At 59.5% G+C, this 92,613-nt stretch carries 87 protein-coding genes and 5 tRNA genes; 43 read left to right on the top strand and 49 right to left on the bottom strand.

All coding sequences use genetic code 11. The features are described from left to right. Positions 1 to 56: 56 nt before the first annotated feature. Entirely contained in the window at positions 57 to 1,160 is a 1,104-nt protein-coding gene (locus GM79_RS20180; RefSeq protein WP_035559885.1) for an ISAs1 family transposase, read from the top strand. A gap of 345 nt (positions 1,161 to 1,505) precedes the next feature. Here the strand turns inward: GM79_RS20180 and GM79_RS20175 are convergent, their stop codons facing one another. From GM79_RS20175 to GM79_RS20105, 16 genes are all read right to left on the bottom strand, one after another. Continuing rightward, positions 1,506 to 1,829 (bottom strand): DUF3467 domain-containing protein, encoded by a 324-nt coding sequence (locus GM79_RS20175; protein WP_035567389.1) that lies wholly within the window; start codon positions 1,827 to 1,829, stop codon positions 1,506 to 1,508. 14 nt (positions 1,830 to 1,843) lie between these two features. Further along, positions 1,844 to 2,419, bottom strand: a complete 576-nt coding sequence (locus GM79_RS25130; RefSeq protein WP_152560110.1) for a hypothetical protein — start codon at positions 2,417 to 2,419, stop codon at positions 1,844 to 1,846. 93 nt (positions 2,420 to 2,512) lie between these two features. Further along, on the bottom strand, positions 2,513 to 6,865 hold the full coding sequence (gene rpoC / locus GM79_RS20170; RefSeq protein WP_035567388.1) for a DNA-directed RNA polymerase subunit beta': 4,353 nt from the start codon (positions 6,863 to 6,865) through the stop codon (positions 2,513 to 2,515). Positions 6,866 to 7,279: 414 nt separating this feature from the next. Continuing rightward, a complete protein-coding gene (rpoB, locus tag GM79_RS20165) occupies positions 7,280 to 11,125 on the bottom strand; it encodes a DNA-directed RNA polymerase subunit beta (protein ID WP_035567414.1) in 3,846 nt (1,281 codons plus the stop codon). Between the two features lie 290 nt (positions 11,126 to 11,415). Further along, positions 11,416 to 11,796 carry a 50S ribosomal protein L7/L12 gene (rplL, locus tag GM79_RS20160; protein WP_035567387.1) on the bottom strand — a complete coding sequence of 127 codons (381 nt, stop codon included), beginning with the start codon at positions 11,794 to 11,796 and terminating at the stop codon, positions 11,416 to 11,418. Between the two features lie 66 nt (positions 11,797 to 11,862). Then, entirely contained in the window at positions 11,863 to 12,411 is a 549-nt protein-coding gene (rplJ, locus tag GM79_RS20155) for a 50S ribosomal protein L10 (RefSeq protein ID WP_035567386.1), read from the bottom strand. A gap of 15 nt (positions 12,412 to 12,426) precedes the next feature. Beyond that, complete coding sequence (gene rplA, locus GM79_RS20150; RefSeq protein ID WP_035567385.1) at positions 12,427 to 13,125, bottom strand: 50S ribosomal protein L1; 699 nt, start codon at positions 13,123 to 13,125, stop codon at positions 12,427 to 12,429. Positions 13,126 to 13,144: 19 nt separating this feature from the next. Next, positions 13,145 to 13,588, bottom strand: coding sequence for a 50S ribosomal protein L11 (gene rplK, locus GM79_RS20145; RefSeq protein WP_035567383.1), 444 nt, complete (start codon positions 13,586 to 13,588; stop codon positions 13,145 to 13,147). 121 nt (positions 13,589 to 13,709) lie between these two features. Further along, positions 13,710 to 14,276, bottom strand: a complete 567-nt coding sequence (gene nusG, locus GM79_RS20140; protein ID WP_035567382.1) for a transcription termination/antitermination protein NusG — start codon at positions 14,274 to 14,276, stop codon at positions 13,710 to 13,712. Between the two features lie 12 nt (positions 14,277 to 14,288). Next, the gene (gene secE, locus GM79_RS20135) at positions 14,289 to 14,483 is read right to left on the bottom strand and encodes a preprotein translocase subunit SecE (RefSeq protein WP_035567380.1); all 195 of its coding nucleotides are present in this window, start codon (positions 14,481 to 14,483) and stop codon (positions 14,289 to 14,291) included. A gap of 61 nt (positions 14,484 to 14,544) precedes the next feature. Further along, positions 14,545 to 14,618 (bottom strand) — tRNA-Trp (locus GM79_RS20130). A gap of 149 nt (positions 14,619 to 14,767) precedes the next feature. Continuing rightward, complete coding sequence (gene tuf, locus GM79_RS20125; protein ID WP_035567379.1) at positions 14,768 to 15,958, bottom strand: elongation factor Tu; 1,191 nt, start codon at positions 15,956 to 15,958, stop codon at positions 14,768 to 14,770. A 169-nt stretch (positions 15,959 to 16,127) separates the two neighbouring features. Then, a tRNA-Thr gene (locus GM79_RS20120) sits at positions 16,128 to 16,199 on the bottom strand. Between the two features lie 15 nt (positions 16,200 to 16,214). Continuing rightward, positions 16,215 to 16,287: transfer RNA gene (locus GM79_RS20115), tRNA-Gly, on the bottom strand. A 17-nt stretch (positions 16,288 to 16,304) separates the two neighbouring features. Then, a tRNA-Tyr gene (locus GM79_RS20110) sits at positions 16,305 to 16,387 on the bottom strand. A gap of 170 nt (positions 16,388 to 16,557) precedes the next feature. Beyond that, entirely contained in the window at positions 16,558 to 19,146 is a 2,589-nt protein-coding gene (locus GM79_RS20105; protein WP_035567378.1) for a M1 family aminopeptidase, read from the bottom strand. 97 nt (positions 19,147 to 19,243) lie between these two features. On the opposite strand from GM79_RS20105, the gene GM79_RS20100 reads away from it, so the two are divergent. The 3 genes from GM79_RS20100 to frr all read left to right on the top strand — a co-directional run bounded on the left by GM79_RS20100 (position 19,244) and on the right by frr (position 21,253). Then, complete coding sequence (locus GM79_RS20100; protein WP_035567377.1) at positions 19,244 to 19,747, top strand: biotin/lipoyl-containing protein; 504 nt, start codon at positions 19,244 to 19,246, stop codon at positions 19,745 to 19,747. Positions 19,748 to 19,789: 42 nt separating this feature from the next. Next, a complete protein-coding gene (pyrH, locus tag GM79_RS20095; protein WP_081867901.1) occupies positions 19,790 to 20,590 on the top strand; it encodes a UMP kinase in 801 nt (266 codons plus the stop codon). A 99-nt stretch (positions 20,591 to 20,689) separates the two neighbouring features. Further along, a complete protein-coding gene (frr, locus tag GM79_RS20090) occupies positions 20,690 to 21,253 on the top strand; it encodes a ribosome recycling factor (protein ID WP_035567376.1) in 564 nt (187 codons plus the stop codon). Between the two features lie 93 nt (positions 21,254 to 21,346). Here frr and nadD read toward each other — a convergent pair whose 3' ends face one another. From nadD to GM79_RS20060, 6 genes are all read right to left on the bottom strand, one after another. Then, positions 21,347 to 21,931: a nicotinate (nicotinamide) nucleotide adenylyltransferase gene (gene nadD / locus GM79_RS20085; RefSeq protein WP_035567375.1), complete on the bottom strand. Its 585-nt coding sequence runs from the start codon at positions 21,929 to 21,931 to the stop codon at positions 21,347 to 21,349. Continuing rightward, a complete protein-coding gene (gene gmk / locus GM79_RS20080) occupies positions 21,928 to 22,512 on the bottom strand; it encodes a guanylate kinase (RefSeq protein WP_035567373.1) in 585 nt (194 codons plus the stop codon). Before gmk ends, nadD begins: the two co-directional genes overlap by 4 nt. A gap of 29 nt (positions 22,513 to 22,541) precedes the next feature. After that, positions 22,542 to 22,841, bottom strand: coding sequence for a hypothetical protein (locus tag GM79_RS20075; RefSeq protein WP_035567371.1), 300 nt, complete (start codon positions 22,839 to 22,841; stop codon positions 22,542 to 22,544). 86 nt (positions 22,842 to 22,927) lie between these two features. Continuing rightward, a complete protein-coding gene (locus GM79_RS20070; RefSeq protein WP_035567370.1) occupies positions 22,928 to 23,572 on the bottom strand; it encodes a sigma-70 family RNA polymerase sigma factor in 645 nt (214 codons plus the stop codon). Between the two features lie 289 nt (positions 23,573 to 23,861). Continuing rightward, the gene (locus GM79_RS20065; protein ID WP_035567369.1) at positions 23,862 to 24,917 is read right to left on the bottom strand and encodes a glycosyltransferase family 9 protein; all 1,056 of its coding nucleotides are present in this window, start codon (positions 24,915 to 24,917) and stop codon (positions 23,862 to 23,864) included. After that, a complete protein-coding gene (locus GM79_RS20060) occupies positions 24,914 to 25,678 on the bottom strand; it encodes a glycosyltransferase family 2 protein (RefSeq protein ID WP_035567368.1) in 765 nt (254 codons plus the stop codon). Before GM79_RS20060 ends, GM79_RS20065 begins: the two co-directional genes overlap by 4 nt. 274 nt (positions 25,679 to 25,952) lie before the next feature. Between GM79_RS20060 and GM79_RS20050 the strand changes: the two genes are divergently transcribed. Continuing rightward, positions 25,953 to 26,183, top strand: a complete 231-nt coding sequence (locus tag GM79_RS20050; RefSeq protein ID WP_035567365.1) for a hypothetical protein — start codon at positions 25,953 to 25,955, stop codon at positions 26,181 to 26,183. A 107-nt stretch (positions 26,184 to 26,290) separates the two neighbouring features. After that, a complete protein-coding gene (locus GM79_RS20045; protein ID WP_051719117.1) occupies positions 26,291 to 26,821 on the top strand; it encodes a GNAT family N-acetyltransferase in 531 nt (176 codons plus the stop codon). Positions 26,822 to 26,936: 115 nt separating this feature from the next. On the opposite strand, the gene GM79_RS20040 is transcribed toward GM79_RS20045, so the two are convergent. From GM79_RS20040 to GM79_RS20030, 3 genes are all read right to left on the bottom strand, one after another. After that, the gene (locus GM79_RS20040; protein WP_161787227.1) at positions 26,937 to 29,054 is read right to left on the bottom strand and encodes an IPT/TIG domain-containing protein; all 2,118 of its coding nucleotides are present in this window, start codon (positions 29,052 to 29,054) and stop codon (positions 26,937 to 26,939) included. A 157-nt stretch (positions 29,055 to 29,211) separates the two neighbouring features. Next, the gene (locus GM79_RS20035; protein ID WP_035567362.1) at positions 29,212 to 30,216 is read right to left on the bottom strand and encodes a glycoside hydrolase family 43 protein; all 1,005 of its coding nucleotides are present in this window, start codon (positions 30,214 to 30,216) and stop codon (positions 29,212 to 29,214) included. Between the two features lie 48 nt (positions 30,217 to 30,264). Beyond that, a complete protein-coding gene (locus GM79_RS20030) occupies positions 30,265 to 30,687 on the bottom strand; it encodes a hypothetical protein (protein WP_035567361.1) in 423 nt (140 codons plus the stop codon). Between the two features lie 226 nt (positions 30,688 to 30,913). Here GM79_RS20030 and GM79_RS20025 point away from each other — a divergent pair, with 226 nt between their 5' ends. From GM79_RS20025 to GM79_RS23405, 3 genes are all read left to right on the top strand, one after another. Beyond that, the gene (locus GM79_RS20025) at positions 30,914 to 31,711 is read left to right on the top strand and encodes a S1/P1 nuclease (protein ID WP_035567360.1); all 798 of its coding nucleotides are present in this window, start codon (positions 30,914 to 30,916) and stop codon (positions 31,709 to 31,711) included. A gap of 1,579 nt (positions 31,712 to 33,290) precedes the next feature. Further along, a complete protein-coding gene (locus tag GM79_RS25635; RefSeq protein ID WP_161787226.1) occupies positions 33,291 to 35,006 on the top strand; it encodes a T9SS-dependent choice-of-anchor J family protein in 1,716 nt (571 codons plus the stop codon). 208 nt (positions 35,007 to 35,214) lie between these two features. Next, positions 35,215 to 38,010, top strand: a complete 2,796-nt coding sequence (locus GM79_RS23405) for a M36 family metallopeptidase (protein ID WP_051719116.1) — start codon at positions 35,215 to 35,217, stop codon at positions 38,008 to 38,010. 519 nt (positions 38,011 to 38,529) lie between these two features. Here the strand turns inward: GM79_RS23405 and GM79_RS20010 are convergent. The 5 genes from GM79_RS20010 to GM79_RS23400 form a co-directional block, all read right to left on the bottom strand. Then, the gene (locus tag GM79_RS20010) at positions 38,530 to 41,712 is read right to left on the bottom strand and encodes a DUF3427 domain-containing protein (protein WP_035567356.1); all 3,183 of its coding nucleotides are present in this window, start codon (positions 41,710 to 41,712) and stop codon (positions 38,530 to 38,532) included. Positions 41,713 to 42,355: 643 nt separating this feature from the next. After that, entirely contained in the window at positions 42,356 to 43,303 is a 948-nt protein-coding gene (locus GM79_RS20005; protein ID WP_035567355.1) for a HipA domain-containing protein, read from the bottom strand. Continuing rightward, on the bottom strand, positions 43,300 to 43,632 hold the full coding sequence (locus GM79_RS20000; RefSeq protein WP_035567354.1) for a HipA N-terminal domain-containing protein: 333 nt from the start codon (positions 43,630 to 43,632) through the stop codon (positions 43,300 to 43,302). The genes GM79_RS20005 and GM79_RS20000 overlap by 4 nt, the downstream gene beginning before the upstream one ends. Positions 43,633 to 43,635: 3 nt before the next feature. Then, on the bottom strand, positions 43,636 to 43,854 hold the full coding sequence (locus GM79_RS19995) for a helix-turn-helix transcriptional regulator (RefSeq protein WP_035567353.1): 219 nt from the start codon (positions 43,852 to 43,854) through the stop codon (positions 43,636 to 43,638). 135 nt (positions 43,855 to 43,989) lie between these two features. Further along, positions 43,990 to 44,739: an XRE family transcriptional regulator gene (locus GM79_RS23400; RefSeq protein ID WP_051719115.1), complete on the bottom strand. Its 750-nt coding sequence runs from the start codon at positions 44,737 to 44,739 to the stop codon at positions 43,990 to 43,992. A gap of 73 nt (positions 44,740 to 44,812) precedes the next feature. Between GM79_RS23400 and GM79_RS19985 the strand changes: the two genes are divergently transcribed. From GM79_RS19985 to GM79_RS19940, 10 genes are all read left to right on the top strand, one after another. Next, a complete protein-coding gene (locus GM79_RS19985) occupies positions 44,813 to 45,037 on the top strand; it encodes a hypothetical protein (RefSeq protein WP_152560108.1) in 225 nt (74 codons plus the stop codon). 27 nt (positions 45,038 to 45,064) lie between these two features. Continuing rightward, on the top strand, positions 45,065 to 45,457 hold the full coding sequence (locus GM79_RS19980) for a hypothetical protein (RefSeq protein WP_035567351.1): 393 nt from the start codon (positions 45,065 to 45,067) through the stop codon (positions 45,455 to 45,457). Next, positions 45,454 to 45,849, top strand: coding sequence for a hypothetical protein (locus tag GM79_RS19975; protein WP_035567350.1), 396 nt, complete (start codon positions 45,454 to 45,456; stop codon positions 45,847 to 45,849). Before GM79_RS19980 ends, GM79_RS19975 begins: the two co-directional genes overlap by 4 nt. Before the next feature lie 65 nt (positions 45,850 to 45,914). Continuing rightward, positions 45,915 to 46,505 carry a hypothetical protein gene (locus tag GM79_RS19970; protein WP_035567348.1) on the top strand — a complete coding sequence of 197 codons (591 nt, stop codon included), beginning with the start codon at positions 45,915 to 45,917 and terminating at the stop codon, positions 46,503 to 46,505. Further along, positions 46,502 to 47,365, top strand: a complete 864-nt coding sequence (locus tag GM79_RS23395; RefSeq protein ID WP_051719114.1) for a hypothetical protein — start codon at positions 46,502 to 46,504, stop codon at positions 47,363 to 47,365. Before GM79_RS19970 ends, GM79_RS23395 begins: the two co-directional genes overlap by 4 nt. Positions 47,366 to 47,371: 6 nt before the next feature. Further along, on the top strand, positions 47,372 to 48,805 hold the full coding sequence (dnaB, locus tag GM79_RS19960; protein WP_051719113.1) for a replicative DNA helicase: 1,434 nt from the start codon (positions 47,372 to 47,374) through the stop codon (positions 48,803 to 48,805). A 9-nt stretch (positions 48,806 to 48,814) separates the two neighbouring features. Beyond that, positions 48,815 to 49,477 carry a hypothetical protein gene (locus GM79_RS19955; RefSeq protein ID WP_051719112.1) on the top strand — a complete coding sequence of 221 codons (663 nt, stop codon included), beginning with the start codon at positions 48,815 to 48,817 and terminating at the stop codon, positions 49,475 to 49,477. A 74-nt stretch (positions 49,478 to 49,551) separates the two neighbouring features. Beyond that, a complete protein-coding gene (locus GM79_RS19950) occupies positions 49,552 to 50,325 on the top strand; it encodes an XRE family transcriptional regulator (protein WP_035567346.1) in 774 nt (257 codons plus the stop codon). After that, positions 50,322 to 53,411: a class I SAM-dependent DNA methyltransferase gene (locus GM79_RS19945; RefSeq protein WP_051719111.1), complete on the top strand. Its 3,090-nt coding sequence runs from the start codon at positions 50,322 to 50,324 to the stop codon at positions 53,409 to 53,411. The genes GM79_RS19950 and GM79_RS19945 overlap by 4 nt, the downstream gene beginning before the upstream one ends. An 89-nt stretch (positions 53,412 to 53,500) precedes the next feature. Then, positions 53,501 to 54,067, top strand: a complete 567-nt coding sequence (locus GM79_RS19940; protein WP_152560107.1) for a hypothetical protein — start codon at positions 53,501 to 53,503, stop codon at positions 54,065 to 54,067. A gap of 183 nt (positions 54,068 to 54,250) precedes the next feature. On the opposite strand, the gene GM79_RS19935 is transcribed toward GM79_RS19940, so the two are convergent. From GM79_RS19935 to GM79_RS19920, 4 genes are read right to left on the bottom strand one after another with little or no spacing between them, the layout of a single operon-like run. Continuing rightward, positions 54,251 to 55,186, bottom strand: coding sequence for an HNH endonuclease (locus tag GM79_RS19935; protein WP_035567341.1), 936 nt, complete (start codon positions 55,184 to 55,186; stop codon positions 54,251 to 54,253). A 14-nt stretch (positions 55,187 to 55,200) separates the two neighbouring features. Beyond that, positions 55,201 to 56,196, bottom strand: coding sequence for an HNH endonuclease (locus GM79_RS19930; protein WP_035567339.1), 996 nt, complete (start codon positions 56,194 to 56,196; stop codon positions 55,201 to 55,203). A gap of 50 nt (positions 56,197 to 56,246) precedes the next feature. Then, positions 56,247 to 56,708, bottom strand: a complete 462-nt coding sequence (locus GM79_RS19925) for a M15 family metallopeptidase (RefSeq protein WP_081867902.1) — start codon at positions 56,706 to 56,708, stop codon at positions 56,247 to 56,249. Then, positions 56,698 to 57,036: a hypothetical protein gene (locus GM79_RS19920; RefSeq protein ID WP_035567337.1), complete on the bottom strand. Its 339-nt coding sequence runs from the start codon at positions 57,034 to 57,036 to the stop codon at positions 56,698 to 56,700. The genes GM79_RS19925 and GM79_RS19920 overlap by 11 nt, the downstream gene beginning before the upstream one ends. Before the next feature lie 986 nt (positions 57,037 to 58,022). Here GM79_RS19920 and GM79_RS19915 point away from each other — a divergent pair. The 8 genes from GM79_RS19915 (at position 58,023) to GM79_RS19880 (ending at position 61,556) form a co-directional block, all read left to right on the top strand. After that, the gene (locus GM79_RS19915; protein ID WP_152560106.1) at positions 58,023 to 58,346 is read left to right on the top strand and encodes a hypothetical protein; all 324 of its coding nucleotides are present in this window, start codon (positions 58,023 to 58,025) and stop codon (positions 58,344 to 58,346) included. After that, positions 58,339 to 58,734 carry a hypothetical protein gene (locus tag GM79_RS19910; RefSeq protein WP_035567334.1) on the top strand — a complete coding sequence of 132 codons (396 nt, stop codon included), beginning with the start codon at positions 58,339 to 58,341 and terminating at the stop codon, positions 58,732 to 58,734. Before GM79_RS19915 ends, GM79_RS19910 begins: the two co-directional genes overlap by 8 nt. Before the next feature lie 48 nt (positions 58,735 to 58,782). After that, positions 58,783 to 58,989, top strand: a complete 207-nt coding sequence (locus tag GM79_RS19905; protein ID WP_035567333.1) for a hypothetical protein — start codon at positions 58,783 to 58,785, stop codon at positions 58,987 to 58,989. Between the two features lie 70 nt (positions 58,990 to 59,059). Further along, entirely contained in the window at positions 59,060 to 59,374 is a 315-nt protein-coding gene (locus GM79_RS19900) for a hypothetical protein (RefSeq protein WP_035567332.1), read from the top strand. A gap of 70 nt (positions 59,375 to 59,444) precedes the next feature. After that, positions 59,445 to 60,173, top strand: coding sequence for a hypothetical protein (locus tag GM79_RS19895; protein ID WP_235184126.1), 729 nt, complete (start codon positions 59,445 to 59,447; stop codon positions 60,171 to 60,173). Between the two features lie 67 nt (positions 60,174 to 60,240). Next, the gene (locus tag GM79_RS19890) at positions 60,241 to 60,486 is read left to right on the top strand and encodes a hypothetical protein (RefSeq protein WP_035567330.1); all 246 of its coding nucleotides are present in this window, start codon (positions 60,241 to 60,243) and stop codon (positions 60,484 to 60,486) included. Between the two features lie 18 nt (positions 60,487 to 60,504). Then, positions 60,505 to 61,194, top strand: coding sequence for a PD-(D/E)XK nuclease-like domain-containing protein (locus tag GM79_RS19885; RefSeq protein WP_035567329.1), 690 nt, complete (start codon positions 60,505 to 60,507; stop codon positions 61,192 to 61,194). Positions 61,195 to 61,235: 41 nt separating this feature from the next. After that, positions 61,236 to 61,556, top strand: a complete 321-nt coding sequence (locus tag GM79_RS19880) for a YegP family protein (protein WP_035567328.1) — start codon at positions 61,236 to 61,238, stop codon at positions 61,554 to 61,556. 378 nt (positions 61,557 to 61,934) lie between these two features. Here the strand turns inward: GM79_RS19880 and GM79_RS19875 are convergent, their stop codons facing one another. The 4 genes from GM79_RS19875 to GM79_RS23390 all read right to left on the bottom strand — a co-directional run bounded on the left by GM79_RS19875 (position 61,935) and on the right by GM79_RS23390 (position 67,317). Further along, on the bottom strand, positions 61,935 to 65,117 hold the full coding sequence (locus tag GM79_RS19875) for a DUF3427 domain-containing protein (protein ID WP_035567327.1): 3,183 nt from the start codon (positions 65,115 to 65,117) through the stop codon (positions 61,935 to 61,937). A gap of 347 nt (positions 65,118 to 65,464) precedes the next feature. Continuing rightward, positions 65,465 to 65,917 (bottom strand): hypothetical protein, encoded by a 453-nt coding sequence (locus tag GM79_RS19870; protein WP_035567325.1) that lies wholly within the window; start codon positions 65,915 to 65,917, stop codon positions 65,465 to 65,467. 78 nt (positions 65,918 to 65,995) lie between these two features. Continuing rightward, a complete protein-coding gene (locus tag GM79_RS19865) occupies positions 65,996 to 66,742 on the bottom strand; it encodes a hypothetical protein (protein ID WP_035567324.1) in 747 nt (248 codons plus the stop codon). 65 nt (positions 66,743 to 66,807) lie between these two features. Next, complete coding sequence (locus GM79_RS23390; protein WP_235184125.1) at positions 66,808 to 67,317, bottom strand: thermonuclease family protein; 510 nt, start codon at positions 67,315 to 67,317, stop codon at positions 66,808 to 66,810. Positions 67,318 to 67,462: 145 nt separating this feature from the next. Between GM79_RS23390 and GM79_RS19855 the strand changes: the two genes are divergently transcribed. The 4 genes from GM79_RS19855 (at position 67,463) to GM79_RS19840 (ending at position 72,577) form a co-directional block, all read left to right on the top strand. Beyond that, positions 67,463 to 67,678, top strand: coding sequence for a hypothetical protein (locus GM79_RS19855; RefSeq protein WP_035567323.1), 216 nt, complete (start codon positions 67,463 to 67,465; stop codon positions 67,676 to 67,678). Between the two features lie 106 nt (positions 67,679 to 67,784). Further along, positions 67,785 to 69,488, top strand: a complete 1,704-nt coding sequence (locus GM79_RS19850; RefSeq protein WP_152560105.1) for a helix-turn-helix domain-containing protein — start codon at positions 67,785 to 67,787, stop codon at positions 69,486 to 69,488. Positions 69,489 to 69,733: 245 nt separating this feature from the next. Further along, positions 69,734 to 71,629, top strand: a complete 1,896-nt coding sequence (locus GM79_RS19845) for a glycoside hydrolase family 13 protein (RefSeq protein WP_035567322.1) — start codon at positions 69,734 to 69,736, stop codon at positions 71,627 to 71,629. 51 nt (positions 71,630 to 71,680) lie between these two features. Further along, positions 71,681 to 72,577, top strand: a complete 897-nt coding sequence (locus GM79_RS19840; RefSeq protein ID WP_035567321.1) for a carbohydrate kinase family protein — start codon at positions 71,681 to 71,683, stop codon at positions 72,575 to 72,577. 333 nt (positions 72,578 to 72,910) lie between these two features. Here the strand turns inward: GM79_RS19840 and GM79_RS19835 are convergent, their stop codons facing one another. From GM79_RS19835 to GM79_RS19795, 10 genes are all read right to left on the bottom strand, one after another. Beyond that, the gene (locus tag GM79_RS19835) at positions 72,911 to 74,281 is read right to left on the bottom strand and encodes a hypothetical protein (protein WP_152560104.1); all 1,371 of its coding nucleotides are present in this window, start codon (positions 74,279 to 74,281) and stop codon (positions 72,911 to 72,913) included. 186 nt (positions 74,282 to 74,467) lie between these two features. Continuing rightward, a tRNA-Asn gene (locus GM79_RS19830) sits at positions 74,468 to 74,541 on the bottom strand. A gap of 110 nt (positions 74,542 to 74,651) precedes the next feature. Next, entirely contained in the window at positions 74,652 to 75,125 is a 474-nt protein-coding gene (locus tag GM79_RS19825; RefSeq protein ID WP_051719107.1) for a hypothetical protein, read from the bottom strand. A gap of 13 nt (positions 75,126 to 75,138) precedes the next feature. Further along, positions 75,139 to 75,987, bottom strand: coding sequence for a 3-hydroxyacyl-CoA dehydrogenase NAD-binding domain-containing protein (locus GM79_RS19820; protein WP_035567319.1), 849 nt, complete (start codon positions 75,985 to 75,987; stop codon positions 75,139 to 75,141). An 80-nt stretch (positions 75,988 to 76,067) separates the two neighbouring features. Continuing rightward, a complete protein-coding gene (gene ftsY, locus GM79_RS19815; protein ID WP_035567318.1) occupies positions 76,068 to 77,042 on the bottom strand; it encodes a signal recognition particle-docking protein FtsY in 975 nt (324 codons plus the stop codon). 223 nt (positions 77,043 to 77,265) lie between these two features. Next, the gene (locus GM79_RS23960; RefSeq protein WP_072008680.1) at positions 77,266 to 77,430 is read right to left on the bottom strand and encodes a DUF4295 domain-containing protein; all 165 of its coding nucleotides are present in this window, start codon (positions 77,428 to 77,430) and stop codon (positions 77,266 to 77,268) included. Between the two features lie 8 nt (positions 77,431 to 77,438). After that, positions 77,439 to 77,621, bottom strand: coding sequence for a 50S ribosomal protein L33 (gene rpmG / locus GM79_RS19810; protein ID WP_035567317.1), 183 nt, complete (start codon positions 77,619 to 77,621; stop codon positions 77,439 to 77,441). Between the two features lie 197 nt (positions 77,622 to 77,818). Beyond that, positions 77,819 to 79,522, bottom strand: a complete 1,704-nt coding sequence (locus GM79_RS19805) for an aminopeptidase P N-terminal domain-containing protein (protein ID WP_081867896.1) — start codon at positions 79,520 to 79,522, stop codon at positions 77,819 to 77,821. A gap of 191 nt (positions 79,523 to 79,713) precedes the next feature. Then, positions 79,714 to 79,953, bottom strand: a complete 240-nt coding sequence (gene rpmB, locus GM79_RS19800; RefSeq protein WP_035567315.1) for a 50S ribosomal protein L28 — start codon at positions 79,951 to 79,953, stop codon at positions 79,714 to 79,716. Between the two features lie 85 nt (positions 79,954 to 80,038). After that, positions 80,039 to 80,221 (bottom strand): DUF5522 domain-containing protein, encoded by a 183-nt coding sequence (locus GM79_RS19795; RefSeq protein ID WP_035567314.1) that lies wholly within the window; start codon positions 80,219 to 80,221, stop codon positions 80,039 to 80,041. A gap of 78 nt (positions 80,222 to 80,299) precedes the next feature. Here GM79_RS19795 and GM79_RS19790 point away from each other — a divergent pair, with 78 nt between their 5' ends. The 12 genes from GM79_RS19790 (at position 80,300) to GM79_RS19735 (ending at position 91,055) form a co-directional block, all read left to right on the top strand. After that, positions 80,300 to 80,809, top strand: coding sequence for a hypothetical protein (locus GM79_RS19790; protein WP_152560103.1), 510 nt, complete (start codon positions 80,300 to 80,302; stop codon positions 80,807 to 80,809). 66 nt (positions 80,810 to 80,875) lie between these two features. After that, positions 80,876 to 82,120 (top strand): ornithine--oxo-acid transaminase, encoded by a 1,245-nt coding sequence (gene rocD / locus GM79_RS19785; RefSeq protein WP_035567311.1) that lies wholly within the window; start codon positions 80,876 to 80,878, stop codon positions 82,118 to 82,120. Between the two features lie 106 nt (positions 82,121 to 82,226). Beyond that, on the top strand, positions 82,227 to 83,378 hold the full coding sequence (locus GM79_RS19780; RefSeq protein ID WP_035567310.1) for an NAD(P)/FAD-dependent oxidoreductase: 1,152 nt from the start codon (positions 82,227 to 82,229) through the stop codon (positions 83,376 to 83,378). 116 nt (positions 83,379 to 83,494) lie between these two features. Then, on the top strand, positions 83,495 to 83,953 hold the full coding sequence (locus GM79_RS23385; RefSeq protein ID WP_051719106.1) for a hypothetical protein: 459 nt from the start codon (positions 83,495 to 83,497) through the stop codon (positions 83,951 to 83,953). A gap of 101 nt (positions 83,954 to 84,054) precedes the next feature. Continuing rightward, positions 84,055 to 85,041, top strand: a complete 987-nt coding sequence (gene hemB / locus GM79_RS19770) for a porphobilinogen synthase (protein WP_035567308.1) — start codon at positions 84,055 to 84,057, stop codon at positions 85,039 to 85,041. A 434-nt stretch (positions 85,042 to 85,475) separates the two neighbouring features. Beyond that, complete coding sequence (locus tag GM79_RS19765) at positions 85,476 to 85,790, top strand: hypothetical protein (protein ID WP_035567307.1); 315 nt, start codon at positions 85,476 to 85,478, stop codon at positions 85,788 to 85,790. A gap of 135 nt (positions 85,791 to 85,925) precedes the next feature. Then, positions 85,926 to 86,876, top strand: a complete 951-nt coding sequence (locus tag GM79_RS23380) for a DUF6745 domain-containing protein (protein ID WP_051719105.1) — start codon at positions 85,926 to 85,928, stop codon at positions 86,874 to 86,876. Positions 86,877 to 86,968: 92 nt separating this feature from the next. Further along, complete coding sequence (locus tag GM79_RS19755) at positions 86,969 to 88,816, top strand: vWA domain-containing protein (protein ID WP_152560102.1); 1,848 nt, start codon at positions 86,969 to 86,971, stop codon at positions 88,814 to 88,816. A gap of 431 nt (positions 88,817 to 89,247) precedes the next feature. Then, positions 89,248 to 89,754 (top strand): GNAT family N-acetyltransferase, encoded by a 507-nt coding sequence (locus GM79_RS19750; RefSeq protein ID WP_035567306.1) that lies wholly within the window; start codon positions 89,248 to 89,250, stop codon positions 89,752 to 89,754. Next, the gene (locus GM79_RS19745) at positions 89,754 to 90,473 is read left to right on the top strand and encodes a DUF92 domain-containing protein (protein WP_035567305.1); all 720 of its coding nucleotides are present in this window, start codon (positions 89,754 to 89,756) and stop codon (positions 90,471 to 90,473) included. Before GM79_RS19750 ends, GM79_RS19745 begins: the two co-directional genes overlap by 1 nt. A gap of 49 nt (positions 90,474 to 90,522) precedes the next feature. After that, on the top strand, positions 90,523 to 90,732 hold the full coding sequence (locus tag GM79_RS19740) for a hypothetical protein (RefSeq protein ID WP_035567304.1): 210 nt from the start codon (positions 90,523 to 90,525) through the stop codon (positions 90,730 to 90,732). Then, a complete protein-coding gene (locus tag GM79_RS19735; protein WP_035567303.1) occupies positions 90,732 to 91,055 on the top strand; it encodes a type II toxin-antitoxin system RelE/ParE family toxin in 324 nt (107 codons plus the stop codon). The genes GM79_RS19740 and GM79_RS19735 overlap by 1 nt, the downstream gene beginning before the upstream one ends. A gap of 9 nt (positions 91,056 to 91,064) precedes the next feature. Here GM79_RS19735 and GM79_RS19730 read toward each other — a convergent pair whose 3' ends face one another. Continuing rightward, a complete protein-coding gene (locus tag GM79_RS19730) occupies positions 91,065 to 92,474 on the bottom strand; it encodes an APC family permease (protein WP_035567302.1) in 1,410 nt (469 codons plus the stop codon). Positions 92,475 to 92,613 lie beyond the last annotated feature (139 nt).

Below are 92,613 nucleotides of genomic sequence, written 5' to 3'. Positions count from 1 at the left end.
CAGACTAACCGCACTATGTGCGCAAGGGTAAATTTGCGGCTTACCCCCTTGGTTCGATGTCGTTACTCACCCACTTAGCCGACGTGCCGGACTTCCGGCGGCAGAATAAAAACTTTCGCCACAAACTATTAGACATTCTCGTTATCAGCGTGCTAGCTGTGCTGAGCGGGGCCGACGATTTTGAGGAAATCGCCTGGTTTGGCCAGCAGAAAGAACCCGTCTTTCGGCGCTACCTCTCGCTGGACAACGGTATTCCGTCCGACGATACCTTCCGGCGGGTCTTTCAGCACCTGGACGCGGCGGCGTTCAACGCGGCCTTTCTGGCCTGGATGCGGCAGGTGCTGCCCGCCGACCAACTCGGCCAGGTTTGTATCGACGGTAAGACCCTGCGCGGCTCCGGCCCGCAGGCGCTGCACGTGGTGTCGGCCGTGGCCAGCGCCCAGGGCCTGAGCCTGGCCCAGGTGGCCACGGCGGGCAAAGGCCACGAACTGGCGGCCATCCCCGACGTACTGGCCCTACTCGACGTACGCGGCTGCCTCGTCAGCCTCGATGCGCTCAGCTGCCAACCTGCCATCGCGGCCCAGATTTGCCAGCAAGGCGGTGATTACCTGCTGGCCCTCAAGGAGAACCAGGCCACGCTCTTGGCCGAGGCCGAACGCGCCCTGGCTCAGGTGCCCGCTCGGCAGACGCTCGAATCCTGGAGCCTGGCCTCCCACAACACCCCGCTCTGCACCCAGGTCAGCGTCCAAACCGACCTGCGCTGGGTCGATGAAGAAGGCCGTTGGCCGGGGCTGGCCGCCCTGGTCCGGGTCGCGACCACCCGCCACCCGGTCGACGGACCGGCCCAGTCGCAGGCCGTGCGCTACTACCTCAGCAGCCGCGCGAGCCTGACCCCGGCCCAGGCCACGGCCGCCGTGCGCGACCACTGGGCCATTGAAAACAAGCTCCACTGGCACCTGGACGTGACGCTGGGCGAAGACGCCCACCGCTTGCGCCAGGCCCAAGCCGTGGAAAACCTGGCCCTCGTGCGCAAAATGGCGCTTAACCTGCTGCAACAGGACCCCACACGGGTCAGCATCAAGAAAAAACGAAAGCGGCTCGGATGGAACGATGCCTATTTAGAAGAGCTGCTGACCCAGATTTGCCACCAACTTGCATAGTGCGGTTAGTCTGTGTGTATCGAGCAAGCATTTGCTTATACCACTCTTTGTAGTCGGCGACCAATCGGCTTACCCACAGTTTTCTGATAGCAACCGGCGGTTTGTCATTCACCGCCCAAGGGCTCAGTCCTAAATGTGCATAATCATAATGCCACTTACGAATGCGTTCCTCGTTGAATGGCTCCTGAATCGTTGCCCATTGCTGGTGATTGCGCAGGTGCCGCTTTAGGCCTCGAATTCGCTTCTTATCCATGTTATAGGGGGTATTATTACCATGTTGTTTAAAGCAGAAAGCGCCTCCATTGCAACAGGAAGGCGCTTTCGCAACTATAGCTTCTATTCCCCTTACGCTTCCCCTACTGCGCCGCCGAAGTTCATCGGGTAGCTCGGGGCTTCGTTCTGCATCTTGATGGGGCCGAAGGCGGCTTCAAACCGCTCGATGTTCTCGGTGAGGGCTTGCAGCAGGCGCTTGGCGTGCTCGGGCGTCACGACGATGCGCGCCTTCACCTTGGCCTTGGGCAGACCGGGCATCATGCGGATGAAGTCAATCACGAACTCGCTGTTGCTGTGCGCAATCATGGCGAGGTTGGCGTATTCGCCCTCGGCCATGGCTTCGGAAAGCTCGATGTTGATGGCGTTCGGGTCCGGGTTTTGGTCGGTTGGTTGCATGTTCAGTAAATATTTTAAAGAGTCAGATTCGTGTAACGGCTTCCTCTACATTGGAAGCAGACGCCATTTTCCACGCTTTTATACTGCGGAAAATAACCTGCGCCACTACAACGGCTACATGTTACTCCAGTAATTCTCTCCCGTTGTCCATTTTCAACTTTGTAAACAGGAATTATCTCCGTTCTGTGGACTTCTGAATGACAGTCACTACACAATGTCACTAGTGCATCATTTTCGTATTCCCAGGGATTTTTCGACGTGATGTAGTATAAGTGATGTACATGCAGAACAACTGCCGCGTTTAACTGATGGATTTCGTACCCCAATTCCTTGCCCGTGTACGTAAATCCATTTATCTCTACTACCTCATTTGGGTCATACGGCACATATAAGAGATAATGCATCTTACCACCAAGCCAAACGTTATCTGTCGGTCGGCAACCGCATTTCGTACACTCCTCTTCATCACGCTCAACCATCGCATCCCTTTTAATTTTCCATTCTTGAGTTCCAAGTCGGGTCTGGTAAGGAATATACTGGTCAGCATACTGTGCTTTGACTTGAGCGAAAGTGGGTAAAGTTTGTTTCATAATGTCTCATTCTTAAATCTTAAGGAGCAAATAAAACAGAAAAAGCCGACCGGGTTACCCCAGTCGGCTTTTCCATTACAAACCTACGGCAGATTACTCCGCCGACACTTCGCGCTTGCCAGCACGGCTGGGGCGCTTGGCGGGAACGGCGGCCTCGGCTGCTTGCGCGGCTTGGGCTGCTTCCATCTCCTCTTTCGAGCCGACAATCTGGCGGGTGTACTCGCGCAGACCAGTACCGGCCGGGATGAGGTGACCGACGATTACGTTCTCCTTCAGGCCCAGCAGCTGGTCGGCCTTGCCACGGATGGCGGCTTCGCTCAGCACCTTGGTCGTCTCCTGGAAGGAAGCGGCCGAGATGAACGAGGCCGTGCCCAGCGAGGCCTGCGTGATGCCTTGCAGCGTAGGGCGCGAAACCGAAGGCTGCGCGTCGCGCACTTGCACGAGGGCAAGGTCGCGGCGTTTCAGGCTGCTATTCTCGTCGCGCAGGCGACGGGCATTCACAATCTGACCGGGCTTCATGTTGCTCGAATCACCGGCTTCGGTCACCACTTTCATGTCGATAATCATATCGTTTTCGGCCATGAAGATGATTTTATCAATCACCTGATTTTCGAGGAACGACGTGTCACCGGCATCCAGAATCACCACTTTTTGCATCATCTGGCGAACTACCACCTCAATGTGCTTATCGTTGATTTTCACACCCTGCAAGCGGTACACTTCCTGAATCTCGTTCACGAGGTATTCCTGCACGGCGCCGGGGCCCTGAATGCTCAGGATGTCGGAAGGCGTGATGGCACCATCCGAGAGCGGCATGCCGGCGCGGATAAAGTCGTTATCCTGCACCAGAATGTGCTTCGACAGCGGCACCATGTACTTCTTCTTGACACCGTCTTTCGACTCGACGTAGATTTCCCGGTTACCGCGTTTCACGGTGCCGTAGGTTACCACGCCGTCGATTTCCGATACCACGGCGGGGTTCGACGGGTTCCGGGCTTCGAAAAGCTCCGTTACACGTGGCAGACCACCGGTAATATCGCGGGTTTTGCCCACCGAACGCGGAATCTTGGCGAGGATGTGACCAGCCTTGATTTTGTCGTTGTTCTCAACGGCCAAGTGGGAGCCCACGGGGATGCTGTAACCCTTCTGACCTTCAGCATCGCCCTTTTTGCCGGGACGGATGATGATGGACGGGTTCTGGTCCTTAGCCTTCGACTCGATAATCACCTTCTCGCGGTGACCGGTCTGTTCGTCCGATTCCTCACGGAAAGTAACGCCTTCGGTGATGGCGTCAAACTGCACCGTACCATCAAACTCGGCCAGAATAACGGCGTTGTACGGGTCCCAGTTGTTCAGTTCCGTGCCTTTTTCCACTTCCTGGCCCTCCGTTACGAGCATGAAAGAGCCGTAAGGAACGTGGTTGGAAGTGAAGACACGGCCGGTGCCTTTCTCCACGATGCGAACTTCGCCCGAGCGGCCCATTACTACGGCACCCTTCACGCCTTCGGCGGTCGTGGTAGCCACAGTACGAACGTCCTCGAACTCCACCACACCAGCGAATTTGGCTTTGATGTTGGACTCCACCGCAATGTTGGAAGCCGTACCACCTACGTGGAAGGTACGCAGGGTCAGCTGCGTGCCGGGCTCACCAATCGACTGCGCGGCGATAACACCCACTGCCTCGCCACGCTGCACCATGCGGCCCGAAGCCAGGTTGCGGCCGTAGCACTTGGCGCAGATGCCGCGCTTGCTTTCGCAAGTCAGCACCGAGCGGATTTCCACCGACTCAATGCTCGTGGCATCGATGCGGCGGGTGGTGTCTTCCTTGATTTCGGAACCCGAAGTCAGTAGGACCTCACCGGTGATTGGGTCGATGATATCGTGCACCGTTACGCGGCCCAGGATACGCTCGGCCAGCGGCTCCACGATGTCCTCGTTGTCTTTCAAGGCGAAGGTTTCGATACCGCGCAGCGTGCCGCAGTCCGGCTCGTTCACGATTACGTCCTGCGAAACGTCTACCAGACGGCGGGTCAGGTAGCCGGCGTCAGCCGTCTTCAGCGCCGTGTCGGCCAGACCTTTCCGGGCACCGTGCGTCGAGATGAAGTACTCGATTACGTCGAGGCCTTCTTTGAAGTTCGACAGAATCGGGTTTTCAATAATCTCACCAATCGAGCCTTGCAGCGACTTCTGCGGCTTGGCCATCAGACCACGCATACCACCCAGCTGACGAATCTGCTCGCGCGAGCCACGGGCTCCCGAGTGCATCATCATGTAGATGGAGTTGAAGCCTTGGTTTTCGCGCTCCAAACGACCCATCAGCGTTTCCGTGATTTGGTTGTTGATACGCGTCCAGATGTCAATAACCTGGTTGTAACGCTCGTTGTCCGTAATCAGACCCATCTGGTAGTTCTGGGTTACGGCCTTCACGTCGTTCTGGGCTTGCAGCACCAGCTCGTCCTTCTCTTTCGGAATCTGGATATCACCCAGACCCATGCTCAAGCCGCCTTTGTAGGCCGACTGGAAACCAAGAGTCTTGATGTCGTCCAGGAATTGAGCGGTACGAGCCATGCCCGTGCGCTTAAATACCGTGGAGATGATTTGCTGAAGCTTCTTCTTCGTCAGGAGCTCGTCGATAAAGCCTACCTCCTCGGGAATCATCTGGTTGAACAGCACGCGGCCGGCCACCGTATCCACGATTTTAGTCACCAAATCGTCGTTCTCATCACGAATCTGCGTCCGCACCTTGATGTAGGCGTGCTTCGAAAGCTGGCCTTCATTGAGGGCAATGACAACCTCTTCGTCCGAGTAGAATACACGGCCTTCGCCCTGAATCTTCTCATCGTCGGTGCTGCGCTTGCCTTTGGTAACGTAGTACAGACCCAGAACCATGTCCTGCGACGGTACCGCGATGGGCGCGCCGTTGGCGGGGTTCAGGATGTTGTGCGAGGCCAGCATGAGCATCGAAGCTTCCAGGATAGCGGCCGGGCCGAGGGGCACGTGCACAGCCATCTGGTCACCGTCAAAGTCAGCGTTGAAGGCCGTACAAACGAGGGGGTGCAGCTGGATAGCCTTGCCCTCGATGAGGCGCGGCTGGAACGCCTGGATGCCCAGACGGTGAAGCGTAGGAGCCCGGTTGAGCAACACGGGATGGCCTTTCAGCACATTCTCCAGGATGTCCCAGACAACGGCGTCCTTGCGGTCCACAATTTTCTTAGCCGACTTCACCGTCTTCACAATGCCGCGCTCGATGAGCTTGCGGATGATGAACGGCTTGAACAGCTCGGCTGCCATGTTCTTGGGCAGGCCGCACTCGTGCAGCTTCAGCTCCGGACCAACGACGATTACCGAACGACCCGAGTAGTCCACCCGCTTACCGAGCAGGTTCTGACGGAAGCGGCCCTGCTTGCCTTTCAGCATATCGGACAGCGACTTCAGGGCGCGGTTGCCTTCGGCGCGCACGGCGTTCACCTTACGCGAGTTGTCGAACAGCGAGTCAACGGCTTCCTGTAGCATGCGCTTCTCGTTCCGCAGAATCACCTCGGGCGCTTTGATTTCAATCAGGCGCTTGAGGCGGTTGTTACGGATGATAACGCGACGGTACAGGTCGTTCAAGTCGGAAGTGGCGAAACGGCCACCGTCGAGCGGAACGAGCGGGCGCAGTTCCGGGGGAATAACGGGCACCATGCGGATAACCATCCACTCGGGGCGGTTCTCCACGCGGGTAGCGGCGTCACGGAAAGCTTCCACTACGCGCAGACGCTTCAACGCCTCAGCCTTACGCTGCTGCGAAGTTTCGTGGGCCGCGGAGTCCCGCAGTGAGTAGCTCAACTCGTCCAGATTGATGCGCTCCAACAGCATATGCAGAGCATCAGCACCCATGCGGGCGATGAATTTGTTGGGGTCCTCGTTGGGCAGCATCTGGTTCTCCCGGGGGAGCTTGTCGATGATGTCCAGGTACTCATCTTCGGTGAGGAAGTCGAGAATCTGCACCCCTTCTTCGGCCAGAGCGCCGGGCTGAACCACGACGTACCGCTCGTAATAGATAATCTGGTCGAGCTTCTTGGTGGGCAGGCCCAGCAGGTAGCCGATTTTGTTTGGCAGCGACTTGAAGTACCAGATGTGAGCAACGGGCACCACCAGCTCGATGTGGCCCATGCGCTCACGGCGCACTTTCTTCTCGGTCACTTCCACGCCGCAACGGTCGCAGATAATGCCTTTGTAGCGAATACGCTTGTATTTGCCGCAATGGCATTCCCAGTCCTTCACAGGACCGAAAATCCGCTCACAGAACAGGCCACCCATTTCGGGCTTGTACGTGCGGTAGTTGATGGTTTCAGGCTTCACCACTTCGCCGGTGCTGCGCTCCAGAATTGCTTCGGGCGAGGCCAGCGAAATAGTGACTTTGGAGAAGTCCTGAACTATTTTCTTGTTTTTTGCGAAAGCCATTTGATTGGGGTTAAGCTAGTAGCTGTTGGCTTTGAGCTGCCTGATTCTTCGTCCTTCGCCAGAAGCACGCAAGAGGTTCAAACAGTTTGACACTTCAAAAAGTGCCTTTGCGTAACAGATAGGTATGTCGGGCAAAGGCACTTCAAAAAGGTCTATTTATTAAATCTGACGGCAGAACTGACCGATAAGAAGGCCTTCGGTTAGGATTCACTGGGGGTTGATGCTGCACTGACCATATCTCGGAACAGCCCCCGCTCCTCTTTCACCGAAGCGTTTTCTCATCTTTCGTTACCAGAGTCGCTCAATCAGCGCCTCCTGTTGCCTGCCAGTCAATTAATGGTTAGTTGTTAACGGTTAGTGATTAATGTCATTTTGAGATTGACCACTAACCCTTAACAACTAATCATTAAAAACCTATTCCATCGTAATCTCCAACGCCAAGCCACGCAGTTCGTGGAGCAGCACGTTGAACGACTCGGGGATATTCGGCTTGGGCAGAATGTCACCTTTTACAATGGCTTCGTACGCCTTAGCGCGGCCCACCACGTCATCCGATTTGATGGTCAGGATTTCCTGCAGCACGTTGGAAGCACCGAAGGCCTCCAGTGCCCACACTTCCATCTCGCCGAAGCGCTGGCCACCGAACTGCGCCTTACCACCCAGCGGCTGCTGCGTGATGAGCGAGTACGGCCCGATGGAACGAGCGTGCATCTTGTCGTCAACCAAGTGACCGAGTTTAAGCATGTAAATCACGCCCACGGTTACCGGCTGGTCGAAACGGTCGCCTGTCAGGCCATCGTGCAGGTATGCACGGCCCCAGTCGGGCAGGTTGGCCGCGGTCAACTCGTGCGCCACTTCATCTTCGGTAGCACCGTCGAAAATCGGGGTAGCGTAGGTGCGACCCAATTTCAGACCGGCCCAGCCGAGTACGGTTTCGTAAATCTGACCGATGTTCATCCGGCTTGGTACACCAAGCGGGTTCAGCACGATGTCCATTGGCGTACCGTCGGGCAGGAAGGGCATGTCTTCATCGCGCACGATGCGGGCTACTACACCCTTGTTACCGTGGCGGCCGGCCATTTTATCACCCACCTTCAGCTTGCGCTTCTTGGCGATGTATACTTTGGCCAGCTGCACGATGCCAGCGGGCAGCTCATCCCCTACTTCCAGGGTAAAGCGCTGACGCTTAAACTTCGCGGTGATGGTGTTGCGGCGCTTGGCGTAGTTACGCACCAGCGTCAGCACCAGGCCATTCACACGGGCGTCAGCCGTCCAGCCTTCCAGAATCAGGTCCTTAAACAGGTTCACCTCTTCCGGAACGGCGTAGTTGCTTTCGTCCTTGTAAGGATTCTTCTCGGGGAACATCCCCTCGTTGATGTTCTTACGGTTGAACTTGACGCCTTTGGAAATCATCTCCTCGCCGAAGCGGTGCTTGATGCCCTGGCTCGTCTTGCCTTCCAGCAATTGCACCAGCTTATCAACCATGATGGCCTTTACGCCACGCAATTCCTGCGCGTAGGTCGCCTTCAGGTCTTCCACTTCCTTCTTCGACTTGGCCCGGAGGTTCTTGTCTTTCTTAGGACGCGAGAAGAGCTTGGTGCCGATAACCACACCCTGCAGGGAGGGCGGCGCTTTAAGCGAGGCATCCTTCACATCGCCGGCCTTGTCGCCGAAGATGGCGCGGAGCAGCTTCTCTTCCGGCGTGGGGTCCGTCTCACCTTTCGGCGTGATTTTACCAATCAGAATGTCGCCTTCCTTCACCTCCGCGCCGAGGCGGATGATGCCGTTGTCATCAAGGTTGCGCACGGCTTCTTCGCTCACGTTCGGAATCTCCGAAGTCAGCTCTTCTTCGCCGCGCTTAGTCTCGCGCACTTCCAGCTCAAACTCCTCAATGTGAATTGAGGTAAAGATGTCGTCGCGCACCACGCGCTCCGAGATGACGATGGCATCCTCGAAGTTGTACCCCTGCCAGGGCATAAACGCCACCTGCATATTGCGACCCAGGGCGAGCTCGCCTTGGTTGGTGCCGTAGCCTTCGCAGAGCGCCTGGCCTTTGGTCACCCGCTCGCCGCGCTTCACAAGCGGCGTCAGGTTGAGGCAGGTGTCCTGGTTGGTACGACGGAACTTGATGAGGTCGTACGTAATACGCTCTGCATCGAAGCTCACCATGATGTCGTCCTCCGTGAGGTCGTACTTCACCACGATTTTGTTGGCATCAACGTAGTCGATTACGCCCTCGCCTTCCGACATAATCAGGGTCCGCGAGTCGCTGGCAATCCGTGCTTCCAGACCCGTGCCCACAATCGGAGCCTCAGGACGGAGCAGCGGCACGGCCTGGCGCTGCATGTTCGAGCCCATCAGGGCCCGGTTGGCGTCATCGTGTTCCAGGAACGGAATCAGCGAAGCAGCAACCGATACAATCTGGTTCGGGGCCACGTCCATGTAGGAGTATTCCGACGGATTCACCACCGGGAAGTCACCTTCAAAACGGCCTTTCACTAGCTCCTGGGTCAGGTTACCCTTCTCATCGAGCAGGGAGTTGGCCTGCGCAATGTGGTGGGTGTCCTCTTCCTCAGCAGTCAGGAATTTTACGTTCGGGCTCATGTCCACCTTGCCGCCTTTCACGTCGCGGTAAGGGGTTTCGATGAATCCCATAGCATTCACGCGAGCGTGCACGCACAACGACGAAATCAGACCAATGTTTGGTCCTTCCGGCGTTTCAATCGTGCAAAGACGGCCGTAGTGCGTATAGTGAACGTCACGTACTTCAAAGCCAGCACGCTCGCGCGATAGACCTCCCGGCCCGAGTGCCGATACGCGACGCTTGTGCGTCACCTCGGCCAGCGGGTTGGTCTGGTCCATGAACTGCGACAGCTGGTTCGTACCGAAAAACGAGTTGATAACGCTGGACAGCGTCCGGGCGTTAATCAGGTCTACCGGCTTGAAGTCCTCGTTGTCACGCACGTTCATGCGCTCCTTAATGGTACGTGCCATCCGGGCCAGGCCCACGCCGAACTGGGCGTAAAGCTGCTCGCCCACGGTGCGCACGCGACGGTTGCTCAAGTGGTCAATGTCATCGACAATGGCCTTCGAGTTGCTCAAGCCAATCAGGTACTTCACGATGAGAACGATGTCCTCATTGGTCAGCACGCGCGACTCCTGGTCCATGCCAATCTGGAGCTTCTTGTTAATCCGGTAGCGGCCCACCTCGCCGAGGTCGTAGCGCTTATCCGAGAAAAACAGCTTCTGGATGATGTCACGAGCGGTTTCTTCGTCGGGAGCTTCCGTGTTCCGGAGCTGACGGTAAATCTGCTCCACAGCTTCCTTCTCCGAGTTGGAGTTGTCTTTCTGCAGCGTGTTATAGATAATCGCGAAGTCCGCGATGTTCACATTCTCGCGGTGCAGAATAACCGACTTCGCGCCGGCCTCCAAAATCACGTCGATGTCGGCTTCCTCAATCGTAGCATCGCGCTCCAGCAATACTTCGTTGCGGTCAATCGACACTACCTCGCCGGTGTCCTCGTCCACGAAGTCTTCCGTCCAGGTGCGGAGCACCCGGGCAGCCAGCTTGCGACCAACGGCTTTTTTGAGGTTTTTCTTATCGGACTTCACTTCCTCCGACAGCCCGAACAGGTCGAGAATGTCTTTGTCGGTGCCGTAGCCGATGGCGCGCAACAGCGTCGTCACCGGGAATTTCTTCTTCCGGTCGATGTACGCATACATCACGTTGTTCACGTCCGTGGCGAATTCAATCCACGAGCCTTTGAACGGGATAATCCGGGCCGAATACAGCTTGGTGCCGTTCGTGTGCTTGCTTTGGGCGAAGAATACGCCCGGCGAGCGGTGCAGCTGCGATACGATAACGCGCTCGGCACCGTTAATAACGAACGAACCCTTCACGGTCATGTAAGGAATGTTCCCGAGGAACACCTCCTGCTCAATCGTTTCGAAGTCCTCGTTGTCCTTATCATTGCACACCAGACGCAGCTTGGCTTTCAGCGGAACTGAATAAGTCAAACCACGGTCGATGCATTCGTCAACCGAATATTTCGGTGGGTCAACGTGATAGTCGATAAAGGTCAGTACGAAGTTTTCGCGCGAATCCGAAATGGGGAAGTTCTCGGCGAACACTTTGAACAATCCTTCGTTAGAACGACGCTCAGCAGCGGTTTCCAACTGAAAGAATTCCTGGAACGAGCGAACCTGCACGTCCAGGAAGTCCGGGTACTCGATAACCTTCTTAATCTTGGCGAAATTGATTCGCGCGTCGGCGGTCTTTTTGAGCGCGGCCGTCTTTGCTTTCGGTGTAGCCAATGCGATGGGGATTATAAGATGGACACAGAAGCGTAAAAAAGGGAAGCCGTAAAGCGGCTCGTCAGCGGTGCGTTGCACCCCTTAACTACCTATGCAACAAGATAGTTAGCTGACATAGCAAAAGCGCGAACTGGTTGGCTCGCGCAGTTGACACGCTACAAACAGGAAAAGACCTGGCTAAGTTGCCAGGTCTATCCTTATTCGAAGCGGGTCCGGAGATGCTTCAGGAGCAGAAATTACTTAACCTCTACTTCAGCACCGGCTTCCTCGAGCTGCTTTTTCAGCGACTCAGCCTCGTCCTTGGTTACGCCTTCTTTCACGGCCTTAGGAGCACCGTCAACCAGCTCTTTGGCTTCCTTCAGGCCGAGGCCGGTCAGGTCCTTCACCAGCTTAACTACGGCCAGCTTAGCGCCGCCGGCAGCCTTCAGGATAACGTCGAACGACGTCTTCTCCTCAGGAGCCTCGTCAGCAGCAGCGCCACCGCCACCAGCCATCATTACGGGAGCAGCAGCAGCGGGCTCGATGCCATACTCGTCCTTCAGGATGGTTGCCAATTCGTTTACTTCTTTCACCGTCAGGTTTACAAGCTGCTCAGCGAATGCTTTCAAATCTGCCATTTCTGTAGATTGTTAAAAAAATGTGTTGTTGAAAATTTATTGTTGAAGTCGAAAAAGAGTGGGCGCTTAGGCGGCCTCTTTTTCGGAAAGCGTTTTGAGGATACCGGCCAGTTTGTTGCCACCGCTCTGAAGAGCCGAGATAACATTTTTGGCGGGCGACTGGAGCAGACCGATGAGTTCACCGAGCAGTTCCTGCTTGCCTTTGAGGGTCGTGAGACCTTCGAGCTGGTCGGAGCCGATGTAGATGCTGGCATCTACGTAAGCGCCTTTCAGCACGGGCTTGGGCGTAACGCCACGGCCGTAAGCCTGGGCCTTGTAGAAGTCGCGCAGCAGTTTGGCAGGAGCCGAGCCGCTCTCCGTAGAGAACAACACGCCCGACTGGCCTTTCAGCGCGGCATCCATCTCCGACGTATCGTGGCCGAGGGTATCAAGCGCTTTCCGGATGAAGGTGTTTTTGTACACCTTGTATTCCAGACCGCGATTGAACGCCAGACGACGGAAGTCGTTGATTTTCGCCACCGACATCACCGAAGCATCGACAATGTAGAACGAGTTGTGCGATTGCATTTTTCCGCTCAACTCATCCACGAGGGTTTGTTTTTCTTCCCGAGTCATGTTTGGTTGGTTTAATTAGCTAGCGGAGTTTACCTGAGTGTCCACCGGAACGGCGGGCGACATCGTGCTGCTGAGCGTGATGCTCTTGATGTAAGTACCTTTCGAAGACGACGGCTTCAGGCGACCCAACGTCTGGATTACCTCCAGAGCGTTTTCGGCCAGCATGCTCGGGTCGAACGATACTTTACCCACGGAGCAGTGAATGATACCGGTTTTGTCGACTTTGAAGTCGATTTTACCAGCCTTCACTTCCTGCACCGCCTTAGCGACGTCGGTCGTTACGGTGCCCGACTTCGGGTTCGGCATCAGACCACGGGGACCGAGCACACGGCCCAGGCGACCTACCTTAGCCATTACGGCGGGCATGGTGATGATGACGTCGATGTCGGTCCAGCCTTTCTCGATTTTCGAGATATAGTCGTCCAGACCCACGAAGTCGGCGCCGGCGGCCAGGGCTTCAGCCTCCTTGTCGGGAGTAACCAGAGCCAGAACGCGAACGGTTTTGCCGGTGCCGTGGGGCAGGGTGGCCACGCCGCGCACCATCTGGTCCGCTTTGCGAGGGTCCACGCCGAGGCGAACGTCAATATCTACTGAAGCATCGAACTTGGTGTAGGTAATGTCCTTCACCACGATTGCGGCTTCCACGAGGCTGCGCATTTGCGTCAGGTCGTGTTTGGCAAGGGCTTCCTTGCGCTTTTTGCTTACTTGTGCCATCTGTCTTTTCTCCGTTTAATTATTCAGCAAAAGGAGAATCGCCCTTGATGGTAATGCCCATGCTACGCGCCGTACCAGCTATCGACTTCATCGCCGACTCCACCTTAAAGGCGTTCAAGTCAACCATTTTCGTTTCGGCAATGGTACGCACCTGGTCCCACGTCACGGAGCCCACTTTGTTCCGGTTGGGCTCTTTCGAACCGCTCGTCAACTTAGCAGCTTCCATGAGCAGCACCGGAGCCGGTGCCGTCTTCACCACGAAGTCGAACGACTTGTCGGTGTACATGGTAATAAGTACAGGACACACTTGACCGGCTTTATCCTGGGTGCGAGCATTGAACTGCTTGCAAAACTCCATGATATTCAAGCCTTTGCTACCAAGTGCAGGTCCTACCGGCGGCGATGGGTTCGCTGAGCCTCCCTTTATCTGCAGACGCAGATAACCTCTGATTTCTTTGGCCATTTGATTGTATAGTCTGGGGCTCCTGCGTCGTAACTCGCGCTTGCCTCAGTTTAGTAAACTCCTGTTTTGGAAGCCCCGCCGACCCGGAGCATTTAGCCGGCGTGGTATAATTGATGGGTTATTAAACCTCTTTTTCTACTTGGGTGTAGCTGAGCTCTACCGGCTGCGAACGGCCAAAGATTTTCACGACTACGTTCAGCTTCTTACGCTCTTCAAATACCTCATCCACATTACCGGAGAAGCCATTGAAGGGGCCGTCTACCACTTTCACAAGCTCACCCACTACGTAGGGCTTGTCGAGGGCGGCATCAACCTGCTGTTCGGCTTCATCCACGATACCGAGAATCCGGTTCACTTCAGAAATGTGCAGTGGAACAGGCTTGTTGTTTGAAGCGTCCTTCTTATCCTTGTCGCCAAGGAAACCAATCACACCGGGTGTGCTGGTGATAATGTGGTCCACTTCGCCGTGGCCGAGGTCGGCGTGGATGATGATATAACCGGGGTAGAGGTTCCGCTCGCGGACGCGCTTCTTACCGTTGCGCATCTCAAACACCTTCTCTACCGGAATCAGTACCTGCGGCACCAACTCGGTCAGGTTATGACGGCCGAGTTCGGTTTCGAGATAGTTTTTGGCTTTTTTCTCCTGGCCGCTCACGGAGCGGACCACGTACCATTTCAATTCGCCCATCTTGATTGCTGATTAGCGAAACGAGTTATAGAAAGCTTTGAGGACAGTTTCAAAGCTAATATCCATGATGCCTACCACGATGGCAAACACGAGCGAACCAATCAGCACGAGACCAGCGCTTTTTTGCAGCTCCGTCATCGAGGGCCACGTTACATTGTAACGCATCTCCTCAACGGTAGTGCGGAAATAATTGCTCAGTTTGTCCATCGATTGAGGAAATAGCAGCGTTGCCGCTGATGACAACATGGAACGGGCCAACTGACCCAAATGGCACGAGTGGAGAGATTCGAACTCCCGTCAAAGGTTTTGGAGACCCGTATGCTACCGCTGCACCACACTCGTTTATTCACATTCCCCTTACACGCATTTCGCTAAAGGGAGTGCAAAGGTAAGAGAAACAGAAGAGAAAACAAATACTGGCTTCTGTTTCAGCGTAAAAAAGCCGCCCCCGATGTTTCGAGAGCGGCCTTTTTTACTAATTAAGCCGCAGCTTAGTCGAGAACTTCGGTTACCTGACCGGCACCTACCGTACGGCCACCCTCACGGATAGCGAAACGGAGGCCTTTCTCCATTGCCACTTTGCTGATGAGCTCCACGGTGATGGTGATGTTGTCGCCGGGCATTACCATTTCAACACCTTCTGGGAGGGTGATGATGCCGGTAACGTCGGTGGTACGCAGGTAGAACTGCGGACGGTAGTTGTTGAAGAACGGCGTGTGACGGCCACCTTCCTCTTTCGAGAGAACGTACACCTCAGCCTTGAACTTCGCGTGAGGAGTTACCGAACCGGGCTTGCAGATAACCATGCCGCGACGGATGGCTTCTTTCTCAATGCCACGGAGCAACAGACCTACGTTGTCACCAGCTTCGCCACGGTCAAGGATTTTGCGGAACATTTCCACACCCGTAACCGTCGACTTCAGGCCGGCAGCAGCACCCATACCCAGGATGTCAACTTGCTCACCCGAGTTGATGATGCCGCGCTCGATACGACCGGTAGCAACAGTGCCACGGCCGGTAATCGAGAACACGTCCTCAACAGGCATCAGGAAGGGCAGGTCGGTGAGACGAGCAGGAATCGGAATGAACGAGTCAACTGCGTCCATCAGCTCTTCGATTTTGGTTACCCAAGCAGCATCGCCGTTCAAGCCACCGAGGGCTGAACCCTGGATAACTGGAATGTTGTCGCCGTCGAAGTCGTAGAACGAGAGCAGCTCACGGATTTCCATTTCCACCAGCTCGAGGAGCTCGGGGTCATCCACCATGTCTACTTTGTTCATGAACACCACCAGCTGAGGGACACCTACCTGACGAGCGAGCAGGATGTGCTCACGGGTCTGGGGCATCGGGCCGTCGGTGGCAGCCACCACGAGGATAGCACCGTCCATCTGGGCAGCACCAGTTACCATGTTCTTCACATAGTCGGCGTGACCGGGGCAGTCAACGTGAGCGTAGTGACGGTTAACCGTCGAGTACTCTACGTGCGAAGTGTTGATAGTGATACCACGCTCTTTCTCTTCGGGGGCGTTGTCAATCGAACCGAAGTCGCGCTTTTCGGCCAAGCCTTTGCCGGCCAGCACCTGGGTGATAGCAGCAGTCAGGGTGGTCTTGCCGTGGTCGACGTGACCGATGGTACCGATGTTTACGTGCGGCTTGGACCGGTCAAAATTTTCTTTAGCCATTGTAAAGAGTAAAAAAGGGGTGGTGAAGTTGAATAAAAGTAAAATCGGAACCTACACGAAGAAAGCGAGACTCAGCCCCTACTGAAATAGAAAACTGTGCGTCGCTTGCCTGAGAGAACCGAGCCGGCGGCCTGACATTTCAGGACCGCTGGACTGGTGTTATAATCTGAGCCATTTATGGGATTTGAACCCATGACCTCTTCCTTACCAAGGAAGTGCTCTACCACTGAGCTAAAACGGCTTATGCTAAAAAATGAGCGGGAGACGAGGTTCGAACCCGCGACCTGCAGCTTGGAAGGCTGCCGCTCTACCAGCTGAGCTACTCCCGCAGTTGGCCTATAAAAAGTGGGGAGAGAAGGATTCGAACCTTCGAAAGTTTACACTAACAGAGTTACAGTCTGTCCCATTTGGCCGCTCTGGAACCTCCCCAATTTATTGCTTGCTGGTCGATTACCAGAAAGCCTTTCCCTTTTGTTTTACCTATTACCGAAGTAGTAGTGTTTCGTAAGGAGTCGCAAAATTAAGGGTTTTATGGCAAGGTGCAAGCGCTGAAGTAAAAAAAGGTGATACTTTTTTCTGAAAAATATCCTCAGGTCCTCTTACATAAGGTTATAAAATGCTTTGAGTCGGTCGTCGGTTTCCTTGTCGCGGATGTTTTGGAGTACCGCCTTCAGCGCGGGAGTGGTAGGAACGAGCAGTGCAAGGCCGCGGTAAGCCCCGAGGCGTACCTCGTAGCGCGGGGCAGTGCGGGCATACTCCTCCAGAATTTTCAGGCCCTTGTCGCGCTCCACGGGCGGGATGTGTGTCATGAGGGTGCCGAATGCCTGAAAGTAGGCGTAGAGGTCGGCTTCCACAACGTCGGGCAGGCGCCGCAGGAACCAGCTGTATTGGTCGAGCCCGCCATTGGAAGCATAATAATTGGCCACGGCCAGGATAAGCGGGCTACTAGTCGTGTTATCGAGCGCCCCGACTTGTTGACGGGAATTTTCGCTGGGTTTTTTGGCTAATACTTCCACTGCGGCGGCAGCCACGAGGGCCGAGCTGTCGTTGACGGCCGCACCGTAAAGAGGGCCGAAATCGCCTTCAGCCAAAGTAGCCAGGGTGGTAATGGCTTGGGCCCGCACTCGTGGGTTAGGGTCAGTGCTGGCAAGCCGCTGGATGTCTTTGCGCATGGCTTCCGGCTCGGGCCCGCGGTAACGGCGCAGGTGGTCGAGGGCAGAGCGGCGGACGGCCCAGAACTTATCGTTCATGGCGTTGCGCAGCATGCTGCTCACGGCCAAATCTGTGGTTTTATTCTGAAGCAGCTCCATGGCTTCGGCCTTTTGCTGGTAGCCCTTAGCGTGGTAGAACTGAAATATCAGCTCCTCCTGCGTCCGGTCTTCCTCGAACTGGGCTAGCAGCTGAATTTCGTTATCGAACTTGACCAGGCTGGGCTTCTGGCTGGCGGGCAGCACGAAGGTCTGGCTGGCTTTGGTGACGGTGAGGCGGTGCTCGGTAGGCTGGTTGTTATTGGTCCAGACGGCTACGGTAACCGGCAAACGGTAGACGGGTTGGAACAGGGTATCCTGTATTTGCTGTACCCGCACGGTCACCTGCCCGCTGGCGTAAGAGTGGCTGATGCGCAACTCCGGATGCCCCCGCTGCATAAACCACTGGTTGAAAAACCAGGTCAGGTCTTCGCCGGTGGTTTCTTCGAATGCCGTGCGCAGCTTGGATATTTCGACGGCCGAATGCTTGTTCTGCACCAGGTATCGGTTCAAAGAAGCGAAGAAGGCCTCGTCGCCCACGTACTTGCGGAGCATGTGCATTACGCGCCCGCCTTTGTCGTACGAATGCCGGTCGAACATGTCCTCCTGGCTATTATAGCGGTAGCGGATGAGCGGTTCGCGCTTAGACAGGGCTTCTTCGAGGTAGTTGTTGATTTTGATTTCCTGCACGAGGCCGGCCTCGTCAGCGCCCAGCTTAAACTCGGCCCAGAGAAACTCCGAGTAATCAGCCAACGATTCGTTCAGTGGCAGGTTGGACCAAGACTCACTCGTAACGTAGTCGCCGAACCAGTGATGGAACAGCTCGTGGGCAATGGTAGACTCGCCACTCTGGTAGTTGGCATCAAGCAGTTCCCGGCGCGTGGCCTGAATGGAGCTGCCGTGCGTGGTAGCCGTGGTGTTTTCCATGGCGCCGCTCACGTAGTCGCGCACCGCTATTTGCGCGTATTTCTCCCACGGATATTCCAGGCCCAGGCGTTTGGAGAAGAAATCCATCATTTCGGGCGTGCGGCCGAAGATGGCACGGGCAGTACCGGCGTACTGGGGCTCCACGTAGTAGTCTACAGGCTTGCCGTGCCAGGAGTCGTTCACCACGGCAAATTCGCCCACCACCATTGAGGCCAGGTAGGGCGCGTGGGGGGCACTCAGCTTCCAGATGTCGGTGCGGGTGCCGTCGGCGTTGGCCTTAGAGGAAATTAACGAGCCGTTGGAAAGCGTCTTGAACTGCTTTTCTACAGTCAGGCTGATTTCCTGGGTCATGCGCTGGTTGGGCTTGTCGATGGTGGGAAACCAGCAGGAGCTGGCTTCGGTCTCGCCCTGCGTCCAGATTTGGCGCGGCTTGTTCTTTTCCGTACCTAATGGATTAATAAAGTAGAGGCCCTTATCGGCCCGGATGGCCGCCGAACCGCCCTGCGGCAGCTCGTTGGGCTTGGCCACGTACACGATGCGTATCTGATAAGGCGTGGTGCGCGCGTATGGGCGGTCGAGGGCAATGACAAGAGTACGCTTGTTGTAGGTATAAGCCAGCGTCTTGTTTTTCTTTTCGCCAACAAGCTCGACCTTCTGAATATCAAAACCCTTGGCGTCAAGCGCAACCTCGGACTGCGGATAGAAATGCGAGCGCAGGGTGAGTACCGCCGTGCCCAGCAGGTGCTGCTTTTTGTAGTCGAACCGAACGTCGAGCTTGGTATCCTCCACATTTGTCAGAATGGTAGCGGACGGTTGTAGCGGAGCTTCAGCGGGTAGCCACGAGGGCACTACCAGCCCGGCTGACGCCGATGCGGGTGCGGCGGCCGGCACGGCTTTTTTGTTCACGGGCGCCTTGGTCCCGGGCTTCCGGGCTCCCGGCCCCGATGATTGGGCGGCAGCCAGCAAGTGAATGAATAACAGCAGACCGGTGAAGCCCGAAACCAAATACCTCATGCCAACGATAACAGGCGAAAAACGCCTCAATTTCTGAATTAATTTGAGATTTGACCTACCTTTAACCCCCGCTTCCCTCCCACCCTATTCGCTTCAGATGCTACAAATCAGCACCGGCCCCGAACAACTCTGGCAAGTTGACTACCGCGCCGCCGATACAATTACGCTCAATGGCGAGGCTTTTGCCTGGGACATAGTGGATTTGGGTGAAGGTCGGTTTCACGTATTGCACGAAGGTCGCTCCTATAATGCGGAAGTTGTATCAACGGACTACGCCGCCAAGAATATTGTCCTGAAAATAAACGGGCAGTGCGTCGAGCTCAACGCCAAAGACCGGTTCGACCTCTTGCTCGAACGCTTGGGCATGAGCAACGCCAGCGCGGCCAAAGTCAACGAGTTGAAGGCCCCGATGCCCGGTCTCATCGTCGACATTCGGGTGGTACCCGGCCAGGCCGTGCTCAAAGGCGAGCCCCTGCTGGTGCTGGAGGCCATGAAGATGGAAAACATTCTCAAAGCACCCGCCGATGGCGTTGTGGGCAGCCTCAAAGTGAACCTGCGCGACAACGTACAGAAAGGCCAGGTTCTGGTGCAGTTCTCGTAGCGGCCGCCATTAACTTATCCCGAATTACTCAATTACTTCGATTTGAAATACCACCGCATCCTTCTAAAGCTCAGCGGCGAAGCGCTAATGGGCCAGCAGCAGTACGGCATCGACGCCGAGCGGCTGATGCAATACGCATCCGAAATTAAATCGGTAGCCGCCACCGGCGTGCAAGTGGCCGTCGTTATTGGCGGGGGCAACATCTACCGTGGCGTGGAGGCTGAAGCTTTCGGGCTCGACCGCGTGCAGGGCGACTACATGGGCATGCTGGCCACAGTTATCAATTCGATGGCCTTGCAAAGCGCCCTGGAGAAGCTGGAAGTGAGCACGCGCCTGCTTTCGGGCCTCACCATTCAGCGCGTGTGCGAGCCCTACATCCGGCGGCGGGCCGTGCGGCACCTGGAAAAAGGCCGCGTGGTGATTTTTGGGGCCGGCATTGGCTCACCTTATTTCACCACCGACTCGGCGGCGTCGTTGCGGGCCATTGAAATTGAGGCCGACGTGGTATTGAAGGGCACACGGGTAGACGGCATCTACACCGCCGACCCCGAAAAGGACCCCACGGCCACGCGCTACCACGAAATCACCTTCGACGAGGTGCTCAACAAGAACCTGAACGTGATGGACATGACGGCCTTCACGCTCTGCAAAGAGAATAACCTGCCCATCATCGTATTCGATATGAACACGCCGGGCAACCTGCAGCGCCTGCTCGACGGCGAGGCCATGGGTACGCTGGTGAGCGACGGTCGCCCCGGCGGGCGCGACGGCCGTAAGCCTCTGCCGGACCCCAAGCCAAGCCTGTTGCAGCCGCTGGCAGACAATCAGCCGGAACAAGCGTAATTTTTAGTTGTCAGTTGCTGGTTGTCGGTTGTTAGTTTGCACCGAAAACTGGTCATCAGCCTGACAACTGACAACCACCAACTGACAACCAGAAACGAAATGGACGAAGAAATTCAGTTTTACCTCGACGAGCTTGCCGAATCGATGGGCAAGGCCCTGGCGCATGTAAACGTGGAAATGAGCCGCATTCGCGCTGGCAAGGCCTCCCCGGCCATGCTCGACGGCCTGCGCGTGGACTACTACGGTACGTCTACGCCCATTAGCCAGATTGCCACCATCACTGCCCCCGATGCCCGCTCGCTGCTCATCAAGCCGTGGGAGAAAAACATGGTTGTTGAGGTTTCCAAAGCCATCAAAAACAGCGACTTGGGCCTGAACCCCGTTTCGGATGCCGATGGCGTGCGCCTCAACATTCCGGCCATGACCGAAGAGCGCCGCCGGGATTTGGTGAAACAGGCCAAAAACGAGTCGGAAGCTGGCAAAGTGCGCGTGCGCGGCATCCGTAAGGACGTGAACGAGTCGCTGCGTAAGCTGCTCAAAGAAGGCGCTTCAGAAGATGCCGTCAAGAGCGCTGAGGAAAAGGTGCAGAAAACGACGGATACTTACATCGCAGAGGTTGAAAAGACGCTCAGCAAGAAGGAATCAGAGATTATGACCATCTGATTGGACTGGCCTGAGCCTAAAAAAAGGTCCCGGTTGCTAAACGCAACCGGGACCTTTTTATTTAACCTGTCTCTTACTGGAATTTGTGGCGGGCTACAGATAGCTTTTCTGCGCCATCAGCACTTCCGCTACCGCATCCGTCACCAGATAACGTATACTGTGGCCTGCGCGGAGATTTGCGCGAATGGATGTGGCGGAAATATCCAGCAACGGGGCCTTCATCACCTGCACGCGGGAGAAGAGCGTTAGTGCCGGCAGCGCCGTGCCGGGGCGCGGGTAGATATAGATATCCACTTCGGCCAGCAGGCGGGCCGATTCCTGCCAGCGTGGGAGGCCCGGCAGGTTATCGGCTCCCATCAGCAGCACAAAATCGTGCGCGGGGTGGCGCAGCCGCAAGGCATCGAGCGTCGCAATGGTGTAACTGGGGCGCGGCAGGCCGAACTCAATGTCTTCGGCGCGGAGACGCGGGTTGCCGGCTACCGCCAACTCGACCAAGCGCAGCCTTTCCCTTTCGGGCAGCAAATCTGCCACTTCCTTGAAGGGACTGTGCGGCGATACCACAAACCAAACCTCGGCCAGGTCGGTACGGGTGGCGAAGTGCTCGGCCAGAATTAAGTGGCCGATATGCACGGGATTGAACGAGCCGAAAAGGAGCCCTATCCGAGCCCGGCCGCTCATACGATGGCCGATTCGGCGCTGATGAACTGGCGCACCAGCTTTTCGGCGTGAGCCGAGGCCTCGTTGAGGTCGTCGTTAACCACCGTCACGTCGAACCGGTCTTCGAACGCCAGCTCGAAATTGGCTTTGTATACCCGCGAAGAAATGCTGGATTGCGAGTCGGTGGCCCGCGCCTGCAGGCGCTGCTCAAGGACTTCGATGGACGGGGGACGGACAAAAATTGCCAGCGCCCGGTCCTTGTAAAACTCTTTAATGCTGAGGCCGCCTTTCACGTCGACGTCCAGAATGGCGTGCTTGCCGCTGTCCCAGATGCGCTCAATCTCTGATTTCAGCGTACCGTAAAAAGCACCTTCGTACACTTCCTCCCACTCCACAAATTCGTCGTGCCGAATTTTGTCCTGGAAGTCCTGAACGGAAATAAAGTGATAGTCTTTTCCATTGGCTTCGGTACGGCCACGGCGGTCGCGGGTACAGGCCGAAATAGAAAAGCTTAGCTCCGGCACCTGCTGCATGAGCCGGTGCACAATAGTGGTTTTTCCGGCGCCGGAAGGCGCCGAAAACACGATGATTTTGCCTTGCATCGCGCAAAGCTAGCCAGTAGCGGCCGGAATTAGGCCATTTCGGCGCCAACGCGGGCCAAAATGGACTGCTGGAGACTGGCAGGGCTGGAGCGACGCACCAAGCCTTCTTTCAGGAATCCAATGAAGATGCGCTGTTTCGCGATGTCCTCGAAACAGGGCGAGCAGTCATCGGCGTGGTTGTAGAGGTAGTCCTCGTCTTCCGCCGTCACGGGCTGGCCTTCGATAAGTTGGTCAAGTACGGTGTTCACTCGGTCGCAGTCGGGGCCGTTGTCGGAGACAATTGCAACGGGAGCCGACGTGTTGGTTTTCGTAGTAGCGGGTTGGTTCATAATTGAAAATGCGTGCGACGCGAGAAAAAGGTGATAGACAACGACCTGCAAAGCAAAGCGACACTCACCTGTACTTGCTGGGGAGGTTAATTATTTTCGAGCTCGGTTAGTTCCGTCTCGTCGTCTATCGTATCATTGCCATATCCCATTGACTGCGCGTATTTCTCCAGCTTATCCTTCAGGAAATTACGGGCCCGGTGCAGACGCGAACGAACCGTACCTATCGGAATATCAAGTACTTTGGCCATTTCCTCGTAGGTAAACCCTTCCAGGTCGCAGAGGATGATGACCGTGCGAAAATCGACCGGCAAAGAATTTAGGGCGCTGGCCACTTCATCGCCAATCAGGTCGCGGGTCGACTGCTGGCGCATGTCGGAGGACGAAGCCCCGAGCTCCCCTTCCGCTTCCACGTCGTCCGGATTGTAATACCCCTCAATTTCGCTGTAATCGACCTTAGCGGGCTGCTTGCTTTTCTTGCGAAAATCGTTGATAAACGAATTCTTAAGAATGCGAAAGAGCCACGCTTTGGCGTTGGTGCCGGGCTCGAAATACTCAAAAAAGCGGTAGGCCTTAAGGTAGGTTTCCTGCACCAAATCGTTGGCATCGTCCTCGTCGAGGGTGAGGCGGTAGGCAAAGTTATAGAGCGGGTCGAGCACGGGCATCAACTCGGCCTGGAAGCGCCGGTCCTTTTCCTCTTTGCTCAGTTTAACCCGTTCGGGAGAATCGCTCATACAGGTGGGCGGGGGAAATTGTAAGCCGAAACCTACGAAATTATAGCTAAATAGGACAAATCTGACTGCAAAACTACTCGGCGCGGTTGAAGGCGAAATCGCCTCACACCAAAAGCCGCTACGCCGAAACGTTGGGCAAACGCCTGCAAACAGCACTTTCGAAGTGATAAAGGCCGCTTGGCAACATCTGGCACACAAAATACCAGCCATTATATGGCGATGTACGGATTACGGCGCCGCACAGGTTGCACGCGCCTACAACAGGCACAGGACAAACGGCCCCGAATAACTATTGTTTGGGATGAGGCAGCGCTTCCGGGAGCGGCAGCCAGGCCAGCACGCGGGCTGCTACCGCCACGGGCGCTACGGCCCGGATGCAGCGGCAGGCCGTTGGCTGCGTGCGGCAGTCCTCGCAATTGGGCTCATCAAAAACCAGGTATTCGGCGTGCTCGCCCAGCGGGGCCCAGCGGCCGGGGTGCATGGGCCGGATGGGCGGGTACAGGCCCAGCGCGTGGCGGCCGAGTGCGGCGGCCAGGTGCAACGGGCCGGTGCTGCCGGCCACGAGGCCATCGGCGGCGGCAATGAAGGCCAGGAACTGCGGCAGGCTGAGCTGACCGGTGAGGTCGGCCGCGAAACAGGCGGCGTGCTCCTGCCGCCAATCGGCCAGCTCCTCCCCTTCCGCAGCGGTGCCGGTGACGAAAACACGGTGCCCGGCCTGGTGCAGCAGCCGGGCCAGCTGACCAAAATTAGCCAGCCCCCACTCCCGGGCACTGCCCCGGCTGCGCGGGTGCAAAATAACGTTGAGCTGACCGGGCTTGCGGTTATTCAGCAGTGCCTGCCACGGTGTGGATAAGGGCTCAGCCGCCCGCAAACACACCAATTCGGCTACTTCCACCAATGTCGGTACGGCGGCGAATCCCAGGGGCTGGAGCAGCCGCAGGTTCAGCTGCGCCTCGTGCAGCGGCGAGTGGCGCCGGCTCAGGGCCACCAGGCGGTTGCAGGTGAGCCAGTGCTGCCAGCGGTTGCGGGTGCCAATGCGAACGGGAATTCTGGCCTTCTGAGCCAGGCGCGCTAGGGCTTGGTTGGGAAAAACGTGGATGATGGCGGCGGCGGCATACGCCTGCAAGGCGGCTACCTGAGCTGCTTCCGGTTGTTTTAGCAGCTCGTCCAGGTTCAGAAAAGCATCTACCCAGGGGCAGGCGGCCGCCACCGGCGCGGTGTAGGTGCGGCCGATAAGGACCACCCGGCAGCCGGGATATAGGCGTTTGAGCTGCCCGGCCACCGGCAGCGTGAGCACCACGTCGCCGATGGCATCGGTGCGGGACACGAGGAAGGTCTGGCTCATGCGGCGGCGCTTTGGGTGCGGGTTTTCAGCTTGGCAAATTTCAGAAATACGCCCCAGGCCGAGATGCTGGCGATGCACAGGCCGGCGAACCCATCGAGAAAGCCCAGCCGAAAAAAGTAGCCGTGCACGAATTTCCAGAGCGGTTTCAGCAGCAGATGGAAGATAGTGACCTTGGTTCGGCCGCGCAGCGCCAGCTCTTGGGCGTTGAGGCTGGTGAACTTATTGAGCTGGCTGACGTGCTGGGCCACGGAATGGTAGCTGTAGTGCAGGGCGTGGCCGGCGAGCGGACCGGTGGTTTGGCCGGGGCTCACTTCGTAGCGCTCATGCAGGAGCAGGCCCGTCCAGCGGCCCAGGCGGCGGTCGTAGAGGCGCAGCTTGCGGTCGGGATACCAGCCGCCGTGGCGCACCCAGTGGCCGCAGTAGTTGGTGAGGCGGGCGAGGCTGTAGGCGGCGTGCTGCCAGTTCTGCCGGGCCGCGCGGATGGCTTGCCGCAGCTCATCGGTCAGCACCTCATCGGCGTCGAGCTGCAGGACGTGGTCGAACCGGGCCTGGGCGGTGGCGTAGTTTTTCTGCTCCACGTAGCCAGCGAAAGCGTGTTGCACAACGCGCACGCCGTGCTCCCGGCAGATTTCAACAGTGTTGTCGGTCGAGAAGGAATCGACCACTACCACGTCGTTGGCCACGTCGCCCAGCGCCTGGAGGCAGCGGGCAATGTTGGCCGCTTCGTTGAAGGTGATGATGACGACGGAAAGAGGAACCACGTGGGAAAGACCAGAAAATAATTATGGGCAAAGGTAATGTCGAGGCAAAGCGGTGCGGCAAAATGCGGGCAGAAGCGCGGTTGCTTTTCCCAAAGCGTAAAGCCAAACCCCTGGCGCTTGCCACCGCCGCGCCTAAAACAGCCCGCTGCCAGAACGGTCCGCTTATTGGCACCCGAAAACATGAGCCCTGCTTCAGCGTAAGCAAAGAGTACCATTTTGCGTACCGCAACCCGGCCGCCGTGCGTAACTTGCGCCCCAATTCGTTTTCCAATACATGAAAAAAACGCTTTTCCCCGGCCTGCTGGCCGCCGCGCTGCTTGCCTTCACGCTGCCTTCGTGCGGTCCTTCGCCCGTTGACACCGACGAGGATATTGTTACCTCCAAACTGCCGCCCCTGCCCGCCGCCCCCGACACCACGGCCGGCGCCAAGCAGCCCGAGGCCTACCGGGAGCTGAACGCAGTGAATGCCACCGAGGACATCAAAAAGATGCAGCCCCAGATGTAATTCCCGGGTTTTTGCTCCTGCTTACCGACGTATAATTCGGGCCGTTGCTGCTGAGGCGGCGGCGGCCCGGTTTCTTTTGACGCTGCCTGGCCGTCGCATTCTAAATTATGGAAAACAACATTGTCCTGCGCCGCGGAGTGGAAGCCGATTTACCCCAGGTACTGGCCCTTATCCAGGAGCTGGCGGCGTATGAGCGTGCGCCGGACGCCGTGACCAACACCCTGGCCGATATGCAGCGCGACGGCTTCGGGGCCGCGCCAATTTTCAGCTTTTTTGTTCTGGAAAGCCAGGCTACAGGAATTGTGGGCCTCGCGTTGTTTTACACAGCGTATTCCACCTGGAAAGGCCGCATGTTATACCTCGAAGACCTGGTGGTGACCGAGGCCGCCCGGCGCGGCGGCTTCGGCCGGCTCCTCTTCGATGCCGTGGTGGCCGAGGCCCGCGCCACGGGCGCCAAGCGCATGAAATGGCAGGTGCTCGACTGGAACGAGCCGGCCATTGCCTTCTATAAAAAGCTGGGCGCCAACATTGAGGACGAATGGCTGAATGGCAACCTCGACGATGCCCAACTGGCCAGCTACATCGTGGCCCCGACGGCGGCAGCTGTAGCCACGCGCGTCTCGGCCCGCAACTTTTGAGCCTTTAGCTACCAGCCGCTGGCTTTACTGTCCAGCAGCAGGTATTTATTCCAACGGAATTAGCTTTCTGACTGGAAACAGCTTTGCAAAACAGCTATTTGAAAGCACTGCGAGCTTACTGGCGCACGAATTTTCGGCTGCCGGAATTGCCCTGCGCGTCCTGCCAATTCAGAATATAGAAGCCCGGTATCAGGCTGGCCACATTGAGGGGCAATATGTTGAGGCCGGCGTTGGTGGCCACACTTTTGGTGAGTACACGGCGGCCCAACGCGTCATAAAACCGAAATAGGACGGGGCCGGCCAGCGCCGCGGGGTACTGCAAGCTCAATTTTTCCCCGGTTACGGGATTTGGGAAAATGGATACGGTCGCGCTGGCGCCTTCGCTGGTCAGCACCTGGGGAGCCACGGCGTCCCGCGAGCCATCGGGCCGGGCCAGCAGCAGGCGGTAATAATAGAGCCCGGCGGGTGCCTGCGTATCCACGAACTGGTACTGGCCAGCGGTCGGCTGGGTGGCCACGGTGCCCACCGGCTTCCAGGCCGTAGTGTCGCTGCCGAGGCTGCGCTCCACCACAAAACTGGTAAGAAAGCATTCGTCGCGGGTAGTCCAGCTTAAGCGCACGCCCACGTCGCGGGTCGACTCGGCGTTGAAGCTGGTAAGCGGCGCGGGCAGCATGGCGGGCCCACCACACCCCAGGTTCTTGAAACTGCGCGCGCGCAGCACTTGCCGGCCGCCCGCCACGTCGCTCAGGGGGTTGAGGGCCCGGTTGTTCTGGCCGCGCCCAACGGCAAAGTGCATCACAGCACCGGGCAAAATAAGGTGGCCCAGCTGGTGCGCGTGGCCCAGCTCGTGCACGGCCACCGTTTCGAAATCAATCTGGTTCAGGCTTCCCACAGCGGGCGAGGGTCCAAATTGAAAAATGGCGGCGTCATCGTATTGAATATCAATCTCCCTCGCCCAGAACACAACCTTGCCACTGGGCGCAAAGCACCCGCTATAATACGTGGTGGTGCGGCCCAGCACGCGGGCGGGCAGTTGCGCGCCCGCATCGAAGGCCACAACGTTCTGGTCGTCGTCGGCAATGGTATTGGTGGGCGCCGGAGTGCCGGTTTCCCAGTTCATCCCCGTCGCGCACCGCCAGGTGGTCAGGGCCCGCTGCATGGCCGCCACGGCCGCCGCGTTGGCCAAAAAATTGGGGCTGAAGCGAAACGAGAGGCCTCCGGAAGCATTTTGCGCAATGTGGTTGGGCCGTTGCAGCAGCTTGCCATCGATGTTTTCCACGTTGGTGAGGGCGTAGATGATGGTGACGGCGCTGGGGCTCTCGCTGGCCAGCTGGTCGTTGGTGGTCACGCGCACAGGGCCGGAACCGGCCGGATGGCCGTTGGAAACGGGCTGGCCGCCGTTGGCCGCCGAGGGCACACGCACCTGAATACGGGTATCGGTCCAGGTAAGGTAGTCGGCGGGGCGGGCTTTTACGGAGGTTGCGCCGCCGTCGTCAGCGTTGCGAAACTCTACAAATCCATTGCCGCGGGCACTACCGAAACCGTTGCCGGTGATGGTGAGCACGGCCTCAGCTCCTGCGGGTAAGGTTTGGGGCGAAAGGCTGGCGATGACGGGCGCCAGCGTACCGAGCGGGGCGGCAACCCGCCGGGCGGGCAGGGCACGCAACACCTGGCGCGCCTGCCCCGTGAATTGCCCCATCACCTTGTAAAAAGCCGCATCCAGCGCCGGGTAGGTGCGGAAAGGCTCGGTTGCAGTGCCGTCGGTCAGGTTGTATTCGATAAAGCCCTGCTCGCTGCCAAATGGCGTCCAGCAGGCGCGACCCTTGGGGGCGGGCAGCCCAGCCCAGGGCGCTGGGGTCAAAAAGAAAACCCCTGTCTGGCCGGGCGCCAGCCGCAGCGTACTGCTGAGTACCTGCTGGTCGAAACCCAGCCGGCCGCCTTCCGTGATGAGGGTCAGGCCGGTGGTATCGGCCAGCTGGCCTTTCAGCAGTGAAAACACACGCAGACGGTGGCGGGTGAACAGCCGGGCGTGGCCGGCATCCCAGAAGCTTTGGGCATCAAGCACCTGCGCTTCCACCACCAGCGCCGACTGCCGGGCCCGGTATGCGGGCTCCAGCGGCAGCATCAGGCACTGCGTTTCGGGCGGGGCCACCTGCGCCTGGCTTTGCCCGGTGCCGAGCAAGGCCACCATCGACAATATTCCCCAGCGAATAACCGAAAACCCAAATCCCATAGAAGAAAACCGAAAAGCACGTGCTGCCAAAGTACGAAAACTGCCCGCCATTGGCTTGCAAAGGCCGGCGTAGTATCATAATAAATTGCGTTGGGCCTTGTTTTCAGACGGCCGTTTTTCAAAAGAAATTATTGGACTGCTGCGGCCAGCCTGGACCTTATTGCGCCACGGGCGCGGGTTGCGGCTGCCGCGAGGGCGCGCCAGGCGCCAGCACGGGCCAGCCATCGGCATAGTCCAGCTTATCGAGCAGCAGCACGCGGCGCGAATTGCCTTCCGATTCATCAATGGCCGCAAAGGTGGGCTGGCGCGGGTCGATGGCGTGGTAGGCCAGCCAGTCGTGGCCAGCCGCGTCGGTCACCACGCAGTTGTGGCCGGGCGCCTGCCAGTGGGCATTGGCAGCCAGCAGGGCGGTGTGCGGGTTGCCGGTGGCGGTGGCGGCAGTTTCGAAGGGGCCGGTAGCGTGCCGGGCGCGGGCCACCAGCACGGCGTAGTGCGCGTTGGGGCCGCAGCAGTTGTCGCCGGAGAAAAATAAGTAGTACCAGCCAGCGTGCTGGTGCACCCAGGCGGCTTCAATCAGGCGGTGGTAGTTGTCGGGGTCCTGGGAGGGGCTGGGCTGCAGCACCGCCCGGGCCACGCTGCCCGGGCGGAACCCCAACCGGTTATCGGCCAGCTCGCGCACCCAAATGGGGCCAAAGCCGGAGCCCCAGTACAGGAGGCGCTGCCTGGTGGCGGGGTCGTCAAAAGCCATTGGGTCGATGCAGGTGAAGCCGGGGCCGGCTAGCAGCGGCTGGCCGCTGTCCACGAACGGACCAGCGGGCGCATCGGCCACGGCCACCGCCAGGCTGAAGAATTCGGTACCATCGGGCTGGGCCGAATAGTAGAGGAAGAACCGGCCGCCGTGCTCGCTCACATGAGGCGCCCATATTTTCTGGCTGGCGGCGGCCCACCGGGGCTTTTCGGGCAGGCCTTCGCCCAGGTATTCCCAATCCGCCAAATTCCGGGACCGCGCTACCTGGAGGTTGATGATGTGGCCGGCGCGTCTGGTCTGGGTGCCGTAGGCGTAGTACCAGCCGTCAGTAGCGCGGATGATGGTGGGGTCCGGGAAGTCGTCGTCAATAATGGGGTTGGTATACATCGGCAGCAACGCGTTGGCAATGAGCATAGAACCAGCAAGCGCCCGCGCTTGCACGGCGTGCGAGCTTCCCGGTGCTTACTGGTAACTGCTAACGAGGGGATGCTGTTGCTGCAGCCACACGTAGGCCGAGGCTACATCGTCGAAAGTGCCCACGCGTGGGGCATCAATGGCCAGTACGGTGGTTTCGACCGACTGACGGGCCAACAGGCCGGGCGGCAGCACCCACGCCAGGTACTGCAGGCCCGTGAGCCGCATCTCGTCCAGCCACCGCGCGCTCCAGGCCGTGAGCCGCATGGTGGTGTGGGTGATGCTGGAATTGTCGTTCAGAATTTTGTGGCAGGGCCAGGCCCGCAGGCTGCTGAGCATCAGTTCGCAGGCTGCCTGCGACGATTCCTGGTGGTGAACGCCTTTCCAGTCCACGTACAGCCAATCCTTTTCGACATCGTACCCGATGAATAAATCGGGCAAGTCAACAATAACATTCAGTTGCATAGCCATTTGTGGACCGCTCCGAGTAGCAGGGCGGTTAAGCAGCCAAATGTACGCCGGCAAACTACTTACTGCGCAAGGGATTGATTGCGAAATTTGGGTCGTGGACAGCCCCTTCTAAGCCGAACCATGCCCGGCGGAGGCGCCACAGCGCTAGCTTTGTGGTCCGGCTGCCGGGCGCCTGACTGGCGCCACTCCTGTGCGGTCCCTTTCCCCACCACTGCTTCCGTTTCCCATGTTTAGAAAAAGTATTATTCTGTTGGCTTTGCTGTGCGCTCCGTTTAGCCTGCTGGCCTGGGGCGTCGTTGGGCACCGCGCCATTGCCCGGATTGCCGAAAACCACCTCACGTCTTCGGCCAAACGAAACATTGCCCGGCTGCTGGGTACCGAAACCCTACCACTGGTCAGCACCTGGCCCGATGAGATTCGCTCGGACCCGCAGTACCGGCAAACGGGGCCGTGGCACTACCTCAACGTGGCTGCGGGCCTGAACTTTCCGGCTTTTGCGGCCCAGCTTACCGCCGCACCGGCCGCCGCGATTCCTACCAACGCCTACAACGCCCTGCTGCAAGTGCGCCAGGACCTGAAAGACCCTAAGAAAACGGACGCTGAAAAGCTGTTCGCCCTGAAATTTGTGGTGCATCTGGTGGGCGACGTTCACCAGCCCATGCACGTGGGCCAGGCCGAAGACCGGGGCGGCAACGGTATTCCGGTGAGCTGGCGCGGGCACGACACCAACCTGCACAGCATCCTGGACGGCGACCTGGTGGAATACCCCGGCTTCACCTACTCCGAAATGGCGGCGGCCTACGACCGGGCCTCCTCCGCCCAAATCAAGCAGTGGCAAAAAGACGACATGACCACCTGGCTATTCGAGTCGTACCAGCTGTGTACGCCGCTTTACACCGCAGCGGCCGCCAGCCCCAAGTTCGACTACGGCTTTTACCCCACTTTCGGGCCCGCCGTGGAGCAGCAGATTCTGAAAGCCGGCATCCGGCTGGCGGGCGTGCTGAACGAGGCCTTTGATAAGTAGCCAAAGCATCACTGGCAGCAAAGCTCAATGCCGAAATGCCCCAACCGCTCCTGTGCAGTTGGGGCATTTTTCATGCCTTTATTGTTCGTATTTGTTATTCAATAAGTTGATTAATAATTATTTGATGCAATGCAAGCATTTCAGATTCATCACTGGGTATAGAGCCGTTGTTCCATCACAAGTCCATGCCCACTTACTGTCACCCCTAACGAATAACAAAATTATGGCATCTGATAAAAACACGATTTTAATTTTCAATTACTTGTCATTTTCGCAAAAAAGAGGGTAAATGATACTTTTTTAGTAAAAATTTATCATTATTCGCCCAAAACAATCCGGTTCAACTGTTTGGCGCAGGCCGAGATTAAAACGCACAGCATGTCCGGCGGTGGAAGGCGGCTAACCACTGGTTTCGACTGGCTTCCGGTTAAGCGGATAAGTGTGATATTGCAACTCTGATTTTTCTATTTCAGCAGGACAAACCCGATGAACCGTCTGGGTTGTGCTGTTTTTTCTTTTCCCTTTTCTGTACCTTATGACAAACTCTTACACCCGAAGAAACTGGGTTCGTGGCCTACAAAAGCTCGGTTTGGCCACTTTGCTGACGGCTGGCACGGCCGCCGCCGCCCAAGCCCAGGCTCTCAACTATAGGACCGACGGCGCTACCAACCTCGACGCTACAGCCGCGGGTACCTACGAAGACCTAGGCACGACAGGGGCCGCTATAGCAATTGCCAATACAGACGACGCCAATTCGGCAGCACTACCAATTGGGTTTACCTTTTCGTACAACGGCACCAATTTTACGCAGTTTGTATTGAATACCAATGGCTTCATCAAGCTTGGCTCAACCGCACCCTCAGCGGCAGCCATGTTTATAGATGAAAATAGAGCGGCTAGCATCGTGGACCCCTTCCAGAGCCCTAATGACCCGAATATTATTGCCCCTTTCAATATTGACCTCAAGGCAGGTTCAATAGGAGCTACCGAGTACCGGGTGACTACAACGGGCGCTGTTGGTACCCGAAAATGTACTATTCAGTGGAAAAACGTCCAAGATAAAGCCGCAGTTAGTCCAACTCAGTATGACAACATTAGTTTTCAGGTGCGCCTTTATGAGGGCACTAACAAAATTGAATTTGTTTATGATGCGGCTGTTGCCGGAGCTACTTCAGCTCTGCGATTGACCCAGGTAGGTCTGAAAGGCACCGCCTTCGATGATGGACAGCTAGTGCAACTCATTAAGCAGTCGGGCGCGGCGTGGAGCACGGCAACCTTTGCTGACTTCGCTGCAATTTTTACTAGAACCCCTCCTTCGCTTAACACCCTCAATATTCGTTCAATAGCACCACCGGATGCTGGACGCACGTTCCGTTTCCTGCAAACTCCACCAATTGCTAACGACATCACGGTGCAAGCCGTTTACACGCTGGGTAAAATTGCAACCCCAAGCGCTTTACCCCAGCAAATACGGGCACTTATAGCGAATGTAGGCGTAGCGGCTCAGAGCGGCGTAGTTTTTACGCTGTCCATCACCGGTGCCAATACCCTTACGCAAACTTTCACCGCAAACCTACCCGTGGGAGTTCGAGGCACCATTGCCTTCCCGGCACTGCCTGCCACACTGCTGCCTGGTACCAACGTAGTGACGGTGAGCGTAGCTAACGATGATAACAACGCTAACAACTCCGTAACGGTAGGACAACTCGTTACCGCCGACCGACTTAGTTACATCGACCCCAGCAAGGCCCTTGAAACCGGGGGTTTAAGTGCTGGCGTCGTAGGTGGCGTACTATCTGTGAAGTACACGGTGCCCAATACAGTTGTGTTGAAGGACGTTTCGATTGAATTTGATGCCGACCCCACAAACCCCACTACCGCGTTTCGGGTACTGGTGTATGATGCTACTGGCACAGGCGCTACTCCTGGTAACCTCATTTATACATCGCCGCGTCAGAACCGCCCAGCTGCTGGAGGTAACGTCAGCGTAGCCCTTCCCGGATTACAACGTTCCGGCACTTTTTACATTGGAGTAGAGGAGTTGGAGGCAGCTGGTCTAGCTCTTGCTGTTCAGGAAGAAGTCCCCTTGCGGGCCGCTACATTCTATTACTCCGGCAACGGCACGGCGCCGTGGCTCGACTTGGCTACCACTACACTTCCCCTGCGTTTTGCCATTGAAGTAGGTTTAGCACCGGCCCCCGCATGCGCTACGCCCACGGCGCTGGCAGTAACTGCTACTACGGCTACCACGGCCACAGTTTCTTTCGCTGACGCTGATAATACGGGCAGCTACCAGATTATCTACGGTCCGGTGGGCTTCCAGCCCGCTACGAGCGGCACCACCCTCACGGCTACCACCAGCCCTTTCACCATCACCGGCCTGCAGGGCGGCACCACCTACCAGGTGTACGTGCGAAGCAACTGCACGGCCGGCGGCACCAGCTTCCTCACCGCTCCGGTTAATTTCAGCACCAGCTGCAACGCGGTTACGACTGTGGCCACGTTCCCCTACCGCGAAAACTTCGACGCCTTGCCTCCCGGCCAGGCCCTGCCCTGCGGCATCACGGTGCTGAACAGCAATGGCGACGCCGCCACCTGGGCAGTATCGAGCACGAACGCCAATTCGGGCACTCGTAATATTCGCTACGCCGGCCTCACGCTCAACAACGTAGCCGCCGACGACTGGTTCTTTACGCCCGCACTGGAACTGTCGGCTTCCTCGCGCTACCAGGTAGCGTTCCGCTACCGCGGCGAAGGCATTACCAACAGCCCTTCGGACTTTACCGAAAGCCTGGAAGTGACGTCGGGCACAGCCGCCACGGTAGCTGCTCAAACGAACGTGCTCTACACCAACGCCGCCATTACCAACACGTCGTACGCACTGGCCAACGGTACTTCTACGCCGGTAGTAGCGCTGCTGCCCGCCGGGGCCGGCACCCAGTTTGTGGGCTTCCACATCAAGAGCCTGGCCAACCAGGGCAACCTCTACATCGACGACATCGCCATCACGGCCACGGCCGTTACTGCCAATTCGGAGGCCTTGCTGCGCGCCATCAGCGTGTTCCCCAACCCGTCCACCACGGGCTTGTTCGACCTCGAAATTCACGGGGCCAAAGCCAAGGGCAACCTTAGCGTGCAGGTAACCAACGTGCTCGGTCAGAGCGTGTACACGGGCTCGGCCCGCGACAACTACACCAACAAGCTCGACCTTAGCAGCCTGGCTCCCGGCATCTACTACCTCAACGTGCGCACCGGCGCCGAGTACACCACCAGCCGCATCAGCATCGTGAAATAAGCAGCGCGGCGCGGGGAGTCATCCCAGCGCCAGGCGATAAAAGTTTGGTGCCGCAGGCACTCACCAATGGAAAGCCCGGTTTTTGCCCGGCACCAAACTTTTTCAAGCGGGGAAACCTTCTTATCCAGTCAGTTCCGCCGACGTAATACGCTTGTTCGTGAAACTGCCGCCAGGCTCATTCTTACATTTTTTTCTTCTCTTTTCCTATATGACATTTAATCCTACTCCTTCCAGCTACGGCAAGCTGGCCCTGGCTCTCGCGCTGGCCCTGCCAGTCCTGGCCTCCGCTCAGCAAGCCACGCCTGCGGCGCAGGCGCTGGCCTCGTTTTCGGCCAAAGCCAAGGCGCAAAGCCGCCTGAGCGCGGCCGACGTAGCCAATCCCGTGGTCAGCAGCTCGTACTTCGACAGCAGCACGGGCCTCACGCACACCTACCTGCAGCAGCGGGTGAACGGCTTGACGGTGTTCAACGCCACCGGCGCCGTGCACACCGACCAAAGCGGTAAAGTGGTACTCGTTACCCAGGATTTCCTGGCCAACGCGGCAGCCGTGGCCCCCTCGGCAACGCCAACTCTCAGCGCCGAGCAGGCCGTGGGCGCAGCAGCCAGGGCCCTGAAGCTCCCCAGCCCCGTATCGCTACAGCGCGTGGTGGAAGGCCGGGCCGCCGATGGTATTGTGTTCAACCGAGGCGGCATTTCGGAGGATAACATTCCTGTGCGCCTGATGTACGTACGCGTGGAGGACAAGCTGGTGCTGGTCTGGAACGTGTCCATCGCGCAGCTCGACCAGCAGCACAGCTGGAATGCCCGCGTGGACGCGCAAACTGGCCGCTTGGTCGACCGCAACGACTACATGGTGAGTGAGCGCGCGACTTTCCAGGAGCACGTTATGCAAAGCCAGGCCCGGCGGCAGCCGCTGGCCACGGCCCAGGCGGCGGCTCCGCGCAAGACGGCAGGTGCGAAAGGCACACTGGGTGCCCCCAATAGCATGACGGTGATTCCCGTGCCGTTTGAGAGCCCTGACGTTTCGCCCCGCGTGATTGTCCCCTTCAGCTCGACGAACCCACTGTATTCGCCTTACGGCTGGCAAGTGGGCGACCCCAAAGCCCCAACCGGCTTTTTCGCCGATACCTACTCGCTGCTTTCGAGCGGCAAGCAGCTCACCCGCGGCAACAACGTGGCCGCTTACGACGACAATGGCACCCCCACGTCGGGCAATGGCGACCTGAACTCTACTATTACCTCCCCGGATGGCGGCGCGGCCCGCGACTTTGATTATCCTTTCGACCAGACGAAGGGTCCCCGCGACCCCGGCAACCTGGCGGCCGGCACCACCAACCTGTTCTACTGGAACAACATGCTCCACGATGTGATGATGAGCAAGGGGTTTGACGAGGTTTCGGGCAACTTCCAGTACAAGAACATCACCAATAAGGGCGCAGGCAACGACTTTGTGCGAGCCGAAACCCAGGACGGTAGCGGACGCAACAACGCTAACTTCTCGACGCCGCCGGACGGCAGCTCCGGCCGGATGCAGATGTACCTGTTCGATAACCGGGCACTCAACAACCTCACCATTACGGCTCCGGCCAGTGTTGCCGGTGTTATCAAGTTCGGCACGGCTGCCTTCGGCCCGGCCGTCCGGACGCTTACCAGTGGTTTCATCGGTGATATTGTGCTGGTAAACGATGGCGTTTCGCCCGATGGCGGCGTTAGCTCCTGCGCCACGCCCTACGTGAACGCGGCTGCCATGCAAGGTAAAATAGCCTTGATTAAGCGCGGCGGCTGTGCTGCTCCTGCCAGCAACGCCTTTGTCGATAAAGTTAAAAATGCGCAGCTCAACGGCGCCATTGGGGCAATTATTTACGACTCAAATCCGGCATCTACGGCACCGATAAGCCCAGGTGGCACGGATGCTACCGTTACCATTCCCGCAATCGGCATCAGCGGGGTTGATGGGGAACGCCTGCGGGCTGCTCTGTTAGCTGGCGGGGTGGCGTCGGGGAGCGCAACGGTGGGGCCGGATTTCGACGGAGCTTTCGACAACGGCGTGGTTTCGCACGAATTCGGTCACGGTATTTCCAACCGCCTCACCGGCGGCCCAGCCAACTCCAGCTGCCTCGACAACACCACCGGCAACCAAACCATGGGCGAAGGCTGGAGCGACTTCTTCGCGTTGTGGATGACCACGCGCCCCGGCGACGATGGCCGCACAAACCGCTACATCGCTGCCTACGACAGCGGCGAACCATTTGGCGTAGGCCCCGGCTTCCGTGGCAAGCCTTACACCACAGATTTCGCCAAGAACAACTACACCTACGGCCAACTCGGTACCGGAGCCGGTCAGTCTCAGGCAACTCACGATGTGGGCGAAGTTTGGGCCACCGTACTCTGGGATTTGAACTGGCAGTTCATCAGCAAATATGGCTACAACGAAGACTTTATGGTAGCTGCCGGCGGCAACAACAAGATGCTGAAACTGGTGCTTGACGGCTGCAAGCTGCAAGTCTGCAACCCTGGTTTCCTCGACGGTCGTGACGCCATCCTACGTGCCGACTCCGTAACCAACCGTGCCGCCAATGCCGACCTGATTTGGAACGTATTCGCGCGCCGGGGTATGGGCTTCAACGCCGTACAGGGCCCCCGTGTGAATGGCGTGCCAACCGTTGGGGGTGTGGTACAAGGATTTGACCTGCCCCCCGGCACTCGTCCGATTGTATTGTCGAACAAGAACGGCATCGTTACCCGTGGCGCTCTGGAAGCTTACCCGAACCCTGCTCAGGACCTGCTCACGGTGCGCACCCAGCTAAACAGCGTGGTTCCCATGCAGGTAACCGTGCTCGATTTGCTGGGCAAGGTTGTCATGCGGACCATTTCCGTACCAGCTGCGCAGATGCGCCAAAACGGCGTAGCCCTCAACACCAGCCAACTGGCTTCCGGTATCTACGTGGTTCGGGTTACGAGCAGCGAAGGCACCATGAGCACGAAGGTTAGCATTCAGCGCTAAGCCTAGAAGAAGTATTTCTGTTAAAAAAGCCCGGCCTCGGCCGGGCTTTTTTTGTGCGTTTTCCAGGCTTTCAGCTCCCCGCCCACTCGGCAAAACAGCTTTGACAAGTCCTGCACAAGCCTTCGGGCCTGACACAACGGGTAAGCCTCGCCCCACTTGCATAGTAAGGAAATGCTGCTTCAAAAGCATTACCCTTTTATGCGCCCCTGCCAGGAAAAAACCAACTGGAATGAAAAAGTGATGCAAACAGAGGTCACTGGCCCTTTTGGCAACTAACTCGTATTTGTGGAAGCATGCGGCTAGCTTCGCCGTTTTCTTCAATGGCCTGACGGCCAGCGGTGGGGCGGCAAGCACTGCGGGAACCGGAAAGCCCACGGGGCAAGCTGGTTCCATTTGTGGTAAAGCTGTTCAGCGCTTCCCTAACCGAAAGCTCATCCGAACATATAACACCATTTCAATGGAGCTTTTTCGTGTCTGCCCTAGGCGTTTTACCACGTAGGGAACCACTGGCTGCGCAGCCTACCCCACGGCCATCTTGCCCGCCTCGTGCCACAGGAACCCCGGCAGCGGCGTCGCCAACTCCCAGGTAATGGCCATGGGCCGGTTACCCTTATGGCTGACGTACCGCACGGGCCCCAGGAACACATACGGCATCGTCAACCCCGCCGCATCCTGATTCTGCTCGCGCACAAACAGCAACAGCTGCTTCCCTTGCGCCTGGTGCCGAATGTAGCTGAGGCCCTTGGGCGTGTCTTCCGCCGTGCTGTTTTGCGACTCCCAATGAAACAGCGTGTCGCTGATGGCATAGTCGTGGTAGAGCGTAGTGGGCGAGTAGTTGCGGCTGGTCTTTTGGAGCGTGACGAACAGCAGTTCCGTGTTCAGGGGCGCGATGTAGCAGACGCCCTCGCGCACGGACTGATTGCGCTCAAACGTCCACACGCCAAACGCGCACAGGATTTCATCGCGGCTGTAGCGGCTGTGAAGCTGCAGTGCGCACGGGTAAGGCAGCGCCACCGCCATGGGCGGGATGCTTATTTGCGCTTCGCAGACGTCCAACACCTCCAGTACCTCCGCTGTAAGGGTCGGCATGGTCCGCAGCGTGGCCAGGCTGTCCTGCAACGAATCCAGTTCCAGCTTGGGCCCCGGCTTTTGGTACAGCAGGTAGTGCAGCATTAGCCCCATTTCCGGGCCCAGCGGGAGCTTCAGCAGCTCGGCCAAATCTTCCGCCGCCTCAAATACCCGCCGCACAAACGCCAGAAAAGCGGGCCCGTTGGCTTGCGCCAACCGCCAAACGCTACCCACCAACTGCTTTTCCGTGGCCGCCAGCTCCGGAGGGGCCAGCACCCCCGCCCGGACTTTCAGTGCCGTCCAGCCCCGGTCACCGCGCGAACGGTAAATATCCACCAGCGCAAAATGCGTGTGCGCCAAAAAGGTAGCCAGCGTGAGCGGCAACGCGCTTTCTAGGGCGAAGCCCCGTATCCGCCGCTCCAGCACCCGCACATTCTCACCGGTGGCCGCCCGGATGTTGTCGAGAATGAATTTCATGGCCTCGCGCTCCATCTGGATGCTGCACCCCACGGGCAGCCGCGGAAAGCCTGCTTCTGCTTCGCTCAGCACCGAGCCGCCGGTACGGCCCAGCAGCGCCCGAAACTTCTGCTCGTAGCTGTATTCCTGCCGGGCCTGTCCCACGAAGTCCAGCACCGTCAAGCATTCCTTGCTCTCGTGCAGGCGCAGTCCCCGGCCCAGTTGCTGCAGGAACACCGTCAGGCTTTCCGTCGGCCGCAAAAACAGCAGCGTATCCACCTCAGGAATATCAACCCCCTCGTTGAAAATGTCTACCACGAACAGGTAGTTGAGTTCCCCGCGCCGCAGCTGCGCCACCGCCGCCCGCCGCTGCTCCGGCGTGGTGTCACCGCTGGCCAGGTAGCTGGCCTTCAGTCCTGCCGCCTGGAACTTGGCCGCCATCAGCCGCGCATGCTCCCGCGTGGCGCAGAAGCCCAGCGCCCGCGCCTGGTGAGGCGCCAGCAAATAGCGTTGCAACGCGCCCACGATGGCACTCACCCGTACATCATTGCCGGTGTACACGTTGGTCAGGTCCTCGGCGGCGTAGCGCCCATTGGTCCACCGTACGTTGCGGTAGTCCACGGGGTCGGTGATGCAGAAGTATTGAAACGGCACCAACAGCCCGCGCGCAATGGCTTCGGGCAAGCGGATTTCTGCCGCAATGGTGTTATCGAAGTCCGGCAGGATGCTTTCCCCGTCGGCCCGCTCTGGGGTAGCCGTCAGCCCCAGCAGAATAGTGGGCTGAAACCACGCCAGAATCGGCCGGTACGAAGCCGCTGCCAGGTGGTGCACCTCGTCAATCACCAGGTACTGGTAGTAGTCGCGCGGGATGGTCTGCTGAAAGAAATCCAGCCGCGACGCGAAGGTTTGCACCGACACGAACAGGTAGTCAAATTGTATCGGCTGCTCGGTGCCCACCCACAATTCCCCAAAGTTGGCCTCCCCCAGAATGTGCCGAAACGTGGCGCGGGCCTGCCGCAAAATCTCCTCCCGGTGCGCTACAAACAACAGCCGCGGCAGCGTGGTAAACTGCTTGGCAAACCGGGCGTAGTCAAACGCCGACACCACCGTTTTCCCCGTGCCCGTCGCCGCCACCACCAGGTTGCGGAAGTGTCCCCGCAGGCTTCTTTCCACCGCCAACCGGTCCAGAATTTCCTGCTGATAGGGAAACGGCCGGATGCGGAAATTGGGTAGTGAATCGGCCTCCGCCGTGCCGCTATTCTCCTGGCGCAGGGCCCGGGCCAACTTCAGCCGCTGCTCGGGCAAGCTGCTGTACTCTTCAAATTCCGACGAGTTCCAGTAGGTCTCAAACGTGCCCCGGAACTTGTTCAAAATCGCTGCATTGTCCTGCGCCGTCACTTTCACGTTCCACTCCAGCCCACTGGTCAGCGCCGAACGGCTCATATTGCTCGACCCAATGTAGGCCGTATCAAAGCCCGAGTTGCGGCTGAACAGGTAGGCCTTGGCGTGCAGCCGCTCGTGCGCCGTGTTGTAGCTGATGCGCAGTTCGGCCCCCGGCAGCGCGGCCAGCGCATCCACCGCCTTCTGGTCGGTGGCGCCCATGTAGGTGGTCGTAAGCAGCCGCAGCGGCTTGCCCTGCTGGGCAAACGCCTGGAGCGAAGGCAGCAGCAACCGCAGCCCGCTCCACTTCACAAAACTCACGATAAAGTCGATACGGTCGGCCGTCGCAATTTCCTTTTTCAACTCGGCTTCCAACGACAACTCCGAATTGCCCCCGCTGAACAGGTCACTTTGTGAAAACCGCAGCGCCGGCTCTATCCCATCGAGGTGCTTACCCAAGTCGTGCTGCGCCGCCAGCGGCAGCGGCAGCCGCGGCAGCACCGCCCGCAACAGCTGTCCTTCCGGCGCCAAGTGGCTGCCCGCCGCCAACACATCCGACCTTTCCTGCAGGTAGGCAATTATCCCGTTAGCCAGCGCCAGCTGCTCGCCTACCTCCTCGTTCTTAGCCAGCTGCCCCAGCACGCTACCCAGCAGCTGCGTCAGGTGCCGCGTGATAAACACAGCGGCATCATCGGCTCCCAGTTCCTTCTCCGCAATGGCATAAACCGCCGTCTCTAAAGTAGCAAGCTGGCCCCGCAGCTGCTGCGTGACGAGGGTTTCGTAATGGCCGGTTTCCAATGGGTAGCTTGTTTAGGCAATTGAGCACGCAAAATCGCACCCGACGCGCAACGAATGCCCGATTTTGATGCTGAATCCAAAACTAACAGCCACAAGGCCCTTCTACCGCTGCCCCTACTGCTCACTTTGTTTATCAAGGTGGCCCGTTCAGTCCTCAATTCTCTCGACAGTGTTGAAAAAATCTCAGGCCACGCGTGCAGCCAGCGCAATTCCTGCCTATACCAGCGTAGGTTAATCCCAATTGGGCAGTGCCCGCACCTGTTGCAGCCTTCCGCAGGTAAAACGATATGCTAGTGGTGCGCTTGTAAAGGTCGGGAGCCGCATTAGATTGACCGTACCGGTTTGTGTCCCGGTCCAATCCAAATTTAACCGAATTACCAAACGCCAAATGCACCTGCATGGCCTGGAAACGAAGAATGCCCGCCGGTAAGGGCGGGCATTCTGGCTGTTGGCGCTCCCTCCTGAGACCGCCGTATGCCCTAACGCACTCAAAAACGCGGTTTTCAGGTCGATTTTGTCCCGGTTTATGTCCCGGAATCAGGTTGTGTCCCGGTTTTGTGTTCCCGCTCCGCTCCCTGATAAATGCAATTTTATAAAAAGTCCTATTTCTACCGGCCCGCCGGCTTCTGTTCTTCGTCGCTACCTACGTCAAGCCCAGCTGCTCAAATTTACGTTGCAGCAGCGACACGTAAGCCTCTTTCAACTCCGGCGGTAAGAAGCTTTCTGCCAGCAGCTTTTCCCAGGCTGGCCGGACGCGGATAAAATTGGCGAACAGCCCCGTCATCACCTTTTCGCCAATTCCAGCACTTTGGCCTGCTACGCGGAAATCCTCCTGCCGCAGCTTCCTCTTTTTACCGTTCAACGTGAGAGCCAGCTCTTCCTTGTCGGCCGGATTCACCAGCGCCGTGGCCACCAGGTCGTAGGCCGGGGCCAGCCCGTAGCCCAGGCCAGGAGTGTGCAGCAGCGAGAAGTTTTTCAGGTGCATATCAGCGTTGCCGGTCAGGAAGCTAAACAGTACCAGCTCGTAGAAATTCACCACGTCCAGGCCGGGATTAGTGGAGTAGCGCAGAGCTTTGGCTATCTGTTCGTGAGAGCCGTCGTACTTGTTTTCGGTCAGCCGCTTGGTCAGCTGGCACATATCTTCCATGTGCAGCTTCTTCCCTTTTCGGCGGTCAATGCGCCGCGTCACGTAAGCCAGCGCCCCATCCTCTAGCCGCAGCAGCCCGTGCGGCACAGTGGCGATGCGAGCTACCTCGGCCAGGTGCATGGTGGCATCTTCTACTTCCGGCAGGTGGGGGTAGCGCGAGGTCGGCGGTTTCAGGATATACTCGCCACCCAGAGCCCCTACGATGGTCAGCCGGGCGGGCCCATCAGTAGCGCTGCCGGATAACAAGGACAACGACAGCTTGGGCTGCACACCCGTCACCGTCATGTGCTGGCTCACAATTTTTTCCGCCAAACCCAGCATCTGCGCTTCCGAGTAAGGAAAAGCCGGCGGTATTGCCTGCCCGAACAGCTTGCGGCTGCAAGCCGGGTGATAGTCCAACTGGCCAGCTGCCAGCTGCTGGTAGCAGTATAAGCAGCGGCTCATACGTCGTCAGCGTTAGGAAGTGGATGGATGCTTACAGCACCAATGCAGTCCTGGCAGCAGGCCAACAGCAGCCCCATCCGGTCGCGGACGTTGAGCTTCCAGTTCCGCTCGGCCACGTCCAGCAGCCACCCTTCGGGAATCAGCCCGTCGAAGAAGGGAAAGAGCACCCGCTCCACGTAGGGCTGCTCCTGTAACGGCAGCGTCAGGCTCACCGGCTCTGCAGTGGGTGCCGCAAGATATTCCGGTGCGTAAGCAAAGCTGTAGCCCTGCTCATCCTGCTTCAGGTAGCCCGCTACCTGGTCGTGCATGTGTACTTCCGCCTGGGGCATAGTTTATTCCAGTTCGGGTAAAAACACCACGGGCACCGGCCCTACTTCGTGGCCAAACAGCTGCAGTACGGCGTTAACCTTGTCCAGTCGCAGCGTGCCTTTTCCCTGTTCCAAGTCGCGCACAAAACGCAGGCCCACTCCCGCCTTAGCCGCCAGGTCGGGCTGTGAGAGCCGCAACTGACGGCGGCGCTGTTTTACGAAAGTAGCTAGTGGGTCAAGCATGTTGAATACCCGAACGGGTATAATTAGCAGACAAGAGAAGGTATTATACCCGAACAGGTATAAATATACCGCACAGCCGACAATTATACCCAATAAGGTATAAATTTCTAGTCGGCGCCGCTTACACTTTCAGCCTCAGATAACGTCGGCATAAAAAATCCGCACCACCTTCCACATGAAGCGAATATCCTCACCGGCCACCGGCAGGCTGCCGGCGTTGGGGTTATCGGCGTGCAGCACCAGAATGCCCCGCTCCAGAATGTCATTGCTCTTCACGCGCTTAATGGTCAGCTGGTTGCCAAAGGCCACCACGTAGACCCCGCTGGTGACATACTTTACATCAGACAGCGGCACCCGCACGCCCACCACCTTCATGCCCGAGCGCAACTGCGGCTCCATCGAGTCGCCATCAATCTCGAAGCCCTTCGTGCCCGGCTTGCGCATCTCCGGGGTCGGGTCGTAGATGCGCACGATTTCCAGACTCTCAAACTGGCTCACTTCCCCGCCGTCGTCCATCAGGTCCAGGAAGCTGCCGCGCACTTTGCAGCCGACGAACTCGATGTCTAAATGGTCGCCTTCTTCCAGGCCTGCGAGGACCTTCACATTACCCCCCAACGGGCTGAACTCCTCCATCGGCCCGCTGCCAAACCACAGCCAATTCCTACTGATGCCAAGCTTGGCCACGATGGTTTCCAGCGCCTCATTGCTTGGCTGATGCCGCCCTGCCTCCAACTGCGCAATGGATGGGCGCGAGGTTCCAATGATGTCGGCCATCTCCTGTTGCGTCATGTCGCGGGATTTGCGCAAGACCTTGAGTCGCTCACTCATTGTCAGCGACGGCAGCGGGGTGGTATCGCTCAGTTTTTTCCGTTCAAGCGTTTTCATTTTGCAACTCTTGGTAACTTTTACCTACATTTGAGCGTCATATTGCTTTCAAAGGTAACAAATATTTGACCAAATGCAACCACTTGAAACCACCCCTACGCCGAAGGACCTACGGATGTTACTTCCGCACGGTGCCATTTCGGACATTGCCCGCTCGCTGAAACTGTCCCACGCGGCGGTTTCCAAGGCTTTGCAGAAGGCCCGGCCGGCGCACCCCGCCGTGGCCGAGGCCATCCGCCTCATCAAGAAATCCGGCAGCCAGGCCGTGCGCCAGGACCTCGACCGCCTCACCCAATAAGCTCAATCATACCCACCCCCCTAACCCATGATGCTTCTAATCAAAGCCGACCAGGTAGCCAATTACATTCGCCGCCCCTTACCGCCAACTCCCTACCTGCTAGAAGAGCCCCGCGCCGCCACGGCGGCCCTCGAAGCCGCCATCCGGGCCTGCCCCAAAAAGGACTTCAGCGCCAAAGCCTCCCGCCCGACATACAACCAGCGCTATGATTTGGGCGAGGCCATCGACAGCCCTTATCTCACCTACCGCGAAGCCGTATGGGTGGAATTGTGGCGCTATGAGTTCGATGCCAACACCGCCACCCAGGTGCTCACGCAGCTGCAGCTCATCATTGCCCACCGTCAGGCTTCCGGCACCGCCCCCGTGTACCATAAGGGCAAATGCTTCTTCCCCGAGCGTCCTACGCCCCCCCAGCCATGACCGAGCTAACCACGACCACCGCCGACGGCCTCCACATCACCGTGCGCCTGCCCGACGACCATACGTGGGTGCGCGAGTCGCTGGAAAAGGCCTGTGCCGCCGAAGCCCGCCGCCAGCTCGAAACCGCCCCCACCCCCGACCCGGCCTATTCCGTGCCCCGCACCGCCGAGCTGCTCGACCTGCATCCGGAGACATTACGCGACTACATGCGCCTGCCCGAGCATCACCCGCGCCGCCTACACTACGTCACGGGCGAATCCAGCCGCGGCGACCGGGTGATGCTGTCCCAAATCCACGACTGGCAGCGCCGTAACCGCACCGATGCCACCCCGGCCGCTGCCCCCGCCCCCCGCGTGAAACGCGGCCGGCCGTCTCCCTTCCGCCCTTCCTAACCCGCTACTTGAAAATAGTAGACTCACCCGCCGCCAGTACAGGCGGCTCAATTCCTCGTTCCCCAATGTCCCAGCTACTACCCGTTGTCGGCCCCGACAGCCCCGAGGCCGCTACCTCCATCATCACCATCCAGAAGGTCAAGCTCAAAGACCAGCACCTGACCTGTGAATTCACCGAGCAGCGCACCGACGACGCCCCACCCCGCGCTTTTGCGCTGACCTGTGCTGAGCAGGTCCACGCCGACCTGACCCACGCCCTCAGCCGCCTGGTGCCGCACCTCTGCCTACTAGCCGAGCAGTTGACCGAGACATCCGACTTCTGGCCCGACGAATCCGAGGAATTGCCCGCCTTGTTCGAGCCCTTCACCGTCACTGGCTTCTCCATGGGCCGCCATCAAAGCGGCGTCACGCTCATCGGCCAGCGCGAGCTCACCGGCGGCCGGGTCCTGAACCTGACCTCGCCCTACCAGTCCTTCGACGACGAGCACGGCAGCTACCCTTATACCGGCCTGCTCGAAACCACCCTGGCCACCGCCCTGGCAGAGGTCGAAGCCGCTCTCCGCGGCAAGTGCACCGACTACCGCCAGCTCGACCTCTTCGAAGAGCCCACTACGACTACCCCCGTCCAATATGTGTCCACGCTGACGCGCGCATGAAACTCCCGGCTATCCAATTCTACCCCGGCGACTGGCACAAAGACCAGGGCGTTCAGGCCCTCGACCTCGCGCAGCGCGGGGCCTGGTTCGAGCTGCTGTTGATGATGCACGACAGCGACGAGCGCGGCGTGCTCCTCGTCAACGGCGCCCCTATGCCCGATGCCGTCATTGCCCGCCGTCTCGGTTTGGATAACCAAAGTGCCAACCAAATCCTAACCACCCTGCTGGACTTCGGTGTGGCCAGCCGCCGCGAGTCCGATGGCGCGCTCTACTGCCGCCGCATGGTCAAGGATGAAAACCTGCGTCGAATACGCACCGCCGCCGGCAAAAAGGGCGGGAATCCGCTTTTGCTTAACCAAACTCCCAACCAAAACCCATCCGCCGGGGATAAGCAAATTCCAACCCCTTCATTTTCATCTTCAGTTACATCTTCAAAAGAAGAGAGGGAGGCGGCTGATGCCACCCCGCCCGCTCCCGGGATTGAAAGTTTGATTGAGAAAATAAAGCCGTCAGGCTCCCCCTCTTTTTTGGAGAGGGGGCCGGGGGGTGAGGTGAACCAGCCGCGCCGCCAGAAGGTAGCCGCCGTGCCCACCCTCGCTGAGGTCCAAGCCTACGCTGCCGACCAGCACCCCAACAGCCCCGACGCCCCGACCGAAGCCGCCGCATTCCACGACCACTACGAAAGCAACGGCTGGCGCGTGAGCGGCAAAACCCCCATGGCCGACTGGCGCGCTGCCTTCCGCGGCTGGATGCGTCGTCGGCCCCAGTTCCTGGCTGCCCAGCACGGTACCGGCCAGGCTGCAACCCCAACCCGCGCCCGCACCGCCCCCAAATCTGCCGACCCCACCCGCTGGAGCTAATCCCCAATGTCCCCAACCTCAATCCAACGCTATGCCGCGCCGCAAAAGCCCGGTCACCTGCCACCCCAGGCCCTCGACCTCGAAGCCGCCGTACTCGGCGCCGCCCTGCTCGAAGCCCATGCCCAGCGCACCCTGCTGGCCACCTTGCCCGATGAGCAGGTATTCTACTCCACCGCTCACCAGCAAGTGTACCTGGCCATCCGCGACCTGGTACAGCTCGGCGACCACGCCGACATTCTCACCGTCACCCGGCAGCTGCGCCACCGCGGCACGCTCGAGCGCACCGGTGGCCCCGGCTTCGTGGCCGGCCTCACCAGCAAAATCAACTCGGCCGCCCACTTCGACACCCATTGCCGCCTTCTCCAGGAGCAGCACGCCCGCCGCGTTATCATCCGCGCCGGCACCGAGCTAGCCACCTACGCCTACGACGACACCCGCGACCCACTCGAACTGCTGGCCACTGCCCAAGCCCACCTCACCAGCCTCAACCGAACCCTCGAAACCCGCCCCGGCCAAACGGCTGCCGCCGCGTTCGACCCCACGTTCGACCGCCTGGCCCAGGCCGTCCAGCAACGAGGCCTCACGGGTGTCCCTACCGGCCTCACCCAACTCGACGGCCTCACCGGCGGCTGGCAGCCCGGCGACCTAGTTATCCTAGCCGCCCGGCCCGCCATGGGCAAGACCGCCGCCCTGCTGCATTTCGCCCGCACCGCCGCCCTCGACCATGGCCATCACACTGCCATTTTCAGCTTAGAAATGCCCACCCTGCAGCTCATGCAGCGCATGGTGGCCAGCGAAGTCCCCGGCTACAGCAACTCCGACCTACGCCGCGGCAACCTTCCCGGTGGCTTGGAGCAAGTAGCCCACATCCGCAAACAAGCCCAGCGCCTGAGCACCCACGGCCACCGCCTCCACCTCGATGACACACCCGGCCTGACCATCCAGCAACTGCGCGCTAAGTGTGCCCGCCTCCACGCCCAGCACCCGCTGCGCCTGGTCCTGGTCGACTACATCCAGCTCATGCGCGGCGACACCAAAGGCAACCGTGAGCAGGAAGTAGGCAGCATTAGCCGCGGCCTCAAGGAACTGGCCAAAGAACTCAACGCCCCCGTCATCGCCCTTTCCCAACTCTCCCGCGACGTGGAAAAACGCGGCGGCGACAAACGCCCCATGCTCTCCGACCTGCGCGAGTCCGGCAGCCTGGAGCAGGACGCCGACTGCATCGTCTTCCTCTGGCGAGGCGAATACTACAACATCGCCGAGTACGAAGACGGCACTGCCACCGCCGACACCATCCTGTTCGACATGGCCAAACACCGCAACGGCGCCACCGATGAGGTAGTAGCAACCTGCAACCTCCGCCGAGGTGTATTCAGCGACTTACACCCGGCCGGCCACCACCCACTACCCGCCTCGCAATTCGACCAGCCCACTTTCTAGCTCATCCTCATGTCCGCCCCCATCGTCATCAGCTGCTTCGACTTCACCACCACGCTGGTCCAGCCGTGGGCCGATGCCGGCTACCTCTGCTACTGCGTCGACCTGCAGCACCCGCCCGGCGAAACCCGCGAGGGCAACATCATCCGCGTCGGCATCGACGTGCGCGAGTGGTTGCCACCATACGGCCCCGTGGCCTTCGCCGCCTTCTTTCCGCCCTGCACCGACACCGCCATTTCCGGCCGCGCCCACTTCCGCCGCAAAGGCCTCGGCAGCGTCATCAAGGCCCTGCAGCTGTTCGAGTGGTCCGCCCGCCTCGCCGCCTGGTGCCAGGCTCCCTACTTTATCGAGAACCCAGTAAGCACCGTCAGCACCTATTGGCGCCCTCCAGACTTCCGTTTCGACCCCTGCGATTATGCCGGCTACCTACCACCCGAGCGCCAGCTCAGCGAAGCCTATACTAAACGCACTTGCCTATGGACCGGCGGCGGCTTCCAGTTACCCGAGCACAAGGCCGTGGTACCCATCCTCGGCTCCAAAATGCACAACCTCCCTGACTCAAAGAACCGCGCCAACCTGCGCTCCGCCACCCCTGCTGGCTTCGCCCGCGCAGTATTTGAGGCTAACCAAAATTCAGCCAGTTGTCAGATAACAAGGCTTTATGATTGTTTCTGAGCCATTTTTGGCCTGAAACCATACATGCGCGAAGTTTCTCCAAAATTCTCGACATTTGTGGCAATTCCTGACAAATGCTTGCTAAGAACCTGACTTCGTTGCGTAAAGAGCGTAAGCTCACACAAGAAGCAGCCGCTAGTGCGCTAGGGCTGAAAAGGTCTACTTACGCCTACTATGAGAATGGAAAATCGGAACCATCGGCTAGCATTCTACTAAAGCTGGCGGACTTTTTCCAGGTGAGCGCTGAAATGCTGGTTCGTGGTCAACTAGCTGCACCACCACTTTTTCGGCAGTCCCCGGAGTCCCAACCTGCGTTGCAGAAAGATGTGCGCGTATTGGCCATTACGGTCGGAGAAAAACAGCAGGAAAATATTCAATACGTGCCAGTAGCGGCGGTAGCAGGCTATGCCAGTGAGTTTAACCAGGCAGAGTTCATTGAGCGGCTACCCCATTTTCGCTTGCCTAAGCTAGGGCCTGGCACCTATCGCGCCTTCGATGTGCAGGGCGACTCAATGCCACCCATCCACGATGGATACATCCTCATTGGTCGCTTTGTAGAGTACGCCCGCAACCTGCAGGATGGCAGCCGATACATACTGGTAACTAGAAATGCCGGGGTCGTATTCAAGCGCATTACCCGTGATGCCGCCCGCCCGGCCCGCCTTATTCTGACATCCGATAACCCCACCTTTTCCCCGTATAGCTTGGACCTGGCCGAAGTGCTGGAAGCATGGGAAATGGCAGCTTTCGTAGGATTTCCCACCGTGTACCAAGACAGTTTTCCGCTACTCAACGAGCGTCTGCAAGGCATAGAGCAACGATTAGACCGTTTAATTCCTAAGCCATGACCACCTACTTATCCGTTGTTGACCAACTCGGTTTTAAGGATGGCCTCATCGACCGACGCAGCGACCGGGCCAACCTAACGGCCTTGCAACGCCACTACCTCAAGCAGGCCGACCGGTTCAGCGCCGATGCGACCGGCGCGGACGGCGTTGATAAAATCTACTTTTCAGGAGAACAGCCCGCTATCTACTTTAAAGCTGTTACCGACTTTTTGCCCGAAACGGTAAAGACGGTGGTCAGGCTCCAGCGCAAGGTATGGAACCAAGGCAAGGTACCGTTTCTCTATGTGGAGAGCCCTACCGAAGTGCGGGTATACAACTGCTACGAAACGCCAAAAAGCCCCACCGACACCCAAGCAGAAAAAGAACTACAATTGTTTCATGCTTCTGTGGAAGCGCAGGCAGCCTTACAAGAACTGTACGAGGTATTCGGTAAAATTGCTATCGAGTCGGGGGCATTTTGGGAAGAGGAGAAGTATGCGAAGCAGGTACAGTCCAAAACACGCGTCAATGAGCAGCTCGCCGCTAACCTTAAAACCACTCGTCAGCTCCTGCGCGTAGCGGGCTTAGATGTGTCCATCATTCACGACTTGTTACTACGCTCGCTTTTCATTTTGTATCTGGAAGACCGTAAAGCCACGACCCCAGAGTTTTACAGGCAGTATCATCCCACAGCGGACTCGTACTTCAAAGTCCTGACTGATAAGAATGCTACTTACGCGCTGTTTGAAAAACTGGAAACGGTTTTCAATGGTAATCTGTGCCCGGTAGCACCCAATGAACGGGAAATGGTTACACCCGAGCATTTGACTGCTCTGCGAGCTTGCTTCTATACCGAATTGCCTACTGCCCAGCAGGTTTTGTTTCCCGATTGGCGCATCTTCGACTTTGAAGTAATTCCTATTCAACTCATTAGCGAAATCTACGAAGATTTCCTGCGGCAGGAAGATGGGGCCGAGCATATGAAGGAAATAGGGGCTTTCTACACCCCGCACGCCCTAGCCGAGTTTGTGCTGAACGAGGTGTTGCCCTACCCCTCAAGCGGCAATGCTCGCTACGATATCCGCACCTTGGACCCCACTTGTGGGTCGGGTATCTTTTTGGTGGATACCCTCAACCGTTTGCTTGACCGCTGGGAGTTCACCCATCCGTCAAAAACCTTGTCGTTTGACACCGTACAGCAGTTAGTGCTGGATAACATCTTTGGGATTGAGATTAAAGCGGAAGCCATCAAAGTGGCCGCTTTCAGCATCTACCTAGCTATGCTAGACCGGCTGAACCCCAAAACGCTGTGGCACGAGGTTCACTTTCCTTATCTGATTTACCGCCCCGGCAACACTGACTCCAAACGGCAGGGTCAGAACCTGTTTCTGATGAGCAGCTTGGAAGCGGGGCCGTTCGAGGAACTAACCTTCGACTTAGTGGTGGGAAACCCGCCATTCACAAACAAGCCCTCAGCAGATGTCAAAGCGTATCTGAAGCCGTTGAAGTTTGCGAGTGAAATGGTTCTGGCTTTCCTGCACCGCGCCACCGTGCTGTGCCCTGATGGTCAGATTGCACTTATTGCTACCAGCAAGATTCTATTCAATAACCACAGCACTTCCAAGAATTTCCGTCGGTTTCTGTTCAATGACACCTACGTCGAGAAAGTGTATAACTTTTCGGCGTTGCGGCGCGTGGCGAAGAAGACGGGGGGACGCAACTTATTTGCTTCTGCTCAACGACCGGTGTGCGTTTTAGTGTATCGCAAGCAGCAACCAACTGCTGTTTCGTCACACTTGGTCTATTACACACCCACCACAACGGTTAAAAATCGTCTTATCGATGGCATTGCAATTGACCCAATTGATGTAAAACACTTGCCTCGCACCGAATGCCAAAATCCCGCAACCAACATTTGGAAGATTGCTATGTGGGGGACTGAGCGCGACTTTCGATTGATTGAGCAACTGACTCGCAGACCTTCATTGGATACTTATTTAACCCGCGAAGGGTATGTAAAAGCTGTAGGTTTTGAAACCTCTAGAACGAAAGCTAAGAACAAGCACCCGAGCGACATACTAGCATCAATGCCTTTTATTGATGCCCAAGGATTAGACCGTTATTATACTCCTAAATCTTATACTGCTGACAATGCTCGTGATAAGGTAACCGGCTTACCGATTACAAAAGTCATGTGGCCTATAACCAAGCCAGCGCTTTATCGTTCTCCTCATCTTTTAGTAAAAGAAGGACAGTCCGATAAAAATTTCTGTGCCTCCTACTTAGACTACGACTGTTCTTTTCGTCGCACCATTTACGGCATTTCCGCTCCCGGTAAAGATGAGGACTTGAAGCTGCTTACGGCTTACCTCAATTCCTCATTTGCGGCTTACCTCATGTTCCTGACCGCTTCGGATTGGGGTGTGGAACGCGAACGGGTATCACCCGGTGAGATGCTCAATATACCGAGTCTTTGCTTTGACCTGCCAACTGCTACTAAGGAGCGTATTGTTGCCTTAGTTGATGAGATAATTGGTTTACGTAAGCATCTCCTAAAGCCCACTATTGAATTAAACCGGGCCGAGCAAGCCATTGAAACGTTGCTCCGTGACGGCTTAAACTTGTCAGCTACTGACCGTCTGCTCATCGACAGTGTACTAAAATACCGACTGGGTGCTTTCCGAGACCGCAGCAAGTCCGATGCCTTCGCTCCTTCCGTGGAGGCCGAGCGCTGCGACTACGCCGCCCTGCTTTGCCAAACCATCAACCAATTTCTACAAGCGGAAGACCTGCAAGCCAGCGCCGCTTACTTCACGTTGGCTCCCAAAACGCCGCTGCAAGTAGTAGCGCTGTATTTGGACGGCCGCCCAGCTACAGCCCCCGTTACCGAGCTGCCAGCAGCAGACTTAGGTGAGTTGCTACGCCGCATTGAAGCCCACACGTACCACGAAAAGGCCGAAAGCATTTACTACCGCCGTTTCATCAAGTACTACGTAGCCGACACGGTGTATTTGGTAAAGCCAAATGAAAAGCGCTTTTGGTCACCAGCTAGTGCGCTTAACGATGCCGACGAGGTGATAGCCGAAATTCTGGCTGAAATGGCATGAGCCGGGGAATCAGTTCTGCCCTTTTCGCCCGCTTTCGAGCCCGTTTCATCCAGCAGTGCCTGGAAGCAATAAGCGTGGGCTACACTAGGATGCTTGCTGACAAACGATACCTGCTGTATTGGAAAGAAGACAACCTGACAAGCTGCTTGATAGATTCTATCGAACTCACGCGTGTACTGCACAACAGCCAAATTTCAGTCAACCCACAAGCTCTGATTATTAGCGAGGAGATTACCTATCAGGGAGCTGATTTTTTGAGCGCACCTAAGGTTGATTTCAAGTTCTCCAGTTGGCACGGTACACGCGAAACGCACTACTACGCCGAAGCTAAAAACCTTTCCGAGTTTGATTGGCAAAAGCCTGATGGGGCGCTGGTGAGGGCTTCTGAACAGCGAGGGCGTTACATTGATACCGGCATTGAGAACTTCCTGACGGAGCGCTACCCCCAAGGTTGCTTGGTGGGTTACATTGTGAATGGCCAGGTCGCATCTATCGTATCGGGCATCAACCGCTTATTAGTTCTTCGGGGGGCAGGACCGAGAATTGGAGCCATTGACAATACCCCCAACGCAGTGATGGCGACGCACTATCAGTCAACCAATCAATTGGCTCATGGGAAGATGAAACTCGACCACTTGCTACTGCAGTTGGCCTGAAAGCAACCATGCCGTTTTTTACGCCCACCCTACTCGTCATCAGCTACTTCAATCTTACCGCCACGCTCGTAGGCTTCGCCCGCGCCGTGTTCGAGGCTAATTGTCCCGTTCTTATTCCTGCTTCCCAACATTGCTAAGTGCTTCGCATCACCAAGTGTCGCTTTAAAGCAGCATGCTCAACGCTCACCCCCGATAAATTACGGAGTTGTGATATTCCAAATGGTGCCTTGCTGGCTTATTGTCAGCCAGGCCCGGTAGGATGGTCAAAGGCTTTCCATGATACTGGTAATATTCGCGCCCATTATTAAACTCCTCCCGAATTCGAGAACTGACCTCAATCACAAAGTTTGGAGTGACAGTGATATATCCATCATCAAAAAGCTTGTGCATATCCGAGCGCAACAGCAAGCCATTGGATATGTGATTTGGGCCAGCCTCCGCGTAGGGCTTGATGTGCGCGGCTTCTAAAACGGGAAGCGTTTTCTCCCCGGTAATAGCGCAACGCTTCGTGTAAGCATCAGTCACAGATAAGCGGAAAGCGCCTTGGCCAATGCGCACCTTTCTCAATATCGAGTTCCCGTATTGTGGCGCGTCTTCGGCAACACTAAAAGCAGTGGTGTCAGCCCTCGGAGCATCGACCAGATACCGAGCCACAGTCGACTCGATTTGTTGCCAAAGCATCGCCCCAATGCTGTCGTGAGTGTCGTAGGTTTTACCTTGTACAATGCTGTCGCTCCAATCCGCAGGAACAGGAATCCAGTCCTGTTTGCTGAAAAATATAGGGTTGGTTAAGGCAATGCACCCGATAGCTGGATTACGCTCCGTATCCGCACGGTAACGCTGGATAGTGTGACGAAACTCTTCTAAAGTGTCAAAGCCATTACGCGTTTGAAAGGTGTCCCAAGCCAAAGACAGCGGCAATTGACTTTGCGCGGTAAAAAAGCCAATGCCTCCAATGGCATGGTAGGGCTTCTTAAGTTTGAAGAGGAACGGCCCGCCCGGGTTCAATGCTCGGAAGGCCGTTTGGCCACCGGGCCGCCAGAAATTCACGTCTTCTGGTGCGCGACTGCTCAAATAGTTATACCAACGCCAATCCGTTGCCCCCAGGTAGTACTTCATATTTTCAAAAGTAACTACCTCCGCTGCGCCGCCAGGTTCTCCACCCGCGGCCACCACGCCCGCGCCTTCGGCAACCGCAGCGGCTGCCCGTTGAACCGCTGCACGCCATACTCGCGCCCGCCTAGCTCCCCGAACCCCTCGGCCACGCGCACCCTATAGTCTTCATCAATCCAGAACAGGTGCCGGTCGAAAGCGCGGTGCAGGTTTGGGCACAGTGCCAGCCCATTCCCAATCGTGTCATCACGGCTCACCGACCACGGCACAATGTGGCAGGCATCCAGCAATGGCGCCGCCCCGGTGGTGCTCACCAGTTGCAGCCCCGACACCGCGCACGTCGACTGATACGCCCGCAGCACTTCCCGGACAAATACCCCGCTCCGTTCCGCCAGGGCTGTTTCATCAGCCACGTCCACCGCGCGGTTATACACGGCCGCCGGCTCCTCCAGCATCTGCCGGCCCAACTCATCCAGCCGTTCAAGGCCCGCCCGCGGACGGAAGTAGTGCCGGGTCAGCGGGAAGTACCGCACCAGCAGCGCCTGCCTAATTTCTTCGCGCGCCACTGGCTGTAACAGCAGCTCCCACAGCGCCGCATCCAACGAAGCAAAGTCAATCACGTCCCGCAGATGCCCGAAGCTGCGCACCGACTTCGACGCCGTTAGAACAAGCTCCCGTCCGGGCCGGGCGTGCAGGTGCCAGAACCCACTACTCCGTAAATGGAAAAAAGGCAGCTGGAATGGACACCCGCCATACTCCGGCCCCGGGCTCAACAGTTGGCAGTACGCCTTAAAGCCCGCAATCAACTCCGGCGTGATAGCAATGCGGTTGTCGCGGATGGTTTGCTCCTCGATGCCCTCCAGCACGGCCAGCAGCAGCGCTGGCTTGTAAGGCGACTCTAGCCTTACACCCCCGACGGTAGAGGCAGCTACTTTGAGTCTGGTTAGTTTCAGTAAATACTGCGGCAGATACTCCACGGACAAGGACAGGTTGCGGTTTGTCCAAAAGTAGAACATACTACAAACGAAACGAGCGGACCACCTGGCCCGCTCGTTTCGTTTCCACCCTACACCTCAAAATGCGGCCAGTCCTTGAACTTCGGCCAGTCCCCACCCCAACGCACCCGCGCATCAGCGGCCTTCATAAGCCGCGCAAACTTGCTCAACAGCAGCCCCGACCACGACACCTCCCCATCGGCCAGAATGAACGCCACGTCCAGTGCCTTCGACGGCAGCGTGTTGTGCTTCGATTCACCGCCTCGCTTGTACGTCACTACCGGCCCCGGCTTGCTGCGCCCCTGCTTGTACAGCTCATCCTGCCGCTCCGGGCTCCGGTAGCACTCTGTAATAATCGGCCGCCCGGCCAGCCGCAACACCGGGTCACCCAGCCACCGCGCCAACGCCTGCGCGTAGGCCGCCGCCAGACTCGGGACCGCCTGCCCCAGCCGGGCCGCCTGGACCTTCAGCTGAACCCCGCTCAGCTGCGGCACCGCCCGCGTTGCCCCACTCTTGGCTTTATTAGGCGCCATCAGTTCCAGCATTAGCGTCAGTTCCGCTAGCAGTTGAGGCAGCCGGAGCCGCCACAACACCCACCACCGGAGACCTTACCACGTTTTCAGGTTTTTGCAGCGCCTTTCGAACAGTCGCCCAAATAGTGACGATGGCCACCAGCACCTGGATAATCAGGTGCCCATACCTCTCAATTTTCTCGGGGTCCGGTGGGACCAGTTCATTGCCGGCTACCTGACCAATAAGGGCCGTTGCAAGAATGTGTGCAAGGTGCCCGGTTTTCGTGCTACTAAACATGAGGAGGAGATTGGTTACAAATACGAAGCGTGTTACAAATTTACGTAACATTTTGCAACATAGTTGTTGGCCGCCAATTCCCAATGTTTGCATTTTCAGGGCAGCCCCTTCGGGCCGGGCTATCCGCCACTCCGCTTCGCTCCGGCCCTACGTGCAGCCTCCCGCTGGTCGGCTTGGCTACTATCCCTGCTGCAGCCAGCGCCACCTGGATACTATCAGATTCGCCCAGCTACTCACAGACGCTCCGCCAGCACGCCGCCGGCCATGCCGCCCGCCTTTCAGGACGTGCCGCCCGTCCGTGCCCACCTAACCCACGCCCCGGCCCCGGTCGTCGTTTCGCTCCGTCGCTACCTTGCTCCGCAGGGTTTGGGCTCCGTACCTCCGCCCAAAACCCCACTACGCGGCGTCCACTTCTCCGCTCCACAACGCCCCAGCCCTCTCCCCACCGCACCGCCACAAAAGCCGCTTCAGACACTATCCTGACGCCAACCTTCCGCACCACGGCCCCGCCGTGCCGGGCCTGAAACAGGCCCCACACCGCGCGCCCGCCTCCCCGGAGCAGGTGCAGGCCACAGGCTAAAACGCCTGCCGCCAGCTGGTACTATTTGCGTTCAAGCCACGCAGGCAGAAGCAAGGCCCGCTTCGCGGAGAGTTTCATTGGGGAGTACCCCAAGCCCCCGCCATCATGCCCTGGCTAACGCCCGGTCATCCTCCTCGGCTTCCGCAGCCTCCCGCTGGTCGGCCACTACCGCCTCACAAGGCCGGCTCCGCCGAGCATCCATTGGGCGCTGGCCGCCCCAAACCCCGTCTAAAAGGCATTTAGGTTTTCCAAGCACGGCGCGGGTGCTCCATTTTATTGCATTTTATAAAGCTAAGCGCCTGGTCATGGCACTCAATATTTGTCACATATTTTATTACCAAACGTAACAACATGTTACATTATTTCGTATCTTTAGTATGTAGTCCGGGATAGGCCCGGACGCCCGCCCTACCCGGAGGCCTACGGCGCGGGGCACCCACGGCTAACACATACAGCCATGCAACCCAACCAACTTTTGCAGCTCGCTGCTGCCGCCTGGAAAGGCCCCGCCCTCTGCCCATTCTCCGGCATTTGGGTATCACAGTCCGCCGCCACCTACGACCAGGGCGGCACCTCCTGGTACATCAGCCTCAAGCTGGCCGAGCAGCCGGCCGAAGGGCAGCCTCGCCCAGACTTCAAAGGCACCGGCAAGTGCCCGTTTCACGCGCTGCGCGAGGCGTTCCGCTCCATGCGCGCCGCCTACCCCGGCTATGCCTTTGGGGCCGTGTGGGAGGTCATCAAAGCCGAGGATGATTTTGCCGGCGTCCCCGCTCATGCCTAGCGTCGCCATTGCCCCAGCCGCGCCCATCGTGGGCGCGGCTGCTAGCAAGCTGGCTGCCTTACGCGCTACCCTTGCCCGCCTGGAGGCTAAGTATCCGCACCGCCCCCAGGTTGCCCCTCGGCCCGCGCCGGCTCCCGTTTCGCCGGCTTCAGTAGCCGCCACCGTCGCGCTGGCCCGTGCTCATTCCGCCCTGTTTGATGCCCGCGCCGCCAAGTACGCGCTGCGCGAGGTGTACGGCTCCCGGCCCGGCCGCTTTGCCCAGCTGCGCGCCGCCATCCTGCGCTGCCGCGAGGCCCAGGCCGCATACGCCGCGGCTGCGGCAGCCTACCACGCCAGCCCGGCGGGCGCTGCCCTGCAGGCTGCCCGCGCCAAGTACCCGCTTTTCTAGCCATATGGCCCGCGCCAGCTGCGGGGCGGGCCCTTTATCCTCCATTTCATGGATTACGAACCAACTGAGGCCGAACTGAACGGCCTGAGCGGCGACGAAATGGCCGCTGATGAAGCCCATGCCACTTTCTACGAGCAAGAAGCCGCTGCCCGCGAAGAGTGGGAGCGCCAAGCCTACTACCACCACGAGCAAGAGCAGCAAGGGTGGGAAGATGGCGAGTACGAACAGATGATGTTCGAGGTCGAAGGCTATTAGCATCCCTAGCAAAAATCAATTCTCCAATCAGGGGCCGCCGAGTCGGGCGGCCCCATAAAACCGCCTCATCATGGCCAAAACCGCCACTCCTTACCAGCCCCAGTTACTCGACCCGCACAGCGCCGAGCCTCAATCCGTCAACCCCAAAAACGGCCGCAGCTTCAAACTGGCCGAGCTATACCAGTTGCTCGATTGCCAAACAGTAGAGGTGATACGCCTCACGTCCGAGCTGATTTTAATCGTCGACGAAGAAGGCAAGTTCCGCAACCCGGCCTACCTCAATCTGCTGGCCACCTATCTGTGGCACCAGCACCAGCCCGCCGCCCGTGGCGTCGATTCCATCGTGGGCCGTGCCATCCTGTGCCACGACAAACAATTCCGCTAACAAAATCGGCGCAGGGGCCGGCCGCCAACAGGCCCCACCTTTTTCTTTTCCACCCCAACCATTTCCCGTTATGTCCACCAAAGTAAAAGCCCAGCGCAGCGCCTCCACCGAAGCTACTGCCCACACCACTGCCCCCGAGACGCCTATGCTCACGCTCAGCACCTCCATTACGGCCACGCCGGCTTACCTCATCGAAAAGGCCGACGAGGCCACCGGCGAAGTCGTGCAGGTGTCGCGCTTTCGCTACCTACCCGGCCACCCGCGCCAAGTGCGTTTCGATGCCAAGGCCGGCCAGTTCAATATCGGCGGCACGGTACCGCTAGGCAGCTCGCTTTCCTTCATTCCGCTGGCCTGGCGCGTGTTTCAGGATGACATTCTGAACATGGGCCGCAAGCTGTGGGCCGAGCTGTTTTTTGCCGACGACAAGGGCGCCGTGTGTGCGGTGCTCTTCCACGGCTACAGCGTCGAAAACCTGTACCGCCTCATCGAGCCGCTTTTTTACGACGACTTGACCCTGGCCGACGTGACGGTCAAGGTTACCGCCGAGAAAAAGCAGACTACCAAGGAGGGCAAGACCGCCACCTATTACATCGCCCAGTTCAGCTACGAAGCCGCCGACGCGGCCGAGGTAGCCGCCCGCCGCGACTTCGCCCGCGACTTCCCCATTTGGCGTGCCGAAACCTACACCGGTGCCGCTGATATGCGCATCCAGCACGGCTACACCGTGCCCGCCGAGGACGAACCGCAAGACCCGGACCCCGCCGCCGCTGAGCCGGTTGCCTTACCCCTGGCTGCCTAATGGCCCGGCCCCCATAGTACCCGCTGTGGGGGCCACCTGGCTACTTATTCATTCAAAACCATTACCGATGAATCACCCCGCCGGACTTCCCCAGCTGTCCATTGAACAGCCAGCCCGCGACGACGCCGAAGCCGCCTTGCTGGCCCAACTGACCGAGCTATTGGCTGATACCGAACCGCTGCCCGACTTGCGCGACTTCGCCCCACAGGTACGCCGACTCTTCCCTGAACCTGCTTATCTGGTCGGCTGTGGCAGCGCCCACATTTGGCTTCACCGCGCCGCCGAACCGCAGCGCCTGGCCCTCATACGCTAACCCTATTTTCTCGACGTCATGTTTCACGCCCTTACCCATCACCCCGACCTAACCCAGGCCCAGCACCGCGCCCTTCCCCAGGTCAGCAACACCGACTTGAGCACCCTCAAGCAGGAGCTACTTGGCCAGCCCCGCCAGCCCAACCCCGTGGCCCTGGCCTACGGCAGCCACTTTCACACCGCCGTGCTGGAGCCCGCCACCTACGCCCGCACCGAGGAGCGCGGCATCAAGTGGGCCGACCTGGAGCAGTTGGCCCGCCAGGTGCGCCGCCAGCGCTACTGTCGCGACCTTCTTTATCGGGGCCACGCCGAACAGTCCTACACCGCCATCCACACCGCCACCGGCGTAGGGGTGAAGCTCCGCCCCGACCTGCTTGTGCGCAGCCCCGCCGGCCGCCAGCTCACGCTTATCGACTTCAAAACCACCAGCAGCCCCGACCTGGCCCACTTCCTGACCACTATTGAGAAGTACGACTACGACCGCCAGGCCGCCCTGTATATTGATGTGCTCGGGGCCACTCGCTTCCTCATCATCGGCGTGCAGAAGAAGGCCCCGTACGAAGTGTGGCGCGTCGAGCTAACGGCCACGCCCAATCTCATCGAGCAGGGCCGCAAGAAGTACACCACCCTGCTACGCCACCACGCCCGGCGAGCCGCCGGCTTGTTCATTCCCCTCACCATGCCCGCGCCGTTGGCGCTGGCCGCCTAGCTTGCTGCCATTCATTTCACCACGCTCTTTTCTTGCTCACTATGGCAACCTTCCAAATCTTTCAGAGCTGCGGCCAGTACTGGTACCACCTGCGCGCCGACAACGGCGAAATCGTCCAATCCAGCGAAGGCTACACCACCAAGGCCAGTTGCCAGAACGGTATCCAGAGCGTAAAAGCCAATTGCCAGCCGCAGCGCTTCGAGTCGTTCTTCAACGCCGGCCAATACGGCTTCAACCATGTGGCCGCTAACGGCGAAATCATCGGCCGCAGTGAGAAGTACACCACCGCCCAATCCCGGGACCACGGCCTTCTGGTCGTCATGCGCGAGGCTCCTTCGGCTTTAGTGGAGGACCTAAGCTAATTGTAGCTTCTCTGGAAAATGGAAATACTTCATTGGCATCTGGTCGACGAAGCATTTTTAAAGAGAGCATTGCAAAAAGCATGAGGCTTCAAGTAGTGCAGCAAGTTGCTGCACTACTTGAAGCCTGACGATACCAGCGTTAATCTTGCAACAGCTTGTTGCAAGATTATAATTTTGCAGCAGCTTGCTGCAATAATCGCGTTACCTTGTACTTCGGTGCCGGCTCAAGAACGCGCAGTCATGCTGAAACCGCTACCCTACCAACAGCAGAAGCCCCCGCACCACCTACGACGACTCTCGCGTGCAACGCAAGGCTTCAGTGGATACAGAGGCTTCTTTCCGTGCACTTAGCGGCTGTGCACGCAGCAAATATAACAGCTAGCCCACAGCCATTTTTCCCGCTTCGTGCCACAAGAACCCCGGCAACGGCGTGGCCAACTCCCAAGTAATGGCCATTGGACGGTTGCCCTTGTGGCTCACATACCGCACGGGCCCCAGGAACACATACGGCATCGTCAACCCCGCCGCATCCTGATTTTGCTCGCGCACAAACAGCAACAGCTGCTTGCCTTGGGCCTGGTGCCGAATGTAGCTGATACCCTTTGGCGTGTCTTCCGCCGTGCTGTTCTGCGACTCCCAATGAAACAGCGTGTCGCTGATGGCATAGTCGTGGTAGAGCGTCGTGGGCGAGTAGTTGCGGCTCGACTTTTCGAGCGTAACGAACAGCAGTTCCGTGTTCAGGGGCGCGATGTAGCACACGCCCTCGCGCACGGAAGGATTGCGCTCAAACGTCCACACGCCAAACGCGCACAGAATTTCATCGCGGCTGTAGCGGCTGTGTAGCTGGAGTGCGCACTGGTAAGGCAGCGCCACCGCCATAGGCGGGATGCTTATTTGCGCTTCGCAAACGTCCACTACCTCCAACACCTCCGCCGTGAGGGTTGGCATGGCTCGCAGCGTGCCAAGGCTGTCCAGCAACGAATCCAGCTCCAGCTTAGGCCCCGGCTTCTGGTACAGCAGGTAGTGCAGCATCAGCCCCATTTCCGGGCCCAGCGGCAGCTGTAGCAGCTGCGGTAATTCTTCCACTCCCTCAAACACCCGCCGAACAAACGCCAGAAAAGCCGGCCCGTTCGCTTGCGCCAACCGCCAGACACTGCCCACCAGCTGCTTTTCCGTAGCCGCCAGCTCGGGCGGGGCCAGCACCCCTGCCCGGACTTTCAGCGCCGTCCAGCCCCGGTCGCCTCGCGAACGGTAAATGTCCACCAGCGCAAAATGCGTGTGCGCCAAAAAGGTGGCCAGCGTGAGCGGCAGCGCGCTTTCCAAGGCGAAGCCGCGTATCCGTCGCTCCAGCACCCGCACATTTTCGCCGGTGGCCGCTCGGATGTTGTCGAGGATAAACCGCATGGCCTCGCGCTCCATCTGGATGCTGCACCCCACGGGCAGACGCGGAAAGCCCGCTTCCGCTTCGCTCAGCACCGAGCCGCCGGTGCGGCCCAGCAGCGCCCGGAATTTCTGCTCGTAGCTGTATTCCTGCCGGGCCTGCCCCACAAAGTCCAGCACCGTCAAACACTCCTTGCTCTCGTGCAGGCGCAGTCCCCGGCCCAGCTGTTGCAAGAACACCGTCAGGCTTTCCGTGGGCCGCAAAAACAGCAGCGTATCCACCTCGGGAATATCAACGCCTTCGTTGAAAATATCCACCACGAACAGATAGTTGAGCTCCCCGCGCCGCAGCTGTGCCACCGCCGCCCGCCGCTGCTCCGGTGTGGTGTCGCCGCTAGCCAGGTAGCTAGCATTTAGGCCCGCCGCCTGGAACTTGGCTGCCATCAGCCGGGCATGCTCTCGCGTGGCGCAGAAGCCCAGCGCCCGCGCCTGGTGGGGCGCCAGCAAATAGCGCTGTAACGCCCCCACAATGGCACTCACCCGCACATCGTTGCCGGTGTACACGTTGGTCAGGTCCTCGGCGGCGTAGCGCCCATTAGTCCACCGCACGTTGCGGTAGTCCACCGGGTCAGTGATGCAGAAATACTGAAACGGCACCAGCAGCCCCCGCGCAATAGCTTCGGGCAGCCGAATTTCCGCCGCAATGGTGTTATCGAAGTCTGGCAGGATGCTCTCCCCGTCGGCCCGCTCCGGCGTAGCGGTCAGTCCCAGCAGAATAGTAGGCTGAAACCAGGCCAGAATCGGCCGGTAAGACGCCGCTGCCAGGTGGTGCACCTCGTCAATCACCAGGTATTGGTAATAGTCCCTTGGGATGGTTTGCTGAAAGAAATCCAGCCGCGACGCGAAGGTCTGCACCGACACAAACAGGTATTCAAACTGCAAAGGCTGCTCCGTGCCTACCCATAATTCCCCAAAGTTGGCCTCCCCCAGAATATGCCGAAACGTGGCGCGGGCCTGCCGCAATATCTCCTCCCGGTGCGCCACAAACAGCAGCCGCGGCAGCGTGGTAAACTGCTTGGCAAACCGGGCGTAGTCAAACGCCGATACCACCGTTTTGCCCGTGCCCGTGGCCGCCACCACCAGGTTGCGGAAGTGCCCCCGCAGGCTGCGCTCCACCGCCAGCCGGTCCAGGATTTCCTGCTGATAGGGAAAAGGCCGGATGCGAAAGTTGGGTAGTGAATCGGCCTCCGCTGTGCCGCTGTTCTCCTGGCGCAGGGCCCGGGCCAGCTTCAGGCGTTGCTCGGGCAAGCTGCTGTACTCTTCAAATTCGGGCGAATTCCAGTAGGTCTCAAATGTGCCCCGGAACTTGTTCAAAATCGCTACATTGTCCTGAGCCGTCACTTTCACGTTCCACTCCAGCCCACTGGTCAGCGCCGAACGGCTCATGTTGCTCGACCCAATGTAGGCCGTATCAAAGCCCGAGTTGCGGCTGAATAGGTAGGCCTTGGCGTGCAGCCGCTCGTGCGCCGTGTTGTAGCTGATGCGCAGTTCGGCCCCTGGCAACGCCGCCAGCGCATCCACCGCCTTCTGGTCGGTGGCACCCATATAAGTAGTGGTGAGCAGCCGCAGCGGCTTGCCTTGCTCCGCAAACGCCTGGAGCGAAGGCAGCAGCAACCGCAGCCCGCTCCATTTCACAAAACTCACGATGAAGTCGATGCGGTCGGCCGTCGCAATTTCCTTCTTCAACTCTGCTTCCAACGACAACTCCGAATTGCCGCCGCTGAACAAGTCGCTTTGCGAAAACCGCAGCGCCGGCTCTACCCCGTCGAGGTGCTTGCCCAAATCGTGCTGCGCGGCCACCGGCAGCTGAAGCCGCGGCAGCACCGCCCGCAGCAACTGCCCTTCCGGAGCTAGGTCGCTACCCGCCGCCAGCACGTCCGACTTTTCCTGCAAGTAGGCAATGACTTCGTTGGCCAACGCCAGCTGCTCGCCTACCTCCTCGTTCTTGGCCAGCTGCCCCAGCACTTTGCCCAGCAGTTGCGTCAGGTGCCGGGTGATGAACACGGCCGCATCATCGGGCCCCAGTTTCTTTTCCGCAATAGCATAAACCGCCGTTTCTAAAGTAGCAAGCTGGCCCCGCAGCTGTTGCGTGACGAGGGTTTCGTAGTGGCCGGTTTCCAATAGGTAGCTTGTTTAGGCAGTTGAGCACGCAAAATCGCACCAGACGCGCAATGAATGCCCGATTTTGATGCTGACTTCAAAACTAACAGCCACAAGGCCCTTCTACTGCTCCCCCTACTGCTCACTTCAATTACCAGCGTGGCCCGTTCAATCTCACAATTCTCTCGACAGTGTTGAGAAAATTCCAACCCATTGCAGCCAGCGCAATTCTTGCGACAGTGTCGCGAGAATCTCCGAATAGCCACGGCCAGCTTGCCCGAGTTACTGAACTTCCGTTCCTATCCCCATGCAAAAGGCCGGCCCCTAGCGAGTAGGAGCCGGCCTTGCCGGTAATTGATGAGCGGATGCTAACCCAAAGACTCCGATGTCTGCGTATCCATAGGCGCTGCATCCTTCTCCGGGGCTATAATCTTCGCAGCCTGAGCCGGCGCGATAATCGGCGTACCCGACACCAACTCCCCAAACAGTGGGTTAGCCGGCAGTTCCTGTCCACCGTTGCCGTCCGGCACCTGGTTGAAGATAACCAGCTCCTCGCCGGGCGTGCTCTGTGCTAGGTGGTCCACCAGCACTTCCTGCCCGCTGTTGGCATGCAGCGCCTGCGTGAGCAGCGTATAGGTGCTCACGTCCACGTTATAGAGTTGGTTGAGCTCGTTCATCTGCATGGCCGCGTCCTCGGCCGCCCCGATGGCATCAGCCAGCAGTTGAGTGTAGCGCCGAGCCTTGCGGTCGGCTTTGGCCCGTAGGCTAATGGCGCGCTTCATGCGCCGCTTGAATTGAGTTTGATAGGCCGTGAGTGCCATAACGAGTAAAGTTGAAGGGTTGAAAAAAGAGCGGCCAGCCGTTGATGGCCGGCCGCTCAGTACCAGGGTGCCCCAGGGTTAGGCCACGTACTCAATGGCCAGCGGGTTAGTGCTGTTGTTATTGAGGGCGTAGAACTTGCCGTTAATCTGCTGGTAGAAGTTAATGCCCACCACGCCCACGACCAAGTTAGCAGCAGCCGGAGCAGCCGGGAAGGTGGCTACCACCGACTGGTTGGCAAGGGCAGCGCTGTTGATGGGCAGGATGCCCAGCGGAGCCGCCACCACACCGTTGGTGTAGGTCAGCATCTCCATGTCCAGGTCCGAAGCAGCAAACACCACCTCGAAATGCGTAGCACCCTGCGGAGCGGCAATGTCCGAGGCCGGATTCAGCGCCGGAATGCTCATCGTCACATCAGCACCTGCGCCCGTCACCTCGTAGGGGAAGTACATGGTCTGACCAATGCCGGCTCCCGCGTTGAAGTTGAAGCCCAGCAGCGGAGCCGAGTTGCTGGCATCGAACACCCGCAGGCCGCGGTCGTTCGTGTCGTCGAGTCCGATGACTTCACGCATCACTTTCGTGAGACGGGCCGCAAGCTGACTGTCGCTGGCCGAAGCAATGGCCACGCGCAGCGAGTCGCGGAGCAGCTTGCTGTATTTAGCGGCCAGGCCAAATTCGGCCGCGTTTTCGCGGGTACGCGCCCGGCTAGGGGCGTTGGCGAAGGCCGCCTTATCGCCTTGCGGCTTTTGGGAGATGTTCCCGTTTTTGCTGAACACCAGGCCCCCTACGGTGCCCTGGATGCCAATAATGCCCGTTTGACGTGCCATAGTAGTAAGTTGTTAGAAGTTGAAAATCCATTTGTGTCGTGGCTGCTTGCGCTTATGCGACATTGCTACCAGGTGCAGCCCACCCCGTAGCGCCGCTTGTTTTTGTAATTGAGCTTGCGCCACTGGCGCGGCGCGAGCACGCCCACGGCCCCGCACTTCCACAGCCCGCGCCGTCCGGCTACAGCCGAGGCCTGCTGCGCGGCCCGGCCCGCTATCCGGCGCTTCGGGTCGAAGGCCCACGCCCAGCCGCGTACCACCAGCAGAGAGTCCAGCGCCAGGGCAGGCTTGCCGGCCACCGGCAGCCGCACCGTGGCCAGAGCCCGTCCGTAGAGGTCCACACCCCGCCGGGTCACCAGCACGGACTGCTTAGGTCCGAGGAGGCGCGCCACCGAGTCTGCCGCCTGGTGCCCGTAGGGCTGGTCCGGCTCCGGCGCATCCACCCCCATCAGCCGCACCCGGTACGTCACCCCACCGGCCAGCACGTCGTACGTATCGGCGTCCACTAGCCGCACTACCCGCCCCGCTTCTTCCGTCGGACCTGCGCTGGTACGACCAGCTGGGGCAAAGCTTTTCACGGCTGCTTCTCCTAGTCCGAAACCAGTCGCAACCAGCAGTAACCACCCACTGAAATACAGCGCTTTATCATTCATGGCACGAACCTACAAGCGGCTTTCGACCGTTGTATATTCGTCCGTCCCAATCGCCCCAAGCTGCCCTAAGATGCCCCAGGTTTGCCTTTACCCCAAAGACGTTGCCCAGCTCACCGGCACCGGCTACGACGCCGGCAAGCGCCTCTTACAGCGCATCCGCATCAAGCTCCGCAAGCCCGCCCGCGCCTACGTCTCGGTAGCCGAGTTCTGCGCCTACACCTGCCTGCCGGAGGCCGAAGTAGCCGCCGCCCTCAACGGAACGCCGGCGTCAGCCAACCGCGGCTGAAGGCAGGACGGAGGCAGGCTGCAGCCACTTCCCGCGCCGCTGCTGCCGTCTGCCGTCTGCTTATTTGCCTAATTTGCGTTTCCTCTAACAGTTTTCTTCTTTCACATTGTCTGCGTTTGGCCGGGCCCGATTTATTTTCTTCTTCGTCTTACTGCTGGTAGTGGGCCTGCCTTGGGCCGGGCAGGCAGCTTCGCCGCCCATCCCGATTGGTAGAGATACAGTGCAGCGGCTGACAGCCTATCACTTTGTTCTCACCAGTTTGCCGGCCAATACCCCCGGCGATGCGGCGCTCTACCTGGTGGGCTCCTTCAACCACTGGCAGCCCGCCGATGCCCGCTACCGGTTTCGGCGGCAGGCCAACGGCCTGTTTGGCCTCACGCTGCGCACGGAGCAGGCCCGCTTCGAATACAAAGTGTCGCGGGGCAGCTGGGCGGCTATTGAAGGAAGCGGGCACGGGCAGGTGCGCGCCAACCGCCTGGCGACGCGCCAGCAGGCGCAGGCCGGCCCCGTGGAAGTGCGCGTGCAAAGTTGGGAGGACCTGACCGGCACCTTCCAGTTCTATTCGCTTTACGACCTACTGCTGCTGTTTTCGTGCTTCCAGGGCGGGCTGCTGCTGATTGCCATTCCCAGCATTCAGCAGGCCAACCGGGCGGCCAACCGCTGGCTGCTCTGGCTGCTGGGCCTGGGGGCCGGCTGCACCCTGCTCACGGTAGTCAGCAGCGACCGAACGGTGGCCAACGCCTACCCGCAGCTGACGCTGGTACCCGACTTCCTCTGGTTTGTCTACGGGCCGCTGTTCTACGGCTACATCCGCCGGCTGCTGTTCAACGAGGCGCCGCGGCCACGGCAGTGGCTGCAGCTGGTGCCCGCGGCGCTGCAGCTGCTGGTGTACCTGCCCTACTTTCTGCTCGACAGCTACGAGTTTCAGCTGCGGCTGGTGAGCCACGAAGCGGGCCTGCGGGCCGTGCTGCTGGCCACCGGCCTGGTGGCGCTGCTCACCAACGTCGGCTACTGGCTGGCGAGCCGCCGGGTCATTCGGGCCTATACCCGGCAGTACGAGGCCAGCGTGTCGTACGCCCAGAACCTGCGCTACCTCTCCACGGTGCTGGGTATTCAGGCGGTGTGCCTGGTGCTGTGGAGCTTTTTGTTCGGCATTGTGCTGGCCAGCCGCTGGGCTTCGTTCGATGTATACACCCTTGTGGCCCGCAACCAGGCCCTGATTTGGCTGGTGTTTTCCACGCTGCCCTATTTTCTGGGCTACGTCGTGCTGCATCAGCCCGAAATCTTCCGGCTGGTACCGGCCCCAGCGGACCTGGGCGCGTTGCCGGCTGTGGCTGAGGTTACCAAGGCACTCGTTCCGGCACCGCTGCCGGTTGAGGCCGAAGTAGCCGGGGTGCCCGTTATGGCGCCGCTGCCAGCTGTGCCCCGCCCGCCCCGCCCGCCGGGTGCGCCGGGGTCGCTCGACCTGCCTGCCGCGCAGGCCACCGTGGCCGGTTACATGCGGCAGCACAAGCCCTACCTCAACCCGAGCCTGACCATTCACGAGCTGGCCACCGGGCTGCAGCTGCCGCCGCACGTGCTGTCCAGGGTCATCAACGAGGGCTTCGGCCAGAACTTCTTTGACTTCGTTAATTCCTACCGGGTCGACGAGTTCAAGCAGGTGATGGCCGCCCCGCAGGCCCGGCAGTACACGCTGCTGGCCCTGGCCCTGGAGGTGGGCTTCAACTCCAAGACGGCCTTCAACCGCGCCTTCAAAAAACAAACCGACCAGACGCCGCGCGAGTACTTCAGCGGCATCCGCGAAGAGTAGCACCAAGCGTCGAAGTTCCACTTTCGGATAGGGGCACCACATTGATGAATTTGTAAGTAATTTATAAATAGGTCTTTGTGTAGTATCGTCAAGGGTGATGCGCGGGCTTTGAAAAGTGGGGCGCTTCGCGAGAAGCAAGGAGCGAGGTTTGGCAACCTGATTTCGATAAGGCTCCGGCCGGCCGAAGCGGGACACTCTCTTTCTCCCACCCGGCGGCCCCTGATGCCGCGCTGTTTTCACCCTTTATGTCCTTTGCCCGACTGCTCCTCCTGTTGCTGCTGCTCGCCGGCCGCTGCCTCCCTGCTCCGGCGGCCCCGCTCGCTGCCGGCCCCGCCACTCCCCCCATCAGCCGCATCGACCCGACCTTCTGGTGGGTGGGCATGAAGAACCCGAAGCTGCAGCTCCTGGTACACGGGCCGGGCCTGGCTGCCAGCCAGGTAGCCATGGCCAGCTACCCCGGCGTCACGCTCGACGGCTTTCAGCGGCTGGAAAGTCCCAATTACCTAATTGTCAACCTCACCATCAGCCCCACCACCAAGCCCGGCAGGCTGCAGCTGGAATTCCGGGGGAAGCGGAAAACCACTTACGCTTACGAGTTGCGCGCCCGCACCACGCCCGGCGACAAATCCAGGGTGCAGGGCATCAGCAGCGCCGACCTCGTGTACCTGCTCATGCCCGACCGGTTCGCCAACGGCGACCCCGCCAACGACGTGGTAAAGGGCAACCGCGCTCCCGGCGTGGCCCGCGACTCGATGTACGCCCGCCATGGCGGCGACCTGAAGGGCATCGAGCAGCACTTCGACTACCTGAAAGAGCTGGGCGTGACGGCCATCTGGCCCACCCCGGTGGTGGATAACAACATGCCCAAGGCCGGCTACCACGGCTACGCTCTCACCGATTATTACGCCGTGGACCCGCACTACGGCAGCAACGAGGACTACGTACGCTTCGTGCAGCATGCCCACGAGCAGGGCCTGAAGGTGATTCACGACGTGGTGCTCAACCACATCGGCAGCTTCAACTACCTCTGGCTTGACCAGCCGGCCAAGGACTGGTTTCACCAGTGGCCCACCTTCACGCGGGGCAACTACCGCAACGGCACGGTGAACGACCCGCACGTGTCGGCGCTGGACCGCCGGATTTTCAGCAATACCTGGTTCGATACCACCATGCCCGACCCGGCCCAGGAAAACCCGCTGGTGGCCACCTACCTCATCCAGAATTTTCTGTGGTGGGTGGAGTACACCGGCGTGGACGGCTACCGCGTGGACACCTACACCTACTCCGACCCCACCTTCCTCATGAACTGGGGTAAGGCCATTCTGGAGGAGTACCCGCAGCTGGGCATGTTCGGCGAAACCTGGATGCAGGAGGCCGAGGGCGTGGCCCAGCAGGCCTTCTGGACCCGCAACGTGTTTCCGCCCGTCAACGGCTTCAAGAGCAACCTGCCCGGCGCCCTCGATTTTATCCTGCGCTATGCGCTGCTGGAGGGCCTGACCAAGCCAGCGGGTTTCTCCGAGGGCATTGCCAAGCTCTACTACGCCGTGCAGGGCGACTGGATGTACGAGGACGCCTCCCGCAACGTCATTTTCCTCGACAACCACGACGTGGACCGGGTGTTCTCGGTGCTGGGCGAGGACGTGCGCAAGCAGAAAATGGCCCTGGCATGGCTGCTCACCGAGCGCGGCATTCCGCAGCTCTACTACGGCACCGAGGTGCTGATGAAGAATTTCAGCCGCCCCGACGGGCTGCTGCGGGAAGACTTCCCCGGCGGCTTCCCGGGTGATAAGCAAAACGCCTTCACGGCCGCCGGCCGCACCCCGGCCCAGCACGACATGCACACATACGTGCGCAAGCTGGCCAACTACCGCAAAACCCACCCGGTGCTGCAAACCGGCCAGCTCACGCACTTCGTACCGGAAGATGGCGTGTACACCTACTTCCGCCACGACCAGCAGGGCCACGCCGTGCTGGTAATGCTGAACTGCAACGCGGCGGAGAAAACAGTGCCGCTGACGCGCTTTGCCGAGCGTCTGCGCGGCTACACCGCCGCCCGGGATGTTCTCACGGAGGCTGTGGTACCCAATCTACAAACAGCCACCGTGCCGGCTTTCACCGCCCTGGTGTGGGAGCTGCGCTGAGTCGGCCCGCCCACACGCTCCTGTTTTTCCACTGATTTTTCGCTCCGTCCTGTGTCGCGCACGCTCATCCTGGGAGGTACCACCTTCGACCACATCGTAACCCTGCCCGAGCTACCGGCCCCGCAGCCGCAGACCATTCACCAGGCGCCTTTCCACGAAGGCACCGGCTCGACCGGCGCGGGCAAGGCCCTGGCCCTGACGAAGCTGGGACTGCCCACTACCTTGTACTCGGCTGTGGGCGACGATGCCTACGGCCGCCACATCATGGCCAATTTACAGGCCCAGGGCGTGGATGCCCACTACGTGCCGGACCCCGCCGGCACCGAGCGCCACATCAACCTGATGGATGCCCAGGGTCGGCGCATTTCCCTGTTTATCACCCAGGCCTCGCCCGCGCTGGCCTTCGACCACGCCCAGGTCACGGGCCTCATCCGCAACAGTGCGTGCGTGGTGCTGAACATCATCAGCTACTGCCAGGCGCTGATTCCGCTGCTCCGCGACTACCCGCACCCTATCTGGACCGACCTGCACGACTACGACGGCCACAACCCCTACCACCAGCCCTTCATCGAGGCCGCCCACTACATCCACCTCAGCTCCGATAACCTGCCCGACTACCGGCCGGTAATGCAGCAGCTGCGGGCGGCGGGCAAGCACCTTGTGGTGTGCACCCACGGCGCGGCGGGGGCCACCCTGCTCACCGCCCAGGGCCAGTGGCTGGAGCAGGCCGCCGTGCCCGCGCCCGCCGTGGTGGACAGCAACGGGGCCGGCGACAACTTCTTTGCCGGCTTCCTCTACGGCTTTCTGCGCCAGGAGCCCCCGCAAAAATGCCTGCAATACGGGGCCCTGTGCGGCAGCTGGTGCATAGGTGCCTTCGGTTTGGTTGACCCGCAGCTGAGCAGTTCCCGATTGGAAGCGGCCTGGCAGGAGCACTTCGGCAACGCCTAGTTCTATGCGGTGTTGGCGTGCCGGGCAAGCATAACGCAAGTGCAGGCAACGAAATAAAGCTGCTGCAACGTGCTTCCAAGTCGTTCGTAATCGCGGGCCGGGCAGCGAAAGCGGCTGCACCAGGCGAAGCTGCGTTCACCGCCGGCAAGCGCCTGTTACAGCATATCCGTCCCCGGTTACGCAAGCCCACCCGTGCCTACGTCTACGTCGCCGAGTTCTGCCAGTACACCCGCCCCCCCGAGGCCGAAATAACCAGCCTGCGCTCAACTAGGGCTGAAGGCAGGACGGAGGCAGTCTGCAGGCACTTCGCACCCAGTCTGTGGCTGCCCCGCACTACCGCACCGGCACCCCGTCGTACCACTCACCCAGGATTTTGCGCCACGCATCCAGCACCGCCGGTGCCAGCAGCCGCGCCTTGTCCTTAGCATACCGGTCCGTTACATCCTCGTCGGCGTGCCCCAGCACCATTTTGGCCAATGCTTTATTGCCATTGCTCACCTGCTTAAGCAGTGTCCCGGCGGTGTGCCGCGCCGTGTGGGTGCTGATGACTTGCCAGATGGGCCGCCAGTTGTGTACCACCTTGCCGCCCGTAATCAGCCGGTCGTCCCACTCCCGGGTCAGGCCCGCCCCCTTGGCAATTTCCTTAATCCAGTCGCCGCGCTGCTGCCAGTTGCGCGCTGGAAAGTGCCAACCCCACCGTTCCCCAATCTTTACAGCAATAGGCGGCAGCGGCACGGCGGCGTCATTGCCCGTCTTGCCCTGCGCGTGCAGCAGCGCCGGCACTTTGCTGCCATCTTCCAGCGTCAGACTTATTCGCTCGCGTTTGTCGAACTTCTCCAGGTCCTCATACCGGCGCCCGCTGAAGAGCTGAAACAGCCACCGGTCCCGCTCTTCCGCCAGGCTCTCCGAAGTCGGCCGCCACTGGATAAGCTTACGCACCTCCTCCATCTCCAAATCCAGCTGCGGCGCATTCTTGGCCGAGTATTGCAGCCAGGTCATGTCTGCTTTCAGATTTAATTGCTCCAGGCACTTTCGGATACCCGCAAAGTGCACCTTGATAGTCGCGTCCGACTTCTGCAGGTCCAGCAAGTGCTGTAGATACTCTTTGGCTACCTTCTGCGTCACCTGCCCCGGCCGGAGCTCCGGCCGCCACACTTCCATCATCGTGGCCAGCTGGTCGTACTTGCGCAGCGAGTCCTTGGCCAGGTTGCGGTTTTCCTCCTTCCATTCTTCCAACACTTGCCGGAAGGTGCGAGCCGCTTCCATCTTCATCGGAGCTGGCGCAGTCACCGAACGGACTTCGGCCGGCAGCAGCTCCGCGAGCATAGCTGCCTTGCTCACTTTCTCAAACGGGGCAGCATCGTAGAGCCGGTTGAACGTATCGGTCACCTGCTTCACTACATTAACCAGGCGGGCATTGATGTTGGTATACACATCCGGGTGAGTAGGCATCGTTCCTTCTTCCTTCACCGTCAGCTTGCGTCCACCGAGCACCATCTGCGAATCGCTCTGCCAAAGCTTTTCTACCTCGCCGTCACTCCGTACCCGTTGCGGCAGGATGATTTCGCCCGTATCTACCTGCAATTCCTCCCCGTGCCACCGCGCCGTGAGCCGTACCGGGCACAATCCGCTCTGGTTGGTGGCCGCCAGCCGCGGGTATAGCCGCACGCTGATTTTCTTCTTATAGGGGGTAGAGCCTAGCATTACAATCGGCTGTTTTTCGTTTATGTCCCGGTTCGTGTCCCAGCTTATGTCCCGGTTTACACCCAAAAATAACCGAACATGACCGAATTTCCAAGCTACCAATTTCCCTGAAAGTGCCTTAAAGGCATCAAAAAGGCATAAACGCAAAAATGCCCGCCGGTTATCGGCGGGCATTTCAGGTACTAGCGCTCCCTCCTGGGCTCGAACCAGGGACCCTCTGATTAACAGTCAGATGCTCTAACCGGCTGAGCTAAGGAAGCTTTTGTCTAGCCGAAACACCGGTTGTTGTTGTTTCGGAGTGCAAACTTACGACCTTCTCTAAATAAGCACAAGCTAAAACGTAATTTTTCTGAAAAATTTATTCTGCTCTTCAGTTTGTGATGCTTAGCAATGTTCCCTGCAGGCTTGTGCTGTACTGTTTTAATGGCCTTGAAGTCGGACCACCCGTGATTTGGCCGCGTAAATCGAACTGCGACGAACAACAGGAGTCCCGCATAAACAGACGTGACTGGTCCAAGCTTACGACCGCACAGGCATCGTAGGGTTGGTAAGGGCAGTTGCGCTCAAAGGCCAAATAAGAGTTGGCGCTTTGCCGGACTACAATAACGCCCCGCACGCCACCGTCGCCGGCGGGACCTTTTGCAGGCAGGGCAACGGCCCCGTTATCAACGCGGAGGCTGGCGTATTCCTGGTTGGTGATATTGAGGCTCAGGTTCACCGGCGCGTAGGGTATCAGCGGCTGGTTGTTATTATCATCGCCGCACGCGGCCAATAGGAAAACTGCGGCCGAATAGCCACTCAAAACCACGAGACGTGTCAGTAGGCCGAGCGTAGGATACTTCATTTCTGATAAACCGTTAATAGTTGTAGAAGCCCCGACCGGTTTTGCGGCCGTGGTGACCGGCGTCTACCTTTTGCTGCTGAATGCGGCTGGGCCGGAACTTTGCATCCTGATGAAAAGAGGCAAACATGGCGCTGGTAACCGAGAAGTTGGTGTCGACGCCAATCAGGTCCATCAACCGAAACGGGCCCATTTTGAATCCGCTCGCCTCCAATAATTCGTCCACGACCTCGAAAGAGGCCACGTTTTCCTCTACCACTTTCAGGCTCTCGACATAGTAATGCCGTGCCACCCGGTTCACGATGAAGCCGGGCGCATCGGCGGCCCGCACCGGGGTTTTGCCCAGCCGCCGGGCCAGCGCTTCCACCGCAGCCGCCACTTCGGGCGCGGTAGCCACTCCGCTTATCACTTCCACCAAAGGCATCACCGGGGCCGGATTGAAGAAGTGCATGCCCACCACCCGCTCCGGGTTGGGTACTTTCGCGGCCAGCTGCGTGATGGGCAAAGACGAGGTGTTAGAAGCCAGAATGGTTTGCGGCCCGTTGAGCGCCGCCAGCTCCCCGAATAGCTGGTGTTTCACGTCCAGGCGCTCCACCACGGCCTCTATAATTAGGTCGGCCTGCACCGTGCTCATGTCGGTGGTGATGGTGAGGCGGGCCAGGGCCGCGTCGCGGGCTTCGGCGCTGAGCTTGTTCTTGGCAACCAGCTTGCCCAGCCCGGCCGCAATGGCCACCTGCGCTTTCTCCAGCGCGGCCGGGTTGAGGTCGAACAAAACCGTGGGCAAGCCGTGCTGAATGCCCAATTGGGCAATGCCGAGGCCCATGGTACCGGCCCCAACTACGGCAAGGGTTTGAATATCGTTCATGGTACGAAGGTAAACGGCCTGCCCGGCCAAGCGGAGCTTAGCGGGGCAGGCCGTCAGAATACTTTGCGAAAAATGGAAGGTTATTTCTTTTTGAAAAGCGAATTCACGTACGTGTTCCGGTCAAAAAGCTGCAAGTCGGTCATCTTCTCCCCCACCCCAATGTAGCGCACCGGAATACTGAACTGGTCCGAGATGCCAATGACCACGCCACCCCGGGCCGTGCCATCGAGCTTGGTGATGGCCAGGGCCGTGACTTCGGTGGCTTTGGTGAATTCCTTGGCCTGCAAAAAAGCATTCTGGCCCGTGCTGCCATCCAGCACCAGCAGCACTTCGTGCGGCGCATCGGGCAGCACCTTTTGCATCACGCGCTTGATTTTACTCAGCTCGTTCATCAGGTTCACCTTGTTGTGCAGGCGGCCGGCCGTGTCGATAATCACCACATCGGCGCCCAGTTCCACGCCTTTGCGCACGGCGTCGTAAGCCACGGAAGCCGGGTCGGTGTTCATGCCGTGGCTCACCACGGGCACGCCCACCCGCTGGCCCCAGATGATGAGCTGGTCGACGGCGGCGGCGCGGAAAGTATCGGCCGCGCCCAAAACCACTTTTTTGCCGGCCGAATGAAACCGGTGGGCCAGCTTGCCAATGGTCGTGGTTTTGCCCACGCCGTTCACGCCCACCACCATAATAACGTAGGGCTGCCCGGTGCTGCCCGCGCTGTCGAGCACGGCCGTGGAGCCGGAGTTGTTGTCCTCCAGCAGAGCCACGATTTCCTCGCGCAAAATGCGGTCCAGCTCGCTGGTGCTCACATACTTATCGCGTGCCACCCGGGCCTCAATGCGGTCAATCACCTTCACCGTAGTTTCGATACCCACGTCGGCATGCACCAACAGGCCCTCCAAATCATCGAGCACGGCCTCGTCCACGGTGCTTTTACCCACCACGGCTTTGCTCAGCTGGTCAAAGAAGTTGGTCTTGGTCTTTTCCAGGCCCGCATCGAGCGAGGCCTGCTGGGCAGGGGTTTCCTTATCCTTTTTAAAAAAATCGAAGAGGCCCATTAGGGAAGGGATATGAGGGTAGGCGGGGTTTCAGGGCAGGAGGGTGTGGGGGTAGGAAAGGATGAGTGACGAATCATCAGGTAGAAACGAGGCTGTGGACAACAACTCGTTTTCTCTTAGACAACCCTTACCCTCCTACCCTAAAAACCCTTATACCCCACAAACTAAAAAAGTCCCACGAAGGTGGGACTTTTTAAACTTTTACCAAGCCGAAGCTGACGGTTTATTTGTTGCCGGTGGCCAGGTAATCCTGCACTTTATCGAGCAGCACCATTTCCTCGCGGAAAGTGTAAGCCCCGGTTTTCTCCGATTTAACGGCACGAATCACTTTTGCCCAGTTCTTGGCGTTCTCAACGGTTTTCAGCGTTGCTACTACTTTCTTAGCCATTGTTCAGGTTATTTAATTTCCTTGTGAACGGTCATTTTCTTGAGGATAGGGTTGAATTTCTTCAACTCAATGCGCTCGGGGGTGTTCTTGCGGTTCTTGGTGGTGATGTAGCGCGAGGTGCCCGGCATCCCCGAGGTTTTATGCTCGGTGCATTCCATGATAACCTGCACCCGGTTTCCTTTCTTGGCCATCTCGACGGGGGTGTGTGTTTTTAAATTTAGGACTGCAAAGGTACGGGGATTTTTCGAGACTGCAAAGGGCCTGGCAGTATTCGCGTTAGGCTGCCACAAGTCAGACGTAGCATAAGCTTCTGCTTGTGATGAGTACAGCGAGTTCTGGCGCCTGCAACGCTGGTACTCGCTGCGCTCGTCACATGCGGAAGCTTACGCTACTTTAAATCGGGCAGTTTAAATCCCTCCAAGGCACTGGGCTCGGCCATGAGCTTCTCGATGTCGGCCACGGTGCGCGGCGCTTCGGCCGACATATTTTCGTAGCCGGTGGTGGTAATCAGCACGTCGTCCTCAATACGAACACCGATATTCCACCATTTGGGGTCGCAGGGCGAGCCGGCGGGAATGTAGATGCCTGGCTCCACGGTGATGACATTGCCGGCCTGCAGCGGGCCGTAGCTGCCCCGGTCGTGCACGTCGAGGCCCAGGTAATGGCTGGCCCCGTGGGGGTAATAGCGGCGGAACTCGTCTTTCTTTTTGATGATGCCCAGCTTAATCAGGCCGTCGGCCACCACTGCCTGCGTGGCTTGGTTGGGCGCGTCGAACCCGGCCCCGGGGCGACAAGCGGCAAAGCCGGCCTCCTGAGCCGCCAGCACCAGCTCGTAAATCTGGCGCTGCGCGGGGCTGAACGTACCGGAAGGCGGCGCGGTGCGCGTCACATCGGCGGAGTAGCCGTGGTATTCGGCCCCGCAGTCCATCAGCACGAGGTCGTTGTCGAGGCGCTGCCGGTCGTTGGTTTCATAGTGCAGAATGCAGCCGTTGGCCCCGCCGCCCACGATGCTGGGGTAGCCCTGAAACTCGGCCCCGTAGCGGCGATACACGTACTCGTGCAGGCCCTGCACGTCCATTTCGCCCATTTCGGGCTTCATCAGCTTCATTACCTCGCGCTGGCCCATGGCGCTGATGCGGATGGCGCGGCGGAGCAGAGTCAGCTCCTCAGGGGTCTTTACGGCGCGGAGCCCATCCAGCTTCTGCCCCAACGTGGCGTCGTCGAAGCGGCCCGGCGGATTGGCGGCGATGGCTGCTTCGCGGCCTGCATCGGTAGTGGCCGCCAGGTAGGCGCTGATGAGCGGGGCGGCGGCCAGGGTGGGGTTTTCCTGGATGCGGCTGTTGAGGTAGCCGGCCATGCGCTTGGCATTCCGCACGCCATTGCGCCGGATGGTGGCGCTGAGGGCGCCCACCTCGGGGTTGTAGTTGGCGGGTACGCCGGCTTGCTGCCGGAACGTGGCCAGCAGACCGTGCAGGTCGGCGGGGTTACTGAAGTCGTCGCGCACGTCGGTAGGCAGGTCAATGAAAAGCACCTGCTCAAAATCGGCCCACGGAATGCCCGCACTGCCGAACGTCTTGTTGTCGGCGGCAAACTGCAGGCCGAGCTGGCCTTTGGCGCCGGCGGCCCCCAAGCGCCGGCCGGTCCAGGACTCACGCGCTGGGTCGCGGGGTTGGGTAAAAAGCGCTTCCGTGACGCCCGCCTGCCCGCCCACGGTGCGCGGCTCTTTAAAAAGCAGCAGCACGGCATCGGGCTCGCCGTAGCCGGTGAGGTACTGAAAATCGGGGTTTTGGTGGTAGATAAAGTCGACGTCGTTGGCGCGGTTGCGCACCGGCGCGGCAAACAGGACGGCTACGCCTTTGGCCGGCAGTTGGGCGCGCAGCAATTCGCGCCGCTGCTTGTGGAATGCGGGCGAAAGAAAATCGGTGGGCCGGGCGGGCACCGCAGCCGCCGTGAGCGGCTCGGGAATGGATACCGCATTTTGCGCTGCGGCCTCCAAACCTGCCAGCAGCAGGCAGCCCCCGAAAACCAGCTGAAACGTGCGCCGAACGGGCAAAAACGCCGGCAAATAAGGGAATAAAGGAAGCCGTGTCATAGTCGGAAGGTGAGGAAGTGAAAGCCGAAAGCTAAATTACCGCCAACAGACAAAGCCAGCGCCGATACAGTTGCCTGAGGGGCAAACGTATCGGCGCTGGCTTGGCGTATTTGGCAACACGGTGAACGGGCAATGAGCTGGCAGGCCGTGGCCTAGCGGCTCTGCCCGCACTCGATACCAATCACTGAAATCTAGTAAACGATGAAGCCCTGCTCCTTGGCCTTCTTCAATACCGACATGATGCCGTTCTTGTTGATGGTGCGGATGGTGGAAGTGGCTACTTTCAAGGTTACCCAAGCATCCTGCTCGGGGATGTAGAAGCGCTTTTTCTGCAGGTTCGGGTAGAACTTGCGCTTGGTCTTGTTGTTCGAGTGCGATACGTTGTTACCAACGCGGGTACGCTTGCCGGTCAAATCACAAACACGGGCCATAATATCGGAGGGTTAAGAATTACAATGCTAGGGGAAACGGGCCGCAAATATCGGCATAAGTCTGGCATTCACCAAGCACCATAAGCTATTTCTGCCCAGATGCGCCCTGACGGCCTGTTTTGGGCCTAAAATTCCAGGGGCAGTGCCGGCAGCTGCTCTGGCAGCAGCTGCCCCGGCGCCGGTGGTACTGCTCGGTGAAGACGAGGTAGCCCTCGGGCGTGTAGTAGAAATCGCCGGGCTGCAGCGGCTGGGGAACGGGAGTTGGCATCGGGGAATCAAAGTTACAGCCGACCGCGTTGGAAGTACGCCCGGCGCTATCTTGTAGTATCACATTTGGTTGTTTGCGATGACTTCACGCTCCTGTTTTTTGTTGCCGCTGCTGGTGGGCGCGGCGTGGTTGCAGGCCCCGGCAGTGGCGGCTCAGAACGTGCGTCCGGTGGTGCTCACCGCGGCTGCGGCCCCGGCTGGCCTGCGCCCCGCCCTGGTTCGCGACGAAGCGGCTTTTACCGCCCCCCTTCGGGAAGCGCAGCGCACCCTGCCGCAGGTCAAAAAACGGTTTCAGGCCGGGCTACCCCAGGGCGACCAGCTGCTGCTCACGGTGCGGGTGATGGCCTCGGACACGAGCTTCCGGCCAGCGTCGGCGCGGGTGCTGGGCTGGCGGGGCAATATGGTGCAGGCGCTGCTGCTGCCGGAAGAGGCCAGCACCGCCAGCCCGGCCGAGCCGCTGCCCGTGAGTTTTCCGGAAGCCGCCGTAGTGGACTGGACTCTGCTGCGCGCCAGTGGCCGCGAAGAAGGCAATTACGTGGGCCGCTACCGCGATACCGCCCTTCAACTGGAAAGCTTGCCCTTTCGATAGACCGAATTTGCCCTGACGGCCCAAAAAATCGTAATTTCGGGCCTCACCTATTATTCCCACCTGCTTATGCAAACCTCCACCGCCACCTCCAGCCGCGCCGAACAGCTGATGCAGCTCGAAGACCAGTACGGCGCCCACAACTACCACCCCCTGCCCGTGGTGCTGAACCGGGGCGAAGGCGTGCACCTGTGGGACGTGGACGGCAAGCATTACTACGACTTCCTGTCGGCCTACTCGGCCGTGAACCAGGGCCACTGCCACCCGCGCATTATTGAGGCCCTCACCAAGCAGGCCCAGCAGCTCACGCTCACCTCGCGGGCTTTTTTCAACGACCAGCTGGGCGCCGCCGAGAAGCAGCTCTGCGAGCTGTTCGGCTACGACAAAGCCCTGCTGATGAACTCCGGCGCCGAAGCCGTGGAAACTGCCCTGAAGCTGGCCCGCAAGTGGGGCTACCAGGAGAAGGGTATTGCGCCCAACGCGGCCCGTATTCTGGTGGCCGAGCACAACTTCCACGGGCGCACCACGGGCATCATTTCTTTCAGCACCGATGGCGACAGCACCGGCGGCTTCGGGCCCTACATGCCGGGCTACCAGGTGGTACCCTACAACGATATTGCCTCGTTGGAGGAGGCGCTGAAAGACCCGCACGTTTGTGCGTTTATGGTGGAGCCCATTCAGGGCGAAGCGGGCGTGATGGTGCCGGCCGTGGGCTACCTGGCCCAGGCGGCGGCGCTGTGCCGGGCGCACAACGTGCTGTTCATCGCCGATGAAATTCAGACCGGCCTGGGCCGCACCGGCAAGCTGCTATGCTGCGACCACGAAGCCGTGCACGCCGACGTGCTCATTCTGGGCAAAGCCCTGAGCGGCGGCGTACTGCCGGTGTCGGCGGTGCTGGCCAACAATGCCATTATGCTCACCATTCAGCCCGGCCAGCACGGCTCCACGTTTGGCGGCAACCCGCTGGCCTGCGCCGTGATGCGGGCCGCTTTGGATGTGCTGATTGATGAAAAGCTGGCCCAGAACGCGGCCCGACTGGGCGAGATTTTCCGGGAGCGGATGCGTCAGATTCAGGCCCAACGTCCCGAAACGGTGGATTTGGTGCGCGGCAAAGGCCTACTGAACGCCGTGGTGATTGTGCCCGCCGCCGACGGCCGCACGGCCTGGGACGTGTGCGTGACCTTGATGGAGCGCGGCGTGCTGGCCAAGCCCACGCACGGCGACATCATCCGCTTTGCCCCGCCGCTGGTGATTACGGAGGAGCAGCTGCACGAAGCCTGCGACGTAATCGAGGAAGTTATTCTGGCGTTTTAAGTTTTCTGTCATCCGGAGCTTACGAAGAACCTTATCACGTTTGAAGGCAATGTGCTGACCGGATAAGGTCCTTCGCTAGCTCCGGACGACAGATTTTTCTTTAGCCATGTCAGCGGCCAACCTCTCTTACTGGGAACACCAATCCTTTTTCGGCCCGGCCGACGTAGCCATTATTGGGGCGGGACTGGTCGGCCTGACGGCAGCGCTGTACCTGAAGCAGCGCCGGCCGGGCTGGCGCGTGGTGGTACTGGAGCGCGGCGCGCTGCCCAGCGGCGCCAGCACCAAAAATGCCGGTTTCGCCTGCTTTGGGTCGATTTCGGAATTGATTGAGCAGGAGAAGCGCGGCGACCTCGAAGCAGTGGTGGCCGCCCGGTACGCCGGCCTGGCCCGGCTGCGCGAGCTGCTGGGCGACGCCGCGCTGGACTACCAGCCCGTGGGCGGCTACGAGCTGTTCCGGCACGAAGAAGCCGCGCTGGCCGGCGAATGCCTGGAAAAAATAAGCTACTTCAACAACCTGCTGGCGGCAATCACGGGCCACCGGCGCACCTTCCGGGATGCCAGCGCGGAGGCCGGCCGGTTTGGCTTCCGGGGTGTAGGCACCTTACTCAAAAACGAAGCGGAGGGCAGCCTCGATGCCGGCCGGATGATGCGCACTTTGCTCACTCGCACCTGGGCCGCGGAGGTGCCCGTACTCACCAACTGTGCGGTAGCCGCCCTGGAAACCGCGCCAAACGGCCAGCACCTGCTGCGGCTCGCCAACGGCGCCACCATCGAAACCAGCCAAGTGCTGCTGGCCACCAATGCCTTTGCCACCGAGCTACTACCGGAGCTGGCCATCGTGCCCGGCCGCGGCCAGGTGCTGGTAACCGAGCCGCTGCCGGACGTGCGCCTGCCCGGCACGTTCCACTACGACCACGGCTACGCCTACTTCCGGCAGCTGCCGGACCACCGCATTTTGCTGGGTGGCGGGCGCAATCTCGATTTTGGGGCGGAGGAAACCACGGAGCCCGGCCTCACGCCCACCGTGCAGCACTACCTTGAAAATTTGTTGCACGACGTTATTTTGCCCGGCCAGCGGCTCCGCATCGACTACCGCTGGAGCGGGGTGATGGGTTTTGGGCCGGCGCTGGCTCCGATTGTGGATTGGGTACGGCCGGGGGTGCTGGCCGCCGTGCGCTGCAATGGCATGGGCGTGGCGCTGGGCGCCGGCACCGGCTGGCGGGCCGCCGAAAAGCTGAGCGCTGGGCAGCGGAACTAGTCCGATATTCGTAGAGCCCAACGCAGCTTCTATTTTTCGCTCTCTCTATGGTTTTTACTACGCGCCTTCGTTTCGTTCGCTTACGGTTTTTAGGCTTTTTAGCGGTTTCTGCTGGGTTGGCCAGCAGCTGCCAGAGCAGCCGGTCCAGCTTTTCGTTTCAGACGCCGCCACGCCATTTGCCGGCCGTGCTGATGGCCTCACCGGCGGCGGCAGAGGCTTCGACAGAAGCGGCACCGCTGGCCACGCCGCCGCCACGCGTAGCTGCTCGTTTGCTGAACAAAATGCCCCGTGCCGTGCCACCAAGACCAGCGAAACAGCCTTTCGTGGCCAGCGAGGCGGCCGTGGTGCTGACTTCCGCACCGGCAGCGGTGCATCGGCGGCAGTGGCTGCACCGGCCGCAGGCAACCGCAGAAGCAGGGCTGGGCACCACGGTGCTGGGCGTGCTGGGCCTCATTGCCCTTCCCGTGGCAATACTTGGACTGGTGCTGAGCGGCGGCGGGCTGGTGTGGGCCATTGTGGCCGGGCTGGCCGCCGTGGCCGTGCTGGTGGCCTACCTCGACCCATTCGGGCGATAGTCTGAGGGGCCGGGGTGAACTTTGCGGTCCCACGCTGCTTGTTCAGGCACGCTTACTACATCACCTTTTGATTTTCGGGCCCGGCCCGTCCCGCTGATTTTATGCTCCCCACCCACCGCCCCCGCCGCAACCGCAAGTCCGAAGTTATCCGCGATATGGTGCAGGAAACCCGCCTCACCACCCACGATTTTATCTTTCCCCTGTTTCTCATTGAAGGCCGGAACCAGCAGGTGGAAGTAAAATCCATGCCGGGCATCTACCGGTATTCGGCTGATAAAATCATTGAAGAAGTGGGGCAATGCGTGGAGCTGGGTATCAAAACCTTCGCCCCCTTTCCCAGCATCAACGACAACCTGAAGGACCGGCTGGCCCGCGAATCGGCCAATCCTGACGGGCTTTACCTGAAGACCGTGGCCGACATCAAGCGCCAGTTTCCGGACGTGGTGCTGATGACCGATGTGGCCATGGACCCCTACAGCAGCGACGGGCACGACGGCGTGGTGGACGCCGAATCCGGCGAAATCCTCAACGATGCCACCCTGGAAGTGCTGGGCCAGATGGCCCTGGCCCAGGCCCGCGCCGGCGCCGACATCATCGGCCCCAGCGACATGATGGACGGGCGCGTGGCCTGGATTCGGCGGGTGCTGGACGAGAATGCGTTCCAGCACGTGAGCATCATGAGCTACACAGCTAAGTATGCCTCGGCATTCTACGGCCCGTTCCGCGACGCCCTGGATTCGGCCCCGAAAAAGGGCGACAAAAAGAGCTACCAGATGAACCCTGCCAACAAGCGCGAAGCCCTGCGCGAGTTGGCTCTCGACGAGGCAGAAGGAGCCGACATGGTGATGATAAAGCCCGCCCTGAGCTATCTGGACGTGATTCACGCCATTAAGGAGCGCACCCACCTGCCCGTGACGGCCTACAACGTGAGCGGCGAGTACGCCATGGTGAAAGCTGCTGCCCAAAACGGCTGGCTCGATGGGGAAAAGACGATGATGGAAGTGCTCACCAGCATCAAGCGCGCCGGCGCCGATGTCATCCTGACCTATTTTGCCAAGGAGGCGGCGGCCGTGCTGCGCCGTGGATAAGTAATAAGGCACCAGCCTGCCCGGTAGTACCGCAAGGAAACAAAGGCTTGCTTCGGCTGATTTTTGAGAGGGACACGCTGATATGCAGCGTGTCCCTTTTCTATTAGGCCTTACGCCCTCAGCTGCTGGCGCGCGTCTCTGACGCGTGACTCACTGGCTTGGCGTTTCCAAACGCCGCCGTTCGCACCGGCTGGTTTCGTCGGGCCCGCGCCTCAGAAACGCGAAACCAGTGAGTCACGCATCAGAGACGCGCGCCAGCGGCTGAGGGCGTAATGGTTATCTACTACCAGGCGGTTTACTAAATAAATTGGCAATTAATTCCAGCTTTTGTAGTCTTGCTGAAGAAGTTTGCGTATTATTGCATTAACAAATGCCAATACCACTACAAGCGGCTTTTGTTAAAAATTTCTAGCAAACCATTTTAGCAAAACGTCATGAATCAGTCCCGTTTTCTGTATCGCCACGGCGATGTATTGATTGCTCCGGTCACCGCCCTGCCCGCTGGTGCTTCACCCCGCGCCGGGCTGGTGCTGGCCCACGGCGAGCACACCGGCCACACCCACCGCATTCAGGAAGCCGGCGTGGCCAGCTTTTACGTGCATGGCAAGGAGCTGTACCTGGTGGTAGCGGGCCACAAGGCCACGGTGGTGCACGAGGAACACCGGCCTATAGAGCTGCCCGTAGGCGTGTACCGGGTGTGGCAGCAGCGCGAGTACACCCCCACGGCTATCCGTACCGTAATAGATTAATTGCAATTTCTGGTTGCTTGCCTTTGGGGTTTCGTCGACTTTTGACAAACAATCAAAAACAAGCGGTCAAAACCGAAGAACGTTAGTTTCCAGAGCGCCTGCTTACCAGCAGCTCCTTACCTAACCTGTCGCTCCATGTTCAGCATCAACGCCCGCAGACGGCAACTGCGCCGGCCCCCTACTGCTGCCCCGCAGGCCGCCGAGCCGGCCGCACCGTTTGGCTCGCGCCCGCCGGGCCCGCCGGCTCCGGCGTATGCCCAGCCCACCAGCGGCCCGGTGCGCGCTACGCCCGAAGCGGCGCGGGCCTTGTTGCTGTCGGGCCGGCTGCCCGAGGAGCTGATTGTGAACGGCGCGCTGCGGCTGCGAGGCGAGCCCCGCCTGCGCGAGCTGCCCCGCCTGCTGGAATGCACCCACCTCGACGTGAGTGACTGCCCCAATCTGGAGCTGCTGCCCGAGCGCCTGCGGGCCACCAGCGTGCAGGCCGCCCGCACCGCCATCCGGGAAGTGACCGGCGACTGGCTGGTGCGCGAAACCGTGAACCTGAGCGGCTGCCGCCAGCTGCGCCAGTTACCCGAGCGCCTCACGGCCCGCTCCCTGGATGTGAGCAACTGCCCGCAGCTGGCGCAGCTGCCCGCCACCATCCACCTTACGCACTGGGTGGAAGTGGCCGGCAGCGGCCTGACCGGGCTGCCCGGCGGCCTGCGCGTGAACATCCATTGGCAGGGCACGGCAGTGGACGAGCGCACCGCTTTCCGGCCCGAGGATTTGAAAGGCGTGGACATTCTCAACATTCGCAACGTGACGCGGCGGCGTCTGCTGCTCGAACGCTTCGGCCTCGACCGGTTGGTACAGGAAGTGGGCGGCCTCATTATCGACCGCGACCGGGACGCGGGCGGCGAGCGGCAGCTGCTCAGTATTCCGCTGGAAGACGATGAGCCGGTGGTGGCCTTGCGCGTCATTTGCCCGTCGACGGCGCATACGTACGTGCTGCGGGTGCCGCCGCACATTCGCAGCTGCCGCCGGGCGGCCGCGTGGCTGGCCGGCTTCGAAAACGAGCACGACTACCAGCCGCTGATAGAAACATAACCCTTCAGAAGGTCGTGCTTTGATTGCGCTGCGCCTCGCTCAGCATGACGTTTCTTTATCGCTCATCTCTCCTCAAACAAACTTTTCACATCATGCAAATCACCCAGCAGCCCGCCACGCCGGTACTTCTTGAAAACATGGCTGATATGGCCAGCTTGCTATTGAATTTTCGGGAATATGTGCCCAACCCGCAGCGTCGGCCGCTCAACGTAGCCCTCGTGATTGACCGCAGCGGCAGCATGGCCGGAGCCCCGCTCCGCTACGCGCTGCAAGCCGCAGCCGACTTCGTGGACCGCCTCGCCGCCAACGACCGGCTGAGCATCGTGGTGTATGACGACCATGTGAACACCTTGCTGGAAGCAGAGCTGGTGACCGATAAGTCGGCCATTAAAAAGGTATTGCAGGGCGTGCGGGCCGGCGGTCTCACCAACCTGAGCGGCGGCTGGCTGCGCGGCTGCGAGCTGGTGGCCCGGCACAAAACCGACCAGCATGTGAACCGCGTGCTCCTGCTCACGGACGGGCAGGCCAACAATGGCATCACCAATTCGGCGGTGCTGATAAAAACGGCCGCCACCAAAGCCGAGGAAGGCATCACGACGACCACGCTGGGCTTCGGCAGCCATTTTGAGGAAGACTTGCTGATTGGCATGGCGCGGGCAGCCAATGGCAACTTCTACTTTATTCAGAGCCTGGACGATGCGGCCGATGTCTTCGGTATTGAGCTGGACAGCCTCAAGGCCATTGCCGCCCAAAACCTGACCGTGACGCTCACGCCACTGAATGGAGCCGTTATTGCCGACGTGCTGAGCCTGGCCCGGCAGGAGCCGCAGGCCGATGGCCGCATGGTACTGCATTTGGGCGATGTGCACGAGAACGAGGACAAGCCGCTGGGCCTGCAATTGCAGCTGCCGGCGCTGCCCGCCGGCGGCCACCAGCTGCTGCACATTGCCTACCGCGCCGATGCCATTCGCAACGGCATCATCGAGGCAATTTCGGGCGAGCACACGGTGCAGGTTACGGCCGGGCCCATTGAGGCCGTGGCGGCGGCTTCGGATGGCGGCGTGATGCTGGATTTGGCCCGCCTGCGCATTGCCCGCGACAAGGAGCGTGCCGTGGACCTGGCCGATGCCGGCAAGCACGCCGAGGCCGAGGCCCTGCTCCAGCAGCTGGTAGCCGGCCTGACAGCCAAAGGCCTGCACGAGCACTTCGAGATTGCCGAGGAAATCGACCAGATTAATCACTACGCCCAGCGCATTGCCAGCCGCCACCTCGACAACGAGAGCCGCAAGGAGCTGCGCGACCAGGCCTTCCAGGGCCGCCGCGCCCGAACTGACCTGGCCGGCCGGGGCGTGAGCGTGGACCAGGCCGCCTACGCCCTGCCCGTGGTGGCCGAAGCCGGTACCGGCGTGGAGCTGCTGTGCTTTCGCGAGGGCGGCAAGCTGCGCGTGCGGGTAGTTTCGAATGGCTTCGAGGACCTGAACATTCAGTTCCCGCGCGCCATTCGGGCCGAGGGCGCGCAGTATCTGGTGGACGAATTGGAGCGCAGCACCGACGGCACGTTCTATCGCGCCAAGGGTACCATCACGCGCCTCGTGCGGGCCGGCGAAACCGACCCGCTGGCCGGCGGCGGCCACCACGGCGGCGGACGCAGCCGGAGCACCAGCAGCAGCTCGCGGCCGGCCAAACCAGCCACCACCCTGGCCGATTTGGAGGAAACCGACACCATCGGCACGGGCATCCTCATTCAGTGCGTGAAAGACGGCAGCAAGCTCCGCGCCCGCGTGGTGAGCGACGGCTTCGACCCGAGCTGGAACATGCGCTTCCCCCGCGGCATTCGCGACGAGAGCACGCTATTCGTGGTAGAGCACGTAAATACCGCGCCGGATGGCAAGTCCTACATCGCCAGCGGGGATATCAAAAAGTTTACGCAGACAACGTAACCCCATCCCCTAACCCCCCTCCGCTTGATGCGCGGAATCCTGCGGGGGAAGGGGGACTAGTTTCTAGTCTCGCAAGGCTGGTTTTTAAGCTAAAAGACTTGTTCCCGAATAAGCAAAAACGAAAAAATCGAATCATGCTGAGCGCAGCCGAAGCATCTCTACCGCGCAACTAATCTAATCGACTCAACGAAGCGGTAGAGATGCTTCGGCTGCGCTCAGCATGACCGTCGATTTTATACTTTTCTGTATTTAGGAACAAGTCTAAAATCTACGGCTAGTTCCCCTTCCCCCGGAGGGGAAGATGGGGTTACGCGGAGGGCGACGCGAAACCAGCAGCCCGGAGGCTCTCACGAATCAGGGACTTCCGGGCTGCTTATTTTGCGGGCATTCTGCCGAAGCATTACCGCGCTTCGGCCCCAAACCCTCAGCCGATGCTCCTTACCCGCCGCGCCGCGCTCGCCGACTTGCCCGCCATCCTGGCCCTTGTGCGCCGCGTGGTGCCGCTGATGCAGGCCAGCGGCAATTTCCAATGGACGGACGATTACCCGAACGAAGTCGTTTTCACCGCTGACATTGCCAAAAGCCAGCTTTGGGTGGCGGAGCTGGATGGCGCGGTGGCCGGCGTGGCCGCCCTCACCCAGGACCAGGACGCCGAGTACGCCCAGGCCGACTGGGACGTGACCGAGCCGGCCCTGGTGACGCACCGGCTGGCCGTGGCCCCGGCGGCACAGGGCCGGGGCGTGGCGCTGGCGCTCATGCAGCAGGCCGAAACGCAGGCCATAGCGCAGGGCCTGAAGGTTTCGCGGGTGGATACCAATTCCGAGAACGCCGCCACGCAGCGGCTGTTTCCGAAGCTGGGCTACCGGTTTGCAGGCGAGATTACGCTGGCATTTCGGCCTGGACTGCGGTTTTTCTGCTACGAGAAGCTGGTGGGGTAATGGATTTATTTCGACTTGGTTTGGTGGTGGCGGTGCTGGGCTTCGGCATGGGCTACAGCGTGCGGGCGGGCAAGCTGACCACGGCGGCGGCGGCCACCGGCGGGGTGCTGGGCCTGCTGATTTACCTGGGCGGCGGCTTTACGGGGCTGGGGTTGCTGGGGCTGTTTTTCGCGCTGGGCACGGCCGCCTCCGGCTGGCGCGTGGCCGACAAGCGCCACCTCGGGCTGGCCGAGGAGAACAAGGGCCGCCGCACGGCCGGCCAGGTGGTAGCCAATGCGGGCGTGGCGGGCCTGCTGGGGCTGCTGGCATGGCGGCTGCCTACCGCAGCGCCGCTGGCCGGCCTCGTGCTGGCTGGCAGCTTCGCCGCCGCCACGGCCGATACGCTTTCTTCCGAGCTAGGCAACCTGTACGGGCGGCGCTACTACCACATTCTCACGCTGCAGCCCGACACGCGCGGCCTCAACGGCGTGGTGAGTGTGGAAGGCACGGCGCTGGGGCTGGCGGGCACGGCGGTGCTGGCGGCGGCCTACTGCACGGGCCTCGGCTGGGGGCCGGCCTTTTGGTGGCTGCTGGTGGCGGGCACGGCCGGCAACCTGCTGGATTCGGTGCTGGGCGCAACGCTGGAACGGCGCGGCATGCTGAGCAACAACGCAGTCAACTTCCTGAACACGCTGACCGGGGCCCTGGTGGCGGGCGGGCTGGGCTGGTGGCTGGGGTAGCAGCGGCCGGCTACTGAACCAGTTATGGCCTTTGGTTATACCTTGAAGCATGAAAACCTACACGCTCGACATTATCGCGCCCGACGATGAGGAAATGGTGGTGGCTATTTTAGAGGCCTTATCGAAGCGCAACGTTATCCGCTTTGCGGTGGCCGCGCCGTGGCAGCCTTCGTCGGACGACGAGTTGGAAGCCCGTATTGTGGCCGCTGACGCACAGCCCCGCTTGTCTTTTGCCGAAGCCCGGCAGCGACTGGGTTGATGAGCGAAAGTCTCCGCGAGGTTAATCTAACCCCAGCATTTCTGGATGGACTGGCGGCGATTCAAGCCTATCACAGTCAGTTTGATGCGGCGCGTGGGCGACAAACCAGCACTTCCATTATTGATTTTGCCTGCGATATTATTGCGCCTTTTCCTCAGGCACACCCTCATTATCCGGTGCGCCAATACCCTGAACGGGACTACTGGCGGGCCGTTTTTCGGCGCGAGTACGTGCTGATTTACCGGGTGACGGACGCTGAAATATCTTTCCTGCTGATTTACGGGGCCAGACAGCGGCCAAACGACTTGTTGCTGCCCGCCTGACAAGTTATTTTATGACACCGGTGGGGCAAACGGCCACCGCCCCAGCCGGCGGCTCCAGAGCAGGAAGGCGCCCGTGCCCAGGGCCATCATGCCCAAGGCGGCGGCCTGGAAGTAGAGGTTGAACGTGACCCCAAACCAGGTGACTTCGGCCGGGGCGATGCCCACGAACACAAACAGCCAGATGATGATGGCCAGGACGACGGGCAGCGGGTAGAGCGGCATTTTGAAGGGCAGGGACGCCGTGCCGCGCCGCCGCCGCAGCAGCACCAGCCCCACGGCCTGCCCCACGAACTGCACCAGAATGCGCATGGCCAGGATGGCCGAAATCACCTCGCCCAGCCGGAAAAGCAGGCTGAACACGAAGCCCACGCCGCCCAGGATGAGCAGCGACACGTACGGGAAGTTCTTGGTGGGGTGCAGCTTGCCGAAGACTGGCAAAAACTCGCCATCGGCCGCCGCCGCGTAGGGGATGCGCGAGTAGCCCAGCAGCACCGCAAACAGCGACGCGAAGGCCACCAACAGCACCATGGCCGTGGCAAAAGTGGCGGCCGCCGGCCCGTAAAGCCGCTCCACAAACACGCTCACGATGAACTGCGACTTGTCGCCGGCGCTGGTTTGCCAGCCCTGCACTTCCTGCCACGAGATAACCGTGCCCACGCTCCAGTTCATGAGCAGATACAGCGCGGCAATGCCCAGAATGCTGAGGAAGATGCTGCGCGGAATCACCTTCTCGGGGTTCTTAATTTCGGCCCCGAGGTGGCACACGTTGTAGTAGCCAAGGTAGGAATAGATGCTTTTGACAACGGCCTGCCCCATGGCCACCGAAATGAGCAGGCCCGGCAGCGCCGTGAACCCGCCCTCCGGGATGATGGCTACGGAATGGTTGGCGTGGGTGAGGCCACCAAAAATCAGCCAGCCGATGAGGCCCAGCACGGCCACCCACAGCATCACGCCCAGCCGGCCAATGTCCTCAATGCGGCGGTAGAGCAGCACGACCAGCAGCAGCACCACGGCGCCGGCCACGGCTTTGGGCTGCCACCATTCGGTCATCGGCACGAGGTAGCCGAAGTATTGGGCGAAGCCGATGGCGCCGGAAGCCAGCACCAGCGGCGACTGAATGAGCGTCTGCCAGACGTAGAGAAACGACATGTAGCGGCCCCACTTCTGCTCGCCATACGCCAGCTTGAGGAAGCGGTAGGAGCCGCCGGCTTCGGGGTAGGCCGCGCCCAGCTCGCTCCAGATAAGGCCGTCGACGGCGGCCAGGGCCGCGCCCACCAGCCAGGCCAGCAGGAAATTCGGCCCCATAAAACCCATTACGAGTGGCAGAGTGACAAAGGGGCCGATGCCCACCATGTCAATCATATTAAGAGCAGTGGCTTGCGTGAGGCCGAGGCGGCGCTGCAAAGTGGGTGCGGACATGCGGGCGAAGGTAGGGCGGCGTTTGCAGTACGCACCTGTAGGTGCCACCAGCGGCCAGTAGCTGGGCTGCTTTCGTCGCGCACAGACTGTGGTACACTTAGCTTTTGGAGATTTCTCCACTCTTTTGCGGCGGGTATTT

The organism is Hymenobacter sp. IS2118 (genome assembly GCF_000715495.1).
Taxonomy (GTDB): domain Bacteria; phylum Bacteroidota; class Bacteroidia; order Cytophagales; family Hymenobacteraceae; genus Hymenobacter.
The sequence above is the reverse complement of the archived record's forward strand: the minus strand, read 5'-3'. Positions and strand labels throughout refer to the sequence as shown.

Bases quoted from the DNA above. Each gene is read 5' to 3' on its own strand.
- GM79_RS20180 (WP_035559885.1), top strand. From the start codon at position 57: ATGTCGTTACTCACCCACTTAGCCGACGTGCCGGACTTCCGGCGGCAG.
- GM79_RS20175 (WP_035567389.1), bottom strand. From the start codon at position 1,829: ATGCAACCAACCGACCAAAACCCGGACCCGAACGCCATCAACATCGAG.
- GM79_RS25130 (WP_152560110.1), bottom strand. From the start codon at position 2,419: ATGAAACAAACTTTACCCACTTTCGCTCAAGTCAAAGCACAGTATGCT.
- rpoC (WP_035567388.1), bottom strand. From the start codon at position 6,865: ATGGCTTTCGCAAAAAACAAGAAAATAGTTCAGGACTTCTCCAAAGTC.
- rplL (WP_035567387.1), bottom strand. From the start codon at position 11,796: ATGGCAGATTTGAAAGCATTCGCTGAGCAGCTTGTAAACCTGACGGTG.
- rplJ (WP_035567386.1), bottom strand. From the start codon at position 12,411: ATGACTCGGGAAGAAAAACAAACCCTCGTGGATGAGTTGAGCGGAAAA.
- rplA (WP_035567385.1), bottom strand. From the start codon at position 13,125: ATGGCACAAGTAAGCAAAAAGCGCAAGGAAGCCCTTGCCAAACACGAC.
- rplK (WP_035567383.1), bottom strand. From the start codon at position 13,588: ATGGCCAAAGAAATCAGAGGTTATCTGCGTCTGCAGATAAAGGGAGGC.
- nusG (WP_035567382.1), bottom strand. From the start codon at position 14,276: ATGGGCGAATTGAAATGGTACGTGGTCCGCTCCGTGAGCGGCCAGGAG.
- secE (WP_035567380.1), bottom strand. From the start codon at position 14,483: ATGGACAAACTGAGCAATTATTTCCGCACTACCGTTGAGGAGATGCGT.
- tuf (WP_035567379.1), bottom strand. From the start codon at position 15,958: ATGGCTAAAGAAAATTTTGACCGGTCCAAGCCGCACGTAAACATCGGT.
- GM79_RS20105 (WP_035567378.1), bottom strand. From the start codon at position 19,146: ATGAGGTATTTGGTTTCGGGCTTCACCGGTCTGCTGTTATTCATTCAC.
- GM79_RS20100 (WP_035567377.1), top strand. From the start codon at position 19,244: ATGCTACAAATCAGCACCGGCCCCGAACAACTCTGGCAAGTTGACTAC.
- frr (WP_035567376.1), top strand. From the start codon at position 20,690: ATGGACGAAGAAATTCAGTTTTACCTCGACGAGCTTGCCGAATCGATG.
- nadD (WP_035567375.1), bottom strand. From the start codon at position 21,931: ATGAGCGGCCGGGCTCGGATAGGGCTCCTTTTCGGCTCGTTCAATCCC.
- gmk (WP_035567373.1), bottom strand. From the start codon at position 22,512: ATGCAAGGCAAAATCATCGTGTTTTCGGCGCCTTCCGGCGCCGGAAAA.
- GM79_RS20075 (WP_035567371.1), bottom strand. From the start codon at position 22,841: ATGAACCAACCCGCTACTACGAAAACCAACACGTCGGCTCCCGTTGCA.
- GM79_RS20070 (WP_035567370.1), bottom strand. From the start codon at position 23,572: ATGAGCGATTCTCCCGAACGGGTTAAACTGAGCAAAGAGGAAAAGGAC.
- GM79_RS20065 (WP_035567369.1), bottom strand. From the start codon at position 24,917: ATGAGCCAGACCTTCCTCGTGTCCCGCACCGATGCCATCGGCGACGTG.
- GM79_RS20050 (WP_035567365.1), top strand. From the start codon at position 25,953: ATGAAAAAAACGCTTTTCCCCGGCCTGCTGGCCGCCGCGCTGCTTGCC.
- GM79_RS20045 (WP_051719117.1), top strand. From the start codon at position 26,291: ATGGAAAACAACATTGTCCTGCGCCGCGGAGTGGAAGCCGATTTACCC.
- GM79_RS20040 (WP_161787227.1), bottom strand. From the start codon at position 29,054: ATGGGATTTGGGTTTTCGGTTATTCGCTGGGGAATATTGTCGATGGTG.
- GM79_RS20035 (WP_035567362.1), bottom strand. From the start codon at position 30,216: ATGCTCATTGCCAACGCGTTGCTGCCGATGTATACCAACCCCATTATT.
- GM79_RS20030 (WP_035567361.1), bottom strand. From the start codon at position 30,687: ATGGCTATGCAACTGAATGTTATTGTTGACTTGCCCGATTTATTCATC.
- GM79_RS20025 (WP_035567360.1), top strand. From the start codon at position 30,914: ATGTTTAGAAAAAGTATTATTCTGTTGGCTTTGCTGTGCGCTCCGTTT.
- GM79_RS23405 (WP_051719116.1), top strand. From the start codon at position 35,215: ATGACATTTAATCCTACTCCTTCCAGCTACGGCAAGCTGGCCCTGGCT.
- GM79_RS20005 (WP_035567355.1), bottom strand. From the start codon at position 43,303: ATGAGCCGCTGCTTATACTGCTACCAGCAGCTGGCAGCTGGCCAGTTG.
- GM79_RS20000 (WP_035567354.1), bottom strand. From the start codon at position 43,632: ATGCCCCAGGCGGAAGTACACATGCACGACCAGGTAGCGGGCTACCTG.
- GM79_RS19995 (WP_035567353.1), bottom strand. From the start codon at position 43,854: ATGCTTGACCCACTAGCTACTTTCGTAAAACAGCGCCGCCGTCAGTTG.
- GM79_RS23400 (WP_051719115.1), bottom strand. From the start codon at position 44,739: ATGAAAACGCTTGAACGGAAAAAACTGAGCGATACCACCCCGCTGCCG.
- GM79_RS19985 (WP_152560108.1), top strand. From the start codon at position 44,813: ATGCAACCACTTGAAACCACCCCTACGCCGAAGGACCTACGGATGTTA.
- GM79_RS19980 (WP_035567351.1), top strand. From the start codon at position 45,065: ATGATGCTTCTAATCAAAGCCGACCAGGTAGCCAATTACATTCGCCGC.
- GM79_RS19975 (WP_035567350.1), top strand. From the start codon at position 45,454: ATGACCGAGCTAACCACGACCACCGCCGACGGCCTCCACATCACCGTG.
- GM79_RS19970 (WP_035567348.1), top strand. From the start codon at position 45,915: ATGTCCCAGCTACTACCCGTTGTCGGCCCCGACAGCCCCGAGGCCGCT.
- GM79_RS23395 (WP_051719114.1), top strand. From the start codon at position 46,502: ATGAAACTCCCGGCTATCCAATTCTACCCCGGCGACTGGCACAAAGAC.
- dnaB (WP_051719113.1), top strand. From the start codon at position 47,372: ATGTCCCCAACCTCAATCCAACGCTATGCCGCGCCGCAAAAGCCCGGT.
- GM79_RS19955 (WP_051719112.1), top strand. From the start codon at position 48,815: ATGTCCGCCCCCATCGTCATCAGCTGCTTCGACTTCACCACCACGCTG.
- GM79_RS19950 (WP_035567346.1), top strand. From the start codon at position 49,552: ATGCTTGCTAAGAACCTGACTTCGTTGCGTAAAGAGCGTAAGCTCACA.
- GM79_RS19945 (WP_051719111.1), top strand. From the start codon at position 50,322: ATGACCACCTACTTATCCGTTGTTGACCAACTCGGTTTTAAGGATGGC.
- GM79_RS19940 (WP_152560107.1), top strand. From the start codon at position 53,501: ATGCTTGCTGACAAACGATACCTGCTGTATTGGAAAGAAGACAACCTG.
- GM79_RS19935 (WP_035567341.1), bottom strand. From the start codon at position 55,186: ATGAAGTACTACCTGGGGGCAACGGATTGGCGTTGGTATAACTATTTG.
- GM79_RS19930 (WP_035567339.1), bottom strand. From the start codon at position 56,196: ATGTTCTACTTTTGGACAAACCGCAACCTGTCCTTGTCCGTGGAGTAT.
- GM79_RS19925 (WP_081867902.1), bottom strand. From the start codon at position 56,708: ATGGCGCCTAATAAAGCCAAGAGTGGGGCAACGCGGGCGGTGCCGCAG.
- GM79_RS19920 (WP_035567337.1), bottom strand. From the start codon at position 57,036: ATGTTACGTAAATTTGTAACACGCTTCGTATTTGTAACCAATCTCCTC.
- GM79_RS19915 (WP_152560106.1), top strand. From the start codon at position 58,023: ATGCAACCCAACCAACTTTTGCAGCTCGCTGCTGCCGCCTGGAAAGGC.
- GM79_RS19910 (WP_035567334.1), top strand. From the start codon at position 58,339: ATGCCTAGCGTCGCCATTGCCCCAGCCGCGCCCATCGTGGGCGCGGCT.
- GM79_RS19905 (WP_035567333.1), top strand. From the start codon at position 58,783: ATGGATTACGAACCAACTGAGGCCGAACTGAACGGCCTGAGCGGCGAC.
- GM79_RS19900 (WP_035567332.1), top strand. From the start codon at position 59,060: ATGGCCAAAACCGCCACTCCTTACCAGCCCCAGTTACTCGACCCGCAC.
- GM79_RS19895 (WP_235184126.1), top strand. From the start codon at position 59,445: ATGTCCACCAAAGTAAAAGCCCAGCGCAGCGCCTCCACCGAAGCTACT.
- GM79_RS19890 (WP_035567330.1), top strand. From the start codon at position 60,241: ATGAATCACCCCGCCGGACTTCCCCAGCTGTCCATTGAACAGCCAGCC.
- GM79_RS19885 (WP_035567329.1), top strand. From the start codon at position 60,505: ATGTTTCACGCCCTTACCCATCACCCCGACCTAACCCAGGCCCAGCAC.
- GM79_RS19880 (WP_035567328.1), top strand. From the start codon at position 61,236: ATGGCAACCTTCCAAATCTTTCAGAGCTGCGGCCAGTACTGGTACCAC.
- GM79_RS19870 (WP_035567325.1), bottom strand. From the start codon at position 65,917: ATGGCACTCACGGCCTATCAAACTCAATTCAAGCGGCGCATGAAGCGC.
- GM79_RS19865 (WP_035567324.1), bottom strand. From the start codon at position 66,742: ATGGCACGTCAAACGGGCATTATTGGCATCCAGGGCACCGTAGGGGGC.
- GM79_RS19855 (WP_035567323.1), top strand. From the start codon at position 67,463: ATGCCCCAGGTTTGCCTTTACCCCAAAGACGTTGCCCAGCTCACCGGC.
- GM79_RS19845 (WP_035567322.1), top strand. From the start codon at position 69,734: ATGTCCTTTGCCCGACTGCTCCTCCTGTTGCTGCTGCTCGCCGGCCGC.
- GM79_RS19835 (WP_152560104.1), bottom strand. From the start codon at position 74,281: ATGCTAGGCTCTACCCCCTATAAGAAGAAAATCAGCGTGCGGCTATAC.
- GM79_RS19825 (WP_051719107.1), bottom strand. From the start codon at position 75,125: ATGAAGTATCCTACGCTCGGCCTACTGACACGTCTCGTGGTTTTGAGT.
- GM79_RS19820 (WP_035567319.1), bottom strand. From the start codon at position 75,987: ATGAACGATATTCAAACCCTTGCCGTAGTTGGGGCCGGTACCATGGGC.
- ftsY (WP_035567318.1), bottom strand. From the start codon at position 77,042: ATGGGCCTCTTCGATTTTTTTAAAAAGGATAAGGAAACCCCTGCCCAG.
- GM79_RS23960 (WP_072008680.1), bottom strand. From the start codon at position 77,430: ATGGCTAAGAAAGTAGTAGCAACGCTGAAAACCGTTGAGAACGCCAAG.
- rpmG (WP_035567317.1), bottom strand. From the start codon at position 77,621: ATGGCCAAGAAAGGAAACCGGGTGCAGGTTATCATGGAATGCACCGAG.
- GM79_RS19805 (WP_081867896.1), bottom strand. From the start codon at position 79,522: ATGACACGGCTTCCTTTATTCCCTTATTTGCCGGCGTTTTTGCCCGTT.
- rpmB (WP_035567315.1), bottom strand. From the start codon at position 79,953: ATGGCCCGTGTTTGTGATTTGACCGGCAAGCGTACCCGCGTTGGTAAC.
- GM79_RS19795 (WP_035567314.1), bottom strand. From the start codon at position 80,221: ATGCCAACTCCCGTTCCCCAGCCGCTGCAGCCCGGCGATTTCTACTAC.
- GM79_RS19790 (WP_152560103.1), top strand. From the start codon at position 80,300: ATGACTTCACGCTCCTGTTTTTTGTTGCCGCTGCTGGTGGGCGCGGCG.
- rocD (WP_035567311.1), top strand. From the start codon at position 80,876: ATGCAAACCTCCACCGCCACCTCCAGCCGCGCCGAACAGCTGATGCAG.
- GM79_RS19780 (WP_035567310.1), top strand. From the start codon at position 82,227: ATGTCAGCGGCCAACCTCTCTTACTGGGAACACCAATCCTTTTTCGGC.
- hemB (WP_035567308.1), top strand. From the start codon at position 84,055: ATGCTCCCCACCCACCGCCCCCGCCGCAACCGCAAGTCCGAAGTTATC.
- GM79_RS19765 (WP_035567307.1), top strand. From the start codon at position 85,476: ATGAATCAGTCCCGTTTTCTGTATCGCCACGGCGATGTATTGATTGCT.
- GM79_RS23380 (WP_051719105.1), top strand. From the start codon at position 85,926: ATGTTCAGCATCAACGCCCGCAGACGGCAACTGCGCCGGCCCCCTACT.
- GM79_RS19755 (WP_152560102.1), top strand. From the start codon at position 86,969: ATGCAAATCACCCAGCAGCCCGCCACGCCGGTACTTCTTGAAAACATG.
- GM79_RS19750 (WP_035567306.1), top strand. From the start codon at position 89,248: ATGCTCCTTACCCGCCGCGCCGCGCTCGCCGACTTGCCCGCCATCCTG.
- GM79_RS19745 (WP_035567305.1), top strand. From the start codon at position 89,754: ATGGATTTATTTCGACTTGGTTTGGTGGTGGCGGTGCTGGGCTTCGGC.
- GM79_RS19740 (WP_035567304.1), top strand. From the start codon at position 90,523: ATGAAAACCTACACGCTCGACATTATCGCGCCCGACGATGAGGAAATG.
- GM79_RS19735 (WP_035567303.1), top strand. From the start codon at position 90,732: ATGAGCGAAAGTCTCCGCGAGGTTAATCTAACCCCAGCATTTCTGGAT.
- GM79_RS19730 (WP_035567302.1), bottom strand. From the start codon at position 92,474: ATGTCCGCACCCACTTTGCAGCGCCGCCTCGGCCTCACGCAAGCCACT.